This window comes from Mesorhizobium sp. M1E.F.Ca.ET.045.02.1.1 (genome assembly GCF_003952485.1).
In the GTDB taxonomy this organism is placed as follows: domain Bacteria; phylum Pseudomonadota; class Alphaproteobacteria; order Rhizobiales; family Rhizobiaceae; genus Mesorhizobium.
This window is the reverse complement of sequence record NZ_CP034447.1, coordinates 4,452,673-4,564,132: the sequence shown is the minus strand read 5'-3', so window position 1 is coordinate 4,564,132 and position 111,460 is coordinate 4,452,673. Positions and strand designations below refer to the sequence as shown.

108 protein-coding genes, 1 tRNA gene, 1 other RNA gene and 1 riboswitch (2 of these 111 running past the window's edge) are annotated in these 111,460 nt (G+C 64.3%); of the genes, 43 read left to right on the top strand and 67 right to left on the bottom strand.

From position 1 onward, the window contains the following. From EJ070_RS21920 to EJ070_RS21840, 17 genes are all read right to left on the bottom strand, one after another. On the bottom strand, positions 1 to 475 hold the 5' portion of the coding sequence (locus tag EJ070_RS21920) for a biotin--[acetyl-CoA-carboxylase] ligase (protein ID WP_126093214.1). The gene continues 347 nt to the left of window position 1, outside the view; 475 of the gene's 822 nt are visible here — the first part of the coding sequence; the start codon lies at positions 473 to 475; its stop codon lies off the left edge, out of view. 4 nt (positions 476 to 479) lie between these two features. After that, positions 480 to 1,916, bottom strand: a complete 1,437-nt coding sequence (nuoN, locus tag EJ070_RS21915) for an NADH-quinone oxidoreductase subunit NuoN (RefSeq protein ID WP_126093213.1) — start codon at positions 1,914 to 1,916, stop codon at positions 480 to 482. Positions 1,917 to 1,929: 13 nt separating this feature from the next. Continuing rightward, a complete protein-coding gene (locus tag EJ070_RS21910; protein WP_126093212.1) occupies positions 1,930 to 3,435 on the bottom strand; it encodes an NADH-quinone oxidoreductase subunit M in 1,506 nt (501 codons plus the stop codon). Continuing rightward, entirely contained in the window at positions 3,435 to 5,408 is a 1,974-nt protein-coding gene (gene nuoL, locus EJ070_RS21905) for an NADH-quinone oxidoreductase subunit L (RefSeq protein ID WP_126093211.1), read from the bottom strand. The genes EJ070_RS21910 and nuoL overlap by 1 nt, the downstream gene beginning before the upstream one ends. 11 nt (positions 5,409 to 5,419) lie before the next feature. Then, positions 5,420 to 5,728 (bottom strand): NADH-quinone oxidoreductase subunit NuoK, encoded by a 309-nt coding sequence (nuoK, locus tag EJ070_RS21900; protein ID WP_126093210.1) that lies wholly within the window; start codon positions 5,726 to 5,728, stop codon positions 5,420 to 5,422. A 1-nt stretch (position 5,729) separates the two neighbouring features. Then, positions 5,730 to 6,350: an NADH-quinone oxidoreductase subunit J gene (locus EJ070_RS21895; protein ID WP_126093209.1), complete on the bottom strand. Its 621-nt coding sequence runs from the start codon at positions 6,348 to 6,350 to the stop codon at positions 5,730 to 5,732. A 126-nt stretch (positions 6,351 to 6,476) separates the two neighbouring features. Further along, entirely contained in the window at positions 6,477 to 6,968 is a 492-nt protein-coding gene (nuoI, locus tag EJ070_RS21890) for an NADH-quinone oxidoreductase subunit NuoI (protein WP_066998784.1), read from the bottom strand. Beyond that, complete coding sequence (nuoH, locus tag EJ070_RS21885) at positions 6,968 to 8,011, bottom strand: NADH-quinone oxidoreductase subunit NuoH (RefSeq protein ID WP_126093208.1); 1,044 nt, start codon at positions 8,009 to 8,011, stop codon at positions 6,968 to 6,970. Before nuoH ends, nuoI begins: the two co-directional genes overlap by 1 nt. Before the next feature lie 2 nt (positions 8,012 to 8,013). Beyond that, positions 8,014 to 10,095, bottom strand: a complete 2,082-nt coding sequence (gene nuoG / locus EJ070_RS21880; protein WP_126093207.1) for an NADH-quinone oxidoreductase subunit NuoG — start codon at positions 10,093 to 10,095, stop codon at positions 8,014 to 8,016. Between the two features lie 74 nt (positions 10,096 to 10,169). Beyond that, complete coding sequence (locus EJ070_RS21875; protein ID WP_126093206.1) at positions 10,170 to 10,853, bottom strand: NADH-ubiquinone dehydrogenase; 684 nt, start codon at positions 10,851 to 10,853, stop codon at positions 10,170 to 10,172. Positions 10,854 to 10,927: 74 nt separating this feature from the next. Continuing rightward, positions 10,928 to 12,232 carry an NADH-quinone oxidoreductase subunit NuoF gene (nuoF, locus tag EJ070_RS21870; RefSeq protein WP_126093205.1) on the bottom strand — a complete coding sequence of 435 codons (1,305 nt, stop codon included), beginning with the start codon at positions 12,230 to 12,232 and terminating at the stop codon, positions 10,928 to 10,930. Between the two features lie 10 nt (positions 12,233 to 12,242). After that, positions 12,243 to 13,568: an NADH-quinone oxidoreductase subunit E gene (locus EJ070_RS21865; RefSeq protein WP_126093204.1), complete on the bottom strand. Its 1,326-nt coding sequence runs from the start codon at positions 13,566 to 13,568 to the stop codon at positions 12,243 to 12,245. Beyond that, positions 13,569 to 14,759 (bottom strand): NADH-quinone oxidoreductase subunit D, encoded by a 1,191-nt coding sequence (locus EJ070_RS21860; protein ID WP_126093203.1) that lies wholly within the window; start codon positions 14,757 to 14,759, stop codon positions 13,569 to 13,571. 61 nt (positions 14,760 to 14,820) lie between these two features. Next, positions 14,821 to 15,198, bottom strand: a complete 378-nt coding sequence (locus EJ070_RS21855; RefSeq protein WP_126093202.1) for a four helix bundle protein — start codon at positions 15,196 to 15,198, stop codon at positions 14,821 to 14,823. Between the two features lie 27 nt (positions 15,199 to 15,225). Then, complete coding sequence (locus tag EJ070_RS21850; RefSeq protein WP_126093201.1) at positions 15,226 to 15,828, bottom strand: NADH-quinone oxidoreductase subunit C; 603 nt, start codon at positions 15,826 to 15,828, stop codon at positions 15,226 to 15,228. Between the two features lie 4 nt (positions 15,829 to 15,832). After that, a complete protein-coding gene (locus tag EJ070_RS21845) occupies positions 15,833 to 16,414 on the bottom strand; it encodes an NADH-quinone oxidoreductase subunit B (RefSeq protein WP_013531090.1) in 582 nt (193 codons plus the stop codon). Continuing rightward, positions 16,405 to 16,770, bottom strand: coding sequence for an NADH-quinone oxidoreductase subunit A (locus EJ070_RS21840; protein ID WP_112127345.1), 366 nt, complete (start codon positions 16,768 to 16,770; stop codon positions 16,405 to 16,407). The genes EJ070_RS21845 and EJ070_RS21840 overlap by 10 nt, the downstream gene beginning before the upstream one ends. Positions 16,771 to 17,106: 336 nt before the next feature. On the opposite strand from EJ070_RS21840, the gene EJ070_RS21835 reads away from it, so the two are divergent. The 8 genes from EJ070_RS21835 to EJ070_RS21800 all read left to right on the top strand — a co-directional run bounded on the left by EJ070_RS21835 (position 17,107) and on the right by EJ070_RS21800 (position 27,240). Then, positions 17,107 to 18,306, top strand: a complete 1,200-nt coding sequence (locus tag EJ070_RS21835; RefSeq protein WP_126093200.1) for a winged helix-turn-helix domain-containing protein — start codon at positions 17,107 to 17,109, stop codon at positions 18,304 to 18,306. Between the two features lie 29 nt (positions 18,307 to 18,335). Beyond that, a riboswitch (cobalamin riboswitch) is annotated at positions 18,336 to 18,539 on the top strand. A 39-nt stretch (positions 18,540 to 18,578) separates the two neighbouring features. Continuing rightward, positions 18,579 to 19,007, top strand: coding sequence for a DUF1636 family protein (locus tag EJ070_RS21830; protein WP_126093199.1), 429 nt, complete (start codon positions 18,579 to 18,581; stop codon positions 19,005 to 19,007). A 2-nt stretch (positions 19,008 to 19,009) separates the two neighbouring features. Then, positions 19,010 to 20,047 (top strand): cobalamin biosynthesis protein CobW, encoded by a 1,038-nt coding sequence (gene cobW, locus EJ070_RS21825; RefSeq protein ID WP_126093198.1) that lies wholly within the window; start codon positions 19,010 to 19,012, stop codon positions 20,045 to 20,047. 17 nt (positions 20,048 to 20,064) lie between these two features. Then, positions 20,065 to 23,613 (top strand): cobaltochelatase subunit CobN, encoded by a 3,549-nt coding sequence (gene cobN, locus EJ070_RS21820; RefSeq protein WP_126093197.1) that lies wholly within the window; start codon positions 20,065 to 20,067, stop codon positions 23,611 to 23,613. Next, positions 23,610 to 25,088, top strand: coding sequence for a precorrin-3B synthase (gene cobG / locus EJ070_RS21815; RefSeq protein ID WP_126093196.1), 1,479 nt, complete (start codon positions 23,610 to 23,612; stop codon positions 25,086 to 25,088). The genes cobN and cobG overlap by 4 nt, the downstream gene beginning before the upstream one ends. Before the next feature lie 3 nt (positions 25,089 to 25,091). Beyond that, complete coding sequence (locus EJ070_RS21810; protein WP_126093195.1) at positions 25,092 to 25,724, top strand: precorrin-8X methylmutase; 633 nt, start codon at positions 25,092 to 25,094, stop codon at positions 25,722 to 25,724. Then, positions 25,721 to 26,479 carry a precorrin-2 C(20)-methyltransferase gene (locus EJ070_RS21805; protein ID WP_126093194.1) on the top strand — a complete coding sequence of 253 codons (759 nt, stop codon included), beginning with the start codon at positions 25,721 to 25,723 and terminating at the stop codon, positions 26,477 to 26,479. The genes EJ070_RS21810 and EJ070_RS21805 overlap by 4 nt, the downstream gene beginning before the upstream one ends. Further along, entirely contained in the window at positions 26,476 to 27,240 is a 765-nt protein-coding gene (locus EJ070_RS21800; RefSeq protein WP_126093193.1) for a precorrin-3B C(17)-methyltransferase, read from the top strand. The genes EJ070_RS21805 and EJ070_RS21800 overlap by 4 nt, the downstream gene beginning before the upstream one ends. On the opposite strand, the gene EJ070_RS21795 is transcribed toward EJ070_RS21800, so the two are convergent. Next, a complete protein-coding gene (locus tag EJ070_RS21795) occupies positions 27,204 to 27,968 on the bottom strand; it encodes a cobalt-precorrin-6A reductase (protein WP_126095858.1) in 765 nt (254 codons plus the stop codon). The two genes, EJ070_RS21800 and EJ070_RS21795, sit on opposite strands and share 37 nt — an antisense overlap. A 154-nt stretch (positions 27,969 to 28,122) precedes the next feature. Here EJ070_RS21795 and cbiE point away from each other — a divergent pair, with 154 nt between their 5' ends. The 7 genes from cbiE to cobT are packed head-to-tail and all read left to right on the top strand — an operon-like array spanning position 28,123 to position 34,420. After that, positions 28,123 to 29,352, top strand: a complete 1,230-nt coding sequence (gene cbiE, locus EJ070_RS21790; RefSeq protein WP_126093192.1) for a precorrin-6y C5,15-methyltransferase (decarboxylating) subunit CbiE — start codon at positions 28,123 to 28,125, stop codon at positions 29,350 to 29,352. Beyond that, positions 29,349 to 29,735 (top strand): cobalamin biosynthesis protein, encoded by a 387-nt coding sequence (locus EJ070_RS21785; protein WP_126093191.1) that lies wholly within the window; start codon positions 29,349 to 29,351, stop codon positions 29,733 to 29,735. The genes cbiE and EJ070_RS21785 overlap by 4 nt, the downstream gene beginning before the upstream one ends. Then, positions 29,732 to 30,496 carry a precorrin-4 C(11)-methyltransferase gene (cobM, locus tag EJ070_RS21780; RefSeq protein WP_126093190.1) on the top strand — a complete coding sequence of 255 codons (765 nt, stop codon included), beginning with the start codon at positions 29,732 to 29,734 and terminating at the stop codon, positions 30,494 to 30,496. Before EJ070_RS21785 ends, cobM begins: the two co-directional genes overlap by 4 nt. Continuing rightward, positions 30,493 to 31,308, top strand: coding sequence for a uroporphyrinogen-III C-methyltransferase (gene cobA / locus EJ070_RS21775; protein WP_245464642.1), 816 nt, complete (start codon positions 30,493 to 30,495; stop codon positions 31,306 to 31,308). The genes cobM and cobA overlap by 4 nt, the downstream gene beginning before the upstream one ends. After that, a complete protein-coding gene (locus EJ070_RS21770; protein WP_126093189.1) occupies positions 31,305 to 32,621 on the top strand; it encodes a cobyrinate a,c-diamide synthase in 1,317 nt (438 codons plus the stop codon). The genes cobA and EJ070_RS21770 overlap by 4 nt, the downstream gene beginning before the upstream one ends. Next, on the top strand, positions 32,618 to 33,385 hold the full coding sequence (gene cobS, locus EJ070_RS21765) for an adenosylcobinamide-GDP ribazoletransferase (protein WP_126093188.1): 768 nt from the start codon (positions 32,618 to 32,620) through the stop codon (positions 33,383 to 33,385). The genes EJ070_RS21770 and cobS overlap by 4 nt, the downstream gene beginning before the upstream one ends. A gap of 24 nt (positions 33,386 to 33,409) precedes the next feature. Continuing rightward, on the top strand, positions 33,410 to 34,420 hold the full coding sequence (gene cobT / locus EJ070_RS21760) for a nicotinate-nucleotide--dimethylbenzimidazole phosphoribosyltransferase (RefSeq protein ID WP_126093187.1): 1,011 nt from the start codon (positions 33,410 to 33,412) through the stop codon (positions 34,418 to 34,420). A 212-nt stretch (positions 34,421 to 34,632) separates the two neighbouring features. Here cobT and EJ070_RS21755 read toward each other — a convergent pair whose 3' ends face one another. From EJ070_RS21755 to EJ070_RS21745, 3 genes are all read right to left on the bottom strand, one after another. Then, a complete protein-coding gene (locus EJ070_RS21755) occupies positions 34,633 to 35,337 on the bottom strand; it encodes a glycosyltransferase family 25 protein (RefSeq protein ID WP_126093186.1) in 705 nt (234 codons plus the stop codon). A 254-nt stretch (positions 35,338 to 35,591) separates the two neighbouring features. Then, positions 35,592 to 35,667: transfer RNA gene (locus EJ070_RS21750), tRNA-Lys, on the bottom strand. A gap of 160 nt (positions 35,668 to 35,827) precedes the next feature. Beyond that, positions 35,828 to 36,730, bottom strand: a complete 903-nt coding sequence (locus tag EJ070_RS21745; RefSeq protein WP_126093185.1) for a PhzF family phenazine biosynthesis protein — start codon at positions 36,728 to 36,730, stop codon at positions 35,828 to 35,830. A gap of 134 nt (positions 36,731 to 36,864) precedes the next feature. Between EJ070_RS21745 and EJ070_RS21740 the strand changes: the two genes are divergently transcribed. Genes EJ070_RS21740 through EJ070_RS21730 form a run of 3 tightly spaced genes read left to right on the top strand, consistent with a single transcriptional unit; the run spans position 36,865 to position 40,073 of the window. Then, positions 36,865 to 38,151 (top strand): efflux RND transporter periplasmic adaptor subunit, encoded by a 1,287-nt coding sequence (locus EJ070_RS21740; protein WP_126093184.1) that lies wholly within the window; start codon positions 36,865 to 36,867, stop codon positions 38,149 to 38,151. 3 nt (positions 38,152 to 38,154) lie between these two features. Then, on the top strand, positions 38,155 to 38,859 hold the full coding sequence (locus EJ070_RS21735; RefSeq protein WP_126093183.1) for an ABC transporter ATP-binding protein: 705 nt from the start codon (positions 38,155 to 38,157) through the stop codon (positions 38,857 to 38,859). Beyond that, positions 38,856 to 40,073: an ABC transporter permease gene (locus EJ070_RS21730; RefSeq protein ID WP_126093182.1), complete on the top strand. Its 1,218-nt coding sequence runs from the start codon at positions 38,856 to 38,858 to the stop codon at positions 40,071 to 40,073. Before EJ070_RS21735 ends, EJ070_RS21730 begins: the two co-directional genes overlap by 4 nt. 26 nt (positions 40,074 to 40,099) lie before the next feature. Here the strand turns inward: EJ070_RS21730 and EJ070_RS21725 are convergent, their stop codons facing one another. Next, positions 40,100 to 40,576: an Lrp/AsnC ligand binding domain-containing protein gene (locus EJ070_RS21725; protein ID WP_126093181.1), complete on the bottom strand. Its 477-nt coding sequence runs from the start codon at positions 40,574 to 40,576 to the stop codon at positions 40,100 to 40,102. A 149-nt stretch (positions 40,577 to 40,725) separates the two neighbouring features. On the opposite strand from EJ070_RS21725, the gene EJ070_RS21720 reads away from it, so the two are divergent. Continuing rightward, positions 40,726 to 41,823, top strand: coding sequence for a 1-aminocyclopropane-1-carboxylate deaminase (locus EJ070_RS21720; protein WP_245464641.1), 1,098 nt, complete (start codon positions 40,726 to 40,728; stop codon positions 41,821 to 41,823). An 80-nt stretch (positions 41,824 to 41,903) separates the two neighbouring features. On the opposite strand, the gene EJ070_RS21715 is transcribed toward EJ070_RS21720, so the two are convergent. Together EJ070_RS21715 and EJ070_RS21710 are read right to left on the bottom strand one after the other, a co-directional pair. Continuing rightward, positions 41,904 to 42,635, bottom strand: coding sequence for a hypothetical protein (locus EJ070_RS21715; protein WP_126093180.1), 732 nt, complete (start codon positions 42,633 to 42,635; stop codon positions 41,904 to 41,906). Positions 42,636 to 42,639: 4 nt separating this feature from the next. After that, positions 42,640 to 43,752: an endonuclease/exonuclease/phosphatase family protein gene (locus EJ070_RS21710; RefSeq protein ID WP_126093179.1), complete on the bottom strand. Its 1,113-nt coding sequence runs from the start codon at positions 43,750 to 43,752 to the stop codon at positions 42,640 to 42,642. Positions 43,753 to 43,919: 167 nt separating this feature from the next. Between EJ070_RS21710 and EJ070_RS21705 the strand changes: the two genes are divergently transcribed. Together EJ070_RS21705 and EJ070_RS21700 are read left to right on the top strand one after the other, a co-directional pair. Continuing rightward, a complete protein-coding gene (locus EJ070_RS21705; protein WP_126093178.1) occupies positions 43,920 to 44,522 on the top strand; it encodes a BA14K family protein in 603 nt (200 codons plus the stop codon). A 172-nt stretch (positions 44,523 to 44,694) separates the two neighbouring features. Beyond that, positions 44,695 to 44,979, top strand: a complete 285-nt coding sequence (locus tag EJ070_RS21700) for a PilZ domain-containing protein (RefSeq protein ID WP_126093177.1) — start codon at positions 44,695 to 44,697, stop codon at positions 44,977 to 44,979. A gap of 186 nt (positions 44,980 to 45,165) precedes the next feature. On the opposite strand, the gene ilvC is transcribed toward EJ070_RS21700, so the two are convergent. The 3 genes from ilvC to EJ070_RS21685 all read right to left on the bottom strand — a co-directional run bounded on the left by ilvC (position 45,166) and on the right by EJ070_RS21685 (position 47,682). After that, positions 45,166 to 46,185, bottom strand: coding sequence for a ketol-acid reductoisomerase (gene ilvC, locus EJ070_RS21695; protein ID WP_126093176.1), 1,020 nt, complete (start codon positions 46,183 to 46,185; stop codon positions 45,166 to 45,168). 130 nt (positions 46,186 to 46,315) lie between these two features. Beyond that, complete coding sequence (locus EJ070_RS21690; protein WP_126093175.1) at positions 46,316 to 46,993, bottom strand: TetR/AcrR family transcriptional regulator; 678 nt, start codon at positions 46,991 to 46,993, stop codon at positions 46,316 to 46,318. A gap of 233 nt (positions 46,994 to 47,226) precedes the next feature. After that, positions 47,227 to 47,682 carry a MarR family winged helix-turn-helix transcriptional regulator gene (locus EJ070_RS21685; protein ID WP_126093174.1) on the bottom strand — a complete coding sequence of 152 codons (456 nt, stop codon included), beginning with the start codon at positions 47,680 to 47,682 and terminating at the stop codon, positions 47,227 to 47,229. Between the two features lie 96 nt (positions 47,683 to 47,778). On the opposite strand from EJ070_RS21685, the gene EJ070_RS21680 reads away from it, so the two are divergent. Then, positions 47,779 to 48,084, top strand: a complete 306-nt coding sequence (locus EJ070_RS21680) for a Rieske (2Fe-2S) protein (RefSeq protein ID WP_126093173.1) — start codon at positions 47,779 to 47,781, stop codon at positions 48,082 to 48,084. Position 48,085: 1 nt separating this feature from the next. Continuing rightward, positions 48,086 to 48,805, top strand: coding sequence for a glutathione S-transferase family protein (locus EJ070_RS21675; protein WP_189349994.1), 720 nt, complete (start codon positions 48,086 to 48,088; stop codon positions 48,803 to 48,805). 90 nt (positions 48,806 to 48,895) lie between these two features. Here EJ070_RS21675 and EJ070_RS21670 read toward each other — a convergent pair whose 3' ends face one another. Continuing rightward, positions 48,896 to 49,309 carry a helix-turn-helix domain-containing protein gene (locus tag EJ070_RS21670; protein ID WP_126093171.1) on the bottom strand — a complete coding sequence of 138 codons (414 nt, stop codon included), beginning with the start codon at positions 49,307 to 49,309 and terminating at the stop codon, positions 48,896 to 48,898. 169 nt (positions 49,310 to 49,478) lie between these two features. On the opposite strand from EJ070_RS21670, the gene EJ070_RS21665 reads away from it, so the two are divergent. Next, entirely contained in the window at positions 49,479 to 50,372 is an 894-nt protein-coding gene (locus tag EJ070_RS21665; RefSeq protein ID WP_126093170.1) for an SDR family oxidoreductase, read from the top strand. A gap of 201 nt (positions 50,373 to 50,573) precedes the next feature. Here the strand turns inward: EJ070_RS21665 and EJ070_RS21660 are convergent, their stop codons facing one another. Continuing rightward, positions 50,574 to 52,493 carry a potassium transporter Kup gene (locus EJ070_RS21660; RefSeq protein WP_126093169.1) on the bottom strand — a complete coding sequence of 640 codons (1,920 nt, stop codon included), beginning with the start codon at positions 52,491 to 52,493 and terminating at the stop codon, positions 50,574 to 50,576. Between the two features lie 103 nt (positions 52,494 to 52,596). Continuing rightward, the gene (locus EJ070_RS21655) at positions 52,597 to 53,337 is read right to left on the bottom strand and encodes a pyridoxine 5'-phosphate synthase (protein ID WP_126093168.1); all 741 of its coding nucleotides are present in this window, start codon (positions 53,335 to 53,337) and stop codon (positions 52,597 to 52,599) included. Positions 53,338 to 53,449: 112 nt separating this feature from the next. On the opposite strand from EJ070_RS21655, the gene EJ070_RS21650 reads away from it, so the two are divergent. Then, complete coding sequence (locus tag EJ070_RS21650) at positions 53,450 to 53,845, top strand: STAS/SEC14 domain-containing protein (RefSeq protein WP_126093167.1); 396 nt, start codon at positions 53,450 to 53,452, stop codon at positions 53,843 to 53,845. Positions 53,846 to 53,860: 15 nt separating this feature from the next. On the opposite strand, the gene EJ070_RS21645 is transcribed toward EJ070_RS21650, so the two are convergent. From EJ070_RS21645 to EJ070_RS21605, 9 genes are all read right to left on the bottom strand, one after another. Further along, positions 53,861 to 54,988, bottom strand: coding sequence for an ATP-dependent RecD-like DNA helicase (locus tag EJ070_RS21645; RefSeq protein ID WP_126093166.1), 1,128 nt, complete (start codon positions 54,986 to 54,988; stop codon positions 53,861 to 53,863). Between the two features lie 147 nt (positions 54,989 to 55,135). Then, positions 55,136 to 55,504 carry a nitrile hydratase accessory protein gene (locus tag EJ070_RS21640; RefSeq protein WP_189349992.1) on the bottom strand — a complete coding sequence of 123 codons (369 nt, stop codon included), beginning with the start codon at positions 55,502 to 55,504 and terminating at the stop codon, positions 55,136 to 55,138. Further along, the gene (gene nthB, locus EJ070_RS21635; RefSeq protein WP_126093164.1) at positions 55,473 to 56,132 is read right to left on the bottom strand and encodes a nitrile hydratase subunit beta; all 660 of its coding nucleotides are present in this window, start codon (positions 56,130 to 56,132) and stop codon (positions 55,473 to 55,475) included. Before nthB ends, EJ070_RS21640 begins: the two co-directional genes overlap by 32 nt. 12 nt (positions 56,133 to 56,144) lie before the next feature. Beyond that, the gene (gene nthA, locus EJ070_RS21630; RefSeq protein ID WP_126093163.1) at positions 56,145 to 56,750 is read right to left on the bottom strand and encodes a nitrile hydratase subunit alpha; all 606 of its coding nucleotides are present in this window, start codon (positions 56,748 to 56,750) and stop codon (positions 56,145 to 56,147) included. A gap of 60 nt (positions 56,751 to 56,810) precedes the next feature. Continuing rightward, on the bottom strand, positions 56,811 to 59,969 hold the full coding sequence (locus tag EJ070_RS21625) for an efflux RND transporter permease subunit (RefSeq protein WP_126093162.1): 3,159 nt from the start codon (positions 59,967 to 59,969) through the stop codon (positions 56,811 to 56,813). Beyond that, positions 59,966 to 61,237, bottom strand: coding sequence for an efflux RND transporter periplasmic adaptor subunit (locus EJ070_RS21620; protein WP_126093161.1), 1,272 nt, complete (start codon positions 61,235 to 61,237; stop codon positions 59,966 to 59,968). Before EJ070_RS21620 ends, EJ070_RS21625 begins: the two co-directional genes overlap by 4 nt. A gap of 386 nt (positions 61,238 to 61,623) precedes the next feature. Continuing rightward, positions 61,624 to 62,220, bottom strand: a complete 597-nt coding sequence (locus tag EJ070_RS21615) for a LysE family translocator (protein WP_126093160.1) — start codon at positions 62,218 to 62,220, stop codon at positions 61,624 to 61,626. 121 nt (positions 62,221 to 62,341) lie between these two features. Beyond that, entirely contained in the window at positions 62,342 to 62,917 is a 576-nt protein-coding gene (gene ilvN, locus EJ070_RS21610) for an acetolactate synthase small subunit (protein ID WP_126093159.1), read from the bottom strand. Positions 62,918 to 63,000: 83 nt separating this feature from the next. Beyond that, the gene (locus EJ070_RS21605) at positions 63,001 to 64,782 is read right to left on the bottom strand and encodes an acetolactate synthase 3 large subunit (protein ID WP_126093158.1); all 1,782 of its coding nucleotides are present in this window, start codon (positions 64,780 to 64,782) and stop codon (positions 63,001 to 63,003) included. Positions 64,783 to 65,119: 337 nt separating this feature from the next. Here EJ070_RS21605 and EJ070_RS21600 point away from each other — a divergent pair, with 337 nt between their 5' ends. Further along, positions 65,120 to 67,036: a sigma-54-dependent Fis family transcriptional regulator gene (locus tag EJ070_RS21600; protein WP_126093157.1), complete on the top strand. Its 1,917-nt coding sequence runs from the start codon at positions 65,120 to 65,122 to the stop codon at positions 67,034 to 67,036. Between the two features lie 167 nt (positions 67,037 to 67,203). Beyond that, entirely contained in the window at positions 67,204 to 69,012 is a 1,809-nt protein-coding gene (locus EJ070_RS21595) for an NAD(P)/FAD-dependent oxidoreductase (RefSeq protein ID WP_126093156.1), read from the top strand. A gap of 123 nt (positions 69,013 to 69,135) precedes the next feature. Here the strand turns inward: EJ070_RS21595 and EJ070_RS21590 are convergent, their stop codons facing one another. Genes EJ070_RS21590 through EJ070_RS21580 form a run of 3 tightly spaced genes read right to left on the bottom strand, consistent with a single transcriptional unit; the run spans position 69,136 to position 70,568 of the window. Then, positions 69,136 to 69,660, bottom strand: a complete 525-nt coding sequence (locus EJ070_RS21590) for a GNAT family N-acetyltransferase (protein ID WP_126093155.1) — start codon at positions 69,658 to 69,660, stop codon at positions 69,136 to 69,138. 28 nt (positions 69,661 to 69,688) lie between these two features. Then, entirely contained in the window at positions 69,689 to 69,997 is a 309-nt protein-coding gene (locus tag EJ070_RS21585; RefSeq protein WP_126093154.1) for a hypothetical protein, read from the bottom strand. Positions 69,998 to 70,001: 4 nt separating this feature from the next. Then, complete coding sequence (locus EJ070_RS21580; RefSeq protein WP_126093153.1) at positions 70,002 to 70,568, bottom strand: XRE family transcriptional regulator; 567 nt, start codon at positions 70,566 to 70,568, stop codon at positions 70,002 to 70,004. A 151-nt stretch (positions 70,569 to 70,719) separates the two neighbouring features. Here EJ070_RS21580 and EJ070_RS21575 point away from each other — a divergent pair, with 151 nt between their 5' ends. Next, entirely contained in the window at positions 70,720 to 72,549 is a 1,830-nt protein-coding gene (locus tag EJ070_RS21575; RefSeq protein ID WP_126093152.1) for an ATP-binding protein, read from the top strand. A 252-nt stretch (positions 72,550 to 72,801) separates the two neighbouring features. Here the strand turns inward: EJ070_RS21575 and EJ070_RS21570 are convergent, their stop codons facing one another. Together EJ070_RS21570 and miaA are read right to left on the bottom strand one after the other, a co-directional pair. After that, on the bottom strand, positions 72,802 to 73,593 hold the full coding sequence (locus EJ070_RS21570; protein WP_126093151.1) for a GGDEF domain-containing protein: 792 nt from the start codon (positions 73,591 to 73,593) through the stop codon (positions 72,802 to 72,804). 124 nt (positions 73,594 to 73,717) lie between these two features. Next, positions 73,718 to 74,662 (bottom strand): tRNA (adenosine(37)-N6)-dimethylallyltransferase MiaA, encoded by a 945-nt coding sequence (gene miaA, locus EJ070_RS21565; protein WP_126095856.1) that lies wholly within the window; start codon positions 74,660 to 74,662, stop codon positions 73,718 to 73,720. On the opposite strand from miaA, the gene serB reads away from it, so the two are divergent. Together serB and EJ070_RS21555 are read left to right on the top strand one after the other, a co-directional pair. Continuing rightward, on the top strand, positions 74,652 to 75,539 hold the full coding sequence (gene serB, locus EJ070_RS21560; RefSeq protein ID WP_126093150.1) for a phosphoserine phosphatase SerB: 888 nt from the start codon (positions 74,652 to 74,654) through the stop codon (positions 75,537 to 75,539). The genes miaA and serB overlap by 11 nt on opposite strands. After that, positions 75,536 to 76,108, top strand: a complete 573-nt coding sequence (locus tag EJ070_RS21555) for a GNAT family N-acetyltransferase (protein WP_126093149.1) — start codon at positions 75,536 to 75,538, stop codon at positions 76,106 to 76,108. The genes serB and EJ070_RS21555 overlap by 4 nt, the downstream gene beginning before the upstream one ends. Positions 76,109 to 76,153: 45 nt before the next feature. Here EJ070_RS21555 and EJ070_RS21550 read toward each other — a convergent pair whose 3' ends face one another. The 6 genes from EJ070_RS21550 to EJ070_RS21525 form a co-directional block, all read right to left on the bottom strand. Further along, a complete protein-coding gene (locus tag EJ070_RS21550; RefSeq protein ID WP_126093148.1) occupies positions 76,154 to 77,668 on the bottom strand; it encodes a DegQ family serine endoprotease in 1,515 nt (504 codons plus the stop codon). A gap of 145 nt (positions 77,669 to 77,813) precedes the next feature. Next, entirely contained in the window at positions 77,814 to 77,999 is a 186-nt protein-coding gene (locus tag EJ070_RS21545) for a DUF2065 domain-containing protein (RefSeq protein ID WP_126093147.1), read from the bottom strand. A 5-nt stretch (positions 78,000 to 78,004) separates the two neighbouring features. Next, positions 78,005 to 78,958 carry a protease modulator HflC gene (locus EJ070_RS21540; RefSeq protein ID WP_126093146.1) on the bottom strand — a complete coding sequence of 318 codons (954 nt, stop codon included), beginning with the start codon at positions 78,956 to 78,958 and terminating at the stop codon, positions 78,005 to 78,007. Continuing rightward, on the bottom strand, positions 78,958 to 80,055 hold the full coding sequence (hflK, locus tag EJ070_RS21535; protein ID WP_126093145.1) for an FtsH protease activity modulator HflK: 1,098 nt from the start codon (positions 80,053 to 80,055) through the stop codon (positions 78,958 to 78,960). The genes EJ070_RS21540 and hflK overlap by 1 nt, the downstream gene beginning before the upstream one ends. 248 nt (positions 80,056 to 80,303) lie before the next feature. Continuing rightward, positions 80,304 to 80,822 carry a dihydrofolate reductase gene (locus EJ070_RS21530; RefSeq protein ID WP_126093144.1) on the bottom strand — a complete coding sequence of 173 codons (519 nt, stop codon included), beginning with the start codon at positions 80,820 to 80,822 and terminating at the stop codon, positions 80,304 to 80,306. Next, positions 80,822 to 81,832, bottom strand: coding sequence for a DUF4424 domain-containing protein (locus tag EJ070_RS21525; RefSeq protein WP_126093143.1), 1,011 nt, complete (start codon positions 81,830 to 81,832; stop codon positions 80,822 to 80,824). The genes EJ070_RS21530 and EJ070_RS21525 overlap by 1 nt, the downstream gene beginning before the upstream one ends. Positions 81,833 to 82,079: 247 nt before the next feature. Here EJ070_RS21525 and cobF point away from each other — a divergent pair, with 247 nt between their 5' ends. Continuing rightward, positions 82,080 to 82,844, top strand: coding sequence for a precorrin-6A synthase (deacetylating) (gene cobF / locus EJ070_RS21520; RefSeq protein ID WP_126093142.1), 765 nt, complete (start codon positions 82,080 to 82,082; stop codon positions 82,842 to 82,844). A gap of 120 nt (positions 82,845 to 82,964) precedes the next feature. On the opposite strand, the gene EJ070_RS21515 is transcribed toward cobF, so the two are convergent. The 4 genes from EJ070_RS21515 to modA all read right to left on the bottom strand — a co-directional run bounded on the left by EJ070_RS21515 (position 82,965) and on the right by modA (position 86,019). Next, complete coding sequence (locus EJ070_RS21515) at positions 82,965 to 83,306, bottom strand: winged helix-turn-helix domain-containing protein (RefSeq protein ID WP_126093141.1); 342 nt, start codon at positions 83,304 to 83,306, stop codon at positions 82,965 to 82,967. A gap of 85 nt (positions 83,307 to 83,391) precedes the next feature. After that, a complete protein-coding gene (gene modC, locus EJ070_RS21510; RefSeq protein ID WP_126093140.1) occupies positions 83,392 to 84,504 on the bottom strand; it encodes a molybdenum ABC transporter ATP-binding protein in 1,113 nt (370 codons plus the stop codon). Continuing rightward, complete coding sequence (gene modB, locus EJ070_RS21505) at positions 84,501 to 85,205, bottom strand: molybdate ABC transporter permease subunit (protein ID WP_126093139.1); 705 nt, start codon at positions 85,203 to 85,205, stop codon at positions 84,501 to 84,503. The genes modC and modB overlap by 4 nt, the downstream gene beginning before the upstream one ends. Before the next feature lie 19 nt (positions 85,206 to 85,224). Then, complete coding sequence (modA, locus tag EJ070_RS21500; RefSeq protein WP_126093138.1) at positions 85,225 to 86,019, bottom strand: molybdate ABC transporter substrate-binding protein; 795 nt, start codon at positions 86,017 to 86,019, stop codon at positions 85,225 to 85,227. Positions 86,020 to 86,175: 156 nt separating this feature from the next. On the opposite strand from modA, the gene EJ070_RS21495 reads away from it, so the two are divergent. Beyond that, a complete protein-coding gene (locus EJ070_RS21495) occupies positions 86,176 to 86,385 on the top strand; it encodes a molybdopterin-binding protein (protein ID WP_126093137.1) in 210 nt (69 codons plus the stop codon). Positions 86,386 to 86,421: 36 nt separating this feature from the next. On the opposite strand, the gene EJ070_RS21490 is transcribed toward EJ070_RS21495, so the two are convergent. Together EJ070_RS21490 and EJ070_RS21485 are read right to left on the bottom strand one after the other, a co-directional pair. Beyond that, positions 86,422 to 87,216, bottom strand: coding sequence for a thymidylate synthase (locus EJ070_RS21490; protein ID WP_126093136.1), 795 nt, complete (start codon positions 87,214 to 87,216; stop codon positions 86,422 to 86,424). A gap of 145 nt (positions 87,217 to 87,361) precedes the next feature. Continuing rightward, complete coding sequence (locus EJ070_RS21485) at positions 87,362 to 87,673, bottom strand: DUF2853 family protein (protein ID WP_126093135.1); 312 nt, start codon at positions 87,671 to 87,673, stop codon at positions 87,362 to 87,364. 168 nt (positions 87,674 to 87,841) lie between these two features. Here EJ070_RS21485 and ssrA point away from each other — a divergent pair. Further along, positions 87,842 to 88,202: a transfer-messenger RNA gene (ssrA, locus tag EJ070_RS21480) on the top strand. A gap of 150 nt (positions 88,203 to 88,352) precedes the next feature. On the opposite strand, the gene EJ070_RS21475 is transcribed toward ssrA, so the two are convergent. Next, positions 88,353 to 89,558, bottom strand: coding sequence for a multidrug effflux MFS transporter (locus EJ070_RS21475; protein WP_126093134.1), 1,206 nt, complete (start codon positions 89,556 to 89,558; stop codon positions 88,353 to 88,355). Between the two features lie 228 nt (positions 89,559 to 89,786). Between EJ070_RS21475 and EJ070_RS21470 the strand changes: the two genes are divergently transcribed. The 4 genes from EJ070_RS21470 (at position 89,787) to EJ070_RS21455 (ending at position 91,561) form a co-directional block, all read left to right on the top strand. Next, a complete protein-coding gene (locus EJ070_RS21470; protein WP_126093133.1) occupies positions 89,787 to 90,470 on the top strand; it encodes a TetR/AcrR family transcriptional regulator in 684 nt (227 codons plus the stop codon). A 116-nt stretch (positions 90,471 to 90,586) separates the two neighbouring features. Further along, positions 90,587 to 91,120, top strand: a complete 534-nt coding sequence (locus EJ070_RS21465; protein WP_126093132.1) for an SspB family protein — start codon at positions 90,587 to 90,589, stop codon at positions 91,118 to 91,120. Positions 91,121 to 91,129: 9 nt separating this feature from the next. Then, the gene (locus EJ070_RS21460; protein ID WP_126093131.1) at positions 91,130 to 91,327 is read left to right on the top strand and encodes a DUF4169 family protein; all 198 of its coding nucleotides are present in this window, start codon (positions 91,130 to 91,132) and stop codon (positions 91,325 to 91,327) included. Between the two features lie 9 nt (positions 91,328 to 91,336). Beyond that, the gene (locus EJ070_RS21455; protein WP_126093130.1) at positions 91,337 to 91,561 is read left to right on the top strand and encodes a ribbon-helix-helix domain-containing protein; all 225 of its coding nucleotides are present in this window, start codon (positions 91,337 to 91,339) and stop codon (positions 91,559 to 91,561) included. A 55-nt stretch (positions 91,562 to 91,616) separates the two neighbouring features. Here EJ070_RS21455 and EJ070_RS21450 read toward each other — a convergent pair whose 3' ends face one another. Continuing rightward, the gene (locus EJ070_RS21450; protein ID WP_126093129.1) at positions 91,617 to 95,582 is read right to left on the bottom strand and encodes an AsmA-like C-terminal region-containing protein; all 3,966 of its coding nucleotides are present in this window, start codon (positions 95,580 to 95,582) and stop codon (positions 91,617 to 91,619) included. 210 nt (positions 95,583 to 95,792) lie between these two features. Here EJ070_RS21450 and EJ070_RS21445 point away from each other — a divergent pair, with 210 nt between their 5' ends. Then, positions 95,793 to 96,755, top strand: coding sequence for a Dyp-type peroxidase (locus EJ070_RS21445; protein WP_126093128.1), 963 nt, complete (start codon positions 95,793 to 95,795; stop codon positions 96,753 to 96,755). 15 nt (positions 96,756 to 96,770) lie between these two features. Here EJ070_RS21445 and EJ070_RS21440 read toward each other — a convergent pair whose 3' ends face one another. Continuing rightward, positions 96,771 to 98,183, bottom strand: a complete 1,413-nt coding sequence (locus EJ070_RS21440) for an FAD-linked oxidase C-terminal domain-containing protein (protein ID WP_126093127.1) — start codon at positions 98,181 to 98,183, stop codon at positions 96,771 to 96,773. A gap of 164 nt (positions 98,184 to 98,347) precedes the next feature. On the opposite strand from EJ070_RS21440, the gene EJ070_RS21435 reads away from it, so the two are divergent. Both EJ070_RS21435 and EJ070_RS21430 read left to right on the top strand, forming a co-directional pair. After that, a complete protein-coding gene (locus EJ070_RS21435; protein ID WP_126093126.1) occupies positions 98,348 to 98,833 on the top strand; it encodes a thioesterase family protein in 486 nt (161 codons plus the stop codon). A gap of 144 nt (positions 98,834 to 98,977) precedes the next feature. Further along, positions 98,978 to 99,193 (top strand): hypothetical protein, encoded by a 216-nt coding sequence (locus EJ070_RS21430; protein WP_126093125.1) that lies wholly within the window; start codon positions 98,978 to 98,980, stop codon positions 99,191 to 99,193. On the opposite strand, the gene EJ070_RS21425 is transcribed toward EJ070_RS21430, so the two are convergent. Further along, a complete protein-coding gene (locus tag EJ070_RS21425; protein ID WP_126093124.1) occupies positions 99,179 to 99,655 on the bottom strand; it encodes an Lrp/AsnC family transcriptional regulator in 477 nt (158 codons plus the stop codon). The genes EJ070_RS21430 and EJ070_RS21425 overlap by 15 nt on opposite strands. 88 nt (positions 99,656 to 99,743) lie before the next feature. Here EJ070_RS21425 and EJ070_RS21420 point away from each other — a divergent pair, with 88 nt between their 5' ends. After that, complete coding sequence (locus tag EJ070_RS21420) at positions 99,744 to 100,658, top strand: DMT family transporter (protein WP_126093123.1); 915 nt, start codon at positions 99,744 to 99,746, stop codon at positions 100,656 to 100,658. 50 nt (positions 100,659 to 100,708) lie between these two features. On the opposite strand, the gene EJ070_RS21415 is transcribed toward EJ070_RS21420, so the two are convergent. Further along, entirely contained in the window at positions 100,709 to 101,611 is a 903-nt protein-coding gene (locus EJ070_RS21415; RefSeq protein ID WP_126093122.1) for a dienelactone hydrolase family protein, read from the bottom strand. 239 nt (positions 101,612 to 101,850) lie between these two features. On the opposite strand from EJ070_RS21415, the gene EJ070_RS21410 reads away from it, so the two are divergent. After that, positions 101,851 to 102,288 carry a hypothetical protein gene (locus tag EJ070_RS21410; RefSeq protein WP_126093121.1) on the top strand — a complete coding sequence of 146 codons (438 nt, stop codon included), beginning with the start codon at positions 101,851 to 101,853 and terminating at the stop codon, positions 102,286 to 102,288. A 15-nt stretch (positions 102,289 to 102,303) separates the two neighbouring features. On the opposite strand, the gene EJ070_RS21405 is transcribed toward EJ070_RS21410, so the two are convergent. Beyond that, positions 102,304 to 104,622, bottom strand: coding sequence for a glucose/quinate/shikimate family membrane-bound PQQ-dependent dehydrogenase (locus EJ070_RS21405; protein ID WP_126093120.1), 2,319 nt, complete (start codon positions 104,620 to 104,622; stop codon positions 102,304 to 102,306). A gap of 180 nt (positions 104,623 to 104,802) precedes the next feature. Here EJ070_RS21405 and EJ070_RS21400 point away from each other — a divergent pair, with 180 nt between their 5' ends. Beyond that, complete coding sequence (locus EJ070_RS21400) at positions 104,803 to 107,499, top strand: UvrD-helicase domain-containing protein (RefSeq protein ID WP_126093119.1); 2,697 nt, start codon at positions 104,803 to 104,805, stop codon at positions 107,497 to 107,499. Between the two features lie 9 nt (positions 107,500 to 107,508). On the opposite strand, the gene EJ070_RS21395 is transcribed toward EJ070_RS21400, so the two are convergent. From EJ070_RS21395 to EJ070_RS21375, 5 genes are all read right to left on the bottom strand, one after another. Further along, a complete protein-coding gene (locus tag EJ070_RS21395) occupies positions 107,509 to 108,567 on the bottom strand; it encodes an ABC transporter permease (protein ID WP_126093118.1) in 1,059 nt (352 codons plus the stop codon). Continuing rightward, positions 108,567 to 109,361, bottom strand: coding sequence for an ATP-binding cassette domain-containing protein (locus EJ070_RS21390; RefSeq protein ID WP_126093117.1), 795 nt, complete (start codon positions 109,359 to 109,361; stop codon positions 108,567 to 108,569). Before EJ070_RS21390 ends, EJ070_RS21395 begins: the two co-directional genes overlap by 1 nt. A gap of 82 nt (positions 109,362 to 109,443) precedes the next feature. Continuing rightward, positions 109,444 to 110,457 carry a substrate-binding domain-containing protein gene (locus EJ070_RS21385; RefSeq protein ID WP_126093116.1) on the bottom strand — a complete coding sequence of 338 codons (1,014 nt, stop codon included), beginning with the start codon at positions 110,455 to 110,457 and terminating at the stop codon, positions 109,444 to 109,446. Positions 110,458 to 110,539: 82 nt separating this feature from the next. After that, positions 110,540 to 111,445, bottom strand: coding sequence for a sugar phosphate isomerase/epimerase (locus EJ070_RS21380; protein WP_189349989.1), 906 nt, complete (start codon positions 111,443 to 111,445; stop codon positions 110,540 to 110,542). Between the two features lie 2 nt (positions 111,446 to 111,447). Beyond that, on the bottom strand, positions 111,448 to 111,460 hold the end of the coding sequence (locus tag EJ070_RS21375) for a Gfo/Idh/MocA family oxidoreductase (protein WP_126093114.1). It continues 1,019 nt past the right edge of the window; 13 of the gene's 1,032 nt are visible here — the last part of the coding sequence; its start codon lies beyond the right edge, outside the window — the gene reads right to left on this strand; its stop codon occupies positions 111,448 to 111,450.

The window sequence follows — 111,460 nt, the reverse complement described above, 5'->3', positions numbered from 1 at the left end:
CATTGACGCCGATGCCGACGGCAACGGCAAAGCGGCCGCCTTCGAGCATCGCCGATTCCAGCAGGATGCCGGCGAGCTTGGCGCCGGAGGCGAGCACGTCGTTCGGCCATTTCAGCTCGAAGCGGTTGCGTCCTTCACTGCCGCCGTCAAGGCCGACGGCGATCCGGCCCTGCGGAACGACGGCATCGAGCGCGTCGGCCAGCGCCAGTCCCGCGACGAAGCCGAGCGTCGCGGCGAGCCGCAGTTCGCCGCCGGGAACCAGGAGCAGTGTTGCCGCCAGATTGCCTTCAGGCGTCGCCCAGGCGCGGCCGCGCCGCCCGCGCCCGCTTTCCTGCTTCTTCGAGACGATCCAGAGTTTTCCCGGATCGCCGGCCCGCGCATGGTCCAGCGCCAGCGCGTTGGTCGAGCCGACACTGTCATGGGCCTCGAGCCGGAACCCCTCCGACGCCGCGGTTGGAGCCAGCCGAAATGCCATCCCGTCAGAAGAAGGTCTTGGCGGCGGCTTCGGCGTAGCTGCCGATCGGCCCGCCGATCAGCACGTAGAACAGCACGAAGGCGCCGCTGACGCCGAGCACGAGGCGCAGCTCGCTCGCCATCGGCACGAAGCCGCCGACCGGCTCGTCGAACCACATGATCTTGATGATGCGCAGGTAATAGTAGGCGCCCACCACCGAGGCCAGCACGCCGATGATCGCCAGCGTATAGAGGTTGGCGTTGATGGCGGCCAGGAACACGTACCACTTCCCCCAGAAGCCCGCGAGAGGCGGAATGCCGGCCAGCGAGAACATCAGGATGGTGAGGATGGTGGCCATGATCGGGTTGGTCGAGGCAAGTCCGGCGAGATCGCTGATCTGCTCGACATTGCCTTCCTTGCGCCGCATGGCGAGGATGAAGGCGAAGGTGCCGAGCGTCATCACCAGATAGATCAGCATGTAGATGGCGACGCCGCGCACGCCGGCCTGGCTGTTGGCGGCGAGGCCGACCAGCGCATAGCCCATATGGCCGATCGAGGAATAGGCCATCAGCCGCTTGATGTTGGTCTGGCCGATCGCCGCGAAGGCGCCGAGCGTCATGGAGGCGATGGAGATGAAGACAACGATCTGCTGCCAGTCGGCGGCGATCGGCTTGAAGGCGCCCATGGTGACACGCACGATCAGCGCCATCGCCGCCATCTTCGGCGCCGCCGCGAGGAAGGCGGTGATCGGGGTCGGCGCGCCTTCATAGACGTCCGGCGTCCACATATGGAACGGCACCGCCGAGATCTTGAAGGCAAGGCCCGCGAGCACGAAGACCAGACCGAAGACGAGGCCGAGCTGCCGCTCGCCGGTGCCCAGCGCCGTCGCGATCTCATGGAAGCCGGTGTTGCCGGTGTAGCCGTAGACTAGGCTGATGCCGTAGAGCAGCATGCCCGACGACAGCGCGCCGAGGACGAAGTATTTGAGGCCCGCCTCGGTCGAGCGGAGATTGTCGCGGTTGATCGCCGCCAGCACATAGATCGCCAGCGACTGCAGCTCCAGCCCGAGATAGAGCCCGATCATGCCGTTGGCCGAGATCATCAGCATCATGCCGAGCGTGCAGAGCAGGATCAGCACCGGATACTCGAACTTGTCGAAATGCTCCTGCCTGGCAAAGCGCATCGACATGACCAGCGTTACTGCGGAGCCGATCAGCGCCAAGGTCTTCATGAAGCGGCCGAAGGAATCCTGGACGAAGGCGCTGCCATAGGCAGATCCCTCGCCGCCGGAGAAGGCCAGCCACAGGCCGGCGACCACCAGTACCACGACCGCGAGCCCGGTCACCGTCATCGTGTTGTTGGAGCGCGAATAGGCGCCCACCATCAAAAGCGCGAGCGCGCCGATGGCAAGGATCAGCTCCGGCGTCGAGAGCGAAAGGCTGGAGAGAAGGTCCGGCGTCATGGTGTTTCCCCAGTCAGTTCGCCGCCGCGGTCTGCGCGGAATTGATGGAAGCGGTGACGTTGGTGACGAGCGCCTTGACCGACTGCGTCGTGGCGTCGAACACCGGCGCCGGATAGACGCCGAAGAAGATGACCAGCGCCACCAGCGGGTAGATGATGACCTTCTCGCGCGTCGAGAGGTCCAGCAGGTTCTTCAGGCTTTCCTTGGTCAGCGCGCCGAAGATCACGCGGCGGTAGAGCCAGAGCGCATAAGCCGCCGACAGGATGACGCCGGTGGCGGCGAAGAACGCCACCCAGGTGTTGACCCGGAACACACCGAGCATGGTCAGGAACTCGCCGACGAAGCCGCTGGTTCCCGGCAGGCCGACATTGGCCATGGTGAAGATCATGAACACAGTGGCGTATTTCGGCATGTTGTTGACCAGCCCGCCATAGGCGTCGATCTCGCGCGTATGCATGCGGTCGTAGATGACGCCGACGCACAGGAACAGCGCGCCGGAGACGAGGCCGTGGCTGAGCATCTGGTAGATCGCCCCCTGCACGCCTTCCTGGTTCATCGCGAAGGTGCCCATGGTGACGAAGCCCATGTGGGCGACCGACGAATAGGCGATCAGCTTCTTCATGTCCTCCTGCATCAGCGCCACCAGCGAGGTGTAGATGATGGCGACGACCGAGAGCGTGAAGATCAGCGGCGCGAACATCTCGGACGCCAGCGGGAACATCGGCAGCGAGAAGCGCAGGAAGCCGTACCCGCCCATCTTCAGCAGGATGGCGGCCAGGATGACCGAGCCCGCCGTCGGTGCCTCGACGTGGGCGTCAGGCAGCCAGGTGTGCACCGGCCACATCGGCATCTTCACCGCGAAGGAGGCGAAGAAGGCAAGCCACAGCCAGGTCTGCATGCTGGCCGGGAAGTTATGCGTCAACAGCGTGGTCATGTCGGTCGTGCCGGACTGGAAGAACATCGCCATGATGGCGAGCAGCATCAGCACCGAGCCGGCAAGCGTATAGAGGAAGAACTTGAACGAGGCATAGACGCGCCGCTTGCCGCCCCAGACGCCGATGATGATGAACATCGGGATCAGGCCCGCCTCGAAGAAGACATAGAACAGCACGATGTCGAGCGCGCAGAACACGCCGATCATCAGCGTCTCGAGGATCAGGAAGGCGATCATATAGGCCTTGACCCGCTTCTCGATCGCCTCCCACGAGGCGAGGATGCAAAGCGGCATCAGGAAGGTGGTCAGGATGACGAACAGCATCGAGATGCCGTCGACGCCCATGTGGTAGGAGATGCCTGAATCCAGCCAGGCGTGTTTTTCCACGAACTGGAAGCCGGCCTGCGAATTGTCGAAGCCCTTCCAGATGAACAGCGACACCACGAAGGTGAACGCCGTCGTGATGAAGGCGATCGAGCGGATGTTGCGGCGCGCGTTTTCGCTGTCGTCGCTGATCGGCAGAATGAAGAGAACACCAACCAGCGGCAGGAAGGTGACCAGCGAGAGGATTGGCCAGTCGGTCATCAGAGCATCATCCAGGTGACGAGAGCGGCCACGCCGATCAGCATGGCGAAGGCATAGTGGTAGAGATAGCCGGTCTGCAGCTTGACGACCCGGTTGGTGACGTCGACGACGCGCGCCGAGATGCCGTCGGGGCCGAGGCCGTCGATGACGGCGCCGTCACCGGTCTTCCACAGGAACCTGCCGAGGCGCTTCGCCGGCCGCACGAACAGAAAGTCGTAGAGCTCGTCGAAATACCACTTGTTGAGCAGGAAGCCATAGAGCAGGCGATGGTTGGCGGCGACGCTTCGGGGCAGTTCCGGCGAGCGGATATAGAACTTCCAGGCCACCGCGAAGCCGATGACCATGGCGATGAACGGAGCCAGCTCCACCCACAACGGCAATTCGTGGATCTCGTGCAGGATGTGGTTCTCCGGCAGCGTGAACAGCGACGCCTTCCAGAACTCGGCATAGCCCTCGCCGATGAAGGCGCCGTGGAAGGCAATACCGGCAAACAGCGCGCCGGCGGCCAGCACATAGAGCGGCACCAGCATCACCGGCGGTGATTCATGGACGTGGTGCATGACTTCGTGGCTCGCGCGCGGCTCGCCGTGGAAGGTCATGAAGATCAGCCGCCAGGAATAGAAGCTGGTGAAGCAGGCGGCGATGACCAGCAGCACGAAAGCGAAGCCCGCGATCGCGTTGTGGCTGGCGAAGGACGCCTCGATGATGGCGTCCTTGGAGAAGAAGCCAGCGGTGCCGATCACCGTCGCCGGGATGCCGACGCCGGTCAGCGCCAGCGTGCCGATCACCATCATCCAGTAGGTCTTGGGGATGAGCGTCCGCAACCCGCCCATCTTGCGCATGTCCTGCTCGTCGGAGACGGCATGGATGACCGAGCCCGAGCCGAGGAACAGCAGCGCCTTGAAGAAAGCGTGCGTGAACAGGTGGAAGATCGCCGCGCCATAGGCGCCGACGCCGAGCGCCACGAACATGTAGCCGAGCTGCGAGCAGGTCGAATAGGCGATCACGCGCTTGATGTCGTTCTGCACCAGGCCGACGGTCGCCGCGAAGAAGGCGGTGAAGGCGCCGATGAAGGTGACGACGGTCAGCGCCGAATGCGACAGCTCGAACAGCGGCGAGAGTCTCGCCAGCATGAACACGCCGGCCGTCACCATGGTCGCGGCATGGATCAGCGCCGACACGGGCGTCGGGCCCTCCATGGCGTCGGGCAGCCAGGTGTGCAGCGGCACCTGCGCCGACTTGCCCATGGCGCCCATGAAGAGCAGCAGGCAGACCACCGTCAGCGCGATATGCTTGTCCAGCGCATGGCCGAGGAAAGTCAGCACCGCGGCCCCTTCCGGCGCACCTTCGGCCGGAAGGAAGGAGGCTGCGTTGGCAAAGACTGTGCCGAGATTGACCGAGCCGAACAGCACGAAGACGCCGAAGATGCCAAGCGCGAAGCCGAAGTCGCCGACGCGGTTGACGACGAAGGCCTTGATGGCCGCGGCGTTGGCGGAAGGCTTCTTGTACCAGAAGCCGATCAGCAGGTAGGAGGCGAGGCCGACGCCTTCCCAGCCGAAGTACATCTGCACCAGATTGTCGGCCGTCACCAGCATCAGCATCGCGAAGGTGAACAGCGACAGATAGGCGAAGAAGCGCGGCCGGTCCGGATCGTGGTGCATGTAGCCGATCGAATAGATATGGACCAGCGACGACACCGTGTTGACGACGACCAGCATCACGGCCGTGAGCGTGTCGATCCTGAGCGCCCAGGCGGCGTCGAGCCCGCCGGCCTGGATCCAGCGCAGCACCGGCACGGTGAACACCTCGCCATGGCCGAAGCCGACCGTGAAGAAGGCGATCCACGACAGCACTGCCGAGATCACCAGGAAGCCGGAGGTGATGTATTCGGATGCCTTGGCGCCGAGCGAATTGCCGAACAGGCCGACAATCAGGAAGCCGAGCAGCGGAAGGAAGACGATGGCCTGGTACATGGTTGTTCCCGTCAACCCTTCATCTGGTTCACGTCTTCGACCGCGATCGAGCCGCGGTTGCGGAAGAAGACGACAAGAATGGCAAGTCCGATCGCGGCCTCGGCTGCCGCGACCGTCAGCACGAACAGGGCGAACACCTGTCCGACGAGGTCATGCATCGCCGCCGAGAAGGCGACGAAGTTGATGTTGACCGCGAGCAGGATCAGCTCGATCGACATCAGGATGACGATGATGTTGCGGCGGTTCAAAAAGATGCCGAACACGCCGAGCGTGAACAGGATCGCCGATACGGTCAGATAATGCGCGATGCCGACGACCATCTCAGATACCCTCGCCCGACTTGACCTTGCGGATTTCCATGCCCGTCGCCGGCGTGCGGCCGACCTGGGCAGCGATCGACTGCCGCTTGACGCCAGGCTTGTGGCGCAGCGTCAGCACGATAGCGCCGATCATGGCGACCAGGAGCACGAGGCCGGCGATCTGGAAGTAATAGAGGTAGTCCGTGTAGAGGATGTCGCCGAGCGCGGCCGTGTTGGAGCGCGTGGCGAGGTCCGGCGTTGCCTTCGCCACCGTCGAGGCAAGCTCAGGCGCGAAGCTGTAGCCGCCGAGCACGATGATCAGCTCAGCCGCCAGGATCAGCCCGACCAGCGCGCCGATCGGCGCGTATTGCAGCGCGCCCTGCTTCATCTCGGCAAAGTCGACGTCGAGCATCATGACGACGAACAGGAACAGCACCATCACCGCGCCGACATAGACGACGAGCAGGATCATCGCCAGGAACTCGGCGCCGGTCAGCATGAACAGGCCCGCGGCATTGAAGAAGGTGAGGATCAGGAACAGCACCGAATGCACGGGGTTGCGCGACGAAATGACCATGAAGGCCGACGCCACGGCAATAAAGGCGAAGAGGTAGAAAAAGACCGCCTCTAGTCCACTCAGCATGGGGTTCCCCCGGGTTCCTGTCCGAACACTGGGCTTAGCGCCCCTGCTCGATATCGCCGCCGCCTCCGGCTGGCAAAGTTGGTGTTCCATTAGACGAGGCTCTTCGCCCCGTCCATGCGTCAAATGTCAGCGATAGGGCGCGTCCAGCGCGATGTTGCGCGCCAGTTCCCGCTCCCAGCGATCGCCGTTCGCGAGCAGCTTTTCCTTGTTGTAGTAAAGCTCCTCGCGCGTCTCGGTCGCGAATTCGAAATTCGGCCCCTCGACGATCGCGTCGACCGGGCAGGCTTCCTGGCAGAAACCGCAATAGATGCACTTCACCATGTCGATGTCGTAGCGCACGGTGCGGCGCGTGCCGTCGTTGCGGCGCGGGCCGGCCTCGATGGTGATCGCCTGCGCCGGGCAGATCGCTTCGCAGAGCTTGCAGGCGATGCAGCGTTCCTCGCCGTTGGGATAGCGGCGCAGCGCGTGTTCGCCACGAAAGCGCGGGCTGGTCGGCCCCTTCTCGTGCGGATAGTTGATCGTCTCCTTCGGCGCCACGAACTGGCGCATCGAAAGGAAGAAAGCGCTGACGAAATCCTTCAGCAGCAGGGCCTTTGCGGCTTGGGCAAGAGCGGACATCACGCAAATCCCGTGATCTTGAGGAAGGCGGCGGTGGCTACCACCATGAACAGCGAGATCGGCAGGAAGACCTTCCAGCCCAGCCGCATCAGCTGGTCGTAGCGGTAGCGCGGCACGAACGCCTTCACCATCGAGAACATGAAGAACACCAGGCAGACCTTGAGCACGAACCAGATCAATCCCGGCACCCAGGTGAAGGGCGCGAAGTTGAACGGTGGCAGCCAGCCGCCGAGGAAGAGGATGGTGGCCAGTGCGCACATCAGAACGACGGCGACGTACTCGCCCAGGAAGAAGAGCAGGAACGGCGTCGACGAATATTCAACCATGTGGCCGGCGACGAGTTCCGATTCCGCCTCCACCAGATCGAACGGCGGACGGTTCGTCTCGGCCAGCGCCGAGATGAAGAAGACGATGAACATCGGGAACAGCGACAGCCAGTGCCAGTCGAGGAAGGTGTTGGGCAGGCCGAGCCGCGTGCCCAGCCCATCCTGTTGCGCCAGCACGATGTCGGAGAGGTTGAGCGAGCCGACTGTGAGCAGAACGGTGACGATGACGAAGCCGATCGAGACCTCGTAGGACACCATCTGCGCGGCCGAGCGCAACGCGCCGAGGAACGGATATTTCGAGTTGGACGCCCAGCCGCCCATGATCACGCCATAGACTTCGAGCGAGGAGATGGCGAAGACATAGAGGATGCCGACATTGATGTTGGCGATCGCCCAGCCCTCATTGACCGGAATAACGGCCCAGGCCGAGATCGCCAGCACCGCCGACACCAGCGGCGCGAGCAGGAAGACGCCCTTGTTGGCGCCGGACGGGATCACCGGCTCCTTGAACACGAATTTCAAAAGGTCGGCGAAGGCCTGCAGCGTTCCCCAGGGGCCTACGACGTTCGGGCCGCGGCGCAGTTGCACCGCCGCCCAGATCTTGCGGTCGGCATAGAGCACATAGGCCACGAAGATCAGAAGAACGACGATCAGCGCCACCGATTTCAGAAGGATCAGCAGCGCCGGCAGCACGTAGAAGGAGAAGAAGGTGTCCATGCTTATTCCGCCGCCTGCTTGAAGCCGCTCTTGGCCAGCGCCGAGCATTCGGCCATCACGGCCGAGGCCCGCGCGATCGGGTTGGTCAGATAAAAATCCTTCACCGGCGAGGTGAAGGTGCCCTTGTTCAGCCGGCCGCCGAGCTTCGCCGCCTTGGCGATGTCGTCGGCGCTACCGGGCAGAACCTGATCGATACGGGCGAGATGCGGGTGCTCGCCATAGAGCTTGGCGCGCAGCTGCGCCAGCGAATCGAACGGCAGCTTCTTGCCGAGCACGTCCGAAAGCGCCCTCAGGATCGCCCAGTCCTCGCGCGCCTCGCCCGGCGCGAAGCCGGCACGGTTGGTCTGCTGCACGCGGCCTTCCGTGTTGACATAGGTGCCCGACTTTTCGGTATAGGCCGCGCCCGGCAGGATGACGTTGGCGCGGTGCGCGCCGGCATCGCCATGCGTGCCGATATAGACGACGAAGGCGCCGCCGGTCTTGGCCATATCGATCTCGTCGGCGCCAAGCAGGAACAGAAGATCCGTCTCGCCGAGCATGCCGGCGACGTTCTTGCCGCCCTCGCCCGGCACGAAGCCGACATCGAGGCCGCCGACTCTGGCCGCGGCGTTGTGGAGCACCGCGAAGCCGTTCCAGTCGGCCGTCACGGCCTCAACGGCCGTGGCGAGCTTGGCCGCCTGGCCGAGCACCGCCGCGCCATCGGCGCGCGCCAGCGCGCCCTGGCCGACGATGATCAGCGGATGCGTCGCCTTCTTCAGCACCTCGAAGAACTTGCCGTTGCCGTCGGCCAGGTCCTTCAGCGATTCGGGGCCGGCGCCGAGCAGTTCGTAGTCGTAGCGCGTGTCACCGATCTCTCCGATGACGCCGATCGGCAGATTGCCGACGCGCCAGCGCTTGCGGATGCGCGCGTTGAGCACCGAGGCCTCGAAGCGGGGATTGGCGCCGATGATCAGCACCGCGTCGGCCTGCTCGATGCCCTCGATGGTCGGGTTGAAGATGTAGCTGGCGCGGCCGAGCGACGGATCGAGCGCTGCGCCATCCTGGCGGCAGTCGATGTTCTTCGAGCCGAGCGCTGCCATCAGAAGCTTGAGCGCGTAGATTTCCTCGACCGCAGCGAGGTCGCCGGCAATCGCCCCGATCCGCTCGGGCGCCGTCTTCGAAACCTCGTCCTTGATGGCTACAAACGCTTCTGCCCAGCTTGCCGGGACGAGCTTGCCGTTCTTACGCACATAGGGGCGATCGAGGCGCTGCGTGCGCAGGCCATCCCAGATGAAGCGGGTCTTGTCGGAGATCCACTCCTCGTTCACCGCTTCGTTGACGCGCGGCAGGATGCGCATCACTTCACGGCCCCGGGAGTCGACGCGGATCGCCGAGCCGACGGCGTCCATGACATCGATCGATTCCGTCTTGGTGAGCTCCCATGGCCGCGCCTGGAAGGCGAACGGCTTGGAGGTCAGCGCGCCGACCGGGCAGAGATCGATGACGTTGCCCTGCAGCTCGGACGTCATCGCCTGCTCGAGATAGGTGGTGATCTCGGCATCCTCGCCGCGGCCGATCAGGCCAAGCTCGGAAATGCCGGCGACCTCGGTGGTGAAGCGGACGCAGCGCGTGCAATGGATGCAGCGGTTCATCACCGTCTTGACCAGCGGGCCGATATATTTGTCTTCGACCGCGCGCTTGTTCTCGTGATAGCGCGACGAATCGACGCCGAAGGCCATCGCCTGGTCCTGCAGGTCGCACTCGCCGCCCTGGTCGCAGATCGGGCAATCCAGCGGATGGTTGATCAGCAGGAACTCCATCACGCCTTCGCGGGCCTTCTTGACCATCGGCGTGTTGGTGAAGATCTCCGGCGGCTCGCCATTCGGGCCGGGGCGCAGGTCGCGCACACCCATGGCGCAGGAGGCTTGCGGCTTGGGCGGACCGCCCTTCACCTCGATCAGGCACATACGGCAGTTGCCGGCGATCGACAGCCGCTCGTGGAAGCAGAAGCGCGGCACTTCCGCGCCGGCGTCCTCGGCCGCCTGCAGCAGCGTGTAGTGGTCGGGTACCGTAATCTCTTTCCCGTCGACCTTGAGCTTTGCCATTCGCCTCGAACCCTCGCGGATTTCCCGCAATCTCTCTTTCCGGGCGCGACTGATGCCGCGCCCGGCATTTCATTTCACTTCTTCGCGGCCAGCGCCGCCGCCTGGGCAGCCCAGTCGTCGCGACCAATACGGCCGGCGAGCGACAGGTAATCCTCGACCCAGGCGATCTCTTCCGACGTCCAGGCGGCGATCTGGCCATAGGTCCAGATGCCGAGGCCGTTCAGCACTTTCTCGAGCTTCGGCCCGATGCCGGAAATCGCCTTCAGGTCAGATGGCTTCGCCGGCTTGTCGATCGCCTTCGGCTGCCGGAAGTCTTCCGGCATCAGCCCGGTCGCGGCCGCTTCGGCAACCGTGTCGGTGCCTGTCGCGTCGAGGGCCTTCTCGGTGGCGTTAGCCGCGATGTCGGTCACGTCCCTGGCGAAAGTCTGCGCCTCGGCGATCAGCGTCTCGGCCGCCTTGCGCGCCTTGGACGAGTTGTTGGCGGCTTCCGTCCGCGCCTCGAGATCGTCGAGAAACGGCTGGAACATGCGCTGCGAGGCTTCGATCGCGCCGGAGACCGCGCCCATCCAGACGCCAAGCGCGTGGTTGGCAAGACCGATGCCGAGCGCCGACATCGCCGCCGCACCCGCGACGGGATGCGCCATGAGGTTGACGGCGCTGGCCATCTCGCTCGGCATCATCTTGGTCAGATCCTGGTTCATCTTCTCGAGTTGGTCCAAATAGGGCATCAGCGGGTAGGCTATCGAATACGGCGCCATAGACATCTCCTGGTCGTTTCTTCGTACGCCCGCCCCTGCTTTTCCGTCCCGGGCAACGCCCGTCTTCACAAATTCTATTCCGCCGCCACCATGACCGGCTCGACCCGGTGCGCGTTGCGCGAAAACTCGTCGATGCGGCGTTCCACCTCGCCGCGGAAATGCCGCATCAGGCCCTGGATGGGCCAGGCCGCTGCGTCGCCCAGCGCGCAGATCGTGTGGCCCTCGACCTGCTTGGTGACGTCGAGCAGCATGTCGATCTCGCGCTTCTGCGCCTCGCCGCGCACCAGCCGCTCCATCACCCGCCACATCCAGCCAGTGCCTTCGCGGCACGGCGTGCACTGGCCGCAGCTTTCATGCTTGTAGAAGTAGGACAGCCTGGCGATCGCCTTCACCACGTCGGTCGACTTGTCCACGACGATGACAGCCGCCGTGCCGAGGCCGGATTTGAGGTCGCGCAGCGCGTCGAAATCCATCGGCGCGTCGATGATCTGCTCGGCCGGAACCAGCGGCACCGAAGCGCCGCCCGGGATGACCGCGAGCAGATTGTCCCAGCCGCCGCGAATGCCGCCGCAATGCGTCTCGATCAGCTCGCGGAACGGGATCGACATCGCCTCTTCGAAGGTGCACGGATTGTTGACGTGACCGGAGACGCAGAACAGCTTGGTGCCGGCATTGTTCGGCCGGCCGAAAGACGAGAACCAGGCAGCGCCGCGGCGCAGGATGGTCGGTGCCACGGCGATCGATTCGACGTTGTTGACGGTCGTCGGGCAACCATAAAGGCCGACATTGGCCGGGAATGGCGGCTTCAGCCGCGGCTGGCCCTTCTTGCCTTCGAGGCTTTCGAGCAGCGCCGTCTCCTCGCCGCAGATATAGGCGCCGGCGCCATGGTGCATGTAGACGTCGAAGTCGTAGCCGGATGTGTTGTTCTTGCCGATGAGCTTGGCCGCGTAAGCCTCGTCGATGGCGCGCTGCAGCGCCTCGCGCTCGCGGATGAACTCGCCGCGCACATAGATGTAGGCGGCGATCGCGCCCATGGCGAAGCCGGCGACCAGCGCGCCCTCGACCAGCGTGTGCGGGTCATTGCGCAGGATGTCGCGGTCCTTGCAGGTGCCAGGCTCGGATTCGTCGGCATTGATGACGAGATAGCTCGGGCGGCCGTCGCTCTGCTTGGGCATGAACGACCATTTCAGGCCGGTCGGGAAACCGGCGCCGCCGCGGCCGCGCAGGCCGCTTGCCTTCATCTCGTTGATGATCCAGTCGCGCCCCTTGGCGATGAGGCCCGGCGTGTCGTCCCAGAGGCCGCGCGCCTGCGCTCCGGCCAACGACTTGTCGAACAAGCCGTAGATGTTGGTGAAGATGCGGTCTTTGTCCTGAAGCATTTCTCGTCCCTCAGACCGGCTTCTTGCCGAAGACGCGGATGTACTCGGCGACGCCTCCCTTGGCGAGCGCCTTGGCCTGCTTCACCCAGTCGTCGCGCTCGATGCGGCCACGGAAATTGAGATAGCCGTCGACCCATTCGCGCTCTGCCTTCTTCCACGAGGCGACCTGCGCGAAGGTGTAGATGCCAAGCGAATGCAAGGTGCCTTCGATCTTCGGACCGACGCCGGAGATCAGCTTGAGATCGTCGACAGCTGCCGGGCGCTCGATGCCGGCCGGACGGTTCCTGTCCTCGAGCGAGGGCTTGCCCGTCTTTGATCTGGCATCTGCCTTGGCGGCGGGCTGCTTGGCTTCCGGCGACTTGAAGGCGGAAGCCGGTTCGGCCTTGGCAATCGGCCCGCTGCGCGGCTTCGAAACCGCTTCGACTTCCGGAGAGGCCTGGTTGGCGTTGGCCGCCGAATGGCGTGGCGCCCTGACGCTCGCAGCCTTCTCGGCGGCGGGCGAGACTTTCACCGGCGACGGCGTCGTCAGCGCCGGGCTGGTCTCGGGCGCATCGGTCTTCGGCTTGCTGGATTTCGAAGGCGCGACCGGGCCGGAAGGCGCCGGCGCGGCGGGCGCCTGAGACACGACGGCGGCTGGAGCCGCAGCCGGTGCCGCGGCAGCGGCTTCCCTGGCCGCCTTCGCGGCAGCCTTGGCTTCCTTGTCACGGGTCGATTTCAGGATCGCTTTTTCGCTCTTCAGCGTCGTCAGCCCAGACGCGGGCTCGGAGCCGGTGCGGCCGTTCTGCGGACCAGGCTTCACCTCGGCACCCTTTCCGGCTTCATAGAGATCGATGATCTCGGCCAGCCGTTCCGGCGTCAGGTCCTCGAAGGTGTCCTTGAAGATCATGACCATCGGCGCGTTGACGCAGGCGCCGAGGCACTCGACCTCCTCCCACGACAGCGTGCCCTTGTCATTGGTGTGGAACTGGTCGTGATGGATCTTCGACCGGCAGACATCCATCAGCGCTTCCGAGCCGCGCAGCATGCAGGGCGTGGTGCCGCAGACCTGAATATGGGCGCGGGTGCCGACCGGATTAAGCTGGTACTGCGTGTAGAAGGTCGCGACCTCGAGGCCGCGGATGCGCGGCATGCCGAGCATGTCGGAGATCGTCTCGATCGCCGCCTTGGTCACCCAGCCTTCCTGCTCCTGCGCGATCATCAGCAACGGGATGATGGCCGACTGCTCGCGGCCCTTCGGATATTTGGCGATCCACTGCTTGGCCGCCGCCGCGTTCGCCTTGGTGAAGGCGAAGGAGGCTGGCTGGACGCTGGCATCTGCGAGACGGCGGACTGACATTTAGCGATCGACCTCACCAAACACGATGTCGAGGGAGCCAAGTACGGCGGTGACGTCGGCCAGCATGTGGCCGCGGCACAGGAAATCCATGGCCTGCAGATGCGCGAAACCGGGCGCGCGCAGCTTGCAGCGATAAGGCTTGTTGGTGCCGTCCGAGACCAGATAGACGCCGAACTCGCCCTTGGGCGCCTCGACGGCCGCATAGACCTCGCCGGCCGGCACACGATAGCCCTCGGTATAGAGTTTGAAGTGATGGATGAGCGCTTCCATCGAGCGCTTCATTGCCGCGCGCTTCGGCGGCACCACCTTGCCGTCGAGGTTCGAAACCGGGCCAGTGCCTTCCTTGCCGAGCAAAAGATCGACGCATTGGCGCATGATCTTCGCCGACTGGCGCATCTCTTCCATGCGCACGAGGTAGCGATCGTAGCAGTCGCCGTTCTTGCCGATCGGGATGTCGAAATCCATCTCGGAATAGCATTCATAGGGCTGCGCCTTGCGCAGGTCCCAGGCCGCGCCCGAGCCGCGCACCATCACGCCCGAAAAACCCCAGGCCCAGGCGTCGGCCAGCGACACCGTGCCGATGTCGACATTGCGCTGCTTGAAGATGCGGTTAGGCGTAAGCAGCGCGTCGAGATCGTCGATCGACTTCAGGAACGGGTCGATCCACTTGCCGATGTCCTCGATCAGCTTCTGCGGCAGGTCCTGGTGCACGCCGCCCGGCCGGAAATAGGCCGCATGCATGCGCGAGCCGGAGGCGCGTTCGTAGAATACCATCAGCTTTTCGCGCTCGACGAAGCCCCACAGCGGTGGGGTCAGCGCGCCGACGTCCATCGCCTGCGTCGTCACATTGAGGATGTGCGACATGATGCGGCCCATCTCGGAATAGAGCACGCGGATCAGCTGCCCACGCTTCGGCACCTCGATGCCGAGCAAGCGCTCTGCAGCGAGCGCGAAGGCATGCTCCTGGTTCATCGGCGCGCAATAATCGAGCCGGTCGAGATAGGGCACCGCCTGCAGATAGGTCTTTGCCTCGATCAGCTTCTCGGTGCCGCGATGAAGCAGGCCGATATGCGGATCGACGCGGTCGACCACCTCGCCGTCCAGCTCCAGCACCAGGCGCAAAACGCCATGCGCTGCAGGGTGTTGCGGACCGAAGTTGATGTTGAAGTTGCGGACGGAGGTTTCAGCCATTCTGGCGCCTCTGGCGAGTCAGTAGTGAGTAGTGAGTAGTGATCATCAGCTCAACGCCTACTTATTCCGCCTGTTTAGCCTGCACCGTTCTGATCAGAGATCGCATCATTTTCCCAATCTCTTCACACCGAAGCAGCAGTTCAGTCTCAAGGTCTCTTTCCAGCATACCCACACGGCATGCCAGCAATACGTGGGTCTCTAGCTCTTTCAACGAACCCTGCGCCATGCGCAGAAATTGAACGAACGAACCCCTATTCTCACGACCATACCCTTCAGCGATATTAGCGGCGATAGATACCGCCGAGCGGCGCATCTGGGAGGTCATTCCATAGATCTCGTCTTTCGGAAAACCTTTGGTGACGCGATAGCAATCTTCAGCGAGAATCATCGCCGATTGCCACACCATCAGGTCGCGATAAGATTCGATCCGCTTTCCCAATTCCTTCCCTACTTACTACTTCCCTACTCACTGTTTCGCTTTTTCATCCCCCGGCAGGACGTAGTCCGTCCCTTCCCAAGGAGAAAGAAAATCGAAATTGCGGAATTCCTGCTTGAGCTCGACCGGCTCGTAGATGACCCGCTTGGCCTCGTCGTCGTAGCGCACCTCGACGAAGCCGGTCAGCGGGAAATCCTTGCGCAGCGGATGCCCATCAAAGCCGTAGTCGGTGAGGATGCGGCGCAGGTCCGGATGATCGGAGAACAGCACGCCGTAAAGGTCGTAGGTCTCGCGCTCATACCAGTCGGCGCCGGGATAGACGGCGGTCAGCGACGGCACCAGCGTCTCTTCGTCGGCCTGGACCTTGAGCCGGATGCGGACATTCTGCTTCGGCGACAACAGGTGGTAGACGACGTCGAAGCGCCTGGCCCGCGACGGATAGTCCGCGCCGGAGATGTCGATGATCGAGATGAACTGGCAGCGCGGGTCGTCGCGCAGGAAGGTCGCCACCTCGATCAGATTGCCCGGTTCGACGGAGACGGTCAGTTCGCCATAGGCGAGCACGGTTTCGCCGATGCGGCCGGAGAGCTTCTCGCCGAGATAGGTGGAGAGTTCGGTCAACGCCTGGGTCATCGGCTCACCGTTCGATCGTGCCGGTGCGGCGGATCTTCTTCTGCAACAGAAGAATGCCGTAGAGCAGCGCTTCCGCGCTCGGCGGGCAGCCCGGCACGTAGATGTCGACCGGCACGATGCGGTCGCAGCCGCGCACCACCGAATAGGAATAGTGGTAGTAGCCGCCGCCATTGGCGCAGGAGCCCATCGAGATGACGTAGCGCGGCTCCGGCATCTGGTCGTAGACCTTGCGCAACGCCGGCGCCATCTTGTTGGTCAGCGTGCCGGCCACGATCATGATGTCGGACTGGCGCGGAGACGCGCGCGGCGCGACGCCGAACCGCTCGCTGTCGTAGCGCGGCATCGAGGTGTGGATCATCTCGACCGCGCAGCAGGCGAGGCCGAAGGTCATGAACATCAGCGAGCCGCTGCGCGCCCAGGTGATCAGCGCTTCAGTCGAGGTGACGAGGAAACCCTTGTCGGCCAGCTCATTGTTGATTTCGAGGAAGAAGGGATCGTCCTCCCCCACCGGCCTGCCGGTGTTGGGGTCGATGATGCCCTTGGGCTTCGGCGCGACGAGGGTGCCTGAACTGTCGTTCAATCCCATTCCAGCGCTCCTTTTTTCCATTCATAGGCAAAGCCGATGGTCAGCACCGCCAGGAACACCATCATCGACCAGAAGCCGAGCATACCGAGCTTGGAGAAGGACACCGCCCATGGGAACAGGAAGGCGACCTCGAGATCGAAGATGATGAACAGGATCGACACCAGATAGAAGCGGATGTCGAACTTCATGCGGGCGTCGTCGAACGAATTGAACCCGCATTCATAGGCGGAAAGCTTTTCCGGGTCGGGATTGCGGTAGGCCACCAGGAACGGCGCGATGATAAGCGCGAGACCAACGACCATCGCTACTGCGATGAAGAGGACGATGGGCAGATACGAACTTAGGAGTGCGCTCATGCGGCGGCTTTCCGTTGGCGGCCAATTCACTTTGATTACAGCAACGGACTCTAATGCGGAAGCGTGACAGTTTAACCCGCTGAACCGTTTTAAGGGCCCTATGCTGCGACGCGGCGAGGGTTAGCGCAGCGGTTTCGGCGACGCAAGTCAAACCTTGTTCAAAATCCCGCCCTGGACGCCATATCGGAAGAAACTGGTCCGATCCGCTCCTGTTTGATTTCTTTCACTTTTTACTCCACTTTTCTCTCCTGACATATCTCCCGCCATTTGCCTGCTAGCATGGCCGGAATCACCGGCTAAAAATCCGGCAGAACTGATCAGGGCGAGAGCAGCTCGATGAAGGAAAAGATCTCGCTGGCCATGGCCAGGCGCATCGCGCTCGGCGCACAGGGCTTCACCGATGCGCGGCCGGCCGGTACGCCCGATCGCCGGCACCTCGCCCGCGTGCTCTCTCGCACCGGCCTGCTGCAGATCGATTCCGTCAGCGCGGTGGTGCGCGCCCACTACATGCCGCTCTATTCGCGCCTCGGCCCCTACCCGCTCGCGCTGCTCGACAACGCGGCCGTAAGCCGCAAGCGCGCCGTCTTTGAATATTGGGCGCATGAGGCGTCGTTCCTGCCGGTCGAGACCTGGCCGCTGATGCGCTGGCGCATGCAGCGCGCCGAGCGCGGCGAGGAAATGTATCTCGGCCTCGCCAAATGGGGTCGCGAGCGCAAGGCAATGATCGACGAGATCTACGGGCAAGTCGCGGAACGCGGGCCGATTGCCGCCTCCGACATCGAAGGCCACAAGGGCAACGGCGGCTGGTGGGGCTGGAGCGAGGCCAAGCACGCCTTCGAATGGCTGTTCTGGGCCGGGCGCATCACCACCGCCTACCGGCGCGGGTTCGAACGCTACTACGATCTGCCGGAGCGTGTTCTGCCGCAGTCTGTGCTGGATTTGCCCGTGCCTTCTGTCGAGGACGCGCACCGTGAATTGCTGCGCATATCCGCGCGCGCCCACGGCATCGCCACCTATGGCGACCTGCGCGATTATTTCCGCCTCGCGCCGGGCGACGTGAAGGATCGCATCGAGGAACTGGTCGAGACGGGCGAACTGCTGCCGGTGCGGGTCGAAGGCTGGGACAAGACCGCTTATCTCTATAAGGACGCGCGCATTCCGCGCCGGATCGGGGCGCGCGCCCTGCTCGCTCCCTTCGATCCGGTGGTCTTCGAACGCACCCGCACGGAAAAGCTGTTCGGCTTCCGCTATCGCATCGAGATCTACACGCCGGCCGAAAAACGCCAGTATGGCTACTATGTGCTGCCCTTCCTGCTAGGCGACCGGATCGTCGCCCGTGTCGATCTGAGGGCCGACCGCCCGGCGAGCATGCTGCGCGTCCATGCGGCTTATGCTGAAGCCGGCGCTCCGACCGAAACGGCCGCCCAGCTCTTCGATGAGCTGAAACAGATTCAGACCTGGCTAGGCCTGGAGAGCATCGAGGTAACCCCGGCCGGCGACCTTGGGCCGGCGCTGGCCGACATTTCGGTGTCGTAGCCGCGCGTTGACAGCCGCGTAGCTCTAAGCCTAAATCCGCCGCAGACGGTCTTCTCCCGGCAAAGGGAGGAGCCAAGAGGGAATGCGGTGCGGGAAAAATCCCAACTCCGCGGCTGTCCCCGCAACTGTGAGCGACGAGCCTCAGCCGAAAACCACTGGGATGTCTCCCGGGAAGGCGGCGCCAAGGCGATGACCCGCGAGCCAGGAGACCTGCCGTCTGAGACTTTAAGTATCCGAACGCCCGGCGGGTTTTCCGGGCAAGGAGCCTGGTTTTGGATCGCAACGGCAGTTTTCCAGCCAATATCGCGGATTTTTCGTCCGAGCCCGACGACGCATTGGCCGGAGTCACCGTCATCGTCTGCTCGTCCTGCCGCGACGAGACCGGCTCGGACGCGCATCCGCGCGCCGGCGCCCTGCTTGCCGAAGATACGCGACGCGCCGCATCGGACGAAAACATCCGCATCCGCACCGTCGAATGCCTCGGCAATTGCAAGCGCCGCCTGAGCGCAGCGCTCCTGCGCGACGGCTGCTGGAGCTACGTCTTCGGCGACCTGGAAACCGCCAGCGGCGCCGACCTCGTCGCCGGCGCAAAACTCTTCGCCACCTCGACCGACGGCCTTATCCCCTGGCGCGGCCGGCCCGATTCCCTCAAGCGCGGCCTTGTCGCCCGCATCCCTCCTCTCGACCTCCTGAAGGACTGACCATGAACGCCTCCGTCTCCCGTGTTCCCTGCACCGTCGTCACCGGCTTCCTAGGCGCCGGCAAGACGACGCTGATCCGCAACCTGCTCGAAAACGCCAAGGGCAAGCGGCTGGCGATCATCGTCAACGAATTCGGCGATGTCGGCATCGACGGCGAGATCCTGAAAGGCTGCGGCATCGACACCTGTCCCGAGGAAAACATCGTCGAGCTCGCCAATGGCTGCATCTGCTGCACCGTCGCCGACGACTTCATCCCGGCGCTCGACCAGATCCTGTCGCTTAACCCCAAGGTCGACCACATCCTGATCGAGACCTCGGGCCTCGCTCTGCCGAAGCCGCTGGTGCAAGCCTTTCAGTGGCCTAGCGTGAAGAGCCGCGTCACCGTCGATGGTGTCGTTGCTGTGGTCGATGGCCTGGCACTGGCCGACGGCCGCGTCGCCTCCGACATGGACGCCCTGCAGGCGCAGCGCGCCGCCGACGACTCGCTCGACCATGACGATCCGGTCAAGGAGGTGTTCGAGGACCAGATCGCCTGCGCCGACCTGATCATCCTGTCGAAGAGCGACCTGATGGACGCGGCCGGCTCGCAGCGCGCCAACGCCGTCATCGGCGAGCATGTGGCGCGGGCCGTGAAAGTCCTGCCGACCACGCACGGCAAGGTCGATCCGTCGGTGTTGCTCGGCCTCGGCCTTGCCGTCGAGGACGACATCGAAAACCGCAAGACGCACCACGACGACGAGCTCGAACATGAGCACGACGATTTTGATTCCTTCGTCATCGATATCCCGTCGATCTTGCATCCGGACGAGCTGGCGAAGCGCGTCGCCCTTGCGGCCGAGCAGGAAAACGTGCTGCGCGTCAAAGGCTTCGTCGAGGTTGGCGGCAAGCCGATGCGGCTTCTGCTGCAGGCCGTCGGCCCGCGCGTCAACCACTATTACGATCGCGCCTGGACCACCGAGGACGACCGCCGCTCGCGGCTCGTCGTCATCGGCCTCAAGGGGCTCAATCGCCCGGCGGTCGAACGTATCCTCGCCGGCTGAGGCAAGCACGAAAAGCGATGCATATCCTCACCACGACATCCGCCTCGCTCGACGATCTCGCCGAGCCGATCGATCTCAGGCAGACGCCTGCGGATGTCGTGGCGCTGTCCTTCACCGACAGCGACCTCGCCGGCCTGGCCGCTGCGTGGAAAGCGGACGCGGAACACCTGCCGTCGATGCGGCTCGCAGCACTTCGCGACCTCCGCCACCCGATGTCGGTCGACCTCTGGATCGACAGCGTCGCCCGTCATGCCAAGGTCGTTCTGGTCCGCATCCTCGGCGGCTACGACTGGTGGCGCTATGGCTGCGATCAGCTCGCGACGGTGGCGCGCGAGCGCGGCATCAAGCTCGCGCTGCTGCCCGGCGAAAGCCATGACGAGGATCAGCGGCTGATCGAGGGCTCGACGCTGCCACGCGCCGAGTTGGACGCCTTGCTCGGCTATTTCCGCGAGGGCGGCCCGGCCAATATGCGCGCGCTGGTGCAAAGGCTGGCGCGGCTTGCCGGATCGGATGCGGCGGTGGCCGAACCGGTCAGCGTGCCGAAGGCGGGTTATTACGAGCCCGGTCGCGGCGTGGTCCCCCTCCCCCTTGAGGGGAGGGTCCGGCCGCAGGCCGGGGGTGGGGTCCTCCGCGACACGCGCCGGCACCATGAAGAACGACCACAGGAAGAGACGTTAAGCCCAGTCGTCCCGACCCCTCCCGGCCCTGCGGGCCACCCTCCCCTCGAGGGGGAGGGAAACGCCGCGTCCATCATCCCGATCCTCTTCTATCGCTCCATGCTACTTGCCGCCGACATAGCGCCGATAGATGCCCTCGCGGAAGCATTGCGGCTGCAAGGCATGGCCCCGGTGCCGATCTTCGTGTCCAGCCTCAAGGATAGAGCCTCGCTGGATTTCGTCGAAACCGCCCTCGCCTCGCTGAACCCGGCCGCCATCATCACCGCCACCGCCTTCGCCTCCGGCGCGGAACCCGGCGCCGAAACACTTTTCGACCGCGCCGGCGTGCCGGTCTTCCAGGTCATCGTCGCCACGACGAAGCGCGAGGTCTGGGAGAAGAACCAGCGCGGCCTGGCGCCAGCAGACCTCGCCATGCATGTCGTGCTGCCAGAACTCGACGGCCGCATCCTGGCCGGCGCGATTTCATTCAAGGGCGAGATCGAAGCCGATCCGGCGCTCGCCTTCCGCGCCTTCGCCAACCGGCCTGAAGCCAACCGCGTCGCGCAGGTCGCCAAGCGCACCGCGATGTTCATTCGCCTGCAACGGACCGAGCGGGCCAAGCGCAAGCTGGCAATCCTGATTCCGGACTATCCGAGTGCCCCAGGGCGTACGGGCTATGCCGTCGGCCTCGACGTGCCGTCGAGCGTGCTCGCCATGCTGCATGACTTGAAGGAACAGGGCTATGCGGTTGACGGGATTCCACAATCGCCGCGCGCGTTGCTGGATGCGCTGGAGATGGGCGGGCAAGGGTTGAGTCTAGACGACTATCGGTGCTTCTCAGCGGAACTGCCGATGGCAGTGATAGACGCGGTAGAGGCCGCATGGGGTGAGGCAGAGGGCGAGATAGGGTTGCGCGAGGCACCCCCCTCTGTCCTGCCGGACATCTCCGGCAGGACAGAGGGGGGTGTTCACGCGCTAACTCTGGCGAGCTTCCCCTTCCGCGCCGCGACCTTCGGCAACATCACCGTCGCGCTGGCCCCCGACCGCGGCCGCTCGGCCGACCGCCGCGCCGACTATCACGACCCCACTCTCCCTCCCCGCCACGAATTGATCGCCTTCGGCCTCTGGCTGCGGAAATCGCTCGGCGTGCACGCCATCGTCCATGTCGGCGCGCACGGCACGCTGGAGTGGCTGCCGGGCAAGACGGTCGCGCTATCGGAAAGCTGCTTTCCCGAGATCGTCACCGGCTCGCTGCCGGTCATCTATCCCTTCATTGTCTCCAATCCCGGCGAGGCGGCGCAGGCCAAGCGCCGGATTTCGGCCGTCACGCTCGGCCATCTGCCGCCGCCGCTGACCGGGGCCGGCCTCGACGAGGCACAGCAGAAGCTCGAACGCTTGGTCGACGAATATGCCCAGGCCGACGGGCTCGATCGCCGCCGCCGCGATCGTCTGGCGCGGCTCATAGTCGAGTCCGCGCGGAAATCCGGCCTGGCGACAGAAGCAGGCGTTGCCGGCACCGACGCTCCGGACGAGGCGCTGCGCCGCATCGACGCCTGGCTGTGCGACCTCAAGGATTTCGCCGTCAAGGACGGGCTGCATGTCTACGGCCGCGCGCCGGAGGGCGAGGTCGATCCGCTGCGGCGGCAAAGCGCGGAGGCCGAAAAGGCCGCACTGCTCGAAGCGCTCGACGGCCAGCACATCAAGGCCGGCCCCGCCGGCGCTCCGGCGCGCGGCCGCTCCGACGTGCTGCCCACCGGCCGCAACCTCTTCACCTCCGACCCGCGCACCATGCCGACGCCGACCGCCTACGATCTCGGCCAGGCGGCTGCGGAAGAAGTGGTGCGCAGCTACATGCAGAGCCATGGCGACTGGCCGCGTTCGCTGGTCATCGACCTCTGGGGCTCGGCCTCATTGCGCACCGGCGGCGAGGAGATCGCCCAAGGCCTGGCGCTGATGGGCTGCCGGCCGCAATGGGATGCAGCGACCGGCCGCGTCACCGGCATCGAGGTGCTGCCGCCGGCGGCGCTCGGCCGGCCGCGCGTCGACGTCACCTGGCGCATCTCTGGCCTGTTCCGCGACATGTTCCCGACCCAGATCGCGCTGATCGACGCCGCCGCCAACGCGGTCGCCGGCCGCGACGAAGACGATACCGAAAATCCCCTCGCCGCCGCGACGCGCGCGCAGGGCAAAATCGGCCCGCGCATTTTCGGCACCTCACCCGGGACCTATGGCGCCGGTGTCGAGGATTTGCTGTCGCGCGGCGAATGGGGCGTGCGCGAGGAGATCGGCCGCGCCTATCTCGAGGCGACGTCGCATGCGTACGGCGGCGCCAACGGCGAAGCGATTTCCGCCCCCGGCGCCTTCGAGGATCGCGTCGCCGAAGCCGATCTGCTCGTCCACACAGGCGATGACCCCGGCCGCGACATTCTCGAAGGCTCCGCCGATGTCGCCTTCATCGGCGGATTTTCGGCCGCCCTTGCAGCACTTGGCAGGAATGCCGATGTCATCGTGCTCGACACGACTGATCCAAAGAAGCCGAAGCCGCGCTCGGTTGGCGAGGCGGTTTCGCGTGTGGTGCGCGCCCGCGCGGTCAACCCGCGCTTCATCGCCGGCCAGATGCGTCACGGCCCGCGCGGCGCTTCGGAATTCGCCGAGACGGTCGACCGTCTCGTCGGCTTCGCCGAGACCACGCATGCGATATCGGGTGCGCTGATCGAGGCGGTGCACGACGCTTATCTCGGCGACTTGGAAGTCCGCGCCTTCCTCCTGCGCGAGAATCCCGCCGCCGCGAAGGTCATTGCCGAGCGGTTCCTGTCGGCGCGGCGTCGCGGCCTCTGGCATCCGCAACGCAATTCCATCGACGACGATCTCACGGCACTCATTGCCGAAGCCCAGGGAGTGGCGGCATGAACGCCTTTTCGCGCCGCGGCGCCTGCCCCGCTTTGTCCGCCCCGATGCAAACCGGCGACGGGCTGCTGGTGCGGCTCAATCCGGTCGCTGGAGGACTTTCCCCCAAGTCGCTGATCGGACTCTGCGAATCCGCGCTGCGTCACGGCAACGGCATCATGGAAGTGACCGCCCGCGGCAGCCTGCAGATCCGCGGCCTGACGGCGGCAAGCGCGCGGCTGCTGGCGGCGGAAGTGGATGCGCTGGGCATCGAGGTGCGCAGCGGTGTTCCGGTCGAGATCGGGCCGCTGGCGGGCATCGATCCGCAAGAGATCGCCGACCCGCTTCCGTTGGCCGAGCGGGTCCGGATGGCCATCGAAGAAGCCGGACTAACGCAGCGCTTGGGACCGAAGGTTTCGGTGATTGTGGACGGTGGTGGGCAGTTGGCCATGGATGAGCTGATGGCCGATGTAAGGCTGGCTGCGGTGCAGGCCACAGCGGGCGTCCAGTGGAGCGTGTCGGTTGCCGGAGATGGCCGGACTGCGAAGCTTCTCGCGACAGTCGATGCCGATACTGCGCGCGACATCACTGTGGCAGCGCTCAGGATGATTGCCGAGAAAGGTCGAGAGGCGCACACGCGGGATTTGTCTCGGAGGCAGCTCGGTTCACTCGCAAGTTGGCACTCCGTCACACCCCCCTCTGTCCTGCCGGACATCTCCCCCGCAAGGGGGGAGATCGGCAATTCCGCCGGCGGCTCAGCTCTTGCACCGCCGGCGATTGGCGAAAGCCGAGATGAGAGAGCAATCTCCCCCCTTGCGGGGGAGATGTCCGGCAGGACAGAGGGGGGTGCGCAGGAACGCCAACCTTCGAAAAGCCCCATTGGCATTTTTGATCTCGCGATCACCCACGCCCTCGGCATCGGCCTGCCCTTCGGCAGCATGCCGGCCGAGAAGCTCATTGAACTGACCCGACAGGCCCTCGTCTTCGGCGCCACCGAAATCCGCCTCGCCTCCGGCCGCGCCCTGCTCTTCCTCGGCCTCTCCCCGTCCGCCTGCCCAGCCCTTCAAGCCTCAGCCGCCACCCTCGGCTTCGTCACCTCCGCGACCGACCCGCGCACCCGCATCGCCGCCTGCCCAGGCACGCCCGCGTGCTCTTCCGGCCGCATTGCTACCCGCGCCATCGCCGAGACAATCGCGAAGGAAAGCGCCGACCTCCTCGATGCCTCGCTCACCCTGCACATTTCCGGCTGCGCCAAGGGTTGCGCGCATCCAGGCTCGACAGTGTTGACCCTGGTCGGCGACGAAAAAGGAGCCGGACTTGTCGTGGACGGGACGGCAAAGGCCCTTCCTGCCGGATACAGGCCGGGCTATGACGCCGCGCGCGGGGTCGCCGGCATTGCCGAGGCGGTCCGCGAGCAACGACATCCCGGCGAGACTGCAGCCGCGTGCCTTACAAGGCTTGGCGCGGCCGGCCTCGCTGAACTCTATCGACGGAACTGAAGAATGGACGCCTACGACTATATCCATGACGGGATGGCGATCTACGAGCGCTCCTTCGCCATCATCCGCGCCGAGGCCGACCTTTCGCGCTTCTCCGAGGCGGAGGCCGATGTCGCGATCCGCATGATCCATGCCTGCGGGCAGGTCGAAGCCGCCGGCCAGTTCGTCTTCTCGAAGGGTTTCGTCGATGCGGCCCGCGCGGCGCTTGCCGCCGGCGCGCCGATCTTCTGCGATGCGGAGATGGTCGCGCATGGCGTCACGCGCGCCCGGCTGCCGGCCGGCAATGAGGTGATCTGCACGCTGCGCGACGCGCGCACCGCCGATATCGCCAAACAGATCGGCAACACGCGCTCGGCCGCCGCGATCGACCTCTGGGGCGAGCGCATGGCCGGATCGGTCGTTGCCATCGGCAACGCGCCGACCGCGCTCTTCTATCTGCTCGAAAAATTGCGCGACGGCGCGCCGAAGCCGGCCGCGATCATCGGCATGCCGGTCGGCTTCGTCGGCGCCGCCGAATCCAAGGATGCGCTGGCCGAGAATTCCTATGGCGTGCCCTATGCCATCGTGCGCGGCAGGCTGGGCGGCAGCGCCATGACAGCGGCGGCGCTTAATTCGTTGGCGAGGCCAGGCCTGTGAACGCTCTCCCGAAAGGACGCCTGGTCGGCGTCGGCACCGGCCCCGGCGATCCGGAACTGCTGACGCTGAAGGCGGCGCGCGCCCTGGCCGAGGCCGATGTCGTTGCCTACTTCGCCAAGCGCGGCAACAACAGCAATGCCCGCGCCATCGTCGAGGCGCGCTTCCGGCCGGATATGATCGAGCTGCCGCTGCTCTATCCGGTGACAACCGAGATCGACAAGGATCACGACGACTACCGTTCGCAGATCACCGATTTCTACGAGCAATCGGCCGAGCAGATCGCCGGGCATCTTGGCGCCGGCAAGATGGTCGCGGTGCTGTCGGAGGGCGATCCGCTCTTCTACGGCTCCTATATGCATCTGCATGTCCGCCTTGCGCACCGCTTCCCGACCGAAGTCATCCCCGGCATCACCGCCATGTCGGGCTGCTGGTCGGCAACCGGCTTGCCGATCGTCCAGGGCGATGACGTGCTGACCGTGCTTCCGGGCACGATGAGCGAGTTCGAACTGACGCGGCGCCTCGCCGACACCGATGCCGCCGTCATCATGAAGGTCGGCCGCAACCTGCCAAAAATCCGCCGCGCGCTGGAAGCGTCCGGCAAGCTGGCGAAAGCCGTCTATGTGGAACGCGGCACCATGTCGGGCAGCGTCTCGATGCGGCTCACCGAAAAGCCGGACGACAAGGCGCCCTATTTCGCCATCGTTCTGATCGCCGGCTGGTCCGCCCGTCCCGGAGCCCCCGGAGCAAAGCCATGAGCGGCCGCCTCACCGTCATCGGTCTCGGTCCCGGCAATGCCGACCAGGTCACGCCGGAGGCAAGCCGCGCCGTGGCCGAGGCTTCCTTCTTCTATGGCTACAAGCCCTATCTCGATCGGCTCGAGCTGAGGGAGGACCAGACCCGCGTCGCCTCCGACAATCGCGAGGAGCTCGCCCGCTCCAACGAGGCACTCGCCAAAGCGGCCGAAGGCCACAACGTCGCTGTCGTTTCCGGCGGCGACCCCGGTGTCTTTGCCATGGCAGCCGCCGTCTGCGAGGCGATCGAAGCGGGTCCGCAGGAGTGGCGAGCCATCGACCTCGCCGTCGTCCCTGGCGTTACTGCCATGCTTGCGGTTGCCGCCCGCATCGGCGCGCCGCTCGGCCATGATTTCTGCGCCATCTCGCTCTCGGACAATCTGAAGCCTTGGGACCTGATCGAGCTGAGATTGCTGGCGGCGGCCGGCGCCGGCTTCGTCATCGCGCTCTACAATCCGATCAGCAAGGCGCGCCCCTGGCAGCTCGGCCGCGCCTTCGAATGCCTGAGAGCGATCCTGCCCGGCACCACGCCGGTGATCTTCGGCCGCGCGGCCGGCCGGCCGGACGAGCGCATCGAGGTGTACCTGCTGGCTGACGCCGATGCGGAAAAAGCCGACATGGCGACCTGCATCATCATCGGCTCGCCCGAGACCCGGATCATCAAGCGCGGCGAACGCCCAGCGCTGGTCTACACGCCGCGTTCGGCAACAGGGTCGAAAAGATGATCGACTTTTGCGGCCAGTTGATCGACGGTTTGGGCCGAAGGAACGTCCGGCAGAGGCGGCCGGCGCACCATGATCACCTCGATGCCGAGCGCCCGCGCCGCGGCGATCTTGCCGTAGGTCGCCTCGCCGCCGCTGTTCTTCGACACGACAACATCGATGCCGTGCTTTTCGAGCAGCGCCCTTTCATCTGCTTCCGGAAACGGCCCGCGCGCCAGCAGGTAGACCGCATCCGGCACCGCCAGCTTCGGCTCCACCGGATCGACGCTGCGGATGAGATAGCGATGCTGCGGAGCAGCCTCGAAGGCACCGGCCTCCTGCCGGCCGATCGCCAGGAACACGCGGCGCGCGGCGGTGCCAAGCGCCCGCGCCGCTTCGGTGACGCTGTCGACCAGCGTCCAGCGATCGCCCGTGACCGGCTCCCAGCCCGGGCGACGCAGGGCGAGGATCGGCAAACCGGTTTGCCTGGCCGCTTCAGCGGCATTGGCCGAAATGCGCGCCGCGTAAGGATGCGTCGCGTCGATCAGCAGATCGATGTGTTCTTCACGGAGATAGCCCGCAAGCCCTTCCGCGCCACCGAAGCCGCCGACGCGCATCGGCACGCCCTGCGCGACGGGACTTTCGGTGCGGCCGGCCAGCGACAGCGTGACCGAGAAATCCGCGCGACGGGTAAGCTTTCCCGCCAACTGCCGGGCTTCGGTGGTTCCGCCGAGGATCAGAATGTTCTTCATGGGCACCATGATGCGCAGCGCCTGCGCTGCCCCTCACCCTTACCCTCTCCCCGTAAGGACGGGGAGAGGGGGTCGGCAGCGTTGCAGCCAGTCTCCTTCTCCCCGTCACTATACGGGGAGAAGGTGCCGGCAGGCGGATGAGGGGCGGCGCGGCATGTCAAAAAAAAAGCAGCCAACGCGGAAATGGCTGACCATCGTCGGTATCGGCGAGGACGGTGTAGCGGGTCTCGGCGACGAGGCCAAGCAGCGGATTGCCGAGGCCGCAGTCGTTTTTGGTGGCAAGCGGCACCTCGGGCTCGTCTCAAGCTTGGCCAAGGGCGAGGCGCGCCCTTGGCCGACGCCGTTCGACGCCGAAATGCGCGACGTGCTGGCGCTGGCGGGCAAAAACGTCTGCGTGCTTGCCTCCGGCGACCCATTCTTCCACGGCGTCGGCGTCACGCTGGCGCGCAAGGTCACGCCGGATGAGATGCTCGTGCTGCCGGCACCGTCGTCGCTATCGCTGGCCGCTTCTCGTCTCGGCTGGGCTCTCCAGGATGTCGAAGCAATCTCGCTTCACGGCCATCCGATCGACCTCATCCGCCCCCTGCTCCATCCCGGCGCGCGCATCCTCGCGCTCACATCGGACGGCGACGCACCGGCGGCCATCGCAGGACTGCTCGACGAGAATGGCTTCGGGCCTTCGCGATTGACGGTCCTTGAAGCGCTCGGCGGTCCCGAGGAAAAGCATCGCACCGCCCGCGCCGATGCCTTCGATCTCAAAAAAATCAATTCGCTCAACGTGCTGGCGCTTGAAGTTGAATCGACGACGGATGCGCGCATCCTGCCTTTGACCGTCGGCCTTGCCGATCATCTGTTCGAGCATGACGGCCAGATCACCAAACGAGAGATCCGCGCCATCACACTGTCGGCGCTGGCGCCTCGCCGCGGCGAGTTGCTGTGGGATATCGGCGCCGGCTCCGGCTCGATCGGCATCGAATGGATGCTCGCCCACCCTTCGATGCGCGCCATCGCCATCGAGGCCGACGAGGAGCGCGCCGCCCGCATCCGCCGCAACGCCGCGCATTGCGGCGTGCCCGGCCTTGTCGTGGTCGAAGGCACGGCACCCAAGGCGCTCGCCAAGCTCGAGACGCCGGACGCGATCTTCATCGGCGGTGGCGGCAGCGATGCCGGCGTGCTTGGGAAGGCGATCAAGGCGCTGAGTGCCGGCGGCCGGCTCGTCGCCAACGCGGTGACGCTGGAGATGGAAGCGCTGCTTCTCGATCAGCACACCAGGCGTGGCGGCGACCTCACCCGCATCGCGCTTTCGCGCGCGGCACCGGTCGGGTCCATGCAGGCCTGGCGTCCGGCCATGCCGGTCATGCAATGGAGCTGGGTGAAGCCATGATGGTCGCGGGCATCGGCAGCCGGAAAGGTGTGACGGCGCGCGACGTGCGCGCCGCGATCGAGACCGCGCTCGAAGCGCACGGGCTGGCGATGACAGCACTTTCGGCGCTCGCCACAGGCGAAGTCAAACGCGAGGAGGAAGCGATCTTCCTCGCCGGGCGCGACCTCGACCTGCCGGTGATCGTTGTCACCGACGACGCGTTGCAGGCCGCTTCCGGCGGCACAGTTAGCCATTCCGAACTGTCAGAGACTCATGCCGGCACGCCGTCGGTTTCGGAAGCCTCGGCGCTGGCAGCGGCCGGCAAGGACGCAAAACTGCTCGGGCCGCGCACCGTGCTCGGCCCGGTGACCTGCGCCATCGCTCTTGGCGGAGGCACCGCATGACGGTCCATTTCATCGGCGCCGGCCCGGGCGCGGCCGACCTCATCACCTTGCGCGGCAGTCGCCTGCTGGCGACCTGCCCCGTATGTCTCTATGCCGGCTCGATCGTCGCGCCGGAACTGATCGAACATTGCGCGCCGGGCACCAGACTGATCGACACCGCGCCGATGTCGCTCGACGAGATCGAGGCCGAATATCTCGCCGCCCACAAGGCCGGCCAGGACGTCGCGCGCCTGCACTCCGGCGACCTTTCGGTCTGGAGCGCGGTGGCCGAACAGATAAGGCGGCTGGAAAAACACGGCATTCCTTACACGCTGACGCCGGGCGTCCCCTCCTTCGCCGCTGCCGCTGCCGCGCTGCGCCGCGAGCTCACCATTCCCGAGCTCGCCCAGAGCCTCGTGCTCACTCGTGTCTCCGGCCGCGCCTCGAAAATGCCGCCCGGCGAGACGCTTGCCGGCTTCGGCCGCACCGGCGCCACGCTGGCCATCCATCTTGCCATCCACGCCATCGACAGCATCGTCGCCGATCTGACGCCGCTCTACGGAGCCGAGTGCCCGGTAGCGGTCGTTTTCCGCGCCTCCTGGCCGGACGAGCGCATTCTGACCGGCACTCTGGGCACCATCGAAGCGCAGCTCGCGGAAAACCCGATGGAGCGCACGGCGATCATCTTCGTCGGCAGCGCCTTGGCCGCGCAGGATTTCGGCGAAAGTTCACTTTACGACGCCCACTACCAGCGGCGTTTTCGCGGACGGGACGGATTGTGAACTACGGCGCCAACAGAAACGGACGGGCAACGGTCGAGCAGGCACTGGCGCGGCTGAACTTCAAGCCGCGCGCGCTGGAGCCCGGCCATGTCTGGCTGGCCGGCGCCGGCCCCGGCGATCCCGGCTGCCTGACTCTGGAAGTGCTGGCGGCGCTTGGCCAGTGCGACGCGCTGGTTTATGACGCGCTGGTCTCGCCCGATGTCGTGGCGGTTGCTGAAGGCGCCGAGCTTTTCTACGCGGGAAAGCGCGGCGGCCAGCCCTCGATGAAGCAGGACGACATCAACGCCCTACTGGTGCGTCTTGCCCGCGAAGGCCGCCGCGTCGTGCGCCTGAAGGGCGGCGATCCCTATATTTTCGGCCGCGGCGGCGAAGAAGCTTTGGCGCTCGCGCGCGAAAACATTCCGTTCCGGGTGTTGTCCGGCCTGACCTCCGGCCTGAGCGCCTTGGCCGCGACCGGCATTCCCGCCACCATGCGTGGCATCAACAAGGCCGTCATCCTCGCCACCGGCCATGCCGCGGGCACCGATGACGACATCGACTGGGCCGCGATCGCGCGCACGGGCCAGCCCGTCGTCGTCTATATGGGCATGGCCAATCTGCCGGTGATAGCGGCGAAGCTGCTCAGCGGCGGCCTTGCGCCCTCCACTCCTGCCGCCGTGATCGTCGCGGCGACCACGCCGCAAGAGCGCATCGTTGTCGCAACGCTCGTGACAATCGCCGAGGCGGCCGCGGCCGCCGGGCTCGCCTCGCCGGCGCTGATCGTCGTCGGCGAGATCGTCGCCATGCGCGCGGCACTGGCAGGTGGATTGTGACCGCCCGCGCGATCATCATCGGCGCGCCGCGCTCCGGTTCGGGCAAGACCAGCGTCACCATCGGCCTGCTGCGCGCGCTCGCCCGGCGCGGACTGAAGGTGCGCGGCGCGAAGTCCGGGCCGGACTATATCGACCCCGGCTTCCACGCCGCCGCCACGGGCCTGTCAGGCGTCAATCTCGACGGTTGGGCGATGTCCCCTTCCCTGCTCAACGCTCTGGCCGCACAGGCAGCGGAGGATGCCGAATACGTCATCCTCGAAAGCGCGATGGGTCTGTTCGACGGCATCCCCGCTCCGCAAGGCCGATCGGGCTCGGCTGCCGATCTCGCCAGGCTCTATGGCTTGCCGGTGCTTCTGGTGCTCGACGTTTCTGGACAGTCGACCACGGCGGCTGCCGTAGCCAAGGGTTTTGCCACCTACGATCCGGATGTGCGCATGGCCGGCGTCGTGCTCAATCGCTTGGGCAGCGAACGCCACCGGCGATTGTCGGGCGACGCGATCGAGGCGATCGGCTTGCCGGTGGTCGGCGCCATCATGCGCGACCCCACCCTTAACCTGCCGGAACGGCATCTCGGTCTTGTGCAAGCCGGCGAATACGAAAACCTGATGGCGCATCTCGACCGGCTGGCCGATATGGTCGAGAAGTCGCTCGATATCGACGCCATCCTGGCGTTGGCGACACCGCTGGAACCGGCGGCTGGCGACTTCGGCGATGCATTGCAGGCGCCGGGACAGCGCATCGCGCTGGCCGAGGACTCTGCCTTCACCTTCCTCTACCCGCATGTCGCCGCGCATTGGCGCATGGCCGGCGCCGAGATCGTGCCCTTCTCCCCTCTCGCCGACGAGGCGCCGGCCGAAGACTGCGATGTCTGCTGGCTGCCCGGTGGCTATCCCGAATTGCATGCCGGCAAGCTTGCGGCCGCGACGAACTTCCGCGCGGGAATGGTGCGCTTCGCACAGACAAAGCCCGTGCACGGTGAGTGCGGCGGCTTCATGGTGCTGGGCGAGGTGCTGGAGGACGCGGACGGCCAAAGCCACAACATGCTCGGCCTGCTCGGCCACTCGACCAGCTTCGCCAAGCGGAAGATGAATCTCGGTTACCGTGAGGCGCGCCTACGCGCCGCCTGCCCGTTGGGGCCCGAAGGCACGCTGATCCGCGGTCATGAGTTCCACTATGCGCAGATGACGGCCACCGGCAATGACGAGCCGCTGGCCGACCTCGCCGACGGCCAGGGCAACCCGCTTGGAGCCTCCGGCTATCGACGCGGCCATGTCAGCGGCACCTTCTTCCACGCCATTGCGAGGGGCGCATGAGCCCTTCCGCACCTCGGCAATTGCTTGACGATATCGGCCTCAGCCTCGTCTTCTTCACCAGGTTGAGGCTGCCGTCTAGCGATTTCGGCGGTCGCAGCCTTGCCGACGCGATCTGGGCGGCACCCTTTGCCGGTCTCGCCGTCGCCATCATCGGCGCGCTCGTCTACGCTGTCGCTTCCGGGCTGGGTGTAGCCACCGGTCCGGCCGCAGCGCTCGCCCTTGCCGCGACGATGCTCGCCACCGGCTGCCTGCACGAGGACGGACTTTCCGACATCGCCGACGGCTTCGGCGGCGGCAAGACGCGCGAGAAGAAGCTGGAGATCATGCGCGACAGCCGCATCGGCGCCTATGGCGCCGCTACCCTCGGCATCTCGCTGCTCATCCGCTGGAGCGCGCTGTCCGCACTGGCCGGCCCCAGCCATGTGTTCCTGGCCCTCCTTGCTGCTCACGCCGCCTCGCGCGGGCTGTTCGGCGCCTTCATGCATCTTCTGCCGCCCGCCCGCTCCGACGGTCTTTCCGCCACTGCCGGCACTGTCAGCGCCGAGACCGCTATCATCGGCGCGGCACTTGGCGCCGTGTCGCTATTGGCGCTCGGCCTTGGCGGCGCGATTGCCGCACTCGTCTTGCTCAGCCTCTCGTTTACCGCCTTCCGCGCGCTTTGCCACCGTCAGATCGGCGGCCAGACCGGCGACACGATCGGTGCGCTGCAGCAGCTCGGCGAGATCGCGGTCCTGCTCGTTGCCTCAGTTTCCCTATCCCTCTGACTCTCCACTGGAGACATTGCCCCCATGTCGTTCAAATCGCTCGAAGACCTTCGCGCCGCCTGCCTCGATCTGCCCGCCGGCAGCGACGCCGCCGCTGGTGCCGTCGCCCGACGGCAGGACACTCTGACCAAGCCGCAAGGCAGCCTCGGCCGGCTGGAATCGATCGCCGCCTGGCTGGCCCGCTGGCAAGGCCGCGAAATGCCGAAGCTCGACGCAGTGAAGGTCTTCGTCTTTGCCGGCAACCACGGCGTCACCGCGCAGGGCGTGTCGGCCTATCCGTCGGAAGTCACGGTACAGATGGTGGCGAACTTCGCCGGCGGGGGTGCTGCCATCAACCAGCTCGCCCGTGTTGCCGGCGCCAAGCTCGATGTCATCCCGCTCGATCTCGACCATCCGACCGGCGATTTCACGCAGGTGCCGGCCATGGACGAGCAGGCCTTCCTCGCCGCCGTCTCGGTCGGCTATGACGCCGTGACCAAGGACCTCGATCTCGTCTGCTTCGGCGAGATGGGCATCGGCAACACCACGCCGGCCGCCGCGATCTCGGCCGCCCTCTTCGGCGGCGGCGCGGAAAAATGGACCGGCCGCGGTACCGGCGTCGACGACGCAGGCCTGATCCGCAAGATCACCGCGATCGAGGCCGGCCTCAAGCGCCATGCCGATTCGCTCTCCGATCCATTGAAGATTGCCGCGGCACTCGGCGGACGCGAGCTTGCAGCGATTTTCGGCGCAACGCTCGCCGCCCGCCGCAACAATATCCCGGTGCTGCTCGACGGCTTCGTCTGCACCGCCGCCGTTGCACCGTTGGCAAGGCTGCATCCGACCGGGCTTGCCCACACCATCGCCGCTCATGTCTCGGCCGAATCGGGCCACCGCCGCCTGCTCGAAGCGCTCGGCCTGCCGCCGCTGCTCGACCTCGGCATGCGGCTCGGCGAAGGCTCCGGCGCCTGCCTTGCGGTCAACATCGTCCGCTCGGCGCTGGAATGCCATGCCAGGATGGCGAGCTTCGCCGAGGCGGGTGTATCGGAGAACTGACAAGCGGCAAGCCGGTTGAAGAACCAGCTTAGCACGCGGGCCGCATGATCTGATCTAGGCCGTTGTTGAATAGAGTTCCTTCGCAATCGGCTCCGGTTTTCCTGGAACTCTTAGCGCGGCTCAGCGTTTCACGGAATCGCTGAACCGCTCTAAGTATTTGTTTTTACGCAATTCCTGACGGAAAACCGTTACACACTTTTCCTGGAATTGCTCTAGCCAGCGGTGTGACCAAATACCTTTCGGCGGTACTTCTTAAAGGCCCACTCTGAGCGCTTGTACCAGAGTGGCCTTTGCCGCTTCGGTGAGATCGATGTAGCAAAGCGGCCGTTGTGGGTGCCTTGTTCGACGATCGGCCTTTCGAACCACAGAATTTCTGTCCCGGTCTCTCGGTCGCTATCATTGACTTCCCAGTCGATCGGCCGGACCAGTTTGCTGGCGCTGAACCACTGGCATCGAGCCTCGGCGGCCGACCGCGTGAGGATATAGGAATCCGTGCATCTGGAGTGCTTCCCGGGATACAGGAACTGCCCCTTCCTCAGCGTGGATCGCGGCGTGTAGTAATTTCCGCCATTTCCAAGGTATACGACTGCCTTCCGGTCCGTTCCGATTTCCTTGAGGCAGTCGGCCAAGCGTGTGACGAAGTTGCGAGCAAGAAACACATCATCTTCGAAGACCAGGCAATACGGCAGATCGGTTTTCAGGAAGTCATGCCATATCCCGATATGCTTACGCGACAGCGACACCTCCGCGGCCCTCCCTGAACGCTGCTCCTCATCGAGAAGGTCGGCAATGTCATGATCCAGATACCAGTTTACCGGTACGCCGCGACTGCCAAATTCCGCAACAATGTGCCGCTCCCGGTCTTCATAGCCGGTTTTCACATGGCATATACGAATAAAGACTTGGTCTTTGAACATAGCCCCACCCCCCTTGGGCTCACCGCTATATCCTATTTTTATAGATTGTCACCTTAGCGATAGACGATTAGCCGCCTGCTGCTTTGACGGCGGGATGTTAAAGTTCTCAGCTCAAATTCGAATGGCCTCCGAGGTCCGGCAGCCTGGATCAGGAACACAACGCGAATTGGAAACCAGCGGTCAGAATTGCAAACCGTTGGCAGCCCGATGCGCTGGCGTCGCAGCGGAAAAAAGAATAATATCAGATAGTTAATTGGTGGGTGTGCACAGGATCGAACTGTGGACCCGCTGATTAAGAGTCAGCTGCTCTACCAACTGAGCTACACACCCACACCGCCGGGAAACCCAGCGTCGGCGGGCATATAGCCGCCGGTTTCGGCGATGTCCAGCCCTGCCGGATCATTTCCCGACAAATCGACACGGCATGATCCCGAAAAGTGGATTCCGGTTTTCGGAAAAGATCATGCTCGCTCAAAAAAAGCCGCACCGGTCAGACGAACAACTTGCCTTCCGCGACCCGGATCGCATGGCCGCCGATGCGCGCCGAGGCCAGTTTTCCGCCGTCGACATTGAGCTCGAGGCGGATGCGCGAAGGCCGGCCCATTTCCAGCCCCTGCTCGATCCAGAGCTGTGAGATTCCGTCCGTTGGACCATCGAAATGCATGATGGTGCCGGCAAAGGCGGCCGCGGCCGAGCCGGTCGCCGGGTCCTCGTACGAGGGATTGCCAGGCACGATCATGCGGACATGGAAGGCGCTGTCGTGATGCACCCTGTCGCGGCAATAGACATAGGGGCTGGCAAAGGCCCATTCGCTCTTGCGCGGCGCGAGTTCCGACCAGGCCTGGTTGTCCAGCCTGACTTTTGCGGCCGCTTCGAGGCCGGAGACCGGAATGGTGACGTAGGGCACGCCGGCCGACCAGAAGGAAACGCGGTGATTCTCGAAGCCGATCTCGTGCGGAGCAAGACCGAGCGCCGCGCCGATCATTTCCGGGTCGGCGACGAGTTCCAGGCGCTCCGGCAGTTTCGCCAGGTCGAACTCCGCGAAAATGGCGCCATCATGCTTGCTCACCGCGCAACGCACAGGGCCGATGTTTTCTTCCAGCACAAAGATGCCTGTCGTCTCGCCTTTCAGCTCCGCAAGCGCGATAGCCGAACCGACCGTCGGGTGGCCGGCGAACGGCATCTCGTAGTCGGGCGTGAAGATACGGATACGGTTGCTGTGCTTGGGATTTTCGGGCGGCAGCACGAAAACCGTCTCGGACAGGTTGAATTCGCGTGCGATCGCCTGCATGGCGGCCGTGTCCAGCCCCTCGCTGTCGAGCACCACGGCGACCGGATTCCCGGCCAGCCGCTCGGTCGTGAACACATCGTAAAGCAAGTAGCTGCGCGCCATCGAGAAAGCCTTCCGCCTCGCTCCGAATCTTCCGCCTCAATCCCAACATGAGGGAAATTTAATTTGAAATTCGAACCTTAAGGCATGATTTGTGCACAAATAGGGACATCAATTCTTCGCTATAGGGGTCCGGGGTGGACCAGGTTGTCAATCCGCCAAAGGCGGAATCCGATACTTCCATCGAGGCAGCTCTCGGGCTCGACCGCAAAGGCATGATCCGCAAGCGCCGTCGCGGCTGGCTCTACGCGCTGCTGGCGCTGGCGGTCGTGGCGGTCGTGATTGGCGTCTACCGTTGGAACGCCGCCGCCCCGCCCCGGATCGAATACACGACCGCTCCGGCGACGGTCGCCGACCTCACCGTCCAGGTGTCGGCGACCGGCACGCTTCAGCCGTTGACGCAGGTCGACATCTCCAGCGAGCTGTCCGGCATCGTCCGCTCGGTCGCGGTCAGCGAAAACCAGCAGGTCAAGAAGGGCGACGTGCTGGCGACGCTCGACACCGCCAAGCTCGAGGTCCAGATCGAACGCGCCACCGCCTCGGCCAAGGCGGCAGCGGCGGCCGTGGAGGATGCCAAAGTCACGCTGCAGGAAAACGAGAAAGCGGTGGTCCGCGCGAGCGCGCTTACCAAGCGCGGCATGGCGACGGACCAGTCGCTCGAAGCTGCGACCGCGACGCGCGACCGCTCCAAGGCGGCGCTCGACAGCGCCGAAGCCAACCTCGCCATCGCTGAGGCCGATCTCAAGGCGCAGCAGACCGACCTTGCCAAGAGCACGATCTATGCCCCGATCGACGGCATCGTGCTCACGCGCTCGGTCGATCCCGGCCAGACGGTCGCCTCCTCGCTGCAGGCGCCGGTGCTGTTCGTCATCGCAGCCGACTTGCGGAACATGGAGCTGCAGGCGGCGGTGGACGAGGCCGATATCGGCCAGGTCAAACCCGGCCAGCATGCCCGCTTCACCGTCGACGCTTTTCCGGACCGTCCCTTCGACGCCGAGATCCGCGACATCTCCTACGCCTCGGTCACCACCGACGGCGTCGTCACCTACAATGCCCGGCTTGAAGTCGACAACGGCGGGCGTCTGCTCAGGCCCGGAATGACCGCCACCGTCGCGGTGGTGACCAGGCAGGCCAAGGGTGTGCTGACCGTGCCGGCCACCGCCTTCCGCTATCGTCCGGCCGAACAGGCGGCCCGCGGCTGGAGCTTGCGCGACCTGTTCACCGGCCGCATGGGCCGTCCCAACCGGCAGCGTGAGGCGACAAAGACGCCGACGGACGGCTCACGCACGATCTATGTGCTGGAAAACGGGCGGCCGCATGCCGTCAACGTCAGGATCGGCTCGACCGACGGCGAATTGACCGAGATCACGTCCGGCCTCGACCAGGGCGCCGAGGTCATCACCGGCTCGCAGCAGCGGAGCTGATCCGTGTCCGCTCCCCTGCTCATCACCTTCGACAAGGTCTGGAAGAGCTATGGCGAGGGCGAGGCGCGCGTGGACGCGCTTGCCGGCGTCGATCTTGCGATACGCCGCGGCGAGTTCGTCGCCATCATGGGACCGTCCGGCTCTGGCAAGTCGACCGCCATGAACGTCATCGACTGTCTCGACACGCCGACGGCCGGAACCTACCGCTTCATGGGCGTCGATGCCGGCAGGCTCGACCGCAACCGCCGTGCCGTGCTGCGCAACCTCTATGTCGGCTTCGTCTTCCAGGGCTATAATCTCCTGCCCCGCACCACGGCGGCCGAGAATGTCGAGCTGCCGCTGATCTATCGCGGTGTTTCCGCTCGCGAACGCCGCGATCTCGCAATGCACGCGCTGGCCGAGGTCGGACTTGTCGGCCGGGAGCACCATACGCCGGCCGAACTCTCGGGCGGTCAGCAGCAGCGCGTTGCGATCGCGCGCGCCATCGTCACCAAGCCGACGTTGCTCGTCGCCGACGAGCCCACGGGAAATCTCGACACGGCACGCACGCACGAGATCATGCACCTGCTGACCAGGCTCAATGCCGAACTCGGCCTCACCATCGTCATGGTCACGCACGAGGCCGATGTCGCGGAGTATGCCAGCCGCACCGTGCGCTTCCTCGACGGCCATGTCGCCTCGGACGCAGCAAAAGCCGAGGCCGCATGATCTGGGAGACCGTCCGCCTTTCGCTGATTTCCATCCGCAGGAACGTGCTGCGCTCGTTCCTGACCCTGCTTGGCATCGTCATCGGCGTGGCGGCTGTCATCGCCATGCTCACCATCGGTTCCGGCACCACCGAGAAGGTCAAGGCCGATATCTCGAAGCTCGGCAGCAATCTTCTGGTCGTGCGCTCCGGCCGACCCGCCGGACCGGGCGGACCGGGCGGGCTCGACCAGGCCACCCGCCCCCTCGCCGACAAGGACCTTGCGGCGCTCGTCGCCCATCTCAGCGGCGCCCGCGCCATCGCCCCGGCCTCGCAAAAGCAGGTGCGCGTCATCTTCGGCACGGAAAGCCTGACGTCGGGCGTGACCGGCACCGACAGCGCCTATCTCGACGCGCGCGACTGGAAACTGGTTTCCGGCCGCCCGTTCAGTGATTCCGAGACCCGCGCCGGCGCTGGGGTGTGCCTGATCGGCGAGACAGTGCGCCAGCAGTTCTTCGGCGCCGGCGATCCGGAGGGCGAGATCATCCGTGTCAACCGCACCTCGTGCAGGATCGTCGGCCTGCTGGAACCGAAGGGCTATACCGGCTTCGGCCAGGACCAGGACAACGTCGTGCTGATGCCTCTTGCCGCCTATCAGCGGCGCATCGCCGGCAACCGCGACATCGACAACATTTACATCGCTGCCGACAACAGCACGCCGACCACCGAACTGCAGCCGCGCGTCGAGGACATCCTGCGTGACACGCGCCGCATCACGCCGGACCGCGATCCCGATTTCTCGATCCGCGACATGACCCAGATCGCCGACGCGATGGCCAGCGCCACCACCACCATGACCGGCATGCTGGGCGCGGTCGCCGGCGTCAGCCTGCTGGTCGGTGGCATCGGCATCATGAACATCATGCTGGTGTCCGTCACCGAACGCACGCGCGAGATCGGCATCAGGCTGGCGATCGGCGCGCATGAGAAGCACATCCTCATCCAGTTCCTGGTCGAGGCGACCGTGCTGTCGTTGCTTGGCGGCATCATCGGCATCCTGATCGGGCTTGCGCTCGCCGGCCTTGCCTCGGCGACGTTGACCATACCCTTTGCGCCGAGCCCGGCAGTCATCCTGCTCGCCGTCGGTTTCTCGGCGCTGATCGGCGTGGTGTTCGGCTTCTTCCCGGCGCTGCGCGGCGCAAGGCTCGACCCGATCGATGCGCTGAGGCATGAATAGGCTGCGTCCTTGGGTTGCAGAGCCCGTCAAAACGGAAGCCGCGCATTCTCCTTGACCTCCTTCATGACGAAGAAGGTTCGGGTCTGCCGGACGCCCGGCAGCGCGATCAGCTTCTGCCCGTGAAGCTTGTTGAAATCCGCCATGTCCCGAACTCTTATCTTCAGCAGATAATCGAAGTCGCCCGCCACCAGATTGCAATCCAGCACCTCCTTGAGCTTGAGCGCGGCCTCTTCGAAGGCGGCGAAGCTTTCCGGGGTGGAACGGTCGAGCACGACGCCGACCATCACCAGCGCGCCAAGCCCTACCGCGGCGGGCGCGATCTCCGCCCTGACCCCGGTGATATAGCCCTCTTCGAACAGGCGCTGCGTGCGCCGGTGGCATGTGGCGGCGCTGACATTCACGCGAGCCGCGAGCTCCGCATTGGTCAACCGTCCCTCGGCCTGAAGGACCCGCAGGATCTTGACGTCGATGCGGTCGAGAGCTGAAGTGGAAGATTCTTCCATTTGAGCGGTTTTCAATGAACGATTACCGCAATCTTAGCGCATTTTCTTGTAGAACAGCAAAAATCCTGAGAGAACCTTCGAGAGCACCTTTCGCTCTAATTCGTCTATCCTCTGCCTATCGAAAGAACGACCATGGCGGAGGCAAATCGATGTCACTTCTCGAAAAGTTTGAACGGTATCCGCTGACCTTCGGCCCGACGCCGATCGAGCATCTGCCGCGTCTGAGCGCGGCGTTGGGCGGGAAGGTGCAGGTCTACGCAAAGCGAGATGATTGCAATTCCGGGCTCGCCATGGGCGGGAACAAGCTGCGAAAGCTCGAGTATATCGTGCCGGACGCTATTCGCACCGGTGCCGACACGCTGGTATCGATCGGCGGCGTCCAGTCGAACCATACGCGCCTGGTCGCGGCGACGGCGGCCAAGATCGGCATGAAGTGCGTGGTGATCCAGGAAAAATGGGTCCCGCACTATGATGCGGTCTACGACCGGGTCGGCAACATCCTGCTGACGCGTCTGATGGGCGCGGACAGCCGGCTTGTCGACGACGGCTTCGATATCGGCATCCGCAAAAGCTGGGAGGATGCAATCCAGTCGGTGAAGGACGCAGGCGGCAAGCCCTATCCGATCCCGGCCGGCGCCTCGGTGCATAAGTTCGGCGGGTTGGGCTATGTCGGTTTCGCCGAGGAGGTGGCCAGGCAGGAAACCGAGCTTGGCTTTGCTTTCGACTACATCATCGTGTGCGTCGTGACCGGCTCGACGCAGGCCGGCATGATCGTTGGCTTCGCCGCGCAAGGCCGCGCCGACCGCGTGATCGGGATCGATGCCTCGGGAACGCTCGCCCAGACCCGTGCCCAGGTCCGCCGCATCGTCGACGACACCGCCGCCCTTGTCGGGCTGGGCCGCGCCGTGCGCGACGACGAAATCGTGATCAATCCCGACTATGCCTATCCGGCCTATGGCGTTCCCTCGGAGGCGACGAATGACGCGATCCGGCTGGCGGCGCGCACGGAGGCCATGATCACCGATCCGGTCTATGAGGGGAAGTCGATGCAGGGCCTGATCGATCTGGCCAGGAAAGGCTTCTTCCCCGAAGGTTCGAGAATTCTTTACGCGCATCTTGGCGGCGCGCCCGCCATCAATGGCTACAGCTACTATTACAAGGACGATGGCCCAGCTACAGTCCTCGCGGGCAAGCCCGGCGTCCCGGCGGTCGCGCCGGATGACGCGTTGGCTCCAATCTTTCCATAGTCCGGCTTCCGTCCAGGTGGCAGGCCGGCGATGGGTTGACGGGGCGCGGGAGTATTTTCGCGCGCCCCTGCAAGGTAACATTAAAGGTCGGAGTTCTCGTCGCTCTCCGCAAAATGCCATTCGATGAGCGGCTTCATATGGCCCATCAGCCCGTCCGGTAGATCATCGGCGCTGCGGATGACGACCGGAGCTTCGATTTCGGGTTCGGTTTCGGCGGCAACGAAATCACTGATGCGCCGCACGATTTCATCGGCCGGCTCGGCGACCCGGTAGCGACGGAAGATCACCGTGCCGTTCGCTGTCGAAAGCGCGTAACAGCGCCGTCCGCGCTGAGCCGCCGACAGGTCGAGCCCTGTCTCCTCGCCCACTTCGCGGATCATGTTGAAGTCGACATCGACGAGGCCGTCGCGGAAATCGATCGGCTCGAAGGAGCCGGCGGCGAAATAGACGCGGCCGGCGTTCACCGTATGCGAGCCCATGCGGATCGCCACCAGCGCATTGTCGCCGGCAACCAGCACGGCATGCGCATAGGCATGCTCGGCGCCGCTCCGCTCACGGTTTTTGCGCCAGAGCATGAAGGTCGAATACTTCACGGCATGGCAGCGGCCGACAAGCCGGCTGTCGCGATAGGCGAGCGCCGAAAGCAGCACCACGGTGCCATCGTAGAGCGCCGGCTTTGCTGCCATTTCGCGCTGCCAGTTTTCGGCAATCGCTGCCTCGTTGTCGCGCTCGAAGGGATGAGAATTTGAGTCGAGCCGTACGTCGACCTCGTCGACGGGCAGAATGACGTTGCGTGGCAGGTCGAAACTCACGGGCTCACGCCATGTCCAGGTTGATCACCACCGGGCAATGGTCGGAGGCCTTCGGCCTGTCCCAGCCGGCACGCGGGAAACGTTCGACTTCCTGCCCCGGCGGAAAGATGGTGCGCCAGGGCTGGCCGTTGCGGATGATGTCCGGAACCGCCGTCGCGTTCTTCGCGGCAAACGCTTTCGACAGCAGGATATAGTCGAGCTGGCAGAGATGCCGCTCTTCCGGTCCACGTGTGTGGTAGAAACTCCAGCGATCCATCTCCGGCCGCCGCTCGACGACATTTTCGCAGAACCCGCCGGCGGTCAGAACGCTGATAGCGGACTGGGCTTCGTCGACCACCTCGAAGCGATAGCCGTCGAAGCTGTCACCTTCGATCTTCACGCGCTGGCGATAGTCGTTCATGTCGCCGCAGATCGCCCAGCGCTTGTCCGCCGCATGATCCTTGCCGAAACGCTCCTCGATGATACGGCGCACGGCCTGCGCCTCGGCGATGCGCAGCGGCATCGTCGCCTCGCGGCCGTCGAGCCCGTTGCGCGGCGAACCCATCGATTTGAAATGCACCAGATAAAGCGTCAGCGGCACGCCGCCTACCGTCACGTCGATTTCCAGACAGTCGCGCCTGAAGATACGCTCGTTGGCCAGGAACCCGAGCGCCGCCAGTTCCGGCGTGAACAGGTCGAACTGCTCGAACGTGACATAAGCGTGGCTGGTCATGCGCACGAACTCGATCGGCTGGCCCTGCGCGGTCTCGCTGCGCATCATCACCGCGACATCGATGCCGCGGGCGTCATTGCCGGTGGTGGTGAATTTCTGGCGGTAGCCCTGCCCGATCATCTTGAAGAGATAGCCATATTCGAAGGCCTTCAGCGCCTCGATGTTGTCGACCTCCTGCATGCAGATGATGTCGGCGCGGGTTGCCGCTATGGCGAGCGCCGTCAGTTGGCGGGTATCGTCGGACTGGGCGATGGCGCGCGCCTGTTCCAGCAGCCTGTATTCGGCCTCGCTCTGGATGTCGAACAGCGCCAGCGTACGGTCCTCGTTGAGCTGGTTGCGATAGCCGGAAAAATCGAACCTGTTCATCAGGTTCTCGACGTTGAAGGTGGCGAGGCGCAGCGACATGGCCGAGACCTTTGCCCGCAAGCGACGGCGAGCACAAGAGCCAGGCGCATGCCCGTCATGGTTGACGGAACCTTTCCGTTCATCTTCCGTTCAGACGAAAAGTTCCATCAATAGGCCCATTCCCGGGGTGTTTCTGGGCGTGGGGCCTTTACTCCTTGGAGAGTGAAATGAAACCGCTCTTGTCTTCCCTCGGATCCGGGTTGATGACCTTGGGTCTTCTTGCGGGCTTGGCGGTGCCGTCGATTGCCGGCCCGATCCTGCAGCCCGATCTTTCGACCGCGACCAATGCGACCGCGCCGCAAATCATCCCGGTCCGTGACGAATGGGCCGGCGGCAACAACTACTCGCCGCAGATGTATGACTGGCGCTGGCGGCGCGGTGGCGAGTGGCGCGGCCGCGACTTCAGGTGGCGCGGCGACAACTTCCGCAGCCGCCATTTCTCCCGCAACTGGGATGGCGGCGATTGGAATGGCGACTGGCGCTGGCGCCATCACCGCCATCATCGGCATTTCAATGATGGTGACGCCGCCCTGCTTGGCTTAGGCCTCGGCCTGGGCCTGGGCAGCTTGGCCTACGGCAACTACTACGATCCCTACTATTATGATCCCTATCCGCGCTACTACCAGCCGCGGCGCATCTACCGGACCGAGCGGCTGTCCAGGGCCCATGTCCAATGGTGCTATGACCGCTACCGCTCGTATCGGGCCTGGGACAACACGTTCCAGCCTTACTATGGCCCGCGCCGGCAGTGCATTTCGCCCTATATCTGAGCCCGTCGACAGGAAGAATGAAACGGCGCCCATCGCGGCGCCGTTTCTATTTCGGCAAAAAGAGATCGCTTGCGGGGGCAATGTAACCCTAAATTTAGCAGGGACATCTATCCGTGATGCGGTGCCACCGCATGACGATCGTCATGTTGCGATCCGTTAGGACTTGCCCGCCATGGCTGAGAACGAGTCGAGAGACAAGCACCGGCAACGCGTGCTGAAAGGCGCGGCGATTCTGACCGGCGTCAACAATTCCGAAGTCAAATGCACGGTGCGCAACATGCATCCCGGCGGCGCCGAACTGAAGGTGCCGGTCGAGGCGCGCGTGCCCGACGAATTCCTGCTTTACGTGCCGACCGACGGCATCGGCTACAAGGCGGTCGTCCGCTGGCGCCGGGAGGACCGTATCGGCGTCGAGTTCACCGGCACCGAGCCGAAACCGCGCTGGCATTATGGTTGAGCATGAAAACGCCGGCGGATCGCTCCGCCGACTTTGATGTTTCACGCGGGAAGTCTGATGACATTCGCCCTGCCGAGTCAGCTGGTGCGGGTTTCGAGAACCGCAGCGGAGCGGACTTGAAGTCCGTGAGCACCGGAAGCGCAAAAACCTGCAGCAGGCCGGCAGGGTAGAATTGGCGCAGGCTTCCTAGTTCTTCGCCTTGTCGACCAGCTTGTTCTTGGCGATCCACGGCATCATCGCGCGGAGCTTCGCGCCGACTTCCTCGATCTGGTGGCTGTCGTTCATGCGGCGGATGCCTTTGAAGCGCGACAGGCCGGCGCGATACTCCTGCATCCACTCCGAGGTGAACTTGCCGGTCTGGATGTCCTTCAGGATACGCTTCATCTCGGCCTTGGTGTCGGCGGTGATGATGCGCGGGCCCGAGACATATTCGCCCCATTCGGCGGTGTTCGAGATCGAGTAGTTCATGTTGGCGATGCCGCCCTCATAGATCAGGTCGACGATCAGCTTCACTTCGTGCAGGCACTCGAAATAGGCCATTTCCGGCGCGTAGCCGGCTTCCACCAGCGTCTCGAAACCGGCGCGGATCAACTCGACCAGGCCGCCGCACAGCACCACCTGCTCGCCGAACAGGTCGGTCTCGCATTCCTCGCGGAAGTTGGTCTCGATGATGCCTGAGCGGCCGCCGCCGACGCCGCATGCGTAGGAGAGCGCGAGGTCGAGCGCGTTGCCCGAGGCATCGTGGTTGACGGCCACCAGGCACGGCACGCCGCCGCCCTTCTGGTATTCGCCGCGCACCGTGTGGCCAGGGCCCTTCGGCGCGATCATGACGACGTCGACCGAGGCCTTCGGCTCGATCAGGCCGAAATGCACGTTGAGGCCGTGCGCGAAGGCGATCGCGGCGCCATCGCGGATGTTCGGCGCGATCTCGTTCTTATAGATGTCAGCCTGCAATTCGTCAGGCGTCGCCATCATCATCAGGTCGGCCCACTTGGCGGCATCCGCCACGCTCATCACCTTGAGCCCGTCGGCCTCGACCTTCTTGGCGGTCGCCGAGCCGGCCTTCAGACCGATGGCGATCTCCTTGACGCCGGAATCCTTGAGGTTGAGCGCATGTGCCCGGCCCTGGCTGCCATAGCCGATGATGGCGACCTTCTTGCCCTTGATCAGATTGAGATCGGCGTCACGATCGTAATAGACACGCATTTCGTCTTCCTTCCCGTTTTTGAAGATCAGAGCATGATGCCGAAAAGTGTGAAGCGGTTTTCGGACGACATCATGCTCTATCTCTTTGATTTGGAGCCGGATTCAGATTTCAGGTCGACCTGACCTGAAATCATCCGGCTCCAGGGCCTGGCGGCCGGTTATTTGCTCTCCCGGTTCTTGATCCGTAAAGAGCGAGAAACTGGTGCGTCGCGCGCGCGGCATCGCCGCCGATCGTCGCCTCGGTCAACTGCAGTCGGTCGCCGAGCAGAAGCCTCATCTGCACGTCGCGGGCGACCAGCCCGAAAAAGGTCCGGAACGCCGTCTCGGCGTCGTCGAAGTCGAGCAGGCCGGCCTCGCGTCCCGCTTCCAGCACCGGCTTCAGGCGCCTGGCCAGCGCGAAACGCCCATTCTGTAGTACGATAGCGCCAAGGTCATCTTTCCCGGAACCGGCATGGCCGACCGCGACGCGGTTCAGCGCGACGGACGTATCGCTGGAGATCACCCGCAGCCAGTCGGAGGCGAAGCGTTCGAGGCTTGCCGTCAGCGAGGCAAGGGTGAGGCCCTTGCGGTCGACCGGCGCTACACGCACCTTCGAGGCCTGCCACTGCACCGTTGCGGTGAGCAGCCCGTCCCGGTCGCCGAACCATTTGTAGAGCGTTTCCTTGGAACAGCTTGCTCGCCGCGCCACCGCGGTCATGGTGAGGTTGTCGCCCTCCTCGACCAGCAGGCGAAGTGCTGCGTCCAGAACGGCCTGCTGCCGCTCGGTCAGTCCTTCGCTATTGTCGATGTCGGCGCCGGTCTGCAACACGTTCTATCCGTTCTCGGCTACCTCTAGGGCGTACCGTACGTTACGGTTCGGCTTATTGCGCATTCCGGCTTCCGATGCAAGGGGCCATTGCCGAAAAGTCGAGACGGCCGGATCCGGAAAAGACCTCGCGGCTAGTGCATGTCGCTAGAAGTGTGCAGCGGTTCTGCGACAGCGACATGCATCAAAACAAAGACCAAAGCGCGTCGCCCGAATCCGTCTCAGCGCGACGCGCCTTAGTCCCCGATCGGCGGATCGCGCAGCCGACCGAGCAAGCTGGCCAGCACCTCCAACTCCTTGGCGGAAAGCTTGTCGCCCATCAAATCGGCGATGGCCGCGCCATAGACCGCCCAGATGCGGCGGCGCATCTCCCGGCCACTTGGCGTTATGCGCACGGTCTGGCCGCGGCCGTCATCCGAGACTGGCAGCTTTTCCACCAGGCCGTCCACTTCCAGCCGGGCCAGCAGCCGCGAGACGTTGTACTGCGCCAAAAGCACGCGATCGATCAGCTCGAATGGACGCAAGCCACCCTCGCCCGCCTCGGCAAGCTCGTGCAGCACGTCATACCAGGCGAGCGGCGGCAGGCCGCCGGCCTTCAAGATATCCTCGGTCTTCTCGACCAGTTGGCGCGACACGCGCAGCAGGCGGCCCCAGGTTTTGACAGCACCGGGCGAAGGAGATTTCTTCGTCATCGACGGACTCTATTCGATAGATGCAATTGCATCAAGATTGACGATCGATGCAGATGCATCCATATAGATGCAATTGCATCGATAAGGAGTTCTCCGATGAAACACGAAATCTGTAAAGTGGCCGACATCCCGCAGACCGGCAGCCTGGTCGCGCCTTTCTTCGGCCGCGAGGTCCATGTCTGGCGCAGCGGCGAGCGCATCCGCGCCGCGGCCAATGCCTGCCTGCATTTCGGCGGGCCGCTCGATTGCAAGGACGGCACATTTGTCTGCCAGTGGCACGGCGCCCGCTTCGACATGGAAAGCGGCGAGCGCCTCGAAGGCCCGGCGCCGAAAGGCTCGCGCCTGATGTTCCTGTCGACCCGCGTCGAGAACGGCGCGCTGAACTATGTCTGGGGAGAGTGAGATGACCGCCAGGCTAACCCTCGTCAGCCATCACCTTTGCCCCTACGTCCAGCGCGCGGCGATCTCGCTCGCCGAGAAAGGCGTGCCGTTCGAGCGGGTCAATGTCGATCTTTCCAGCAAGCCGGACTGGTTCAAGGCCATCTCGCCGCTCGGCAAGGTGCCGCTGCTCCGCGTCCGGCATGGCGGCGGCGAAGAAGTCATTTTCGAATCCGCCGTCATCCTGGAATTCCTCGAGGAGACGGAGGCGAATCCCCTGCATCCGGCCGATCCGCTCATGCGGGCCAGGCATCGCGCCTGGATCGAGTTCGGCTCGGCCATCCTCAACGCCATCGGCCGTTTCTACTCGGCGGCAGATGAGGCTGCTTTCGTCACGGAAAGCAAAGCGCTGTCGGAAATGTTTGCGCGCGTGGAGGCGGAGCTTGCAGCCAGGCAAAGCGGCCCGTGGTTCGCCGGCGACCGCTTCTCGCTGGTCGACGCCGTCTACGGGCCGATCTTCCGCTATTTCGACACCTTCGACCGCATCGGCGATTTCGGCATTCTCGACGACAAGCCTCTCGTTCGGGCTTGGCGCGAGGCCTTGACCAAACGGCAATCGGTCAGGGAAGCGGTCGGCGCCGACTATCCGCGACGGCTGCACGCCTTCCTGCGGGCAAAGGGATCTTACCTATCCGAGATCATCCGGCTCCAGGTCACTGAAACTCCGCAAGCCCGATCGGCTTGAACGGGTCGATCACCGTACCAGTGACCATGGCGGCGAGGAATTGCGGTCCCGGCGGAATCCTTGCCGCTATTGCCACCAATCGATCGCGCCTCAGGCCCGGAAGGAGGCATCGAAAGCGGCCCGCGCATCGCGCACCGCGTCATGGTTGAGTTCGGCCCATTGGACGAGCTGATAGAGGGGAACGAACATCGATCGCCCAAGATCGGTCAGGCTGTACTCGACGCTCGGTGGCTTAGTGGGGAACACCTCGCGATGCACATAGCCGTCGCGCTGCAGCTCATGCAGTGTCTGGGTGAGCATGCGCTGCGAGATGTCGGGAACCAGCCGCCGCAGCTCGCCGAAGCGATAGGGCTTCTCCGCAAGCGCCATCACCAGCAAGGGGCTCCATTTGCCGTTGATGCCCTGGATGACGTCGCGAACCGGGCAGTCGGCGAAATTGGCGCCCTGCGTCATGGCTTTGTAGATCTCGATCTTGGATTTCAGATTGACGATCTTGCTGTCCATGGCGACGTCCCTTGAGCCGAATACGGCCAGCCCGATAGTTCCCTGGCTGTGCCTACCTCCCGAAAAACTGCCTTCTTTACGGCCTGGGGTCAATTCCTATTTTAGCGCTGGTCTCTTTTTGAGACTGACAACCGCACCCGCCCTTCGGCGCAATTTTCAGGAACCTCCCATGACCGAAACCCTCCTCGTCACCGGCGCTTCCGGCCATCTCGGCCGCGCCGTGATCAACCATCTGCTCGATGCGCAGAAAGTCGCGCCGGCGAACATCGTCGCCACCACGCGCAATCCCGAAAACCTCGCTGACCTGGCAGCCCTCGGCGTTGTCGTCAGGGCGGCCGACTTCGACGATCCGGCCTCGCTGGAGAATGCATTCAAAGGCGCGGACCGGGTGCTGATCGTGTCGACCGGCGAGCTCGACTTGAGAAGCGACCGTCGCTTGAGGCAACATCAGGCGGCGGTCGCCGCGGCCAAGGCGGCCGGCGTCTCGCATCTGCTCTACACCTCGATGCCCAACCCTGAACCGATCTCGCCGGTGCTGTTCGCCGGCGATCACTACGGTACCGAGCAGGCCATCAAGGCGAGTGGGATCCCCCACACCATCTTCCGCAATAGCTGGTATCAGGAGAACCTGTTCCTGGCGCTGCCGCACGCCATTTCGTCCGGCAAGTGGTACAGCTCGGCCGCCGACGGCCGCATCGCCCATGGCGCGCGCGACGACATGGCGGCCGCCATTGCCGCAGGCCTCGCTTCCGGCTCCAAGGAAAGCCAAATCTACACGCTGACCGGCCCGCAGGCCTACACGACAAAGGAAATTGCCGCACTGGTGAGCGAAGTCACCGGCAAGCCGCTGGAGGTCATCCAGGTGCCTGACGAGGCGCTGACGGAGGGCGTCAAGGCGGCGGGGCTTCCAGAGGACTTTGCCCGCATCATCGTGTCCTTCGACGCCAACACGCGCTCCGGCCGCATCGGGATGGTGACCGATACGGTCGAGACGCTGTCGGGCCGCAAGCCGCAAACGCTGAAGCAGTTCCTCGAAGCGAACAAGGCCGCCTTGCTCGGCTGAAACCAGAGCAATTCCAGGAGAACTGCGTGGCGGTTTTCCGTCCGGAATTGCGTAAAAACAGATGGTTAGAGCAGTTCAGCGATCTGAAGCTGAATTGCTCTAACGCTGCCAGGATGCAGTGAGCGCCGAGGAAGCCGGATCCGCCGGTTACAAGCACCAACTCACCGCTCATGCCTCCCGTCCCTTACGCGTTGCAAGCCCTCAAATGGCGACCTGCGTGCCGATCTCGACAACGCGCCCGGTCGGGATCTGGAAATACTCTGTCGCGTCCGCCGCCGTCTTCGCCAAACCTATGAACAGCCTGTCCTGCCATATCGGCATGCCGGAATTGGGCGATGCCTTCAGCGAGCGCCGCGACAGGAAGAAGGACGTCGTCATGATATCGAACTTCCAGCCCTGCTTGCGGCAGATCGCGAGCGCGCGCGGGATGTTCGGCTGCTCCATATAGCCGAAGGTGAGCGTCACCCGCATGAACAGCTCGTTGACGGTCTCCATCTTCACGCGCTCGCTGTCGGGCACCACCGGCTGCGGCGCCGTCACGACCGAGAGGATGACGTTCTGTTCGTGCAGAACCTTGTAGTGCTTCAGGCTGTGCATCAGCGCCGTCGGTGCGCTGAGAGGGTCGCTCGTCAGGAACACCGCGGTTCCCGACACCAGTTGCGGCTTCTTTTTCAGAAGGTTCGCCGCCAGGAAGTCGAGCGGGATCTCGTTGCGGCGCGTCTTGTCGAAGAGATAACGGCTGCCGCGCACCCAGGTCCACATGCCGAGGATGATGGCGAAGGCCACAGCCAGCGAAGACCAGCCGCCCTCGAACACCTTGATGATATTGGAAGCGAAGAAACCGATATCGATGAGCGCGAATACTGCCGTCAGCACGACCGCCGGCCAGATGTTCCACTTCCAGATGCGCGTCATGACGACGAACAGCAGCGTCGTCGTCACCAGCATGTTGCCCGTCACCGAGATGCCGTAGGCCGAGGCAAGTCTGCTGGACGCGCCGAAGCCGACCACCAGCAGCATCACCACAAGCGCCAGCAGCATGTTGACGCGCGGCATGTAAACTTGCCCGGACTGTTTCTCCGACGTGTGCAGGATTTCGAGACGCGGCAGCATGTTGAGTTGCACAGCCTGCCTGGCTAGCGAATAGGCGCCGGAGATCACCGCCTGGCTGGCAATCACGGTCGCCGCCGTCGCCAGCGCCACCATGGGGATGAGGGCCCAGCCCTCGTTCATCTCGAAGAACGGATGGCCGACGGTGCCACCCTTGGCAAGCACGTAGGCACCCTGCCCGGCATAATTCAAAAGCAGGCACGGAAATACGATCGCCAGCCACGCCAGCACGATCGGCTTGCGGCCGAAATGGCCAAGGTCGGCATAGAGCGCCTCGGCGCCGGTGACCGCCAGGAACACCGCGCCGATGGTCACGAAGGAAACGTCGGGTGAATTGATCAGGAAGGCGACAATGTAGTGCGGGCTGATCGCCCACAGAATCTCGGGGTCGTCGATAATATGATTGAGGCCGGAAAGGCCGATGGCCAGGAACCATAGCGCGGTGACCGGACCGAATACGAGGCCGACGCCGCCCGTGCCGAACCGCTGCACGGCAAACAGCATGGCAAGGACGAGCAGTGTCAGCGGCACGACATAGGGCTGGAAGGTAGGTGTTACGACCTCCAGACCTTCGACCGCCGAAAGCACCGAGATAGCGGGCGTGATCACCGCGTCGCCGAAGAACAGCGACGCCCCGATGATGCCGATGCCGAGGATGATAGCCGAGCGCGTGGGGAAACTGCCGCGCACCAGCGCCATCAGCGAGAGCACGCCGCCTTCACCGCGGTTGTCAGCGCGCAGCACGAACATGATGTATTTTATCGTGACCGTGATAGTCAGCGACCAGATGATCAGCGACAGCACGCCAAGGATGTCGCCACGGGTGGCCACATCGCCGCCGGACGAAGCATGCAATGCCTCGCGCAACGCGTAGATCGGGCTGGTCCCGATATCGCCATAGACCACACCGAGCGCGCCAAGCATCAGCATCTTGGTGCTGTGCTGCTCGACTTCAGTATGGCTCGATTGGTCGACGGGTTCTGCCTCACTACCACTATTGGTAAGGGCCATAAACGACACTCCGATAAACGCGCGGTGCTCTACGCTTGCTGCGATGCAATATCAAGTGCCGCAACGTGATGGCTCCCATGCCTGTCACGCTCAGCTCCCGGAGCTACCATCCACAGGCCTTCAAGAAACGTCCCACCGTGCGGGCCATGCCATACTCCAGGGCATCGGCTGTCAACCCATGTCCGATCGATACTTCGGCCAATGCCGGGATACGCTTGGCAAGCGCCGGCAGATTGTCCACGGTCAGATCGTGCCCGGCATTGACCTGAAGCCCTGCCGCGAAAGCCGCGTCGGCGGTTTTTCCCAGTTTTTCCAATTCTTTCGCGGCCTTGGCGGAATCGGAATGGCAACTGCCATACGGGCCGGTGTAGAGCTCGATCCGGTCCGCGCCGGTATCGCGCGCGGCATTCACGCCGGCCGGATCGGCATCGGAAAACAGCGACACGCGAAAACCGCCCTTCTTCAGCCGCTTGACGATCGGCGTCAGGAACGCGGCCTGGGCGACGAAGTCCCAGCCATGATCCGAGGTCGCTTGCGCCGGATCGTCGGGCACCAGCGTAACTTGTTCCGGCTGATGCTTTTCGACAAGCGCCAGGAAGTCCTCGGTCGGATAGCCTTCGATGTTGAATTCCGCGTCCGGAAACTCGTCGTCGATCAGCGCCCTGATCTCCGGCAGGTCGGAATGCCTAGTATGCCGCTCGTCGGGACGCGGATGCACCGTCAGCCCATGCGCGCCGGCTGCCAGCGCGATGCGGCCAAGCCCCGTGACGCTCGGCCACGGCAGGTCGCGGCGGTTGCGCAGCATGGCGACAGCGTTGAGGTTGACCGAAAGCTTTGCGGGCATGAATTGGCGTCCCTATGGTTTTGGCGCGCATCTATAGCGCCTTTGCAGGGAACAGATAGAGGGTTTCCGGTGTTCCAGAGGACCAAGTGACGGCCAACGCAAGGGTTTGCCAGTGAATTTCCTCGAAGCCGTGCCGGCGATACGCCGCATCGACACCAATCGCGACGCGCTTTTCGCCATCGACGTCGTCGGCGATGTTTCGCCGGCGGACGCGGAAAACCTGTTCGGCCTGCTCGAAGCAGCCTATGCCCTGCACCCGAGGATCGACGTGCTGGTGCGACTGACCGACGAGGAGAGCGTCGATTGGGCCAACATTTCGGAAAAGACGCTGAGGCAAGGTGTGGCCGACGCGCTGGAGCATGTCGTCCGCTGCGCGGCCATCGGCGAGCCACGCTGGGCATCTTTTGCCACGGGCTTGTTCCCGAAGCCTTTGCCGTTCGAATTCAGGCGCTTTGGCAGCGAGGACGAACAAGCCGCCTGGCGATGGCTTGGCGCAAGACCGGCATGACAATGCCGGTTTGTCTCAACGCACGATCGTCAGCCGCTCGGCCGCGCGTGTGATTGCCGTGTAGAGCCAGCGCTGCCTGGTCTCCTTGAACGCCCAGCTCTCGTCGAACAGCACGACGTCGTTCCACTGCGAGCCTTGCGCCTTATGCACCGTCAGCGCGTAGCCATAGTCGAAATCGTCGAAGCGTTTCTTCTGCTGCCAGGGGATCTCTGCGTCCGGATCCTCGAACGCCGCCTTCAACAGCTTGATCTTGGCGACGCCGCGGTCGGGATCGTCCTCTTCCGGCGAGACCAGCAGGTTGATGCCGGGCTTAACAGTCTCGCGCGACGAGGTCATCACCTTCCACAGCGAGCCGTTGAGCAGCCCCTTGGCCGGATCGTTGCGCAGGCAGACGAGCTTGTCGCCAGCCTGCGGATAGTCGGCATTGAACCCTTTGAGCTCGCGCAGCCGTTGGTTATAGCGCCGCCGCGTGCGGTTGGTGCCGACCAGCACCTGGTCGGCCTTGAGCACAAGATCCTGGGTGACCCCTTCCCTGCCGATCACCTGCGCCGTGCCGAAATCGCCGTGCATGAACTCGCGGCCTTCGCGCACGTCGAGGGCGAGGCGGATGATCGGATTGTCGCGCGCCTGGCGATGGATTTCGGTCAGCAGCACATCCGGCTCGTGTTCGGTAAAAAAGCCGCCACCCGAGATCGGCGGCAACTGGGCGGGGTCGCCCAGCACCAGGATCGGCGTGCCAAAACTCATCAGGTCGCGGCCGAGCTGCTCGTCGACCATCGAGCATTCGTCGATGACGACCAGCTTGGCGCGCGCGATCGGGCTTTGCCGGTTGAGCGCGAAGGTCGGCGAGATCGACGTCTTGCCGGTCACCTCGTCTTCGACCGATTCCTCGCCCCTCGGCCGGTAGATCAGCGAATGGATGGTGCGCGCGTTGATCGCTCCCTTGGAGCGCAGAACCTGGGCGGCCTTGCCGGTGAAGGCGGCGAACTGCACCTGCCCGTCGACATGCTCGGCGAAATAGCGCGCCAGCGTCGTCTTGCCGGTGCCGGCATAGCCGAACAGGCGGAAGACCTGCGGCCGGCCGTCCTTCAGCCAGCGGCCGACCGCCTTCAAAGCCTCGTCCTGTTGGGGAGAGAATTCCATCAGCGCGACAGACCGGATTCGCGAGCGAAATACAAGATTGGCCGTCCCATCACCGGCGTCGCCGGTGGCGATCTCATTTGCTACAGGCTTGGCACGCTATCAGGCACAAACAAGAACGTAAAGGGAACAAACCTACTTGAATCCAGGCTATCTGCCAGGTCCGGGATCGTTCTCCAGCAGGATCGGCTTGCCGTGCGGGGTCGCATGCGCGGCACGCTCCCAGGCGGCCGCCAGCGCATCGACCTCGCTTTTGCCGGCAACACCCTTTCGCGACAGCAGCTTTTCAAGCGCCGCCAGCCAATGCTCGTAGTAGTCATGCCCGTCGCTTGCGGCGCCCGGCTGCTTCACCTCGGCGGATAAAGCCTCGGCCCACTCGCTCCACGAAAACAGGCCCTCATCATGCAGCGCGACCGTCATGGCGAAAGCCTGCGCCTGCCATGGTTCGGCGAACACCGGATCGTCTAGAACCGCCGGTCGTTCCGTCTCAGACCGGCTCAAGATAGCTCTCCCAGGCATCGATCGACACACTCAGTGTAGGGTCGGCGCCCTCGCCCCAGATCTCCGCCCCGTCGAAAATTACGGTATAGACCCATTGCGGGTTCTCGCCCTTGCCATGCGCATTGCTGTCGGGAAAGACGAAGCCGCCGCGCACGGCCTCGATCGTCCCGTTCTTGCCGCGCGCGTAGCGCGGCAGGCGCGTATGGCCGGTGGGATTGAGGTTCTTCGTTCGCACACGGTCGCCCGCCTGGAATCGCGCCGGCGCCGCGACCGGCCGGTCGCACGGCCCGCCTTTGGCGAGCGCCGCCGGCACGTCCGCCGCCTTCAGTACACGCTTGGGCGTAGCGGCCGGATCGACCGCCTTGCCGCTTGCAAGGTCCCGCTCCGTGACGAAGCCGTGGCGCTTCAAGAGCGTCTCCAGCGCCTTGATCCAGATCTGGTAGTAGCTCGACGCGTAATAGTCGGCCGGATGCAGCGATTCCCGCGCGTGCCGGCTCTCGTCGATGTTCCAGGCGCCCATGGCGCCGGCGGTGAGCGTCACGCCGAGCGCGCGCTTTTCCCATTCGGCGTGGAAATAGGGCTCGTCCTTTTCGGGCGCGACCGGCCCGAAACCCATCTGCCCGCCGAGATCCTGCGGCCCGTTCATTGAGGCTCCCCCTTATTCCGACTCTTTCGCCAGCGCGGTGCCGATCATCGCGTCGCGGCTGACCAGGCCGGCGAGCTGTTCCTCGCTCCAGCCCTCGGTGCCCTTCGGCCGCATCGGCACCACCAGGTAGCGAAGCTCGGCGGTCGAATCCCAGACGCGGATCTTCTTATCCTTAGGCAGCGTCAGCCCGAACTCTTCCAGCACGCCGCGCGGGTCGATCACCGCCCGCGACCGATAGGGCGGCGCCTTGTACCAGACCGGCGGCAGGCCGAGCACTGACCACGGATAGCAGGAGCAGAGCGTGCAGACGACGAGGTTGTGCGTCTCCTCGGTGTTGAAGACAGCCTGCATGTGCTCGCCCTGGCGGCCGGTATAGCCAAGCGAGGCGATCGCCGCCGTCGCGTCGCGCTTCAGCCATTCGGCATAGGCGGGATCGCTCCAGGCCTTGGCCACCACCCTGGCGCCGTTGCGCGGGCCGATCTTCGTCTCGTAGGTATCGACGATGACGTCGATGGCCGCCGGGTCGATCAGGCCTTTCTGGGTCAGGATCGTCTCGAGCGCGCGCACGCGCGCCGCGAACGGGTCGAGCTCGTTGTCGTGGTCATGATCGTGGGTCATGACCTCAAACTAGGATCGGGTGCGGTTAGCCGCAAGCGCCACGCCTTGGGCCAGAGCCGCCTACTCGGCGGCCACCTTTTTCGGTTCGGCTTCTTCCTCGGCGTCGAAGAGCGAAGGCTGTTCGATAGGCTCGATCGCATGCAGCTCCGGCCGGCTCTTCTTAGAGGAGAAGCTGAGCAGCCAACCGGAGAAATGCTCGAAATAGACATAGATGACCGGCGTGACGAACAGGGTGAGCGCCTGTGAGGCGAGCAGGCCGCCGACCACAGCAACGCCGAGCGGCTGCCTGAGTTCGGCGCTGGCGCCGGTGCCGAGCGCGATCGGGAACGTGCCCATCAGCGCCGCCAGCGTCGTCATCATGATCGGCCGGAAACGCATCAGGCAGGCCCTGTGGATGGAGTCCACCGCCGACATGCCCTGACGCCTGAGGTCCAGCGCGACATCGACCATCATGATGCCGTTCTTCTTGACGATGCCGATCAGCATCAGGATGCCGATCACCGCGATGACCGACAGATCCATCCCCGCGAGCTGCAACGCGACCAACGCTCCCAACACCGCCGACGGCAGACCGGTGAGGATGGTGAGCGGGTGGATGAAGCTCTCATAGAGCATGCCGAGCACGATATAGATGGTGAGGATCGCGCCGCCGATCAGCAGGCCCTGGTTGGCGAGCGAATCCTGGAAGGTCTTGGCCGTGCCGGCGAAGGTGGTCGAGATCGCCTTCGGCATGCCTATCTGCTCTTTCAGCTGGTCGATGCGGGCCACTGTGTCGCCGAGCGACACGCCCTGCGGCAGGTTGTAGGAGATCGTCACCGCCGGCAACTGGCCGAGCTGGTTGACCGTCAGCGCGCCTGCCGTGCGATCGACGCGGGCGAAGGCGCCGAGCGGCACCAGGCTGCCGCTCGCCGTCCGCACCTGGATGGCCAGCATCCGCTCGGGCGACCACGCGATCTTCGGGTCCAGCTCGGTGATGACTTCATAGCTGTCGGCCGAGCCGAAGATGGTCGACACCTGATCGGTGCCGAAGCCGCCATAGAGAGCCGAGCGCAGCGTGTCGGTGTCGATGCCGAGCTGGGCGGCCTTGTCGCGGTCGACCACCAGCGTCGCCTCCAGGGCATTGTTCTGCAGATCGCTGGTGACGTCGGTGAACATCGTGTGGTCCGCCGCCATCGCATCATTCAGCTTCTGCGCCCAGATATCGGTCTGGCCGGTATCGAGTCCCTGGACGACCAGCTGGTAGGCGCTGGCGGAAGACCGCGAACCAAGTCTCAGGTTCTGCACCGGCTGCATATAGGACTCGATGCCGGCGACGCCCCCCAATTGCCGCCGCAAGTCGGACAGCACCTTCTCGATATTGGGTCTCTGGCTCTTGTCCTTCAGCTGCACGTAGAGCTGTCCCTGGTTCAGCGCATTATTGCCGCTACCGACCGACCAGGCCACATGCGATACATAGGGAGAATGGGAGAAGACGTTCGCCACCTGACCTTGCAGCTTGGTCATGGCGTCGAAGGAGATGTCCTGCCGGGCGATCGTCGTCACCGAAATCTGGCCGATATCCTCCTGCGGGAAGAAGCCCTTGGGCGAGGCCTGGAACAGCCAGACCGACGCCGCCGCCGTTCCGACGAAGACGAGGAACACCAGGAAAGTATGGCGCAGGCAGAAGGTCAGGAGCCAGTCGTAGCCGCGCGTGAAGATATCGTGCCGCTCACCGCCCGCATGCGCCTCGCGGTCGGCTTTCGTCACCGACAGCAGCCGCGAGCACAGCATCGGCGTCAGCGTCAGCGACACGAACATCGATGCCAGGATGGCGACAGTCACCACGACCGCGAATTCGTTGAAGATGCGGCCGATGACGCCGCCCATCAGAAGCACGGGGATGAACACCGCCACCAGCGAGATCGAGATCGAAATGATGGTGAAGCCGATCTCGCGCGCGCCCTTCAGCGAGGCGTCGAAGGCCGACAGCCCATCCTCCTCCATGTGGCGGAAGATGTTTTCGAGCATGACGATGGCGTCGTCGACGACGAGGCCAACGGCGAGCGTCAGTCCCATCAGCGAGATGTTGTCGATCGAGAAGCCGAACAGGAACATCGCACCGAGCGTGGCGATCAGCGAGATCGGCACCGCCACCGCCGGGATGACGGTCGCGGTCAGCCGGCGCAGGAACACGAAGATCACCATGACCACCAGCGCGATGGTCAAAAGCAGCGTGAACTGCACGTCATCGACGGCGGCGCGGATCGATGTCGAGCGGTCGTTGAGCAGCTTGATGCTGGCGGCGCCCGGCATCTGATCCTGGAAGGAAGGCAGCATCGCCTTGACCTTGTCGACGACGTCGACCGTGTTGGCGTCGGGCTGGCGTTGCACAGCCATGATGATGGCGCGCGTGCCGTCGTACCAGCTCGCCGTCGTCGTGGTCTGCACCGAGTTGACGACGCGAGTCACCTCGCCGAGCCGCACCGGGTGGCCGTTCTTGGTGGCGATGATGAGGTTGGAGAACCCTGCGGCGTTGTCGAGCTGGGTGTTGGCGGTGATGGTAAGCTGCTGCTTGTCGTTCCGAAGCACACCGAGCGGCGTGTTGCTGTTGGCCGATGCGATAGCCGCCTGCAGCTGATCGATCGAGATGCCGCGCGCGGCAAGCGCGGTCGGATCGATCTGGATGCGCACCGCATATTTCTGCTGGCCGAAGATCGAGACCTGCGCCACCCCGTCGATCGTCGACAGCGACGGCGAGATGACATTCTCGGCGAACGAATCGAGGTCGGTGAGCGGAACCGTATCACTGACCAGTGACATCAGCAGGATCGGCGCGTCGGCCGGATTGACCTTTCGATAGCTCGGCGGCGAGGTCATCTCCGGCGGCAGCGATCTCTGCGTGCGCGCGATCGCGGCCTGCACGTCCGCGGCCGCCGCGTCGATGTCGCGGTTGAGCACGAACTGGATGGCGATCGAGGTCTGGCCGAGCGAGTTGGTGGTCGAGATCGAATCGATGCCGGCGATGGTGGAGAACTGCTTGATCAGCGGCGTCGCCACCGAGGTCGCCATCGTGTCGGGCGAAGCGCCGGGGAGTTGGGCCGAGACGTTGACCACCGGGAATTCGGCGCTGGGCAGCGCCGCGACCGGCAGGAACTTGTAGGCAAAAATTCCGCCCAGCACGAGGGCGAACGACATCAGCAGCGTGGCGACGGGCCTGCGTATGCAGAATTCGGAGATCATGGCCGCGCCCCGCCGGCCTTGTCGGCTTCCGCGACCTTGGGAGCGGCCTGATCAGCGCCATTGCCGGCGGTCTTGCCTTCGTGAACGGCGGCGCCGTCCTTCAGCCGCGTCTGGCCTTCGACGACGACCTTTTCACCGTTTTTCAGCCCTTGGCTGATGGCGCTGTTCTCGCCCTCCGTCAGCGCCACCTGTACCGGCCGCATCTCGACGGTGTTGTCCGGCTTGACGACATAGACGAACGGGCCCTTCTGACTGGGCTGCACCGCGACCGTCGGGACCGAGGTCATTTGCGGCATCGTGCCGGCCTCGAGCATCACATTCACATACTGACCGGGCCATAGCGATAGATCGCCATTCGGTATGCTCGCTCGCGTGGCGATGGTGCCGGAGGCGGTATCGACGCTGGAATCGACGAAGTCGAGCGTGCCCTTGCCGATCGGCTTGGGATCGCCGTCCTTGGTCAGCGTCACGTCTCCTTGCTGTGGGTTCGCCAGTTCCTTGTGCAACAGGGCAAGGTCGCTTTCCGGGAGAGTGAAATTCACCTGCAGCGGGTCCATCTGCGTGATGGTGACAAGTGGCGTCGTGCTGCTTGAGTTGCCGTTGCTGGTGGTGACGAGATCGCCGACGGAGACGTTGACCGCTCCCAGCCTGCCTGAGATGGGCGCGGTGATGGTCGCGTAGCTCAATTGGACCGTGTCGGCGTCGATCGTCGCCTTGTCGGCATCGATGGTGGCGGCCGCGGCCCTTTGCGCCGCCAGCGCCTGGTCGTAAGTCTGCTGCGTGCCCGCCTGCTTGGCGACAAGGTCCTTGGCGCGCTGCAGGTCGGCCTGGGCGCTGACGAGCATCGCCTGGTCCTTGGCGAGCGTCGCCTGGTCCTTGGCAAGCTGTGCCTTCAGCGCGCGATCATCGAGCGAAAAGAGAAGATCGCCGGCCTTGACCATCTGCCCGTCCTTGACGGCGATCGACATGATCTGGCTGGAGACGCGGGCGTTCACGCTGACCACCGATGGCGAGGAGACGAAGCCGATAGCGTAGCGGCGGATCGGAAAATCGGCGGTCGTCGCGGTTGCCGAAACGATCGAGGCCGAACGCGCGCCGCCGCCCTTGGAATTGTCCGATGCCTTGGCGGTCTTGTCGGCGCTGGCTGTGCCGATCTGCTGGCCCGAGATCAACTGCTGGAACCTGCCCATCGCGGCCGGCGAAAGATAGAGGCCGGCGCCTGCGAGACAGGCCAGCGCAACGACTGCAAAGGCGATTTTTCCGCGCATCGACAATAGCCCTCTAACCGACACGCCGATCCCGGTAGTCTATTCGCTCGTTTCACTGTCTTTCGCCGTGAATTTCGCCGAATAGATAGGACAAAGCTTTGGCGGAAAAGGGCCAAAACGCGGCATTACGAAGATTTAATGTGCACTGCACAATCGCTATGCAGCCGACTAACACGCCGTGGCCGCCCCTCGCATCGGGCTGAAAAATGAATCTGGGTCTGTCGAGATTCAGGTCAGGCCGAGTCGAGAATGGTGGATTCCGAGAACCGGCCTACGCCGGCCGTAGCCTTAACTACAACCGCCACTCATGAGTGCTTCGGCCGGCGAAGGCCGGGAGCGCAGAAAGCCGCCATTCGCAGGCCGGCCTCACCTGAATATCGATACATCTAGCGGAGCATCGGCCAGAGCGTCGCCGCCAGCAGCAGCCCCATGGCTATGTTGAACCATCTCAGCCGCACGGGATCCGACAGGAAGCCGCGCAGCGCCGTGCCGAATCCGGCCCACACGGAGACGCTGGGCAGGTTGACGATGGTGAAGGCAATCGAGATCAACGCCACCGAGACGAACGGATGGTCCGGATTGGTGTAGACGGCCATGGCGGTGATCGCCATCACCCACGCCTTGGGGTTGACCCACTGGAACGCGGCGGCGTCGATGAAGCGCATCGGCCGCGCCTCCGTCCCTTTTCCGTCGCTCATCGAGCGCGACATGGCGATCTTCCAGGCGAGATAGAGCAGGTAGGCTGCGCCTGCGACTTTCAGCGCCGTGTGCAGCGCCGGAAACGCCGTCAGCACCGCGCCGAGCCCGAAGCCGACGGCCAGCAGCAGGATCAGAAAGCCGATGCTGATGCCCAACATGTGCGGAACCGTCCTGGCGATGCCGAAATTGACGCCAGAGGCCAGCAGCATCAGGTTGTTCGGTCCCGGTGTGATCGAAGTCACCAAGGCGTAGACCAACAGGGCAAGGAATGCGTCGAACGACATGGTATCCTCCCAGATATGTCAGCCTTATTGTCCTTTTTTGGGGGATGCGCAAAAGCCACGGACGGACGACTTGCCGGGCCAAAGAGACGACTGAGGCAGTCCGAGCGATTGCCCGCCGCGCTCACATGCCCTGCGGGCCGCGATTCATTGCCGCCACGCCGGTGCGGCAGATCTCGACCAGGCCGAGCGGTTTCATGATGGCGATGAACTGATCGAGCTTCGAACCCTTGCCGGTGATCTCGAAGATGAAATGCTCGGTGTTGGCGTCGATAACGCTGGCGCGGAAGGCGTCGGCCAGTCGCAGCGCCTCGACGCGGGCGTCGCCGGTACCGGCGACCTTGACGAGCGCGAGTTCGCGCTCCAGCGGCCGCTCCTGCCCGAGCTCATGCGAACGAACGGTAAGGTCGACCACGCGATGCACCGGCACGATGCGTTCGAGCTGGTTCTTGATCTGCTCCATCACATGCGGCGTGCCGCGCGTCACGATGGTGATGCGCGACAGATGCTTCTCGTGCTCGGTCTCGGAGACGGTCAGGCTTTCGATGTTGTAGCCGCGCCCGGAGAACAGGCCGATGACGCGGGCAAGCACGCCCGGCTCGTTGTCGACCAGCACGGAAAGCGTGTGCGTTTCCGGCTTCTCGGTTTCCTTGGCAATGAAATAGGCGGAACCGGTCGGTTGAAGGTGCTGTGCGTTCATGACGTGAATCTCGATTTCAGATTTTTGAGCTAATTCTCTGTTTGCGCACGGCTTTCTCGCGACAGCCCCGCCTTGGTGGCCGCCTACACCAGTTCCCTGCCCTTGGCGTCGATGGCATTGGCCACCGCCTCGTCGGTCGCCTCGTCCGGCAGGAGCATCTCGTTATGCGCCTTGCCCGACGGGATCATCGGGAAGCAGTTGGCTAAAGTCGCCACGCGGCAGTCGAACAGCACCGGCTTCTTCACCGAGATCATTTCCCGGATCGCGTCGTCCAGTTCGTCCGGCTTGTCGCAGCGGATGCCGTGGCCGCCATAGGCTTCCGCCAGCTTGACGAAATCCGGCATCGCCTCGGTGTAGGAATGCGACAGCCGGTTGCCGTGCAGCAGCTGCTGCCATTGGCGCACCATGCCCATATACTGGTTATTGAGGATGAAGATCTTGATCGGCGCCTCATACTGCACCGCCGAGCTCATCTCCTGCATCGTCATCTGCACCGAAGCGTCGCCGGCGATATCGATGACCAGCGCATCGCGATGCGCGATCTGCACGCCGAGCGCCGCCGGCAGGCCGTAGCCCATCGTGCCCAGCCCGCCCGAGGTCATCCAGCGGTTCGGCTTGTCGAAATGGTAGTGCTGCGCCGCCCACATCTGGTGCTGGCCGACCTCGGTGGTGATGTAGGTGTCGAGATCCTTGGTCAGCGCATAGAGCCGCTGGATGGCGTATTGCGGCATAATCACGTCGTTGTTCATCTTGTAGGCGAGCGAATCCCGCGCGCGCCATTTCGCGATCTGCTCCCACCACGGATAGAGCGCCTTCTTGTCGACCTTGGCGGTTGCCCGCCACAGCCGCACCAGATCCTCCAGCACCCGGCCGACATCGCCCAGGATCGGCACGTCCGCATGGACGTTCTTGTTGATCGAGGACGGATCGATGTCGATGTGGATCTTCTTCGAGTTCGGCGAAAAGGCATTCAGCCGGCCGGTGATGCGGTCATCGAAACGCGCGCCGATGCAGATCATCACGTCGCAGTCATGCATGGCCATGTTGGCTTCGTAAGTGCCGTGCATGCCGAGCATGCCGACCCAGTTCTTGCCCGAAGCCGGATAGGCGCCGAGCCCCATCAGCGTCGAGGTGATCGGGAAGCCGGTGAGGTCGACCAGCTCGCGCAGCAGATGGCTGGCTTCGGGGCCGGAATTGATCACGCCGCCGCCGCTGTAGATGATCGGCTTCTTGGCGCCGGCCATCAGTTCGACGGCGGCCTTCACCTTCTCGAGATCGCCCTGGACCTTGGGCTGGTAGCTGGTGCGCGGCGCCGTCTGCGGCGGCACGTAGATGCCCTTGGCGAACTGCACGTCCTTCGGAATGTCGACGACGACCGGGCCGGGACGCCCGGTGGTCGCGACGTGGAAGGCTTCGTGGATCGTGGCCGCGAGTTCGTTGACGTCCTTCACCAGCCAGTTGTGCTTGGTGCAGGGCCGCGTGATGCCGACCGTGTCGCATTCCTGGAAGGCGTCTGAGCCGATCAGCGAGGTCGGCACCTGGCCGGTCAGGCAGACCAGCGGAATGGAATCCATCAGCGCATCCTGCAGCGGCGTCACCGCATTGGTCGCGCCGGGGCCGGACGTGACCAGGAGAACGCCGGCCTTGCCGGTCGAGCGGGCGTAGCCTTCGGCCGCATGGCCGGCCCCCTGCTCATGCCTGACCAGGATGTGCTCGACCTCGTCCTGTTGGAAAATTTCATCGTAGATTGGGAGAACCGCGCCGCCCGGATAGCCGAAGACATGCTTGACGCCGTTGTCCTTCAGCGCCTGCACCACCATTTCGGCACCCGTCATCTCGCGCCGCTCGTTCTGTCCGTTGCTCATCAGTCCGGTCCCGTACTGTTCGCCGCCTGGCGATTTGCTGGTCGTTTAGTTGGGTTTTGGGTAATAAAAAAGGCCCCCGAGGGAGCCTGTGGGATGCGCATGGGAGGTTTTCGCCCGGCGGTTACACCGCCTTGCCCACGCGCCAGCCTACGAGAATGAGTGCTGTTTTCATGGGCGCGGACAATAAGGGCCAAAGCGCGGGCTCGTCAATGGGGGGTGTCGCGAATTCACCCGCCTGTGAGATCGGCGCCGTCGCGCGCTACCATAGTACAGTTGAGCGCGTATCTTCGAGGCACCACTATGTGGCCGCAAAGGACGTTGGCTGCGAGGAGGACGCATGGCTGGCGAACGAGAGCATATCCGCGAGATCGAGCAGGTTCTGTCCGGCGCGCGATCGGCCCGCGACGATATCGTGGTGCAATCCTGGCTGCGTTGCGTCGACACGCACCGGCTCGATCCGGCCCGGCCGACTGAAGCCTACATCGTTCCCGACACCCAGTTGCGCGAACACCGCGAGCAGTCCGAGCGGCTGATCGCGATTGCCCGCAGCGGTCTGGAGACGTTGTTCAAGCAGGTGGCGGGCCAGAACTACGTCCTGCTGCTCGCCGACGCCAAGGGCGTCACCGTCGACTTCCTCGGCGATCCGCTGTTCATGGACCAGTTGCGCAAGGCCGGGCTCTATCTCGGCTCGGAATGGTCGGAGAGCCGGACCGGAACCTGCGGCGTCGGCTCCTGCATCGTCACCGGCGAGGCGATGACCATTCATCAAACCGACCATTTCGACACCACGCACACGCCGCTTTCCTGCACCGCCGCGCCGATCTTCGACACAAAGGGCGAGCTGACCGCGGTGCTGGACATTTCGCTGCTGCGTTCGCCGCAGCCGAAAGTCAGCCAGAACCTCGCGCTGCACCTGGTGACCTCTTCCGCGCGACGCATCGAGCTCGCCAATTTGATGGCGCAGATGCACTCCGAATGGGTGTTGCGCTTTTCGCGCTCGCCGGAGTTCCTGGACGTCGATCCGGAAGCGGCGATCGCGCTCGATGCTTCCGGCCGCATCCTCGGCACGACGCGCGGCGCAGCGCTGCTTTTGGCGCAGGCCGGCGGTATCGACTGGAGGCATTCGCCGTCGCCGATCGGCCAGCCGATCTCGCGCTATCTCGACATGGACATCGACGACCTGCCGAACCTGACGCGTGGACGCCCGACCGAGGAGCGGCTGGTGTTCGGCCGCAACGGCAGCGCCCTCTTCGCGCACGCGATCGAACCGCAGCCGCCGAGCGGACGCCGCGTTCCCGTCGAGCTGCTGCCGAAGCCGATCGCCGAGCTTTCAGGCGGCGACCCGGTGATGGCGGCGATGCAGTGCCGTGCCGCCAAGCTGGCGCGCACCTCAATTCCGATTCTGATCCATGGTGAGACCGGCTCCGGCAAGGAGGTTCTCGCCCGCGCGATCCATGACAGCTCCGCGCGCAGCGGCCCCTTCGTGGCCATCAACTGCGCGGCCATCCCGGAACATCTGATCGAGAGCGAACTTTTCGGGCACACCGCTGGCGCCTTCACCGGGGCCGCGGCCAAGGGGCGCAAGGGGTTGATCGAGAGCGCCGACGGCGGCACGCTGTTCCTCGACGAGATCGGCGATATGCCCTACCCGCTGCAATCGCGGCTGCTGCGCGTGATCGCCGAGCGCGAATTGATCCCGGTCGGCGGCATCGCGCCTCGGCCTGTCGACATCAAGATCATCTCCGCCTCGCATCATGACCTGCGCAAGCTGGTCGCCGAGGGCCGTTTCCGCGAAGACCTGTTCTACAGGCTGAACGCCGCCTCGCTTGCCTTGCCGGCGTTGCGCGAGCGCACTGATTTCGAATGGCTGCTCGACCGGCTGGTAAACGAACGCGCGCGCCTTGCCTGCCGGCCGGCAAGACTGTCGCCGGCGGCGCGGCTGGCGTTGATCCGCCATGGCTGGCCCGGCAATATCCGCGAGCTCGTCAACGCCGTCGATCTGGCGGTAGCGCTTTGTGACGACGGCACGATCCAGCCCGCCGACCTGCCCGATTTCGCACATGCGGCGCCAGCGGCCATGCCGGCCAGTGTCGTTGCGCTGCGGCCGCCCTCGCCTGAGGAAGAGCGCGCGGCACTGTTGACTGCACTGGTGGCGGCGGGCTGGAATATTTCCGGAGCCGCCCGGCGTCTCGGCGTCGACCGTACCACCGTGCATCGCCGCATGAAGCGCCTGCGGCTGGAAGCGCCGAACTAACGTTGCGGCGGCTGTGGCACGCCGTAGCACACGCAACACCGCCGCAACAGGCAAGGCGGCGTAAAAGCACAATAACGTATTGATTCCATTATAATTTGTCATTTGGCGCGGTGGCTGGCACATCATTTGCAATTCATTTCCGGACTCTAGCAAGCGGAGGAGAACACATGCTCGAGAGGACACCCACCACCAAGGCGCAGGCGCTACTCGACAAATTCGGCAAGGCGCTCGAAGCCGGTGACATCGATGCCGCCGTCAACTGCTTCCAGGAAGACTGCTACTGGCGCGACCTCGTTACATTCACCTGGAACCTGAAAACCATGGAGGGCCGCGACCAGATCCGTGACATGCTGCAGGCGACGCTGGCCAACACCAAACCGACCGGCTGGACAGTGGCCAAGGGCGAGGAAGCGACAGAGGATGGTGGCATCACCACCGCCTGGATCACTTTTGAAACCGACGTGGCGCGCGGCTTTGGTCTTGTTCGGTTCAAGGGCGAGCTGATCTGGACGCTGCTGACCACCATTGCGGAGCTGAAGGGCCATGAAGAGAAGGCAGGCTTCACCCGTCCGCTCGGCGCCAAGCACGGCCACGGCAAGGGCCGCAAGACATGGCGCGAAGAGCGCGACGACGAGATCGCCGAACTCGGCCACTCCCGGCAGCCTTATGTCGTCATCATCGGCGGCGGCCAGGGCGGAATTGCCCTCGGCGCCAGGTTGAAGCAGCTCGGCGTGCCGGCCGTCATCGTGGAGAAGAACGAACGTCCCGGCGATTCCTGGCGCAAGCGCTACAAGTCCCTCTGCCTGCACGACCCGGTCTGGTACGATCACCTGCCCTATATCGACTTTCCGAAGAACTGGCCGGTGTTTGCGCCGAAGGACAAGATCGGCGACTGGCTGGAGATGTACACCAAGGTGATGGAGCTGAACTACTGGAGCTCCACCGCCGCGAAATCCGCCACATACGACGAGAAGGCCAAGGAGTGGACCGTCGTCCTCGAACGCGACGGCAAGGAAATCGTGCTCAAACCGAAGCAGCTCGTGCTGGCGACCGGCATGTCCGGCAAGGCGAACTGGCCGAAATACAAGGGCCAGGACATCTTCAAGGGCGAGCAGCAGCATTCCTCGACCCATCCCGGTCCGGACAAATATCGCGGCAAGAAGGTTGTCGTCATCGGCTCCAACAATTCGGCCCACGACATCTGCGCGGCGCTGTGGGAGGCAGGCGCCGACGTGACCATGGTGCAACGTTCGTCCACGCATATCGTCAAGTCCGACACGCTGATGGATATCGGCCTCGGCGCCCTCTATTCGGAGCAGGCGGTCGAGAACGGCATGACGACGCGCAAGGCGGACATGATCTTCGCCTCTCTGCCATACCGCATCCTGCATGAGTTCCAGATTCCGCTTTACCAGCAGATGAAGGAGCGCGACGCGAAATTCTACGAGGATCTGGAAAAGGCGGGGTTCATGCTCGACTGGGGCGATGACGACTCGGGTCTGTTCATGAAGTATCTGCGCCGCGGCTCCGGCTACTACATCGACGTCGGCGCCTGCGACCTTGTCATCGACGGCTCGATCAAGCTCAAGAGCGGTCCCGGCGCCGCCGTCCAGGAGCTTACCGAGACCGGAGTGACGTTCGTCGACGGCACCGAGCTGCCGGCCGACCTGGTGATCTACGCCACCGGCTACGGCTCGATGAACGGATGGGCCGCCGACCTCATCTCACAGGAAGTGGCGGACAAGGTCGGCAAGGTCTGGGGCCTCGGCTCCAACACCACAAAGGATCCCGGCCCGTGGGAAGGCGAGCAGCGCAATATGTGGAAGCCGACCCAGCAGGAAGCGCTATGGTTTCACGGCGGCAACCTGCACCAGTCGCGCCACTATTCTCAGTATCTGTCGCTGCAGTTGAAAGCCAGGCAGGTCGGTTTGCCCACTCCGGTCTATGGGCTGCAGCAGGTGTATCACAAGGCTTGAAGCCAGACCCTTTGCGGTAGACGGAAGCCCGGTTGCGGGCTTCCGTCTGTCATGTTGCCTTGGGCATCGAACTGTGCCGCGCCCGCTACGAGGAGGCCGATATTGACGTAACCCGATGAACTATCAATCTCGCCCAATCCGCTTCCAGTAGATCAGCGTGCCGGTTAGCCCGCCGTGCGGCTTCAGCGCATAGTCCGGAATCTCGCCGGTCAGCGTGAAGCCGAGTTTCTCGTAGAGGCCGGCCGCGCCCTCCTCGCTTGCGGTGTCCAGCACCAGCAGAGTGCGTCCATTCTCAACGGCCAGTTTCTCGGCGGCCCGCATCAGGCGGGTCGCGGTGCCTTTGCCGCGATGGTCGAGCCGGATCATCAGTTTGGCGATCTCGGCACGGTGCGGCTGGTTGGGCGGACAATCGAGAATGAGCGTGACGGTGCCGACAAGCGTCTCGCCATCCCATGCGCCCAGCACCGCCCTTTCTGCCCGTTTGGCGGCAGCCAGCGACTTGCACCAGAACTCCCGAGCTGCATCCAGCGACAAGGGATGCATGAAGCTTACCGATCCGCCGGCAGCGACTGTCTCGATCAACAGATCGGCCAGCATCGCGCAGGTCGCTGCATCATCGCCCAACACCCTGATTTCAGGGGAATTCATCTTGGTGTTCTCCAGGTAAAGGCTGCCGTCATTCGAAGTGACTTGTTCGTCTCCGCCGCCGCGCCCGGCGGATTTCCGCGATGCGCTCGGCATCGTCTTCGCTGAGGTGGCGCCCGCGCTCCAGGATCTCCAGCGTGTATTCCTCATAGGTCAGGCCAAGCCGCTCGGCTCTTTCCAGTCGCATCAGCATGATGGTCTGGCTCGGCGCCTTCCAGGCTTTGTCGTGGGCGGCACGCCAGGCGAGGAAGGTGTAGGCATCGCCCTTGCCCCAGGGCGGTCCTTCATAATCGTCGAGAGGCGGCCCGCCATTGTGCGAACGTCTCGGCCGGCGCGCCATGCGGTCAGCCCCTGACCAGCGCCACCAGATAGTCGGCGGCTTCCGGTCCGGGAGCATGGAACGTGCAGTCCGACGGGGCGCCTAGCGCCAGGCAATCGCCGGGTTCGAGCCTGTGCAGCACATCGCCTTCGGTGAAGTCGAGGCGACCGCCGATCAACCAAATCTGCTGCTTGATGAAGGCATAGGATGCTGCCGGAAAACTCACCTTTGCGCCCGCAGGCAAGCTGACCCTGATGAGTTCGAGCGGCATCTGCGAGGCCGGCGATAAGTGCCGCCTGACATAGCCGGTCGCAGGATCCCGCCAGACCGGCTGTTCGTCCTTGCGGGAGACACCGCCGCCCTGCGTTTCGGCGCGGGCGATCAGTGTCGACAGCGTCATGCCGAAAGCAGACGCAACGCGCACAAGGAGCGCCGCGGTCGGACTTGTCTTGCCCCGCTCCATGGCGCTCAGCATCGCCTTGGAGACAACCGATCGCTCGGCCAGTTCGGCCAGAGACCATCCCCGCAAGTCCCGCTCGGAGCGTATCCGTTTGCCGATCGTGGATGTGATGTCTTTCGATATATCAGCCATTCGTCCAATATATCGAAATCCCAAGATGACGAAAGGGGCTGTTCGATCGAATTTTCGCGTATGCCTTAACAGGCCTTACACCATCCCACCTCACCCGACCTTAACCCCGATTGGATAGGTTTGACCTTGAGGGGAATGGGACAGGTCACCGATGTTTGTTGAACGCGAAGCCTCCGTAGGGGAGCCGACCTCGCAGGAGCGCCGTGACGGCCAACAAAGCGACAAGCGCATTCTGGGCAATGTCGTGCAGTGCGATGGCGCGCGCGCCACCATCAGCGCTTACGCCGAGGATGCCGAAGGCACGGTCACCGGCCTGTGGACCGTCGGCAAGATGATCTCCATCAACCTTGGCTCGACGCGCACCGTCGGCCTTGTCTATGCGATCGGCAAGTCGGACCGCGTCTGGAGCAACGAAGGCCAGAACGCGATCGAGGTCAGCATCGAATTGATCGGCGAGGTGCGCGACGGTGCCGAACCTGGCGCCAAGCCGGTTTTCGACCGGGGCATCACCACCTATCCGCATATCGGCGCCATAGCCCACCGTATCCGCAGCCGCGACCTGCAGGCCGTCTACGATCTCGCCGGCCGGCACTCCATCACCATCGGTACGCTGTCGCAGGACGAGGCGATCGACGCCAACATTGCCATCGACGACACGCTGGCGCGCCATTTCGCCATTGTCGGCACGACCGGCGTCGGCAAATCAACGGCCGTCTCGCTGCTTTTGCGCAAGTCGATCGAGGCGCGCCCTGACCTGCGCGTGCTGATCCTCGACCCGCACAATGAGTTTGCCGCCTCGCTTCCCGAATATTGCGTGAAGGTCGATTCCAAGACGCTCGACCTGCCGTTCTGGATGTTCAGGCTGGAGGAATTCGCCGAGGTTCTGTTTCGCGGTCGCGAGACCGAGCCGGAGGAAGTCGACGTTCTCCGCGACCTCATCCCGGCCGCCAAGAACCTCTATCGCAACCCCAGTTCGGGCAGCTACATCAGGCGCGGCAGCGACGCGCTGACCGCGGATACGCCGGTGCCTTACCGCATCGCAGATCTCATCAAACAGATCGACGAGCGCATGGGCATGCTTGAGAGCAAGAACGACCGCCCGACCTTGAAGTCGCTGAAGACGCGCATTGAATCGGCGGCCTCCGACCCGCGCTACCGCTTCATGTTCAATTCGCGGCTGATCGAGGACACGATCCACGAGACGATCGGCAACATCTTTCGCGTCCCCAACCATGGCCGTCCGGTAACCTGCTTCGAGATGGCGGGCATGCCGTCCGAGGTTGTCAATTCCGTCTGCTCGGTGCTGGCGCGCCTCGCCTTCGACCTCGCGCTTTGGAGCGAGGGCCGGCTGCGGTTGCTTTTGCTTTGCGAGGAGGCGCATCGCTACATGCCGGCCGATCCGCGCCTCGGCTTCGCCCCGACCAGGCACGCTCTGTCGCGCATCGCCAAGGAAGGCCGCAAATATGGCTGCTACCTCGGGGTCGTCACCCAGCGCCCGGGCGAGCTTGATCCGACCATCCTGTCGCAATGCTCGACCTTCTTCGCCATGCGGCTGGCCAACGAGCAGGACCAGGCGATCATCCGCTCGGCGATCGCGGATTCCTCGGCCTCGACACTGGCCTTCCTGTCCTCGATGGGCCAGCGCGAGGCGATCGCCTTCGGTGAAGGCGTGGCGACGACCATGCGGCTCAAATTCGAGAAACTGTCGCGCGAATTCATCCCGGGAACGGCCAAGCGCGAGCAGACGCTGCCCGCGGAAGCCGGCGACGACGTCGATCTCGCCGGCATCGTCGAGCGGCTGCGCAACGTGCCGAAACCGCAGCAGTCCATAGCCTTCGCCGAGGCGGTCGATACCGGCCGTCAGGCCGGCGATCCCGACTACCGCAAGCCATCGGCGCCGCGCGTGCAGCCGGACGACGACTTCGACCTGCGCTACGGCCTGAAGCCCTCGACCTTCGGCATGCGCCAGCAGAACGATTGAATACCACGTTAGGGTTCTAGGCCCGGCTTCGCCGGTAGGCATGGGTAAATTCCGTCAGGAAATTCGTCAGGCTGAGCCGAGTGGATTCGCTTTCGAGAACCGGAGCGGAGCGGACATAAAGTCCGTGAGCACCGGCCTACGCCGGCCGTAGCCTTAACTGCCACGACCCCACCAGGAGTGCTTCGGCCGGCGAAGGCCGGAAGCGCAGAAAACGGCAGCATACGGCCGGCATCACGAATTCAGTGATGGGATTTAGGCGCAGACGCGGTTGCGGCCCTGCTTCTTCGCCTCGTAGAGCTGCCGGTCCGCGCGGCGATAGAAATCCTCGGCGCTCTCATTGCGGTCCCAGACGGCAAGGCCGACGCTGGTGGTGACCTTCAGCCGCACGTTGCCCGATAGGATCGACAGGTTGGCGATGGCCTTGCGGATGCGCTCGGCGAAGCGGGCAAGCAGTTCCGCGTCCATGTTGGGCGTAACCACGGCAAATTCCTCGCCGCCAAGCCGCGCCACCACGTCGTGGTAGCGCGTCATGCCTCTCAGGCATGTGGCGACGGCCCTCAGCACCTCGTCGCCGACATCGTGACCATGCGTGTCGTTGACCTGCTTGAAATGATCGAGGTCGAGGATCATCAGCCCCACCGGCTTGTCGATGCGGCCGAACTCATCGAGATACTCCCGCAGCGCATCGTCGAAATAGCGGCGGTTCTGCATTCCGGTCAGGCCATCGGTGAGAGCCGCCTGCTCGAGCGTTTGCGAGCGGGCGCTCAGCGAAACCGTCATGGCGCGCAGCTTGCCCTCTTCCCTCACCTGGCCGCGGATCAGCGGATAGATGAAGAATATTCCGAAGAACAATGCGGCGGCCAGCAGCGCGCCGGTCACGAACAGCAACTTGTTGAGATAGATGATTCTTTCGAGACGCGACGCGGTGTCGAGATCGGTCGCGATGTCCTGCAATTGGCCATAGGCGTGGAAGGTCACCAGGCCGGCGGCCAGGATCACGAAAATAAAAACGAAGAATGCGGATTCCGCCTTGTGAAAACGCATAGCTCCCCACGGCACTACGACCCATCGTCGTTATGGCATGCCCGGCCTTACGGACGGTTAACCCGGGCCACTTGAACGAGAGGCGCATCGGATAGTCTAAGTTCCTGATCGAAATCGCATATGATCAGTCGGGAATGATTGGTCCATCGCCTGGGCAAAGCCTCTGCCAACCAGCGCCAAGTTGATGCCTGAACCAGGTCGCCTGACGCTTGGCATATTGGCGCGTTGCGGCCTTGGCGCGTTCGATCGCCTCGGGAAAACTCATTTGTCCGGTCAAGGCAGACCGCAGCTCGCGGACCCCGATCGCTTTCATCGCTGGCAGGTCCGGAGCGAGGTCAAGCGCCATCAACTGCCTGACCTCGTCGAGCGCGCCTTTGTCGAGCATCTGGTCGAACCGCGCCTCGATGCGCGCCACCAGTTGGCCGCGATCCGGCTCGATCACCAGGAAGCGCGCGCTGTCGCGGTCGATAAGCGGTTGGCCGCGCGACGCCTGCCAATCAAGGATCGACCGCCCCGACGCATCGAGCACTTCGAGCGCCCGCACGATGCGCTGGCCGTCGGTCGGCCTGAGCTGCATGGCGACCGCCGAATCCTCGCGCATCAAAATGCGATGCAGCCGCTCGGCTCCTTGTTCCTTGAGCTCGTAGCGCCAGCGCTCGCGCACCGATGGCGGAATGTCGGGCATGTCAGAGATGCCTTCGGCCAGCGCGCGGAAATAGAGCCCCGTGCCGCCGACGAAGACGACCGGCCGTCCCGACAAAACACCTTCCGCGATCAGCCCGGTGACGTCGCGCAGCCAGGCGCCGGTGGAGTAGGCAGTCGAAGGATGCACATGGCCGTAGAGGAAATGCGGTACGCGCGCCATTTCGGCCGCGCTTGGCCGCGCCGTCAGCACGTCGAGCACCGAATAGCCCTGCATGGAGTCGGTGTTGACGATCACGCCGCCCTTGCGTTCGGCAAGATCGAGCGCCAGCGCCGACTTGCCGCTGGCTGTCGGCCCGGCTATCAGGATCGCGTTCTTCACGCGGCCTTCGCCCGCCTGACTGCCGGAATTTTCGATGTCGCTGATCGCCACGCTTGTATCCCATCCCGAAGACCGTCGAGTGTCGGCCTCGCTTGCGAATATGGCCTCGCGGGCGGCCGGCGCAAGCTCCGTTCATTGGCTGGCTGAAGGCATCGCCTGCGATCTGGTTTTGCCGGAGACGCCGGACATCGGCGTATTGACGGCCGATCTTCGCGCGGCATTGGCCTCAGAGCCGGTCGATATCATCGTCCAGCCGTCCGAAGGCAGGAGGAAGAAGATCCTGCTTGCCGACATGGATTCGACGATGATCGACCAGGAATGCATCGACGAGCTCGCCGACGAGATCGGCGTCAAGGAGCACGTCGCTGCGATCACCGCGCGATCGATGAATGGCGAGATCGCCTTCGAGCCCGCTTTGCGCGAGCGCGTCGCCTTGCTGAAGGGCCTCGACACGGCGGTGGTCGATCGCATCATCGCCAACCGGCTGACGCTGGCCGCCGGCGGCCGCGCGTTGGTGCGGACCATGCGCGCCAACGGCGCCTGGACGGCGCTGATCTCCGGCGGCTTCGACGTCTTTACCAGCCGCATCGCCGCAATGCTGGGTTTCCAGGAAAACCGCGCCAACCGGCTGATCGAGGACGGCGGCCGATTCACCGGCACAGTGGAAGAGCCGATCCTCGGGCGCGCGGCCAAGGCCGAGGCGCTGCTCGACATTGCGGCAAGGCTTGGCCTGACGACGGCCGACGCGGTTGCCGTCGGCGACGGCGCCAACGACCTCGACATGATCCGCCTCGCCGGCATCGGCGTCGCCTTGCACGCCAAGCCGACGGTAGCCGAGCAGGCCAGAGTCCGCATCGACCATGGCGACCTCACCGCCCTGCTCTATATCCAGGGCTACAAACAGGAAGAGTTTGTGCAATGAAACCCATGCGCACCGAACGTCTCATCCTGCGCAACTGGGAAGAGCGCGACCGCGAACTCTTCCACCGCATCAACTCCGATGACCGCGTCATGGAATTCTTCCCATTCCGCCGCGACCGCGCTACTGCCGACGCCATGATGGATGAGTTCCGATCCTGGATCGCCGAGGACAGCTATGGTTTTGCCGCCGCCGAGATTGCCGCCACCGGCGAGTGCATCGGCTTCGTCGGCCTCCTCGAAACCGATCATGTGCCCTCCCTGCCGGCCGGCACGATCGAGATCGGCTGGCGGCTGGCACCGGAATACTGGCGCAAGGGCTATGTCACCGAGGCGGCGGAGGCCTGGCTCGCCTACGGCTTCGAGACGCTGGGCGTCAACGAGATCGTCTCCTTCGCCGTGGCCGACAATCATCGCTCCACCGCCGTGATGAAACGCCTCGGCATGAGCGCCGACCCGGCCAGCGATTTCGACCATCCCGACATTCCGGACAGCCATCCTCATCTTAAGCGCCATGTCCTCTACAGGCTGTTGCGTGGGGATTGGCAGGTACGAAAAAGGGCGGCTCGCTAGCCGCCCTTTTCATTTAACATCAATCGGTTGCCCGGCTTGTCGGACTCAGTCCATCCGGATCGTCACGAAACGCAACTCGCCCGTCTTCGAAGCCAGCATCAGCAGCGCGTTCTTGCGGCCCTGCTCCTTTAGCGCACCGATCCGGTCCATGACGTCCTTCGGCGTGCCGACCGATTCCTGCGCGATCTCGGTGATCACCTCGCCGGGCTGGATGCCACGCTCGGCGGCGGCCGAATCCTTGGCAACGTCGGTGATCACCACACCCGACACGTCGGCCGCGATGCCGAACTTCTGCCGCGTCTGGTCGTTGAGCTCGCCGACGGTCATGCCGAGCACCGAAGCCGTGGACATCGGAGCCGCCTTGTCGCCCTTGTCCTGGTCGGTAGTCCCGTTCTCGCCGCTGGCAAGCTTCTCGCCGTCCTCGAGCCGGCCGAGAGTTACCTTCACCGTCTGCTCGACGCCCTTGCGCACGATGACGACGTCGACCGCCTTGCCGACGGGGCTTTCGGCGACGACGCGCGGCAGGTCGCGCATCTCGTGGATGTCCTTGCCGTCAAATTTGATGATGACGTCGCCGGCCTGGACCGTGCCATTGTCGACCGGCCCGCCCTTGATGACGCCGGCCACCAGCGCGCCCTTGGCGGTCGCCATGCCGAGACTCTCGGCGATGTCGTCCGTCACCGGCTGGATGCGCACGCCAAGCCAGCCGCGCCGCGTCTCGCCGTATTGGCGAAGCTGGTCGACCACGCCCGCAGCAAGCTGCGACGGAATCGAGAAACCGATGCCGATCGAGCCGCCCGACGGCGAGATGATCGCCGTGTTGATGCCGATCACCTCCCCCTCTGCGTTGAACAGCGGACCGCCGGAATTGCCGCGATTGATGGCGGCATCGGTCTGGATGAAATCGTCATAGGGGCCGGAGTTGATGTCGCGGTTGCGCGCCGAGATAATGCCGACCGTCACCGTGCCGCCGAGGCCGAACGGGTTGCCGATCGCCATCACCCAGTCGCCGACGCGCATCCTGGTCGAATCGCCGAACTTCACGGCCGTCAGCTTGTGGCCCTTCGGGTCGACCTTCAGCACCGCGACGTCGGTCTTGGTGTCGGTGCCGACGAGCGTCGCCTTCAGCGTCACGCCGTCGGAGAAATTGACCTCGATGTCGTCGGCATCGGCGATCACATGGTTGTTGGTCACGACAATGCCCTGGTCGGCGTCGATGACGAAGCCGGAGCCCAGCGACTGCACCTTCTGCCCGCCGCCGCCCTTGTCGCCGCCACGGTTTTTGAAGAAGTCGTCGAAGAAATCCTGGAAGGGCGAACCTTCGGGAAGCTGCGGCATCGGCACCGCGCCCGGGCCTTCCGTGCCTTTCACGGTTTGCGAGGTCGAGATGTTGACCACGGCGCCGAGCAGGCGTTCGGCGAGATCGGCGACCGAGGGCGGTCCGTCGGACGCGATCGTGGGCGTGACGAAAGACGGGACGGCAATTATGCCGACGACGAATGCGGTGGCGCCGGCGAAAAGCGTGCGCCGCGCCGCGCGCAACAGGGTGTCGGATATCATCGTGGCCTCCCGGTCTTTCTGAAGAGGAAAAGCGCTTCCGCAAAGGCGCCTGTCCAACTCATGTTGGCAAGAAATAAGGCACGTTTGCGGCTATAGCCATCGGCGGAAGATAAATCGTCAATCGTCGCGGCACCAAGGAAATTCGTCAGCCGCGCGCCAGCCAGACGATGCCGACGCCGATTGCGATTGCACCCAATCCGCCGACCCGCAGCACATTCTCCGGCATCGACAGCACTTCCGTCGCCAGTTTCCGGGCCAAGGCCGGGAACCCGCCATAGACCAGGCCCTCGATGACGAGGACCAGGCCGACTGCCGCGAGAAAATCCTGCACCGCCGCTACTGGGCGGTGCTGGGCTGCGGCGCCGGCACAGCCGGCGCCGACTGTTGCTCGGCCGGTTGGCCAGGCACGGGCTTGCTGCCCGGATCGCGGAAGTAGCGGAAGAACTCGGACTCCGGCGACAGCACCATGGTGGTTCCGGTGTTGTCCAGCGCGGTGCCATAAGCATTCATCGAGCGATAGAAATCGAAGAAGGCCGGATCGCGCTTGTAGGCATCCGCAAAGGTGGCGCTGCGCTGCGCCTCGCCCTCACCGCGCAGGATTTCCGATTCCTTCTGCGCCTCGGCGACGATCTCGACGACCTCGCGGTCGGCCCGGGCCCTGATGCGTTGCGCCGCCTCGTTGCCGCGTGCTCTCAGCCGCTCGGCTTCCGCCAGACGTTCGGCCTTCATGCGGTCGTAGGTCTGCTGCGAGACTTCCGCCGTCAGATCCGTCCGGCGAATGCGCACGTCCTCGATGTCGAGGCCGAGCGACGTCGCGTCGGGACGGAGCTGATCGCGCACCTCGCGCATCATGACGCCGCGCTCCTCGGAAAGTGCCGCCTCGAAGTCTCGCAGACCATAGACGCGGCGAAGCGCTGCATCGAGGCGCGTCTTCAGCCGGGCTTCGGCAAGTTCCACCTGTCCGGACACGGCCGCCCGGAAGGTGCGCGGATCGGAGATGCGATAGGCGATGAAGGCATCGACCTCGTAGAATTTGCCGCCGGAGACCTGGACGCGGATGTTGTCGAGGTCGAAGCGCATCACTTTCTTCTCGATCGTCTGAACGCTGTCGGCATCGAAGAAGGCGAACGGCGCCTTGAAATAGATGCCTGGCTCGGTCTTGACGTCGATAATCTCGCCGAATCTCAGCACGATGGCCTGCTCGCCCGCCTTGACGACGAACACCGACGAATAGAGCAGAAACAGCAGGACGGCGGCGATGACCGCGATGATGGGAAGACGGTTGGCCATCACTGGTTACCTCCCAGCACCGGCGCCGGCGGCGCCTTCGGCTGCAGTGCCGGCAGCGGCAGATAGGGAAGCACTCCCTGTCCATTGCCCGGTTCGACGACGACCTTGTTCGAGTCCTTCAGGATCCTCTCCATCGTTTCCAGATACAGGCGCTTGCGCGTCACATCGGGCGCCTTGGCGTATTCGTTGTAGACGGAGATGAAGCGCTGCGCCTCGCCTTCCGCTTCCTGCACGACACGGTTCTTGTAGGCGGCCGCGTCCTCGCGGATCTGCGCCGCTTGGCCGCGTGCTTGGCCGAGCTTCTGGTTGGAATATTGATTGGCCTGCTCGACGAACTTGTCCTCGTCCTGCTCGGCGCGTTGCACCTCGTCGAAGGCGTCGGCGACCTCGCGCGGCGGCGCCGCATCCTCGATGGAAATTGCGTTGACTTGCAGACCCGTCTTGTAGCCGTCGAGCGTGTTCTGGACGATCTCACGCACCGAAGTGGCGATCCCCTGGCGATCGTCGCGGAAAATATCCTGCGCCGGGCGCCGGCCGACGACTTCGCGCATGGCGCTTTCGGCAACCTGCGTCAGCATGCCGTCGGGATCGGAGACATCGAACAGGTAGGCCCTCGGATCGGAAACCTGATAGGCGACCGAGAACTGCACATTGACGATGTTCTGGTCGCCGGACAGCATCAGCCCGGAACCGCTGCTCGAGCCGCCGCCGATGCTGACGAGCTGCTCGGAAATCTTGGCCGTCTCGACCGTCTCGATCGGCCACCAGTGGAAATGCAGGCCTGGCTGCGAAAGCTCCGCTTTCGGCTTGCCGAAACGCAGTTCGACCGCGACTTCGTCAGGCTGCACGGTGTAGATCGCCTTGAAGGCCCAAAGCACGACGAGCGCGAGCGCAATCAGCCCGAGGACCGCCGGACTGGCGCCGCCGCCGCCCGGAAGAGCGCGTCGCAACCTGTCCTGGCCGCGGCGGATGATGTCCTCGAGGTCGGGAGGCGAACCCTGCGGGCCACTCGGCCCCCTCGGTCCCTGCCCCCAGGGTCCCTGATTGCCGCCGCCGCCCCATGGGCCGCCGCCACCGCTCTTGTCGTTCCAGGGCATGAATGTCCTTTCGCTCCGGTTCCCTCAGGCCTTGCGGCGCGATCCTAGCGCATGACCCCGAAAACCGGTACCGATTTTCGGGAAGGAATCATGCGCCAAATCAAAGTTTTACAGCGGCCTTTTACGCGTCCGGTTGGACGCGCGGCGCTGTAACATGTCGCTCTTCTATAGGGACGCCGTGACACGCTTTCAACGCGGCGTGCCGCCCGCGCTGTCCGATTTGGCTCGGCAGCGACCCTTTGTCGTCGTCACTGACCGTCGCGTCGTCTCTCGTAAACCGTGTAGCGCGTCGCGTGGCTATCCTTTTCGCCTGCGGGAAAATCCTCGGAACGGACGATCCGCCAGCTGGCCGGATCGATCGGCGGGAAATGCGCGTCGCCGTCGACCGCGGCGAGCACATGGGTGACATGCAGGCGGTCGGCGAGCGGCAGCGCCTGGGCATAGATCTCGCCGCCGCCGACGACGCATATCTCCCCGGCGCCCGCCATGCAGCGCCCGCGCACCTTGGCCAGCGTGATGGCCTCGTCGAGCGAATGGGCGACCTCGATGCCCTCGGCGTGCCAGGTCTTGTCTCGTGTCACCACGACATTCAGCCTGCCGGGCAGCGGCCGGCCGATGCCCTCATAGGTCTTGCGGCCCATGATGATCGGCTTGCCCATCGTGTCGGCCTTGAAGCGCTTGAGATCGCTGGATAGCCGCCATGGCAGGCCGCCTTCACGCCCGATCACCCCGTTCTCGGCGATGGCAACGTAGATCACGATGTCCATCAGCCGCCGTTCCCGCTATCCGACGGCTCGAGCAGCAGGATGTCGATGTCGTGCTCGGGATAAAAATCCTTGGCCGTCATCTCGAACGTCGTCGGGCCGACCTTGCGGACATTGTCGCCGCAGAAGGAAACCAGGTTCTTGGCGCTGCCCTTGTCGATGGTGAGCTTGAAGTTGCCGATGCTGCCGGACGCCCAGTTGCCGCCGGTGGTCAGGATATAAGCGATGCGGCTTTCGAAATATTTCGGGTAGCCGTCGGGATTTTCCTTCGCTGCCTTGCGCACTGCGTTCTGGAAACCCTCGTCCATGCAATAGCGGGTCTTGTAGGTGTCGTACTGCCCCTGAAATTTGCCTTCATAATAGAAGCTGACCGATGACGTGCCGCCGACGCTGGGCTTGTAGCGGTGCGAAACATGGACGGCCTTGTTGGCCGGAAAGGTCGAGCGCCACCAATAGGTCGAGCGCAACTGCCAGAACGGCGCGTAGGTGGTTTGCATGCCCGAGCCGTCATCGGCGGTATCCTCGATGATGATGCCGCGGTTTTCCCAATCCTCGGCGACGTCCTTGGGCAGCTTCGCCAGCGCCGCCTTGGCGGCATCGCCGAACGGATAGAGCGGAACCTTCTGCGCCTTGAGGTCGGCCGTGATGTCGATACCCAGCGCAAACGCCCTTTGCTCGAGCTGAGGCTTCGCGTCGACGCCGTCGATCGTCACCTCGAAGCCGAGGAAATTGTCGCTCTGCGCTTCCGGGATCGCGGGCATCTCGTTCGGATCGCCCTCGATGTCAGGCATCGGGAAAGCGACGATGGAGCTGACGTCCTTGTCGGTGTTGTTGCGGAAGACGTAGTCGACCGTCACCTTCTCCGGCGAGATGAAGAGGTCCTCGCTTTCCATGGCAACCGCATCGCTGCGCGACAGGATCAGCCCGCCGGTGCCGAGCTCGGCGACGGAATCGTTGGCGAAGGCCGGCGCGGCCAACAATGCCAGCGCTGCGGTCAGGACAGTGCGGAACATGTATCCCCCTCTCGACGGCAAACCGGGATCATCCGGATGCGCTTCCATCTAGAGCAATTCCGGGGAAAGTGTGTAGCGGTTTTCCGTCCGGAATTGCGTAAAACAATAGCTAGAGCAGTTCAGCATTTCTTCCAAACGATGGACTGCTCCAGGCTTTTCAATGGGGCGTTTCAAAGCCCTTTGCACTGGCATCCGTCTGCCCACGCCTGTCTGGACACCGCGCCCTTGATCGGGCAGGAGAACGCGTATGCGTAAGCTTCTCGTCATCGGCATCGGCGCCGGCAATCCGGAACATTTGACCGTCCAGGCCATCAACGGCCTGAACCGGGCCGATGTGCTGTTCATTCCGGACAAAGGCGCCAAAAAGAACGATCTAGCGGAACTGCGCCGGCAGATCTGCGACCGCTTCGTCACCAACCCGAAGTCGCGCCGCGTCGAATTCGATGTGCCGGTTCGGGCGGAGCCGACATCGTCCTATCGCGTGACCGTCGACGACTGGCATGAGGCGATTGCCGAAATCTATGAGGGGCTGATCCGCGACGAGCTCGCTGAAGACGGCTGCGGCGCCTTCCTGATCTGGGGCGACCCCTCTCTTTATGACAGCGCGCTGCGCATCCTGGAGCGCGTGCGCCTCAGAGGCAATGTCGATTTCAAGCTCGAAGTCATCCCAGGCATCACCGCGATCCAGGCGCTCGCCGCCGCCCACGCGACCGCGCTCAACCGCATTGGCGATTCGATCCTGGTCACCACCGGCCGCCGCCTCACTGAGGAAGGCCTGCCCGCGAATGCCGGCTCGACGGTGGTCATGCTCGACGGCAAATGCGCCTTCAACACGCTGGCCGAAAAGGATGTCTTAATCCAGTGGGGCGCCTATCTCGGCACGCCGGACGAGATCATCGTCTCCGGACGCCTCGGCGATGTCGGCGCCGAGATCGAGAAAGTGCGCGAGGAAGCCCGCCGGAAAAAGGGCTGGATCATGGACACCTATCTGCTGAGGAAGCCAGGGCAGTAAGGGAGTAAGGGAGTAAGGGAATAGGGCGTGGTCGATTTCTTGCGCGTTGAGCAGCGCTGAGACATCATTCCCCTATTCCCCTATTCCCCTATTCCCCTACTCCCCTACTCCCCTACTCCCCTATTCAGCATCGATCTCCGCCTGCAAAGCCTGCATATGCACAGCGGCGGCAGAAGCGGCCGCGCGCTCGATGGCCCTGAAGCGGCTGACGACGGCGAGGCCCACCGGCGTCAACTGCGCGCCGCCGCCCTTCTTGCCGCCGGTCTGCGCCGAAACCAGCGGCTTGCCGAACACGCGGTTCATGTCCTCGACGAGGTCCCAGGCGTGCTTGTAGGACATCTCCATGCCGCGCGCCGCGGCAGAGATCGAGCCGAAGGCGGCGATCTGCTCCAAAAGCTCGACCTTGCCCGGGCCGATCCGCCCGTCGGGATCGAGGTTTATCCGCAGGCTCAGCGACGGCATCCCTTGTCCTCCGCGGTCACGTCAAAAATACTCCCATTGCGGCCAAATCGCTATTCCAATGTAACATAGCGGTATTGCCCTTTCGTCAACCATCGGCCTCGGCCGGCAGCCCGGCCCCGGTCGTCGCGCTGTCGAAGCTCACCGTCTTGATCACGGCGAAGACCTCGCGGCCGAGTTCAAGGCGCAGGCTCTGTTTCGACTGCTCGGTGATGCGCGCCAGCACGGTCGCACCGTTGCAATCGATGGCGATTTCCACTGTGGGTCCGACGCCCGGCCTGACCGCGGCGATCGTCCCAGCCAGTATATTGAGCGCGCTGAGGCCCGCCGGCTGCTCGGTCGCGATCATGACATCGCGGGCCCGGATGCGGAGCCGCACCGGAGATCCCACCGGCCGTGCAATGCGCGGTATGCGGATGTCGCCGGCCGGCGAGCCCAACACCGTCATGCCGAAAGCCTCGTCGTGACGCAGCACCCTGGTGTCGAGCACCGCGCCGCCCTCGCCCCGTTCCTCCGCCGGCAAAAGATCCAGCCGCTGCATGATCGCCTCGGCCGGGCCGAAGGCGGCAACCTTGCCTTGCGAAAGCACCACCACGTCGCTCGCCAGCCTCGCCACCTCGGCGACGGAATGGCTGACATAGACGATCGGGATCTTCGTCTCGTCGCGCAGCCGCTCGATATAGGGCAGGATTTCGGATTTGCGCGCTTCGTCGAGCGAGGCGAGCGGTTCGTCCATCAATAAGAGCTTCGGGCTGGCAAGCAGGGCACGGCCGATCGCCACCCGCTGCTTTTCGCCGCCCGAAAGTTTCGCCGGCCGCCGGTCGAGCAGATGGCCGATGCCGAGCAGGTCGACCACCGCATCGATATTGGCGTAGCGCTCGGCAGGCGGCGTGAACCAGCGTCCGTAGCGCAGATTGCCGGCGACGCTCATATGCGGGAAGAGCCGCGCATCCTGAAAAACCATGCCGATCCGCCGCTTGTGCATCGGCACGAACATGCCGGCGGCGGTATCGATCAGCACGCGGCCGTCGACCGCGATGCGCCCCTTCTGCGGCCGGATCAGCCCGGCGACCAGGTTGATCAGCGTCGACTTGCCGGAGCCCGACGGCCCGAACAGCGCCGTGAGCCGGCCGGCGCTTTCGAAATCCGCTTCGAGCGCGAAATCGCCGAGGCGATGGCTGATGTCGACCGAGAGCGTCATTCGATGTCCATCCGCCGGCCGACGCGCCGCGCAAGGACCTCGGAGGCCACCAGCGCCACCATGGAGATGACGATCGAGATCAGCGTCAGTCTCAGCGCCCCGGCATCGCCGCCCGGCACCTGCGTGAAGGTATAGATCGCCGAGGGCAGCGTCTGCGTCTCGTTGGGGATGTTGGAGACGAAGGTGATCGTGGCGCCGAACTCGCCCATCGCCTTGGCGAAGGAGAGGATCGCGCCGGCGATCAGCCCGGGCAGGATCAGCGGCAGCGTGATGGTGGCGAAGACCCAGGGCGGATTGGCGCCGAGCGTGCCGGCGGCTGCCTCCATCTTGCGGTCGACCGCCTCGATCGACAGCCGGATCGCCCGTACCATCAGCGGAAAGCCCATCACTCCGCAGGCGAGTGCCGCACCCGTCCAGCGGAACGAAAAGACGATGCCGAAATGCTCGGCAAGGAAGGCGCCGGCGGGGCCACGCTTGCCGAACGTCAGCAGCAGCAGATAGCCGGTCACCACCGGCGGCAGGATCAGCGGCAGATGCACCAGCCCGTTGAGCAAGGTCTTGCCCCAGAACCGCCCGCGGGCGAGCAGCAGCGCGATCAGGACGCCGGGCGGCAGGCTGGCGAGCATCGCCACCGTTGCCACCTTGATCGACAGCCGGACCGCATTCCATTCGTCGGGAGTGAGGTCCAGCAGCCAACTCATATGCGGTGTAAGGTCTCTCTCAGTTGCTCGCAGCGAGCACCGTAAACCCCTGTTCCTTGAAGAGCGCGGCAGCCTTGGCCGACTCGACGCACTTCAGGAAGGCAGCCGTATCCTTGTCCTTCGAATCCGCCGTCTGGGCAATCGGGTAGATGATCGGCGGATGCGAATCCTCGGGGAAGGTTCCGACAACCTTCACGCCCTTATCGGCATGCGCGTCGGTGGCGTAGACGATGCCGAGCGCGGCCTCGCCCGTCGACACCAGCTTCAGCGCGGCGCGCACGTTCTCGGCTTGCGCGACCTTGCCTTCGATCGAGGACCAGACGCCCAGCGATTCCAGCGCCGCCTTGCCGTATTTGCCGGCCGGCACAGCCTTGACGTCACCCATTGCGAGCCTGCTGTCGCCGATGAGCTTGGCGAGATCGAAGCCTTTCTCGACCTTCGCCTCGACCTTGGAGTCCTTCGGCGCCACCAGCACGATCTGGTTGCCGAGCAGCTTCACTTCGGTGTCCGGTTTGGTCAGCTTCTTGTCGGAAAGATATTTCATCCAGTCGAGGTCGGCCGAGATGAAGACATCGGCAGGCGCGCCGCCTTCGATCTGCTTGGCCAGCGCCGAGCTTGCCGCATAGGAAATGGTCGCCGCTTCGCCGACCTCCGGCTCGCAGGCCTTGTTGGCCGCATCGAGCGCGTCCTTGAGGCTCGCCGCGGCGAACACGACCACCTTGTCGTCGGCACGGGCCGCCGGCACGGCCGCCATCAACGCTGCCGCCAGTCCGCCGATGGCGAACGCCTTCAAGCCAAAGCCCTTGCCCGTCATGAAACCTCCCTGTTGAAAGTCCGTTCAGCTCAATGCCTTTGACCGATATATCCAGATGAACATAACAATGGAAGGCTTTTTAGCCTCGGGACCATTGTTAGGCGGGATCCTCCCAGCCTACGATGAAGCCCATTCGATACAGCGAAGGAGAGGCACATGAAGATCAGCGCCCGCAATATCCTGAAGGGCAAGGTCACCGAGATCGTCAAGGGAGCGACCACCTCGCATGTCAGGATCGACATCGGCGGCGGCGCCATCGTCACCGCTTCGATCACCAATGAAGCGGTTGCGGACCTCGCGCTCGAAAAAGGCAAGCAGGCCTACGCGGTGATCAAAGCGTCCGACGTCATGGTCGGGATCGATTGATGCTGGCGCGCCCCGCGTGGTGCGGGGGTGAGGCCCCTACACTGCAATAGGCGCCTTGATGCTGGCGTCGGCAAAATAGTTCTCGAGGCGGAAATCCTCGAAGCGGAAGGCGAAGAGATCCTTCACCTCCGGATTGATCCACATCGTCGGCAGCGGTTTCGGCGTGCGCCGCATCTGCTCGCGCGCCTGCTCGAAATGGTTCGAATAAAGATGCGCGTCGCCGAGCGTGTGGACGAAGTCGCCGGGCTTCAGCCCGGTGACCTGCGCCACCATCATGGTCAGCAAGGCGTAGGAAGCGATGTTGAACGGCACGCCGAGGAAGATGTCGGCCGAGCGCTGGTAGAGCTGGCAGGAGAGCCGGCCCTCCGAGACGTAGAACTGGAACAGGCAGTGGCAGGGCGGCAGCGCCATCGCCTCCACCTCGGCCGGGTTCCAGGCCGAGACGATCAGCCGGCGCGAATTGGGATTCTTGCGTATCTCCTTGAGAAGGCCCGCGATCTGGTCGATCCCGCCGCCATGCCCGTCCGGCCAGGAGCGCCACTGCTTGCCGTAGACAGGCCCCAGGTCACCGTTCTCGTCGGCCCATTCGTCCCAGATGGTGACGCCGTTGTCGTTGAGATATTTGATGTTGGTGTCGCCGGCCAGGAACCACAGAAGCTCGTGGATGATCGACTTCAGGTGCAGCTTCTTGGTGGTGGTGACCGGGAAACCGCGCGAAAGGTCGAAGCGCATCTGGTAGCCGAACACCGAGCGCGTGCCGGTGCCGGTGCGGTCGCCACGGTCGGCGCCGTTTTCCAGCACATGCTTCAACAGGTCGAGATATTGGCGCATCGGCTCCGCCTCGATTCGGATGACAGATGATCATAACCGACTGGCCGTCGGTCGAACACCGTAAAGCCCGTCACAAATGTGGATCGTGCGCCGGAGAATCCAGGGCGCGCCGACACGACGGCGTGCCGGCTACCGACGGCCACGCTCAGAGAGAACCCAGCTTGCCCAGATCCTTCGCCACCAGGTAGTAGAAGGTCACGCGGCTCTTGGTGTTGTCGGCGGCCATCGCCTTGCAGACTTTCTCGATCGAGGCGTCGGCCTTGGCGGCATCGGCGATGCCGAGCTTCTTGCCGACCCAGTTCTCCCGAACGCGCTCGAGTTCCTTCGGGTCGGTGCAGGACACCAGCGCGGAATCGCGGTTCCTGAGTGCGATGCCCAGATGCTTGACGATCTTCTCGACCGCGTCGGCGCTAACGCCGGCATCGTATTTCTTCACATCCGCAAGATAGTCGGCCATCAAACTTCCCCTCGTCGGCGCCACGGATCCGGTCAATGAGGCTTGTGGCGCGCCGCGCAAGCTGTGCGCTAGGTCAGAGATTCCTCATCGCCGGCGGAGCTTCGATTGAGTAAGCGCGCAAGTCAACCCTCGGCTGTCGAGTTTGGCGCCGGGGACAAGTGCCGGTTTGGCCTTCCATTTTCCATGATCGGTCCCTATATTCTTTTCGTCGGCTTGACCGACTATGGCGATAAACAGGCGATGAAATAAGCCGTTCGGACCCGGGGGCGGTACCCGGCGCCTCCACCAAAAACCGCTCTGGTCGACGGAGCGGCTTTTGCTGGGGGCGAAATAGGATCGACGAAGGTGTAAAGATCGTACTTTTGCCCGGCATTGTACCACCGTCATCGGGCTAAACTTATAGTTGCCAACGACAACTATGCGGAAGCTCGTCTCGCTGCTTAATGCAGTGCGAACGCTTCGAATCAAGCCCTAGAGGTTCGCACTTCTAGGCGGGGTTCGGAGGTACCTGGCAACAGAAACCTCCACCTTCCCCCCTCTTTGCTTTCATCCGAACTCGACCGAACGGCCAAGGCTCGTCCGGCGCGCATGCGCCATCCTGCCCTCGACGTGGCCGGATTGTCATCGACGTGAAAAAGGCCGGGCAAGCCCGGCCTTTTTCGATCTTTTGTGGGTTCTCTTACTCCGCGGGCGCTTCGACCGCTTCGCGCGCTCGGCCGAGTGTAAGCTTGGCTAGGCTGAACGAGATCACCGCGCAAAGCGTGATGCCGGCAACCATGGGCAGCGGCGTGCCGTCGAAGAAGATGCCGGCGACGCCCATCGCCAGCGCGCCGATGGCGAAGTGCAGCGTGCCCATCAGCGCCGAGGCGGTGCCGGCGATCTCGCCATGCTCTTCCATCGCCAGCACCGAGGTGGTCGGGATGACCAGGCCGAGGAAGCCGTAGCCGACGAAGAGCAGCGCCGCCATCACGTCGAGCCGGTCGACGCCCGAAGCCATGATCGCGAACAGCGCCACCATCACCGTGGCGTAGCCGGTGACCGCCACCCAGACGACCCGCTTCAAGCCAAAGCGATCGGCCAGCATTCCGGTCAGCTGCGACATGCCGATGAAGGCGACCGCATTGATCGAGAAGAACACGCTGTAGACCGACGGCGACAGGCCGTAATGGCCGATCAGGATGAAGGACGAGCTCGACAGGTAGACGAAGAAGCTCGCAATGCCGAAGCCGGCGATCGCCGTCAGGCCGAGAAAGTTGCGGTCACCCATCAGATAGCGGTAGCCGGCCAGCGCCGTGCCGAAGGACGAGTTGGCGCGCTCCTCGACCGACCGCGTCTCGTTCAGCGAGGTGGCGAGCAGGATGGTGGCTAAAGCCGCGGCACCCGTGACCGTCCAGAACACGGCGCGCCAGCCGAAACTCTCGATGATCTGGCTGCCGGTCAGCGGCGCCAGGATCGGCGACACCGAGAAGACGAGCATCAAGAGCGACATCAGCTTGGCCGCCTCGTTGCCGGTGTGCAGGTCGCGCACGATGGCGCGCGGCATGGCCATGCCAGCACTGGCGCCGAGCCCCTGCAGGAAGCGGAACGCGATCAGCCACTCGATATTGGGCGCAGTGGCCGAGCCGACGCCGCCGACCATGAACAGTGCAAGGCCGGCATAGAGCGGCAGCTTGCGTCCGACCATGTCGGAGATTGGTCCGACGACGATCTGGCCGAAACCCATCGACAGGAAGAAGATCAAGAGGCTCATCTGCACGGCAGCGGTGCCGGCCTTGAGATCCTCACCGATCGAGGGCAGCGCGGGAAGATACATATCGATGGCGAACGGTCCGATTGCGGACAACAAGCCGAGCACGACCGCGATGCGGAGGAATTTGGGACTCATGATAGGGCTTCTTTCGGATCTGGTTGCCGCCGAGGTCCGGCGTCTACCCAAGGACGTTCCATCCCGCGGAAATCCGACATCCAAGAGCGAACTTGTTCGTCTCAAGAGCGAATTCATTCGTCTCAAGAGCGAATTCACTCGTCTCTCTCGGGAGCGGATTTCCCTTTATTGTGTCCACAAATTTAGACAGGCTTGTCCAATTCGTCAATCACCGCTATATAGATTTTGATGAAGCTCGGCGTTTCTCCTGACACTTTCCCGCCACGCAGCCATGAGGCCAAGCGCATATCGGTGGTCGACGCCGCGGCTTCGGTTTTCTGCCGGGAGGGTTATGCCGGCGCCAACATCGACCTGATCGCGGCCGAGGCCGGCGTTTCGCGCCAGACCGTCTACAATCACCATGGTGACAAGGAAAAGCTATTCATGGCCGTCGTGCGCGACCTGACGGAGCGCTGCAACGCCGGCATCTTCGCCACCATAGCCACCTTTCCGGACCAGCCCGCCGATCTCGAATCCGATCTCGTCGCCTTTGCGGTGCGCATGAACCGCAACTGCGTCTGCAACCGCGACGGCCGGTTCCTGCGCAAGCTGATCCAGGCCGAGGGCGAGCGCTATCCGGAACTTTTCGCCGAGTGGCGCGAACAGGGGCCGGGCCGCACATGGTCGGCGCTTGCCGCCCGCTTCGCGCGCCTCGCTTATGCCGGGCATCTGTCGATCGACGATCCGGACGTGGCGGCGCGCCAGTTCTTCGCTCTGGTCAATGCCGAGCTGCAAATAACCTTCATGCTCGGCGGCATGCCGACGGAAGACGAGGTCCTGCGCTCGGCCACCAACGGCGTGCGCACCTTCCTCCGCGCCTTCGGCCTGCGGAAAGCAGCGTCCGTCAAGCAGGCCGCCCTCGCCCACGCCTGAGCGATCAAATCGCCGCCATTCCCCTTGGCCTCGGCGTTAGGCGCCTATATGCGGTTTACGCCGCGCCCAAGCTTGATTACAGCTATGCGGACGATTCAACGGAACCCGACCGTCACATGGCCGACGACCACATCCGCTACGACATTCTGGCCCAGGAGGCCCTGCGCGGCGTCATGCGCAAGGTCCTGGCCGAAGTCGCGCGCACCGGCCTTCCCGGCAACCATCATTTCTTCATCACCTTCCTGACCGGCGCGCCCGGCGTGCGCATATCCTCGCGGCTGCGCGAGCGCTATCCGGAGCAGATGACCATTGTCATCCAGTTCCAGTATTGGGACCTGAAAGTGACCGATACCGGCTTCGAAGTGGGACTCTCCTTCTCCGACGTGCCTGAGAAGCTGGAGATCCCCTTCTCCGCCGTGCGCGGTTTCTACGACCCTTCGGTGAATTTCGAGCTCGAATTCGACGTCAAGGCGGAGAATGCCGCGGAAGATGACGATGCCGCGCCGGCCTCGGAGCCGCTCGCAGTCGTGACCGAAAAGAAACCGGAATCGAAGAAGAAGACGGCCGAGGCCGAAAAGAAGCCGGCTGTCGCCGACACCAGCGGCAAGAGCGCCGACGTGGTTTCGCTCGACGCCTTCCGCAAGAAGTGAACCGGTGAGATGGGCGAGGTCGTCAATCTCCGCCGGGCCCGCAAGCAGAAAGCGCGCATCGAGAAGGAACGCCTGGCCAGTGAGAACCGGGCGCTGCATGGCCGCTCCAAGGCCGAGCGCGAACGTGACCGGGTGACCTCCGACAGGACGGAAAAATTCATCGACGGCCATCGCCGAGAAAAGCCCGGCGATCCGGACGGACGCTGAGCGCCTCCGATGGCCGCGGTCGAAAAACGTTCGGTAACAATCCGCGGTCACCGCACCAGCTTCTCCCTGGAGCAGCCTTTCTACGATGACCTCGTCACGATCGCGGCGCAGCGATCGATTTCGCTCGCGGCCCTGGTCGCGGAGATCGACGAGACGCGGACCCGCGACGCGAATCTGTCCTCCGCGCTCAGGCTCTACGTGCTGGCCTGGGCAAAACGCGGCAAGGCTTCCTGAGATGAATCGCTTCAGGCGGTGTGGAGAATTCGCGAGCTTCCTGACTGGATGAGTCTCAGCCGCCGTCCAGCGACTTCAAAAGATTGTCGATCGTGAACGGATTGGCCTTGGGCTTCGGCGGCTCCGGCGCTGAACTGTCGTTGACGCCTGGAAGCGACCGGTCGACCTTTGGCGTTTGCTGGGCCGCCTTACGCTGGGCTTCCAGCTTTGCCTGTTCAGCCTTCTTGCGATCCGCTTCGGCTTGAGCCTTGGCCGCCTCATCGGCAGCCCGTTGTTCTGCCTCGGCTTTCGCTTCCGCATCCGCTTTGGCTTTCGCTTCCGCCTCCGCTTTGGCGCGCGCTTCCGCCTCGGCCTGAGCCTTGGCATCGGCCTCCGCCTTGGCTTTCGCCTCTTCTTCCGCTTTGGCCTGCGCCTCAGCTTCCGCCTTTGCCTGTGCCTCCGCCTCGGCTTTCGCCTTGGCCTCAGCCTCGGCCTTCTGCCGCGCCTCTTCCTCCTGCCGGCGCAATTCTTCGGCCGCCCGGTCGCGCTCGGTCTGCAGCGCGGCGTAGTAGCGCGCCTCGCGCCGCAGCCTCTGCTTCTCGAGCAGCGCCGCCTGCATTGCCTCGACCCGCTGCTGTTCCTTCTCCAGCGCGCGCTGGGTCAGGAACTGCGCCAGCGGTTCGCTGTCGAACTGACGCGTCGTCGCACCGAGCGGACCGGCGAGGCTGAAATTCACGGCCGGCGCGGAACCGACCAGCGCCTCGTCGCCGGGACGATAGGTAATCGCGCCCCTTGCTGAAACGGTGCTTGTGTTGATGTCGGCGGTTACGTCGGCCGTCAGCATCGCCGCTGGATTGTCTAGGCTGATCGGCGGCGCGCGCAGCGTCCCATTGGCAACGGTGAAGGCAATATCGCTGTCACCTGCCGCGAAACGGCCCTCCCCGGCGATCTCAGGCGCGAAGCCGGCAGTCTTGGCGGCGTCGATATCGCGCCCGATCGCGTCGGCCCTGGCAATGATGGCGGCAAAGGCGTCGGGATTGATACCCGTGATGTTCAAGCCTTTCAGCGCCGCGGTGCCTGACCCGGACAAGGCGGCAATCATCGCATCGACCGACTTGCCGCTGGTCGACAGCGCCGCGGAAATATCGCCGCTGCCGCTGACGCCCGAACCCGGCAGCACGGAAAGATCACCGCCGGCCAGCTTCAACTGACCCGAAAACAGACCGGTGCCTTCCGTGTTCTTGAGTTCGAACAGCCCGGTCAGCGCACCGCCATAGAGCGTGGCCTTGAGGTTCGAGACATGGATGCCTTCCTGGTCGAGCTTCAGCGACAAGGCCGCGTCATGCGCGGTGGCGAACGGCCCGGCGGCAAGGGCGGCCGTATCGAGATCGAGATCGGCACTGAACGGCAGGGTCGACTTTTGGCTGAACGGCGCGGTCGGCCAGCCGCTCTTGTCGGATGTGAAGGACTGGTCCCCGAACAGCGACACCGCCAGCGGGTCGAGATCGAGTTCGTCGAGCGCCAGCGCGCCCGCGAGATGCGGCAGCCCATCTTTCATGTCGACATTGACGTCGCCGGACACTGCGGCCTTGTTGATCGCGCCGGTGAGCCCGCTCAGCACCAGAAGCCCATTGCCGAAATCGGCATCGGCGGCCAGCGATGCCGAAGTGCCGGTTCCCATGCCGGGCAGCCCGACGCCTGTCGTCATCAGCCACGGCTCGATATCGGCGGCGTCGAGATTGACCTTGCCCTTCGCCGTGGCGCCTTGCTGTGTCTCGGCGACGGTACCGTCAAAGCTCGCCCTGAAATCGTCGGCCGTCAGGTTGAAGCTGGTCGCCAGACCGCCGCCCAGCGAGCCTTTCGCCGAGAGATCCGTGGTCGCCTGTCCGAGCATGCCGAGAGGCAGCGCCGGCAATCCGTAAAGCGCGAGCAACGTGGCAGCGTTCTCGTTGCGGGCATTGAAGGTCAGCGATACCGGCGCATCGAGAAGCCGATCTGTCGTCCCCTTGCCAGAAAGCGAGGCCGAAAAGGCGGAGCCTCCGGCCTTGCCTTGCGCGGAGAGCGCGAGCCCCGTCGTGCCGTCGCCATTGTCGGCGGCACTCGTGACCAGGTCGATACGGGCATCCTGGAACAGTTCGGGATAGGCGGCCGCACGAGCAGCCAGGCCCTTCAGAAGCTGATTGTCCGGATAGTGTCGCGCCGCGACGTCGATCAGCGGCTTCAGATCCACGGCCACGACGGAAGCGTCGAGCTTGCCGGTCGGGCTTTCCGGAAAATCCTTGACGCGCCCGGTGGCGCTGATCGATGCGCCGGCAAGCCCGCCGACCGAGAGCCGGTCGATTTCGAGCAGACCCTGACGGAGCCTCAATGCGGTATCCACCGTGTCGGCAGTCAATCCGCCGGCGCTGACCGGGCCTGCCTTGATCTGGAAATCGAGGTCGCGGTCGGAGAACCGGTTGGCGCCCTTGTCGCTGACGAAGATCGAAGCGAAGGCCGCCAGCCCGTCGACATCGAGATCGCCGCCTTCCAGCCGCATCAGCACCGAGGGCCTCGCATCCTCTGGCTGGGTGGAATCGATGCTGCCCGAGAACTTCGCCTTGCCGAGGATGAGCTCGAGATCGCTGAAGGACTGGCGGTTCTCGCTGAGATCGACCTTGGCCTTGAAGCCCGCCGCCGGCAACCGGCGGATCGCATCGTCGACATCCTTCGACAGCCAGGCGGCGAAGCCGGACGGCTGCCCGACAGCAAGAAGCAGCGAGCCGGTGAAGCCGAAGCGGTCCTCGACGCTCAGCATGCCGTCGGCTTCGAGCGTCGCGCGGCCGGGCAGCGTCGCGGCAAGCGACTTCACCGACCAGCCGCCCTCGACCGGCTCGGCCGAGAGCCGCACGTCGCGCACCGTGGTGTCGCCCGCCACCACCGCCGGCAGCCTGACCTCGACCGTGCCCGGTATCGTCGGCTTCGGCATGTGCAGCAGCGTCTGCTCGAACGCCGCGATGCGTTGATCGAGCGTCAGCCCGGTTCCCGCGGATGCGCCCACCGCCTCGTCGAACTGCACCTGGGCGCCGCTGGCCTCGATCGAAAAATGCGGCTTCAGGCCGAGATCGACCGAGGCCTTGCCGTCTGCGGTGTAGGGATTGTCGAGTGGCCCGGTCTCGAAGCGGAACTCGTCCACGTTGAGTTTTTGGTGGTCGAGCGCGAATTTGCCGTTCAGCCGGAAGCCGGGATCGGGCTTGCCGGCGCTGACCTTCACGGGCTCGCCGTCGGTGCCGCGCAGCGTGGCCGAGTTTCTGTCGGCCCCATTCTTGTTGGAGGCCGAAACCTTGAACTGGCCGGAATAGACCGCCGCGCCCTTGACGATGCCGGCGTTGCCGTCGGTCTCAATGATCAGCGGATAGGCATCGGGATCCGCCTTCAGCCTGAGCCGCATCTGGCCGTCCGGCTCCACCTTGCCGGTCGAGGCCGAGACGTCCGTGCGCAGGCCGTCGAAGCGCAGCGTGCCGTCCATCCGCCAGGGGCCGGCGAGCGACTTGGCCGAAATGGTCGAGTTGATCTCGGAAATCAGGTGGCTGCGGGCACCAGCGGCATGGCGCAGTTCGATTTGTCCTTCGGTCACTGTCAGCTTCTCGATCGCGATCTGGTTCGGATCGAACGGCGTTGTCGGGCGTATCGCCCAGTCGACCGTGCCGTCGCCGGCGACGTCGATGGTCGCCTTCGGATGAACCAGCCGCATGTCGAAGATGAGCAGCTCGCCGCGCAGGAAAGGCGCAAGCTCCGCATCCATGGAGAAGGTCTCCATCGTCATTGCCAGCTGGCCGCCAGGGCCGCCGGCGACCTCGACGTTGGAGAAGGTCACCGACGGGAAAGGCAAAAGCCGCGCCGTCGCATCGCCTTTCACTGTCACCTTGCGGCCAAGGATGGTGCTCGCCTCGCGTTCGAAATCGGCGCGGTAGCCGGTCCAGTCGATAAAATACGGCACCACCAGCGCCGCGCACAGCACCAGCACGAACAGGCCACCGAAGATCACGAACAGGCGTGCGAGCATCTGCTCCAGAGCGTAGGATTAAAGTCAGCCGCACTCTACCCGCATCCGCGTGTCGATAAAGAGGCAATTCGCCGGTGTCGGCGCGCAATCGAGAGCAGCATCCGCGGTTGCGCGATCGCTCGCGGTCGCGATATCTTTTTGGAGCACACGCTACCCCGAGCGGCCAAGCGCCGGTCGCGATCATCCCCACCGAAACGCGGAGCATTCCCGATGTCAGGCAAGAACTGGGACAGGGTCCCGATCGATGCGCAAAGCGTCGATGCTCCGCTGTCGCTCGCCGCGGTTTTTCTCGTCGTCACGGTCGGCGGCGATAGGGCGGCGCTCTCGAAGGTGGCCTCGGTGCTCGGCCAGCTTGACGATCTCGTCAAGAATGTCGGCTTCCGTGACCTGTCCGGCCGATTGTCGTGCATCGCCGGCATCGGTCACGAGCTATGGGCGCGTCTCTCACCGGACGGGCGGCCGCGCGAACTGAAACCCTTTGCGCCGATCGACGGACCGGTCCATTCGGCGCCATCCACGCCGGGCGATCTCCTCTTCCATATCCGTGCTGAACGCTCCGACATGTGCTTCGAGTTCGAACGCATCCTGCTCAGCAGCCTGGGTGGCAGCGTGACGGTCGTCGACGAGGTCACCGGCTTTCGCTATTTCGACGCGCGCGACCTGCTGGGCTTCGTCGACGGGACGGCCAACCCGACCGGCCTCGACCTGCCGGCTTCGGCCCTTATCGGCGACGAGGATGCCGATTTCGCCGGCGGCAGTTATGTCGTCGTCCAGAAATATCTGCACGATCTCGGTTCCTGGGCGGAAACGCCGACGCATGTCCAGGAGGAGATCATCGGCCGCACCAAGATCGACAACATCGAGATCGATGACGACGACAAGCCGCGCAAGTCGCACAAGTCGCTCGCCACGATCGAGGACGACGCCGGCAACGAATACGACATCCTACGCGACAACATGCCTTTCGGCCGGCCAGGGCAGAAGGAGTTCGGAACCTACTTTATCGGCTACACCCGTTATCTGTGGGTAATCGAAAAGATGCTGCAGCGCATGTATGTCGGCGAACCGCCGGGCGCCTATGACCGGCTGCTCGACTTCTCGACGCCGCACACCGGCACGACTTTCTTCGCGCCGACCCGACCCATGCTGCAGAAGCTTGCGGAGCCGCAATAGCGCCTGGCCGCCGGATCACCCTGCCGGCAAGATCTTGCCCGGGTTCATGATGTTCAGCGGATCGAGCGCCTGCTTGATCGTGCGCATGACATCGACACCGTGGCCGAGCTCATGACGCAGGAAGCCGACCTTGCCCTGGCCGATGCCATGCTCGCCGGTGCAGGTGCCTTCCATGGCGATCGCGCGCATGTTGAGCCTGGCGACGAATTTTTCCGCGAGCGCGATTTCCTGCGGATTGTCGACATCCATCAGCACCAGCACATGGAAATTGCCGTCGCCGGCATGGCCGACGATCGGCGCGATCAGGCCCATTTCGGCAATGTCGGCCTCGGTTTCGGTGACGCATTCGGCGAGCCGCGAGATCGGCACGCAGACATCGGTCGAAAGCCCCTTGGCGCCGGGGCGGAGCGTCAGCGAAGACCAATAGGCGTCGTGCCGCGCCTTCCAGAGCTTCGTGCGCTCCTCCGCGACGCTGGTCCACAGGAACGGCCCGCCGCCATTTTCCTCGGCTATCATGCCGAAGGTTTCGGCCTGTTCGGCGACGCCCGCGTCGCTGCCGTGGAATTCGACGAACAGGCACGGGCTCTCGGGATAGTCGAGCTTGGAATAATTCTTCATCGCCCGCATCTGCAACGCGTTGACCAGTTCGATGCGTGCCACCGGGATGCCCATCTGGATGGTCGCAATCACCGTGTTGCAGGCTGCCTCAAGACTCGGAAAAGGACAGACGCCGCCGGAGATCGCCTGCGGAATGCCCTGGAGTCTCAGCGTCAGCGAGGTGATGATGCCGAGCGTGCCTTCCGAGCCGATCAGCAGCCGCGTCAGGTCATAGCCGGCCGAGCTTTTCTTTGCCCGCTTGCCGGTCGTCACCGCCTCGCCGTCCGCCATCACGGCGGTCAGTGACAGGACGTTTTCGCGCATGGTGCCGTAGCGCACGGCGTTGGTGCCCGACGCGCGCGTTGCCGCCATGCCGCCGAGCGAGGCGTTGGCACCGGGATCGATCGGGAAGAACAGGCCGGTGTCGCGCAGATGCCGGTTGAGGTCCTCGCGCGTCACGCCGGGCTCGACCGTGCAGTCGAGATCCTGCGGATTGACCGACAGGATGCGGTTCATGCGCGAGGTGTCGATCGAGATGCCGCCGCCCGGCGCATTGGTGTGCCCTTCGAGCGAGGAGCCGACGCCGAAGGCGATGACCGGCACGCGATGCGCGGCGCAGGCGCGCACGATCTCCTGCACCTCGGCTGTGCTCTCCACGAAGGCGACGCCGTCCGGCGCCTGGGTCGGGATATAGGTGGTGGTGTGCGCGTGCTGGCTGCGGATCGCCTCTCCGGTCTGGAAACGCTCGCCAAACTGTTGCTTGAGGATGCCGAGCACGGCGGCGATGCCTTCCTCGTTGCGCTCGACGGGATTGAGGTCGCTCAAAGCCATGATTTCCTCCGCGAATGGACCAGCGGCCACTCTTGTAATGCAGCTATGGATGATGCCTAAAGCAATTCCAGGAAAAGTGTGAAGCGGTTTTCCGTCCGGAATTGCGCCAAACAACGAGAACCGCACCAGCCACGCCCTGTCCAGCGACGATCAAGGAAAACCAGATGACGATGCCCGCGCCGATCATTTCCAAGCCGATGGCGATCGAGAAGGACTGGATCGACTATAACGGCCATCTCAACATGGCCTACTACAACGTGCTGTTCGACCGCTGCTCGGACGAAGCGTTCGAGTTGATGGGCATGGGACCGAACTACGCCAAGGAACGGCGCCTCACCATCTACACGGCGGAAGTCCATGTCTGCTACGTGCAGGAGCTGCATCTCGACCATAAGGTGAAGGTCTCTTTCCAGCTCATCGACCATGACGAGAAGCGGCTGAGAGCCTATCAGGAAATCCGCCATGTCGACGGCTGGCTGGCCGCAACGTCCGAGCAGCTTGCGCTGCATGTCGACATGGCCGGACCGAAGGTCGCCCCCTTCCCGGCCGATGTGATGGCGCAGATTGAAGCCATGCGCGCCGCCCATGCCGCGCTGCCGATGCCGGAGCGCGCCGGCCGCTCGATCGGCATCAAACGCAAGAGCGCTTGAAAAGCGGCGCGCCCGCGTTAACCTTACCAAGGTTTTAACGTGAACAAGCCACTTGAGTCCGTTGAACGACTCAGTGGACGGTTCGAAAACCGCCGTACCGGGTTACGCGCGGGCGGCAGGCGGAATGCGGCGCGAGGACAGTGCATGAAAACCGACATCAAGGTCGAAGTGGAGCGGTTGGTGGCCGATCCGCGCATCACCGACTACGATTTCTGGCGATCGCTGAAGAACGTCAACAACGAGATCTTCCATATCGCCAACAACAACGAGCCCATACCCTTCGACATGATCCGCTGGCGCGCGATTCTGAAACAGGCGCGCATGAGGCGGGGGCATACCGAGCCCTCAGCGCTCCCTTAAACCGCCGAGCGGCGAGCGCGGCTCGACCGGCGACGACTGGATGATGGCGGTGTTGGTCATCGCATAGGGGATGATCTTGTCGATCACCCGCTCCAGCTCGGCCACGGAGCCGACATGGGCGAGCGCGATGAAGCAATCCTCGCCGGTCACCCGGTCGCACTGCGCGATTTCCGGCAGCTCGCGGATGATCTCCGCCACAATGGAAAGCTGCCCGGGCACCGGTCTGATCCTGAGCCATGCCGACAGCTTCATGCCGAGCGCCGCCGGATTGATCCTCACCGTATAGGCCTCGATCACGCCATTCTCCTGCAGCTTGCGGATGCGCTCGGCCACGCTCGGCGCCGAGAGCCCGACGGTCCGCGCAAGCTCAGCCGTGCTGGTGCGGGCATCCTTCTCCAGGAGCCGTAGGATTTTCAGGTCGGCCGCATCCAGATCGGCATTTTCATTTCGAAGGCGTTTCAAGAGAATTATCTTTCTTTGGAAAGTGAACGGCTATCAAGGCCGTTCATCGCCCATATCAACCGCGAAGTTCGCCTGCGATAATGATCCTATGAATTCTGAAGCGCAAGTTCGTGGAACGAACCAGGCCAGTGGCGACATCAACGCTGCGCGCCCTGCCCTCGCCGGGCTGGCCAAAGCGCTGCCGCCGCATGTCTGGTTTTGCGTCAGCGCGGTCTTCCACTATCTCGGACCGGCCTTCGCCGTGCTGCTGTTCGCTCAGGTCGGCGTGCTCGGCATGGCCTGGCTGCGCATCGCCACGGCCGCGCTCGTCTTCGCGCCGCTCACCAAGCCGTGGCAGGTTTTCGCGCGCGCCGACCGCTCGGCACGGCTCCTGCTGTTGGCCTTCGGCGCCTGCCTGGCGGTGATGAACTGCGCGTTCTATCTGGCGCTCGACCGCCTGCCGATCTCGCTGGTCGCCGCGATCGAATTCGTCGGCACGATCGGCGTCGCGCTGGTCGGCCTCAGGAGCCGGCGCAATGTCGCAGCGCTGGCCATCGCCGTCGCCGGCACCTTGCTGCTGATCGATATCAAATGGTCCAGCGACCCGGTCGGCCTGTTCTGGGCCTTTTTGAACGGCGCGCTGTTCGTCGGCTACATCGTGCTGGGCCACCGCATCGCCCAGACCGGCATCGGCATCACAGGTCTCGGCACCGCCATGGCGATCGCCTTCCTCGTCGTGCTGCCGGTGGGCTTCAGCGAGGCGCTGCCCGCTTTTTCGGCCCCGCAACTGCTCGTCGCCGCGATCGGCGTTGGCATCTGCTCCTCGGTTATCCCTTACATCTGCGACCAGCTCGCCATGGCGCGGCTGCCGCGCGCCAGCTTCGCTTTGATGCTCTCGCTCTTGCCGCTCACCGCGACGCTGATCGGCGTCATCGTGCTCAGACAAGTTCCGAGCCTCACTGACTGCCTCGGCATTGCGCTGGTCGTGGTGGGCGTGGCCATGCACAAGCCGGCGCAGGAGTGATCCGCCGACGGTGTCGTTTGCAGGCCGGGCTCACCTGAACATCACACACCTCAGGCCAGCTTCTCTTTCAGGAACGCGATCGTCCTCCCCCAAGCGAGATCGGCCGCCTTCTTATCGTAACGCGCGGCCGAGGTGTCGTTGTTGAAGGCGTGGTTGACGCCATCATAGACATAGACCGTGTATTCGACATGCGCAGCATCGAGCGCCTTCTTGTAGGCATCGATGCCGGCGTCGATGCGTTCATCCAGCCCGGCATAATGCAACAGCAGCGCCGCCTTGATCTTCGGCACATCCTCGGCCTTCGGCTGCATGCCGTAATAGGCGACGCCGGCGCTGAGGTCCGGTGCGTTGACGGTAAGCTGGTTCACCGTGCCGCCGCCCCAGCAGAACCCGACCGCGCCGACCTTGCCGTTGCCGTCCTTCAAGCCCTTGAGGTACGCGACCGTCGCGACGCCGTCGGCCGTGACTTGGGCGGCGTCGAGCTTGGCGAACATGTCGCGCGCCTTGTCCTCGTCGGCGGGCGTGCCGCCGAGCGGCGACAGGAAATCGGGCGCCAGCGCGATGAAGCCTTCCAGCGCCACGCGCCGGGCGACATCGCGGATATGCGGATTGAGTCCCCGATTCTCGTGGACGACGATAACGGTGCCGGGCTTGCCAGACTGGCCCGCCGGCTTGACCAGATAGCCCTTCATCTCGCCGCTGCTGCCCGGATAGGCGATGTCCTCACCCTTCACACGCGGATCGTCCTCGGCGACGATCGCCGCCTGGGCCGAATTCGCCGCCAGCATCGGTGCGATCGCAGCGGCCGCCGCGCCCGATCCGGCGAGCCTGGTCAGTTGCTCCATGAAGCGGCGTCGGTCGAGGGTCAAATGCGTGTACTCGTCATAGGCATCGATCATCGCCTGAGTGATGATGGGCTGCGTGATGACAGGCCTGGCTGAAGGTTCGGTCATGGTTCTCCCCGTGACTGTGTGATGCGCAAGATAGGGTTGAAGCTTGCCCGGTCCAGTCACGGACGGGTGACCGTCTGGCCGGATCGTTCGTTCATCGGCACGCTTCCCTCGCGGCGGATACCGCCAAGGCGGGTCATCACGTTTTGGTCATTTCCGAAAGCCTTGATGGTGCTGTCACATTAGGAAGGGAAGCTGTCGATACGGTCGCGCCCGATCCAGACGACGAAAAGGGGAATGCCATGAACGTTCAGGATATCGTCAACTCCGTTTCGCAGAAGGCGGGGCTCGACCAGCCAACCACCGAGAAGGTCGTCGGCACCATCTTCTCCGTGCTCGAGCACGAAGCTGAAGGCACCAGCGTTTCGTCCTTCTTCGATCAGATCCCGGGCGCCGATGCGCTGGCCCAGAAATACGATGTGATGGCCGCCGGCGCCGCAGCTGGTTCGGGTGGCGGCTTGCTGTCTTCGCTGCAGGGAGCGTTGGGCGGCGTGCTCGGCGAAAAGGCAGGCGCATTGATCAACGGCGTCGCGGCACTGAAAGAGTCCGGCCTCGACATGGCGCAGATCCGGCAGGCCGGCGAGACTTTGATCAAGCAGGCCGAAGCGGCTGCCGGCCCCGACCTCACCAACCAGGTGCTCGGTCAAGTGCCCAGCCTGAGGAGCCACCTTGGCCTTTGAGCTTAACCCGGCGCCTTACTTCGGCAGCGTGTAGGCCATCACGTAGTCGCCCGGCTTGGTGCCGACCGAGCCGTGACCGCCGGCGACGATGACGACGAACTGGCGGCCGTCGGCGACCGTGTAGGTCATCGGCGTCGACTGCCCTCCCGCGGGCAGCCTTGCCCGCCAGAGCTGCCTGCCGGTGGTGAGATCGTAGGCGCGCAGATAATCGTCGACCGCGGCGCCCAGGAAGGCGACCCCGCCGGCGGTGACCATCGGCCCGCCAATGCCCGGCACGCCGACCTTGAACGGCAGCGGCAGCGGCGTCATGTCGTAGACGGTGCCGTTGCGATGCTTGTAGGCGATAGTTCCCGTCCTGAGATCGACGCCGGCGACATAGCCCCAGGGCGGCGCCTGGCAGGGAATGCCGAGCGGCGACAGGAACGGTCCCATCACCACCGCGTAAGGCGCGCCCTCGTTGCGGTTGAGCCCCTGTTCGCTGCCTTTGGTGTTGTCGCCCGGCGGCGGCACGTCAGCGCGCGGAATGAGCTTGGACGTGAAGGCGAGATAGGTCGGCATGCCGAACATCACCTGCCGCACCGGGTCGACCGCGACGCCGCCCCAGTTGAAGACGCCGAAATTGCCGGGATAGATCAGCGATCCCTGCAGCGAGGGCGGCGTATAGCGCCCCTCATAGCGCAGCTTCCTGAGCTCGATCCGGCACGCCAGCTGGTCGAACATGGTGACGCCCCACATGTCGGCGCCGGTCAGCGGCTTGGGATTGAAAGACAGGTCCGATTCCGGCTGTGTCGGCGAGGCATGGTCGCCTTCGATCGCGCCACCCGGCGCCGGCATTTCCTTCACCGGGATGATCGGCTCTCCGGTGCTCCGGTCGAGCATATAGAGGTCGCCCTGCTTGGTCGGCCCGACCAGTGCCGGCACGACCGTGCCGTTGACCGAGGTGATGTCGACCAGCGTCGGTTGGGCCGGCACGTCCATGTCCCACAGATCGTGATGCACCAGCTGGCGAACCCAGCGCAATTGCCCGGTGTTGAGGTCGAGCGCGGTGATCGAGGAGGAGAATTTCTCGACATTGGCGCTGCGGCCCATGCCGAGCTGGTCCGGCGTTTGGTTGCCGAGCGGCACATAGAGCAGGCCGAGCTTCTCGTCGGCGCTCGCCGTCGACCACATGTTCGGCGAGTTGTTCGTGTATTTTTGCCCCGCAGGCAGCGGCGTCGTCTGGTCCGGATTGCCGGAATCCCAATTCCACAACAGCGCGCCAGTGCCGGCGTCGTAGGCGCGAATGACGCCCGAAGGCTCCTCGGTCGAATAATTGTCGTTGACCGCGCCGCCGACGATGATCTTGCCGGCGACGATCAGCGGCGCCGAGGTCGAATAATAGTAGCCCGACTTCGGATAGGGCATGTTGGCGAGCAGGTTCAGCGTCCCGCCTTCGGCAAAGGACGGACATACCTGGCCGTTCGCGGCATCGAGCGCGATCAGACGCGCGTCGGACGTCGGCAGATAGACACGCGCGGCGCATGGTTGTCCGGCCGCGATCTTGGCATCGGCGTAATAGGAAACACCGCGGCAGGTCTGATGCTGGCGGTCGGGGTCCAGCTTGATCTTCGGATCATAGCGCCACTTCTCCTTGCCGGTCGCGGCATCGATGGCGATGGCGAAGTTGTGCGGCGTGCAGATGAAGAGCGCATCGCCAACTTTCAGCGGCGTCACCTGATAGGTCGTCTCGCCGATATCGTCGGGACCTTTCACATCGCCGGTGCGATAGGTCCAGGCCGGCTGCAGCCTTGCGACATTGTCCGGCGTGATCTGGTCGAGCGGCGAGTAGCGCTGGCCGAACGGCGTGCGGCCGTAAAAATGCCATTCGCCGGCCTGCATGTCGCCGCCGAGATTGGCCGTCGGCGCCACCTTGTCGGAACCCAGCGTGCCGCCGATGTCCTTGGGGTCGGCCGTCATCGAGTACCCCGCGACCGCAAGCGAGGCCAACACCGCCAGGATCAACGGCGCCCGCCCGTCAGGACCAGCGAACCCGCGGCGTGCCCACGGCGTCAGCAGCCACAGCGCGATAAGCACGATGACGCCGCCGCGCGGAGCGAGCTGCCACCAGTCGAAGCCGATCTCCCAGACAGCCCAGCACAGCGTGGCGATCACGAACGCCGCGTAGAGCCATAACGATGTCGACTTGCGGCGGAAGACAAGAAAGGCGGTGATCAGGAAAGCAAGGCCGGCAATCACGTAGTACCAGCTGCCGCCCAGCGAGACCAACCAGACGCCGCCGCCGCCGAGAACCATGCCGATGAGGAAGAGGACGAGGGAGGTGATGGTGACAGCCAAGATGATACTCCTTCGACTGTTGCGCCGCGCGGCGCCTCTCAGGCAACGGCGTGCCGTCCCTGCCCTGCCGGCAGCTTTCCCTCCCCGGCCGCGCCTGTCAAGCGAACCAGAGCAGCGCAAAAATGGAACAAAACGTAGACGCTTCTGGCCTTTCGCTGCCGAATCACTACATTCGGGGCGATGTCCGGGTTTTCGGAAGACATGCCCTTCTTTGACGAACCGAATGCGCGGCCCGCGGCCCCGTCCGGCATTGCCGCGCGCGCCATGGCCGCCCGCAGCGCTCAAAACAGCGCGCCCGACTATCTGAAGGGCCTCAATCCCGAGCAACGGCTGGCGGTGGAAACCACCGAAGGCCCGGTTCTGGTTCTGGCCGGCGCCGGCACCGGCAAGACGCGGGTCTTGACCACCCGCATCGCCCATATCCTTGCCACCGGCAGGGCTTTCCCCTCGCAGATCCTCGCCGTGACCTTCACCAACAAGGCCGCGCGCGAGATGAAGCAGCGCATCGGCTTGCTGATCGGCGAAGGCAATGTCGAGGGCATGCCGTGGCTCGGCACCTTCCACTCGATTGGAGTGAAGCTGCTTCGCAGACATGCCGAGCTTGCCGGGCTGAAATCCGATTTCACCATCCTCGACACCGACGACGTGGTGCGGCTGATCAAGCAGCTGATCCAGGCCGAAGGGCTGGACGACAAGCGCTGGCCGGCCAAGCAGTTCGCCCAGATGATCGACAACTGGAAGAACAAGGGCCTCGGCCCCGACGAGATTCCGGAAGGCGACGCGCGCAGCTTCGGCAACGGCAAGGGCCGCCAGCTCTACAAGGCCTATCAGGAGCGGCTGCAGACGCTGAACGCCTGCGACTTCGGCGACCTGCTCTATCACCCGATCCGCATCTTCCGCGCCTATCCGGACGTGCTGAAGGACTATCACCGCAAGTTCAAATACATCCTGGTCGACGAGTACCAGGACACCAACACCGCGCAGTATATGTGGCTGCGGCTGCTGGCGCAGCGGCCGCAGTCCTCCCCCCTTGAGGGGGAGGTGCCCGCGAAGCGGGCGGAGGGGGTCGCCGCAGAAGGCACCGCCCAGTCACCAAACACCAGAGCGTCGAGCACTGCCGCGAGGCCCCCACCCGACCGGGCTTCGCCCGGCCACCCTCCCCTCAAGGGGGAGGGAAACCGGCGCGCATCCACCGTAAACATCTGCTGCGTCGGCGACGACGACCAGTCGATCTATGGCTGGCGCGGCGCCGAGGTCGACAACATCCTGCGCTTCGACAAGGATTTCCCGGGCGCCACCATCATCCGGCTGGAGCGCAACTACCGCTCGACCGCCCACATCCTGGGCGCGGCCTCGCACCTCATCGCCTACAATGAAGGCCGCTTCGGCAAGACGCTGTTCACCGACCGCGACGATCCCGAGGACGATAAGGTGCATGTCCATGCCGCCTGGGACTCGGAAGAAGAAGCTCGCGCTATCGGCGAGACGATCGAGGCCTACCAGCGCCAGAAGCACAATCTGAACGACATGGCGATCTTGGTGCGCGCGTCGTTCCAGATGCGTTCCTTCGAAGACCGTTTCATCACGCTTGGGCTCAACTATCGCGTCATCGGCGGTCCGCGTTTCTACGAGCGGATGGAAATCCGCGATGCGCTGGCCTTCTTCCGCGTCGTTGCCAACAGCGGCGACGACCTTGCCTTCGAGCGCATCGTCAACGTGCCGAAGCGCGGGCTGGGCGAAGCCACCATCCGCCAGATCCACGACACGGCGCGGACATTACGCATCCCGATGCTGGAGGCCGCCGCGACGCTTGCCGAAAGCGACGAGTTGAAGCCGAAGCCGCGCGCAGCGCTCCGCGAGGTCGCGGCCAATTTCGAGCGCTGGCAGAAGGCGCTGGAGACCAAGCCGCACACCGAGCTCGCCGAGACCATTCTCGAGGAGAGCGGCTACACCGACATGTGGAAGAACGACCGCTCGGCGGAAGCGCCCGGGCGGCTGGAGAACCTCAAGGAGCTGATCCGCTCCATGGAGGAATATGAATCGCTGCGTTCTTTCCTCGAGCATGTGGCGCTGGTCATGGAGGCCGAGCAGGGCGAGTCGCTCGATGCGGTCTCGATCATGACGCTGCACTCGGCCAAGGGCCTCGAATTCGAGACCGTCTTCCTTCCCGGCTGGGAGGAAGGCCTCTTCCCGCATCAGCGCGCGCTCGACGAAGGCGGCCGCTCCGGCCTGGAGGAAGAGCGCCGCCTTGCCTATGTCGGCCTGACGCGCGCCAAGAAGAACCTCCACATCTGGTTCGTCTCCAACCGCCTGATCCACGGGCTGTGGCAATCGACGATCCCGTCGCGCTTCCTCGACGAATTGCCGGAAACCCATGTCGATGTCGCAGACAGCGGCAATTCCTACGGCGGCTACGGCAATCTTTATGGCGGCGGCTCATTTGCCTCCGGCCGCGGCGGCGGCCGGCAGAACCCCTACGGCGCGTCGCGCTTCGACAATATCGGCGCCGAGAAATCGGGCAGCTTCTCCAACACCTATGCGACGCCCGGCTGGCAGCGCGCGCAAGCGAACCGCACCGAGGCGACCGACCGCAACTGGGGCACGCGCTCCGGCCACCAGGTCGAGCGCATCGGCTATGGCGAGACCGACAGCGGCTACGGCGCCGGCAGGACGAGCGTGAAGGGCCGCACCATCGAGGGCGAGCTGGTCGCCAAGTCCGTCGCCGATACGCCGTCAGCCTTCAACGTCGGCGACCGCGTCTTCCACCAGAAGTTCGGCAATGGCAACATCGCGGCCATCGACGGCAACAAGCTCACCATCGACTTCGACAAGGCCGGCCAGAAACGCGTGCTGGACGGCTTCGTCACCAGCGTTTGATCAGCCCCCTCACCGATACCTTGCCTGGTTCCATTTGTGGCCGAGCAGCGACAGGATGATGATCAGCCCGTTGAAGAACTGGACGTAAAAGCCGCTCAGGCCCGCCGCCACCACGCCGGTCTGGATGAACGAGACCGTGACAGCGCCGATCGCGCCGCCGACGACCGTGCCTATGCCGCCCCAGGTCGGCGTACCGCCGACGAACACCGACGCCAGCACCGGCAACAGATAGCCGTCGCCGGCCGTCGGCCACCAGGTGAAGTTGATCATCACCGAGAACGTGCCGGCGATCGCGGCTCCGATGCCGGTGAAGACGAACACCTTGACCCGCACGCGCTTGACGTCGATGCCCATCTGCTTGGCGCTGTCCGGATTGTCGCCGACCACCTTCACCTGCGCGCCGAAGCGGTGGCGATTGTAGAGCAGCGCCGAGAAGACGACGAAGGCGATGGCCCAGAAGATCTGCACTGGGATGCCCCAGATCTGGCTGGAGAAGATCGCGTAGGCCGAGCTGTCGGCCAGACTGGTCACCGCCGTCGACTTGCCCTCGTTGATGATCTGGATCAGGCCGCGCAGCAGGAAATTCATGCCGAGTGTGGCGATCAGCGACGACAGCCCGCCATAGACCACCAGCGATCCGACCAGGAAGCCGAGCAGCGTGCCGGTGACGAGCGCCGCGGCAATGCCTAGGAACGGATCGTAGCCTGCCTGCACGACCAGCGCGAAGACCCAGGAGGCAAAGCCCATCGTCGCCGGAAACGACAGGTCGATCTCGCCGCAGGTGACGACGAAGACGAGCGGCACCACCACGAACAGCGCCACCGGAAGCGTCGTGAGTACCGAACTGTAGAGATACCAGGTGGTGAAGACGGTCGGGTTGGCGATGATGAAGACCGCCATCATGACGATGAACACGGCGAGCGTGCCGAGGGCGGCGCGGTTGTCGAGGACGAAGCCGCGCAGCCAGTGGTCGGAGGGATGGTTCCACTCCTTGCCTGATTCCTTGGCTGCTTGGCCGCTTGCCCCTCCCAGAGGCGTTTGCAGATCGGGTTCCATGGCCTTGCTCATCACGCTCTCTGCTCCGCTCCGCCTGCCTCATGCAGCCCCGGCAAGCCGCCCGGGTGTGCTACGTCTTCCATGAAGTTGATGAGGTCTTCGGCCGACTTGACCTCGCTGCGGTCGGCGGTGAGCGCCACCTTGCCGCGGTCGAGCACCACGAAGCGGTCGGCGATGTCGAAGACATGATGGATGTTGTGGCCGATGAACAGGATCGACCGGCCGCTCGCCCGCACCTGGCGCACGAAATGGAAGACCTTGGCGGTCTCGGTCAGCGACAGCGCCGTCGTCGGCTCGTCGAGGATGATCAGTTCCGCCTGCTTGTAGATGGCGCGCGCGATCGCCACGCCCTGGCGTTCGCCGCCCGAAAGCTGGCCGACGATGGAATGCGGCGTGAACACTTTCGAGGTGAAGCCGATCTCGCGCATCAGCCGGCTCGCCTCCTCGATCTCCTTGTTGACCTTCAGCCAGCCCAGCCAACCGGTGAGCTCGCGGCCCATGAAGATGTTGCGCACGATCGTCTGCTGCACGGCGAGAGCCCGGTCCTGGAACACGGTCTCGATGCCGGCGTCGCGCGAGCGCGCGGCGCTCCATCCGGTGACCGGCTGGCCGCGCACGAGGATCTCGCCGCTGGTCGGCTTGACCACGCCGGACAGGATCTTGATCAGTGTCGACTTGCCGGCGCCGTTGTCGCCGATCAGGCCGACCACCTCGCCGCGATCGACGCTGAGGTTGACCCCGCCCAGCGCATAGACCTGGCCATAGGATTTCTTGATGTCGCGCAGTTCGATGATGCGTTCGGCCATGCGATCCTCGCCTTGATTGTCGCTTGCCGGCGTCGCCGGCGGTCCTGCCGGCCGGGTCGAGCCCGGCCGGCAGCCTGGGAGGTCAGCGCAACGCCTGCTTGGCGAGCTCTGAGACGATCTCGTAGTTCTGCGGCGTCACGAAGCCGGCGCCGGTGTCGACATTCATCGGTGCCAACCCCAGCACCACTTGCTGGCAGAGGCTGAGGATCGGCAGATAGCCCTGCAGGAACGGCTGCTGGTCGGCCGTGAGCTGCACCCAGCCGCCCTTGAAGCCTTCGACGATCTGCGGACTGGTGTCGAAGCCGAAATTGAAGATGTCGCCCGGCTTGCGACCCGCCGCCTGCATGTAGGTGGCGACATTGCCGAGCATCTGGCCGCCGGGATAGCCGACCGCCTTGACGTCCGGATGGTTGAGCAGCGCCGCCGTGATCACCGGAATGGCAAGGTTGGGATCGGACGCCCATTCGCCGCTCGGCGGCGAGGAGAGCTGGATGACCTCGACACCCGCTTCCTTCAGCGCCGCGACTGTGCCGCGCTCGCGCGCGCCGCGGTTCTCGTTCTCGAACGGGCCGATCATGATCGCCTTGTCGCCGGCCTTGAGCTTGCCGAGCTTGAAGGCCTCGGCGCCGAGCGCGCGGCCCTGCTGTTCCTGCTGCGCGCCGACATAGCCGCCGCCGAACGCCGCCACCACCTTCGGCACCGGCACGTTCTGGTACATCATCTTGATGCCGTCCTTATGCGCCTGCTCGGCCAGCGGCATGATCGCGGCGTCGCCCGGATGGCCCATCATGGCGATGCCGTTCGGCTTGACCGCCACCGCCTCGCGCAATTGCTGCACCATCTTCTCGACGTCCCACTGGGAGAAGATGTAGTCGACTTTCGGTCCGAGATCGGCGGCCGCCTGCTTGGCGCCATTGTAGACGATGGTGCCGAAGGCGTCGCCCTCGGCGCCGCCGACGAAGAAGCGGACATGGACGTCCTTGCACCATTGGGCGTCAAGCGCCTTTGCCGGCAAGGTGGAAATCGAGGCGCAGAGCGCCGTGGCGGCCGCCACGACGGTCGAGCGTAGAACAGTCCTTCTGGTCGTCATGCTCATGCACGTTCCTCCCTTTTGTTCCCTCGCGATCAAGGGCTTCGACAGTGATTCGGATCGGCCGGCTCCTCCCGCCGGCCGGCACTCAAACCGGATTGGGCAGGTAGCTGTTCCCTCCCCGACATTGCTTCAGATAGTCGAGCGCGCGCACTTGGCCGGTGATCTCGAGGTCGCCGCGATAGACCGGGTCGTGCCAGCCTTCGATGTCGATGGCGCCCTTGTAGCCGGCCAGCCGCAATTCGCTGATCACGCGCGTCCAGTCGCTGTCGCCGAAGCCCGGCGTGCGCATCTGCACGAAGGGCAGGCGGCCGAACACGCCGTGCTCGCGGATCACGTCCCAGCGCACGGTCGCGTCCTTACCATGGACATGGAAGATGCGTGGCGCCCATTTGCGGATCTGCGGGATCGGGTCGATCAGATAGACGAGCTGATGGCACGGTTCCCATTCCAGCCCGAGATTGTCGTTGGGCAATTCGTTGAACATCAGCTCCCAGGCATCCGGGTTATGCGCAATGTTCCAGTCGCCGCTCGCCCAGTTGCCGTCCATGGCGCAATTCTCGAAGGCGATGCGCACGCCCTTGTCGGCGGCGCGCTTCGCCAATGCCCCCCACACTTCTCGGAAGCGCGGCAGGCTGTCGGTCAGCGGTTTGCCGCGGATGCGGCCGGTGAAGCCGCTGATCAGCGAGGTGCCGAAGAGGTGCGCATTGTCGATCACGGTCTCCCAGGCCGCGAGCACGCCGCGATCGGTATCGCCGCTCTCCAGCGGATTGCCGAAAACGCCGATCGAGGAAACGGTCACGTCAGCATCGCCGATCGCCTCGTGGATCTCTCCAGCCAGCCGCCGCAGATCCTTGCCGCCCAGCGTCTGCCAGAAGAAGGGCTGGATGCTCTCAAAGCCGAACGGCAGGATCTGTTTGATGTAGGCGGCCGGGTCGTCGAGATTGGCCCGCACCATGGTGCCGATCCTGATATCGAGAAGCGGGTTTGGCATCGTCATCCTTCCTGG

What these genes read in the sequence shown, in the direction of transcription:
- nuoN (WP_126093213.1), bottom strand. Translation starts at nt 1,916, where the DNA reads ATGACGCCGGACCTTCTCTCCAGCCTTTCGCTCTCGACGCCGGAGCTG.
- EJ070_RS21910 (WP_126093212.1), bottom strand. Translation starts at nt 3,435, where the DNA reads ATGACCGACTGGCCAATCCTCTCGCTGGTCACCTTCCTGCCGCTGGTT.
- nuoL (WP_126093211.1), bottom strand. Translation starts at nt 5,408, where the DNA reads ATGTACCAGGCCATCGTCTTCCTTCCGCTGCTCGGCTTCCTGATTGTC.
- nuoK (WP_126093210.1), bottom strand. Translation starts at nt 5,728, where the DNA reads ATGGTCGTCGGCATCGCGCATTATCTGACCGTATCGGCGATCCTGTTC.
- EJ070_RS21895 (WP_126093209.1), bottom strand. Translation starts at nt 6,350, where the DNA reads ATGCTGAGTGGACTAGAGGCGGTCTTTTTCTACCTCTTCGCCTTTATT.
- nuoI (WP_066998784.1), bottom strand. Translation starts at nt 6,968, where the DNA reads ATGTCCGCTCTTGCCCAAGCCGCAAAGGCCCTGCTGCTGAAGGATTTC.
- nuoH (WP_126093208.1), bottom strand. Translation starts at nt 8,011, where the DNA reads ATGGACACCTTCTTCTCCTTCTACGTGCTGCCGGCGCTGCTGATCCTT.
- nuoG (WP_126093207.1), bottom strand. Translation starts at nt 10,095, where the DNA reads ATGGCAAAGCTCAAGGTCGACGGGAAAGAGATTACGGTACCCGACCAC.
- EJ070_RS21875 (WP_126093206.1), bottom strand. Translation starts at nt 10,853, where the DNA reads ATGGCGCCGTATTCGATAGCCTACCCGCTGATGCCCTATTTGGACCAA.
- nuoF (WP_126093205.1), bottom strand. Translation starts at nt 12,232, where the DNA reads ATGCTTCAGGACAAAGACCGCATCTTCACCAACATCTACGGCTTGTTC.
- EJ070_RS21865 (WP_126093204.1), bottom strand. Translation starts at nt 13,568, where the DNA reads ATGTCAGTCCGCCGTCTCGCAGATGCCAGCGTCCAGCCAGCCTCCTTC.
- EJ070_RS21860 (WP_126093203.1), bottom strand. Translation starts at nt 14,759, where the DNA reads ATGGCTGAAACCTCCGTCCGCAACTTCAACATCAACTTCGGTCCGCAA.
- EJ070_RS21850 (WP_126093201.1), bottom strand. Translation starts at nt 15,828, where the DNA reads ATGACCCAGGCGTTGACCGAACTCTCCACCTATCTCGGCGAGAAGCTC.
- EJ070_RS21845 (WP_013531090.1), bottom strand. Translation starts at nt 16,414, where the DNA reads ATGGGATTGAACGACAGTTCAGGCACCCTCGTCGCGCCGAAGCCCAAG.
- EJ070_RS21840 (WP_112127345.1), bottom strand. Translation starts at nt 16,770, where the DNA reads ATGAGCGCACTCCTAAGTTCGTATCTGCCCATCGTCCTCTTCATCGCA.
- EJ070_RS21835 (WP_126093200.1), top strand. Translation starts at nt 17,107, where the DNA reads ATGAAGGAAAAGATCTCGCTGGCCATGGCCAGGCGCATCGCGCTCGGC.
- cobW (WP_126093198.1), top strand. Translation starts at nt 19,010, where the DNA reads ATGAACGCCTCCGTCTCCCGTGTTCCCTGCACCGTCGTCACCGGCTTC.
- cobN (WP_126093197.1), top strand. Translation starts at nt 20,065, where the DNA reads ATGCATATCCTCACCACGACATCCGCCTCGCTCGACGATCTCGCCGAG.
- cobG (WP_126093196.1), top strand. Translation starts at nt 23,610, where the DNA reads ATGAACGCCTTTTCGCGCCGCGGCGCCTGCCCCGCTTTGTCCGCCCCG.
- EJ070_RS21810 (WP_126093195.1), top strand. Translation starts at nt 25,092, where the DNA reads ATGGACGCCTACGACTATATCCATGACGGGATGGCGATCTACGAGCGC.
- EJ070_RS21800 (WP_126093193.1), top strand. Translation starts at nt 26,476, where the DNA reads ATGAGCGGCCGCCTCACCGTCATCGGTCTCGGTCCCGGCAATGCCGAC.
- EJ070_RS21795 (WP_126095858.1), bottom strand. Translation starts at nt 27,968, where the DNA reads ATGAAGAACATTCTGATCCTCGGCGGAACCACCGAAGCCCGGCAGTTG.
- cbiE (WP_126093192.1), top strand. Translation starts at nt 28,123, where the DNA reads ATGTCAAAAAAAAAGCAGCCAACGCGGAAATGGCTGACCATCGTCGGT.
- EJ070_RS21785 (WP_126093191.1), top strand. Translation starts at nt 29,349, where the DNA reads ATGATGGTCGCGGGCATCGGCAGCCGGAAAGGTGTGACGGCGCGCGAC.
- cobM (WP_126093190.1), top strand. Translation starts at nt 29,732, where the DNA reads ATGACGGTCCATTTCATCGGCGCCGGCCCGGGCGCGGCCGACCTCATC.
- cobS (WP_126093188.1), top strand. Translation starts at nt 32,618, where the DNA reads ATGAGCCCTTCCGCACCTCGGCAATTGCTTGACGATATCGGCCTCAGC.
- cobT (WP_126093187.1), top strand. Translation starts at nt 33,410, where the DNA reads ATGTCGTTCAAATCGCTCGAAGACCTTCGCGCCGCCTGCCTCGATCTG.
- EJ070_RS21755 (WP_126093186.1), bottom strand. Translation starts at nt 35,337, where the DNA reads ATGTTCAAAGACCAAGTCTTTATTCGTATATGCCATGTGAAAACCGGC.
- EJ070_RS21745 (WP_126093185.1), bottom strand. Translation starts at nt 36,730, where the DNA reads ATGGCGCGCAGCTACTTGCTTTACGATGTGTTCACGACCGAGCGGCTG.
- EJ070_RS21730 (WP_126093182.1), top strand. Translation starts at nt 38,856, where the DNA reads ATGATCTGGGAGACCGTCCGCCTTTCGCTGATTTCCATCCGCAGGAAC.
- EJ070_RS21725 (WP_126093181.1), bottom strand. Translation starts at nt 40,576, where the DNA reads ATGGAAGAATCTTCCACTTCAGCTCTCGACCGCATCGACGTCAAGATC.
- EJ070_RS21720 (WP_245464641.1), top strand. Translation starts at nt 40,726, where the DNA reads ATGTCACTTCTCGAAAAGTTTGAACGGTATCCGCTGACCTTCGGCCCG.
- EJ070_RS21710 (WP_126093179.1), bottom strand. Translation starts at nt 43,752, where the DNA reads ATGTCGCTGCGCCTCGCCACCTTCAACGTCGAGAACCTGATGAACAGG.
- EJ070_RS21705 (WP_126093178.1), top strand. Translation starts at nt 43,920, where the DNA reads ATGAAACCGCTCTTGTCTTCCCTCGGATCCGGGTTGATGACCTTGGGT.
- EJ070_RS21700 (WP_126093177.1), top strand. Translation starts at nt 44,695, where the DNA reads ATGGCTGAGAACGAGTCGAGAGACAAGCACCGGCAACGCGTGCTGAAA.
- ilvC (WP_126093176.1), bottom strand. Translation starts at nt 46,185, where the DNA reads ATGCGTGTCTATTACGATCGTGACGCCGATCTCAATCTGATCAAGGGC.
- EJ070_RS21685 (WP_126093174.1), bottom strand. Translation starts at nt 47,682, where the DNA reads ATGACGAAGAAATCTCCTTCGCCCGGTGCTGTCAAAACCTGGGGCCGC.
- EJ070_RS21680 (WP_126093173.1), top strand. Translation starts at nt 47,779, where the DNA reads ATGAAACACGAAATCTGTAAAGTGGCCGACATCCCGCAGACCGGCAGC.
- EJ070_RS21675 (WP_189349994.1), top strand. Translation starts at nt 48,086, where the DNA reads ATGACCGCCAGGCTAACCCTCGTCAGCCATCACCTTTGCCCCTACGTC.
- EJ070_RS21670 (WP_126093171.1), bottom strand. Translation starts at nt 49,309, where the DNA reads ATGGACAGCAAGATCGTCAATCTGAAATCCAAGATCGAGATCTACAAA.
- EJ070_RS21665 (WP_126093170.1), top strand. Translation starts at nt 49,479, where the DNA reads ATGACCGAAACCCTCCTCGTCACCGGCGCTTCCGGCCATCTCGGCCGC.
- EJ070_RS21660 (WP_126093169.1), bottom strand. Translation starts at nt 52,493, where the DNA reads ATGGCCCTTACCAATAGTGGTAGTGAGGCAGAACCCGTCGACCAATCG.
- EJ070_RS21655 (WP_126093168.1), bottom strand. Translation starts at nt 53,337, where the DNA reads ATGCCCGCAAAGCTTTCGGTCAACCTCAACGCTGTCGCCATGCTGCGC.
- EJ070_RS21645 (WP_126093166.1), bottom strand. Translation starts at nt 54,988, where the DNA reads ATGGAATTCTCTCCCCAACAGGACGAGGCTTTGAAGGCGGTCGGCCGC.
- EJ070_RS21640 (WP_189349992.1), bottom strand. Translation starts at nt 55,504, where the DNA reads ATGCCTGGGAGAGCTATCTTGAGCCGGTCTGAGACGGAACGACCGGCG.
- nthB (WP_126093164.1), bottom strand. Translation starts at nt 56,132, where the DNA reads ATGAACGGGCCGCAGGATCTCGGCGGGCAGATGGGTTTCGGGCCGGTC.
- nthA (WP_126093163.1), bottom strand. Translation starts at nt 56,750, where the DNA reads ATGACCCACGATCATGACCACGACAACGAGCTCGACCCGTTCGCGGCG.
- EJ070_RS21625 (WP_126093162.1), bottom strand. Translation starts at nt 59,969, where the DNA reads ATGATCTCCGAATTCTGCATACGCAGGCCCGTCGCCACGCTGCTGATG.
- EJ070_RS21620 (WP_126093161.1), bottom strand. Translation starts at nt 61,237, where the DNA reads ATGCGCGGAAAAATCGCCTTTGCAGTCGTTGCGCTGGCCTGTCTCGCA.
- EJ070_RS21615 (WP_126093160.1), bottom strand. Translation starts at nt 62,220, where the DNA reads ATGTCGTTCGACGCATTCCTTGCCCTGTTGGTCTACGCCTTGGTGACT.
- ilvN (WP_126093159.1), bottom strand. Translation starts at nt 62,917, where the DNA reads ATGAACGCACAGCACCTTCAACCGACCGGTTCCGCCTATTTCATTGCC.
- EJ070_RS21605 (WP_126093158.1), bottom strand. Translation starts at nt 64,782, where the DNA reads ATGAGCAACGGACAGAACGAGCGGCGCGAGATGACGGGTGCCGAAATG.
- EJ070_RS21600 (WP_126093157.1), top strand. Translation starts at nt 65,120, where the DNA reads ATGGCTGGCGAACGAGAGCATATCCGCGAGATCGAGCAGGTTCTGTCC.
- EJ070_RS21595 (WP_126093156.1), top strand. Translation starts at nt 67,204, where the DNA reads ATGCTCGAGAGGACACCCACCACCAAGGCGCAGGCGCTACTCGACAAA.
- EJ070_RS21590 (WP_126093155.1), bottom strand. Translation starts at nt 69,660, where the DNA reads ATGAATTCCCCTGAAATCAGGGTGTTGGGCGATGATGCAGCGACCTGC.
- EJ070_RS21585 (WP_126093154.1), bottom strand. Translation starts at nt 69,997, where the DNA reads ATGGCGCGCCGGCCGAGACGTTCGCACAATGGCGGGCCGCCTCTCGAC.
- EJ070_RS21580 (WP_126093153.1), bottom strand. Translation starts at nt 70,568, where the DNA reads ATGGCTGATATATCGAAAGACATCACATCCACGATCGGCAAACGGATA.
- EJ070_RS21575 (WP_126093152.1), top strand. Translation starts at nt 70,720, where the DNA reads ATGTTTGTTGAACGCGAAGCCTCCGTAGGGGAGCCGACCTCGCAGGAG.
- EJ070_RS21570 (WP_126093151.1), bottom strand. Translation starts at nt 73,593, where the DNA reads ATGCGTTTTCACAAGGCGGAATCCGCATTCTTCGTTTTTATTTTCGTG.
- serB (WP_126093150.1), top strand. Translation starts at nt 74,652, where the DNA reads ATGTCGCTGATCGCCACGCTTGTATCCCATCCCGAAGACCGTCGAGTG.
- EJ070_RS21555 (WP_126093149.1), top strand. Translation starts at nt 75,536, where the DNA reads ATGAAACCCATGCGCACCGAACGTCTCATCCTGCGCAACTGGGAAGAG.
- EJ070_RS21550 (WP_126093148.1), bottom strand. Translation starts at nt 77,668, where the DNA reads ATGATATCCGACACCCTGTTGCGCGCGGCGCGGCGCACGCTTTTCGCC.
- EJ070_RS21540 (WP_126093146.1), bottom strand. Translation starts at nt 78,958, where the DNA reads ATGGCCAACCGTCTTCCCATCATCGCGGTCATCGCCGCCGTCCTGCTG.
- hflK (WP_126093145.1), bottom strand. Translation starts at nt 80,055, where the DNA reads ATGCCCTGGAACGACAAGAGCGGTGGCGGCGGCCCATGGGGCGGCGGC.
- EJ070_RS21530 (WP_126093144.1), bottom strand. Translation starts at nt 80,822, where the DNA reads ATGGACATCGTGATCTACGTTGCCATCGCCGAGAACGGGGTGATCGGG.
- EJ070_RS21525 (WP_126093143.1), bottom strand. Translation starts at nt 81,832, where the DNA reads ATGTTCCGCACTGTCCTGACCGCAGCGCTGGCATTGTTGGCCGCGCCG.
- cobF (WP_126093142.1), top strand. Translation starts at nt 82,080, where the DNA reads ATGCGTAAGCTTCTCGTCATCGGCATCGGCGCCGGCAATCCGGAACAT.
- EJ070_RS21515 (WP_126093141.1), bottom strand. Translation starts at nt 83,306, where the DNA reads ATGCCGTCGCTGAGCCTGCGGATAAACCTCGATCCCGACGGGCGGATC.
- modC (WP_126093140.1), bottom strand. Translation starts at nt 84,504, where the DNA reads ATGACGCTCTCGGTCGACATCAGCCATCGCCTCGGCGATTTCGCGCTC.
- modB (WP_126093139.1), bottom strand. Translation starts at nt 85,205, where the DNA reads ATGAGTTGGCTGCTGGACCTCACTCCCGACGAATGGAATGCGGTCCGG.
- modA (WP_126093138.1), bottom strand. Translation starts at nt 86,019, where the DNA reads ATGACGGGCAAGGGCTTTGGCTTGAAGGCGTTCGCCATCGGCGGACTG.
- EJ070_RS21495 (WP_126093137.1), top strand. Translation starts at nt 86,176, where the DNA reads ATGAAGATCAGCGCCCGCAATATCCTGAAGGGCAAGGTCACCGAGATC.
- EJ070_RS21490 (WP_126093136.1), bottom strand. Translation starts at nt 87,216, where the DNA reads ATGCGCCAATATCTCGACCTGTTGAAGCATGTGCTGGAAAACGGCGCC.
- EJ070_RS21485 (WP_126093135.1), bottom strand. Translation starts at nt 87,673, where the DNA reads ATGGCCGACTATCTTGCGGATGTGAAGAAATACGATGCCGGCGTTAGC.
- EJ070_RS21475 (WP_126093134.1), bottom strand. Translation starts at nt 89,558, where the DNA reads ATGAGTCCCAAATTCCTCCGCATCGCGGTCGTGCTCGGCTTGTTGTCC.
- EJ070_RS21470 (WP_126093133.1), top strand. Translation starts at nt 89,787, where the DNA reads ATGAAGCTCGGCGTTTCTCCTGACACTTTCCCGCCACGCAGCCATGAG.
- EJ070_RS21465 (WP_126093132.1), top strand. Translation starts at nt 90,587, where the DNA reads ATGGCCGACGACCACATCCGCTACGACATTCTGGCCCAGGAGGCCCTG.
- EJ070_RS21460 (WP_126093131.1), top strand. Translation starts at nt 91,130, where the DNA reads ATGGGCGAGGTCGTCAATCTCCGCCGGGCCCGCAAGCAGAAAGCGCGC.
- EJ070_RS21455 (WP_126093130.1), top strand. Translation starts at nt 91,337, where the DNA reads ATGGCCGCGGTCGAAAAACGTTCGGTAACAATCCGCGGTCACCGCACC.
- EJ070_RS21450 (WP_126093129.1), bottom strand. Translation starts at nt 95,582, where the DNA reads ATGCTCGCACGCCTGTTCGTGATCTTCGGTGGCCTGTTCGTGCTGGTG.
- EJ070_RS21445 (WP_126093128.1), top strand. Translation starts at nt 95,793, where the DNA reads ATGTCAGGCAAGAACTGGGACAGGGTCCCGATCGATGCGCAAAGCGTC.
- EJ070_RS21440 (WP_126093127.1), bottom strand. Translation starts at nt 98,183, where the DNA reads ATGGCTTTGAGCGACCTCAATCCCGTCGAGCGCAACGAGGAAGGCATC.
- EJ070_RS21435 (WP_126093126.1), top strand. Translation starts at nt 98,348, where the DNA reads ATGACGATGCCCGCGCCGATCATTTCCAAGCCGATGGCGATCGAGAAG.
- EJ070_RS21430 (WP_126093125.1), top strand. Translation starts at nt 98,978, where the DNA reads ATGAAAACCGACATCAAGGTCGAAGTGGAGCGGTTGGTGGCCGATCCG.
- EJ070_RS21420 (WP_126093123.1), top strand. Translation starts at nt 99,744, where the DNA reads ATGAATTCTGAAGCGCAAGTTCGTGGAACGAACCAGGCCAGTGGCGAC.
- EJ070_RS21415 (WP_126093122.1), bottom strand. Translation starts at nt 101,611, where the DNA reads ATGACCGAACCTTCAGCCAGGCCTGTCATCACGCAGCCCATCATCACT.
- EJ070_RS21410 (WP_126093121.1), top strand. Translation starts at nt 101,851, where the DNA reads ATGAACGTTCAGGATATCGTCAACTCCGTTTCGCAGAAGGCGGGGCTC.
- EJ070_RS21400 (WP_126093119.1), top strand. Translation starts at nt 104,803, where the DNA reads ATGTCCGGGTTTTCGGAAGACATGCCCTTCTTTGACGAACCGAATGCG.
- EJ070_RS21395 (WP_126093118.1), bottom strand. Translation starts at nt 108,567, where the DNA reads ATGAGCAAGGCCATGGAACCCGATCTGCAAACGCCTCTGGGAGGGGCA.
- EJ070_RS21390 (WP_126093117.1), bottom strand. Translation starts at nt 109,361, where the DNA reads ATGGCCGAACGCATCATCGAACTGCGCGACATCAAGAAATCCTATGGC.
- EJ070_RS21385 (WP_126093116.1), bottom strand. Translation starts at nt 110,457, where the DNA reads ATGAGCATGACGACCAGAAGGACTGTTCTACGCTCGACCGTCGTGGCG.
- EJ070_RS21380 (WP_189349989.1), bottom strand. Translation starts at nt 111,445, where the DNA reads ATGCCAAACCCGCTTCTCGATATCAGGATCGGCACCATGGTGCGGGCC.